Annotated in this window: 103 protein-coding genes (2 of these 103 cut by a window edge); 97 read left to right on the top strand and 6 right to left on the bottom strand. The window is 36.5% G+C overall.

Annotation, left to right across the window (positions count from 1 at the left end; translation table 11 throughout):
* The 6 genes from rlmN to MUA87_RS08045 form a co-directional block, all read left to right on the top strand.
* Positions 1 to 1,037, top strand: partial view of a dual-specificity RNA methyltransferase RlmN gene (gene rlmN / locus MUA87_RS08070; RefSeq protein ID WP_023015729.1) — the 3' portion only. It extends 58 nt beyond the left edge of the window; the window shows 1,037 of its 1,095 coding nt (coding positions 59–1,095); its start codon lies off the left edge, out of view; its stop codon occupies positions 1,035 to 1,037.
* A 6-nt stretch (positions 1,038 to 1,043) separates the two neighbouring features.
* Positions 1,044 to 1,787, top strand: a complete 744-nt coding sequence (locus MUA87_RS08065) for a Stp1/IreP family PP2C-type Ser/Thr phosphatase (RefSeq protein ID WP_002480653.1) — start codon at positions 1,044 to 1,046, stop codon at positions 1,785 to 1,787.
* On the top strand, positions 1,787 to 3,781 hold the full coding sequence (gene pknB, locus MUA87_RS08060; RefSeq protein ID WP_031262705.1) for a Stk1 family PASTA domain-containing Ser/Thr kinase: 1,995 nt from the start codon (positions 1,787 to 1,789) through the stop codon (positions 3,779 to 3,781). Before MUA87_RS08065 ends, pknB begins: the two co-directional genes overlap by 1 nt.
* A 134-nt stretch (positions 3,782 to 3,915) precedes the next feature.
* On the top strand, positions 3,916 to 4,791 hold the full coding sequence (gene rsgA / locus MUA87_RS08055; RefSeq protein WP_002480655.1) for a ribosome small subunit-dependent GTPase A: 876 nt from the start codon (positions 3,916 to 3,918) through the stop codon (positions 4,789 to 4,791).
* The gene (rpe, locus tag MUA87_RS08050) at positions 4,791 to 5,453 is read left to right on the top strand and encodes a ribulose-phosphate 3-epimerase (RefSeq protein WP_023015725.1); all 663 of its coding nucleotides are present in this window, start codon (positions 4,791 to 4,793) and stop codon (positions 5,451 to 5,453) included. Before rsgA ends, rpe begins: the two co-directional genes overlap by 1 nt.
* A 14-nt stretch (positions 5,454 to 5,467) precedes the next feature.
* Positions 5,468 to 6,118, top strand: coding sequence for a thiamine diphosphokinase (locus MUA87_RS08045; protein ID WP_262550471.1), 651 nt, complete (start codon positions 5,468 to 5,470; stop codon positions 6,116 to 6,118).
* Between the two features lie 197 nt (positions 6,119 to 6,315).
* On the opposite strand, the gene rpmB is transcribed toward MUA87_RS08045, so the two are convergent.
* Entirely contained in the window at positions 6,316 to 6,504 is a 189-nt protein-coding gene (rpmB, locus tag MUA87_RS08040; RefSeq protein ID WP_000517908.1) for a 50S ribosomal protein L28, read from the bottom strand.
* Between the two features lie 347 nt (positions 6,505 to 6,851).
* On the opposite strand from rpmB, the gene MUA87_RS08035 reads away from it, so the two are divergent.
* The 20 genes from MUA87_RS08035 (at position 6,852) to MUA87_RS07940 (ending at position 26,617) form a co-directional block, all read left to right on the top strand.
* Entirely contained in the window at positions 6,852 to 7,226 is a 375-nt protein-coding gene (locus tag MUA87_RS08035; protein WP_002480658.1) for an Asp23/Gls24 family envelope stress response protein, read from the top strand.
* 12 nt (positions 7,227 to 7,238) lie between these two features.
* Positions 7,239 to 8,885, top strand: coding sequence for a fatty acid kinase catalytic subunit FakA (gene fakA, locus MUA87_RS08030; RefSeq protein WP_037556357.1), 1,647 nt, complete (start codon positions 7,239 to 7,241; stop codon positions 8,883 to 8,885).
* Between the two features lie 239 nt (positions 8,886 to 9,124).
* Complete coding sequence (gene sdaAB, locus MUA87_RS08025; RefSeq protein WP_060803492.1) at positions 9,125 to 9,787, top strand: L-serine ammonia-lyase, iron-sulfur-dependent subunit beta; 663 nt, start codon at positions 9,125 to 9,127, stop codon at positions 9,785 to 9,787.
* Positions 9,788 to 9,806: 19 nt separating this feature from the next.
* Positions 9,807 to 10,676, top strand: coding sequence for an L-serine ammonia-lyase, iron-sulfur-dependent, subunit alpha (sdaAA, locus tag MUA87_RS08020; RefSeq protein ID WP_023015721.1), 870 nt, complete (start codon positions 9,807 to 9,809; stop codon positions 10,674 to 10,676).
* A 1-nt stretch (position 10,677) separates the two neighbouring features.
* Positions 10,678 to 12,732: an ATP-dependent DNA helicase RecG gene (recG, locus tag MUA87_RS08015; protein ID WP_119563975.1), complete on the top strand. Its 2,055-nt coding sequence runs from the start codon at positions 10,678 to 10,680 to the stop codon at positions 12,730 to 12,732.
* A 177-nt stretch (positions 12,733 to 12,909) separates the two neighbouring features.
* Entirely contained in the window at positions 12,910 to 13,467 is a 558-nt protein-coding gene (gene fapR, locus MUA87_RS08010; protein ID WP_002480663.1) for a transcription factor FapR, read from the top strand.
* Positions 13,468 to 13,474: 7 nt separating this feature from the next.
* Positions 13,475 to 14,461, top strand: coding sequence for a phosphate acyltransferase PlsX (gene plsX, locus MUA87_RS08005; RefSeq protein WP_060803494.1), 987 nt, complete (start codon positions 13,475 to 13,477; stop codon positions 14,459 to 14,461).
* Entirely contained in the window at positions 14,454 to 15,380 is a 927-nt protein-coding gene (gene fabD, locus MUA87_RS08000) for an ACP S-malonyltransferase (RefSeq protein WP_002480665.1), read from the top strand. Before plsX ends, fabD begins: the two co-directional genes overlap by 8 nt.
* Complete coding sequence (gene fabG, locus MUA87_RS07995; protein WP_262550467.1) at positions 15,373 to 16,110, top strand: 3-oxoacyl-[acyl-carrier-protein] reductase; 738 nt, start codon at positions 15,373 to 15,375, stop codon at positions 16,108 to 16,110. The genes fabD and fabG overlap by 8 nt, the downstream gene beginning before the upstream one ends.
* Positions 16,111 to 16,234: 124 nt before the next feature.
* Entirely contained in the window at positions 16,235 to 16,468 is a 234-nt protein-coding gene (locus tag MUA87_RS07990; protein ID WP_002480667.1) for an acyl carrier protein, read from the top strand.
* A 159-nt stretch (positions 16,469 to 16,627) separates the two neighbouring features.
* On the top strand, positions 16,628 to 17,335 hold the full coding sequence (gene rnc / locus MUA87_RS07985) for a ribonuclease III (RefSeq protein WP_394356893.1): 708 nt from the start codon (positions 16,628 to 16,630) through the stop codon (positions 17,333 to 17,335).
* Between the two features lie 40 nt (positions 17,336 to 17,375).
* Positions 17,376 to 20,945, top strand: coding sequence for a chromosome segregation protein SMC (smc, locus tag MUA87_RS07980; protein ID WP_262550464.1), 3,570 nt, complete (start codon positions 17,376 to 17,378; stop codon positions 20,943 to 20,945).
* Positions 20,942 to 22,177 (top strand): signal recognition particle-docking protein FtsY, encoded by a 1,236-nt coding sequence (gene ftsY / locus MUA87_RS07975; protein ID WP_262550462.1) that lies wholly within the window; start codon positions 20,942 to 20,944, stop codon positions 22,175 to 22,177. Before smc ends, ftsY begins: the two co-directional genes overlap by 4 nt.
* The gene (locus MUA87_RS07970; protein ID WP_002480671.1) at positions 22,164 to 22,496 is read left to right on the top strand and encodes a putative DNA-binding protein; all 333 of its coding nucleotides are present in this window, start codon (positions 22,164 to 22,166) and stop codon (positions 22,494 to 22,496) included. The genes ftsY and MUA87_RS07970 overlap by 14 nt, the downstream gene beginning before the upstream one ends.
* Before the next feature lie 13 nt (positions 22,497 to 22,509).
* Complete coding sequence (ffh, locus tag MUA87_RS07965; RefSeq protein WP_002480672.1) at positions 22,510 to 23,877, top strand: signal recognition particle protein; 1,368 nt, start codon at positions 22,510 to 22,512, stop codon at positions 23,875 to 23,877.
* 161 nt (positions 23,878 to 24,038) lie between these two features.
* The gene (gene rpsP / locus MUA87_RS07960; RefSeq protein WP_002480673.1) at positions 24,039 to 24,317 is read left to right on the top strand and encodes a 30S ribosomal protein S16; all 279 of its coding nucleotides are present in this window, start codon (positions 24,039 to 24,041) and stop codon (positions 24,315 to 24,317) included.
* Positions 24,318 to 24,429: 112 nt separating this feature from the next.
* Positions 24,430 to 24,933: a ribosome maturation factor RimM gene (rimM, locus tag MUA87_RS07955; protein ID WP_262550460.1), complete on the top strand. Its 504-nt coding sequence runs from the start codon at positions 24,430 to 24,432 to the stop codon at positions 24,931 to 24,933.
* Entirely contained in the window at positions 24,930 to 25,667 is a 738-nt protein-coding gene (trmD, locus tag MUA87_RS07950; RefSeq protein ID WP_002480675.1) for a tRNA (guanosine(37)-N1)-methyltransferase TrmD, read from the top strand. Before rimM ends, trmD begins: the two co-directional genes overlap by 4 nt.
* 105 nt (positions 25,668 to 25,772) lie before the next feature.
* Positions 25,773 to 26,123, top strand: a complete 351-nt coding sequence (rplS, locus tag MUA87_RS07945) for a 50S ribosomal protein L19 (RefSeq protein WP_002480676.1) — start codon at positions 25,773 to 25,775, stop codon at positions 26,121 to 26,123.
* 179 nt (positions 26,124 to 26,302) lie between these two features.
* A complete protein-coding gene (locus MUA87_RS07940) occupies positions 26,303 to 26,617 on the top strand; it encodes a YxeA family protein (RefSeq protein WP_023015714.1) in 315 nt (104 codons plus the stop codon).
* A gap of 56 nt (positions 26,618 to 26,673) precedes the next feature.
* Here the strand turns inward: MUA87_RS07940 and MUA87_RS07935 are convergent, their stop codons facing one another.
* The gene (locus MUA87_RS07935) at positions 26,674 to 28,305 is read right to left on the bottom strand and encodes a hypothetical protein (RefSeq protein WP_262550457.1); all 1,632 of its coding nucleotides are present in this window, start codon (positions 28,303 to 28,305) and stop codon (positions 26,674 to 26,676) included.
* A gap of 190 nt (positions 28,306 to 28,495) precedes the next feature.
* Positions 28,496 to 31,108, bottom strand: coding sequence for a YfhO family protein (locus MUA87_RS07930; protein ID WP_262550455.1), 2,613 nt, complete (start codon positions 31,106 to 31,108; stop codon positions 28,496 to 28,498).
* A gap of 238 nt (positions 31,109 to 31,346) precedes the next feature.
* Between MUA87_RS07930 and MUA87_RS07925 the strand changes: the two genes are divergently transcribed.
* The 52 genes from MUA87_RS07925 to rny all read left to right on the top strand — a co-directional run bounded on the left by MUA87_RS07925 (position 31,347) and on the right by rny (position 91,486).
* Complete coding sequence (locus MUA87_RS07925; protein WP_002480680.1) at positions 31,347 to 32,201, top strand: ABC transporter substrate-binding protein; 855 nt, start codon at positions 31,347 to 31,349, stop codon at positions 32,199 to 32,201.
* A 133-nt stretch (positions 32,202 to 32,334) separates the two neighbouring features.
* Positions 32,335 to 32,823, top strand: coding sequence for a GyrI-like domain-containing protein (locus tag MUA87_RS07920; RefSeq protein ID WP_262550454.1), 489 nt, complete (start codon positions 32,335 to 32,337; stop codon positions 32,821 to 32,823).
* A gap of 144 nt (positions 32,824 to 32,967) precedes the next feature.
* The gene (ylqF, locus tag MUA87_RS07915) at positions 32,968 to 33,837 is read left to right on the top strand and encodes a ribosome biogenesis GTPase YlqF (RefSeq protein ID WP_023015701.1); all 870 of its coding nucleotides are present in this window, start codon (positions 32,968 to 32,970) and stop codon (positions 33,835 to 33,837) included.
* The gene (locus MUA87_RS07910; protein WP_156666891.1) at positions 33,837 to 34,613 is read left to right on the top strand and encodes a ribonuclease HII; all 777 of its coding nucleotides are present in this window, start codon (positions 33,837 to 33,839) and stop codon (positions 34,611 to 34,613) included. Before ylqF ends, MUA87_RS07910 begins: the two co-directional genes overlap by 1 nt.
* 222 nt (positions 34,614 to 34,835) lie before the next feature.
* A complete protein-coding gene (gene sucC / locus MUA87_RS07905; protein WP_002480685.1) occupies positions 34,836 to 36,002 on the top strand; it encodes an ADP-forming succinate--CoA ligase subunit beta in 1,167 nt (388 codons plus the stop codon).
* A 20-nt stretch (positions 36,003 to 36,022) separates the two neighbouring features.
* Positions 36,023 to 36,937, top strand: a complete 915-nt coding sequence (sucD, locus tag MUA87_RS07900; RefSeq protein ID WP_023015699.1) for a succinate--CoA ligase subunit alpha — start codon at positions 36,023 to 36,025, stop codon at positions 36,935 to 36,937.
* 220 nt (positions 36,938 to 37,157) lie between these two features.
* Positions 37,158 to 38,048, top strand: coding sequence for a DNA-processing protein DprA (gene dprA, locus MUA87_RS07895; protein WP_156666892.1), 891 nt, complete (start codon positions 37,158 to 37,160; stop codon positions 38,046 to 38,048).
* A gap of 142 nt (positions 38,049 to 38,190) precedes the next feature.
* Positions 38,191 to 40,257 carry a type I DNA topoisomerase gene (gene topA, locus MUA87_RS07890; RefSeq protein ID WP_023015697.1) on the top strand — a complete coding sequence of 689 codons (2,067 nt, stop codon included), beginning with the start codon at positions 38,191 to 38,193 and terminating at the stop codon, positions 40,255 to 40,257.
* An 83-nt stretch (positions 40,258 to 40,340) separates the two neighbouring features.
* Positions 40,341 to 41,648 (top strand): FADH(2)-oxidizing methylenetetrahydrofolate--tRNA-(uracil(54)-C(5))-methyltransferase TrmFO, encoded by a 1,308-nt coding sequence (gene trmFO, locus MUA87_RS07885; protein ID WP_002480689.1) that lies wholly within the window; start codon positions 40,341 to 40,343, stop codon positions 41,646 to 41,648.
* A gap of 121 nt (positions 41,649 to 41,769) precedes the next feature.
* Entirely contained in the window at positions 41,770 to 42,660 is an 891-nt protein-coding gene (gene xerC, locus MUA87_RS07880; protein ID WP_002480690.1) for a tyrosine recombinase XerC, read from the top strand.
* Between the two features lie 2 nt (positions 42,661 to 42,662).
* Positions 42,663 to 43,202, top strand: coding sequence for an ATP-dependent protease subunit HslV (gene hslV / locus MUA87_RS07875; protein WP_023015696.1), 540 nt, complete (start codon positions 42,663 to 42,665; stop codon positions 43,200 to 43,202).
* Positions 43,203 to 43,280: 78 nt separating this feature from the next.
* The gene (gene hslU / locus MUA87_RS07870) at positions 43,281 to 44,687 is read left to right on the top strand and encodes an ATP-dependent protease ATPase subunit HslU (protein ID WP_156666893.1); all 1,407 of its coding nucleotides are present in this window, start codon (positions 43,281 to 43,283) and stop codon (positions 44,685 to 44,687) included.
* A 33-nt stretch (positions 44,688 to 44,720) separates the two neighbouring features.
* On the top strand, positions 44,721 to 45,494 hold the full coding sequence (codY, locus tag MUA87_RS07865; RefSeq protein ID WP_002480693.1) for a GTP-sensing pleiotropic transcriptional regulator CodY: 774 nt from the start codon (positions 44,721 to 44,723) through the stop codon (positions 45,492 to 45,494).
* Positions 45,495 to 45,680: 186 nt separating this feature from the next.
* The gene (gene rpsB, locus MUA87_RS07860; RefSeq protein WP_002480694.1) at positions 45,681 to 46,463 is read left to right on the top strand and encodes a 30S ribosomal protein S2; all 783 of its coding nucleotides are present in this window, start codon (positions 45,681 to 45,683) and stop codon (positions 46,461 to 46,463) included.
* Between the two features lie 237 nt (positions 46,464 to 46,700).
* A complete protein-coding gene (gene tsf, locus MUA87_RS07855) occupies positions 46,701 to 47,582 on the top strand; it encodes a translation elongation factor Ts (protein ID WP_002480695.1) in 882 nt (293 codons plus the stop codon).
* 138 nt (positions 47,583 to 47,720) lie between these two features.
* A complete protein-coding gene (gene pyrH, locus MUA87_RS07850) occupies positions 47,721 to 48,443 on the top strand; it encodes a UMP kinase (RefSeq protein WP_002480696.1) in 723 nt (240 codons plus the stop codon).
* A 26-nt stretch (positions 48,444 to 48,469) separates the two neighbouring features.
* Complete coding sequence (gene frr, locus MUA87_RS07845; protein ID WP_023015695.1) at positions 48,470 to 49,024, top strand: ribosome recycling factor; 555 nt, start codon at positions 48,470 to 48,472, stop codon at positions 49,022 to 49,024.
* Between the two features lie 185 nt (positions 49,025 to 49,209).
* Complete coding sequence (locus MUA87_RS07840) at positions 49,210 to 49,977, top strand: undecaprenyl pyrophosphate synthase (RefSeq protein ID WP_002480698.1); 768 nt, start codon at positions 49,210 to 49,212, stop codon at positions 49,975 to 49,977.
* Positions 49,978 to 49,996: 19 nt separating this feature from the next.
* Complete coding sequence (locus MUA87_RS07835; RefSeq protein ID WP_002480699.1) at positions 49,997 to 50,779, top strand: phosphatidate cytidylyltransferase; 783 nt, start codon at positions 49,997 to 49,999, stop codon at positions 50,777 to 50,779.
* A gap of 201 nt (positions 50,780 to 50,980) precedes the next feature.
* Positions 50,981 to 52,264: an RIP metalloprotease RseP gene (gene rseP / locus MUA87_RS07830; RefSeq protein ID WP_262550450.1), complete on the top strand. Its 1,284-nt coding sequence runs from the start codon at positions 50,981 to 50,983 to the stop codon at positions 52,262 to 52,264.
* Between the two features lie 21 nt (positions 52,265 to 52,285).
* Positions 52,286 to 53,986, top strand: a complete 1,701-nt coding sequence (locus MUA87_RS07825; RefSeq protein WP_002480701.1) for a proline--tRNA ligase — start codon at positions 52,286 to 52,288, stop codon at positions 53,984 to 53,986.
* A gap of 264 nt (positions 53,987 to 54,250) precedes the next feature.
* Positions 54,251 to 58,558 carry a PolC-type DNA polymerase III gene (locus tag MUA87_RS07820; RefSeq protein ID WP_105978763.1) on the top strand — a complete coding sequence of 1,436 codons (4,308 nt, stop codon included), beginning with the start codon at positions 54,251 to 54,253 and terminating at the stop codon, positions 58,556 to 58,558.
* A gap of 137 nt (positions 58,559 to 58,695) precedes the next feature.
* On the top strand, positions 58,696 to 59,163 hold the full coding sequence (gene rimP, locus MUA87_RS07815; RefSeq protein WP_002480703.1) for a ribosome maturation factor RimP: 468 nt from the start codon (positions 58,696 to 58,698) through the stop codon (positions 59,161 to 59,163).
* Between the two features lie 21 nt (positions 59,164 to 59,184).
* Entirely contained in the window at positions 59,185 to 60,438 is a 1,254-nt protein-coding gene (gene nusA, locus MUA87_RS07810) for a transcription termination factor NusA (RefSeq protein ID WP_262550448.1), read from the top strand.
* An 18-nt stretch (positions 60,439 to 60,456) separates the two neighbouring features.
* Positions 60,457 to 60,741: an RNase P modulator RnpM gene (rnpM, locus tag MUA87_RS07805; RefSeq protein WP_057509824.1), complete on the top strand. Its 285-nt coding sequence runs from the start codon at positions 60,457 to 60,459 to the stop codon at positions 60,739 to 60,741.
* On the top strand, positions 60,738 to 61,043 hold the full coding sequence (locus tag MUA87_RS07800) for a YlxQ family RNA-binding protein (RefSeq protein WP_023015690.1): 306 nt from the start codon (positions 60,738 to 60,740) through the stop codon (positions 61,041 to 61,043). Before rnpM ends, MUA87_RS07800 begins: the two co-directional genes overlap by 4 nt.
* A gap of 16 nt (positions 61,044 to 61,059) precedes the next feature.
* Positions 61,060 to 63,195 (top strand): translation initiation factor IF-2, encoded by a 2,136-nt coding sequence (gene infB / locus MUA87_RS07795; RefSeq protein ID WP_023015689.1) that lies wholly within the window; start codon positions 61,060 to 61,062, stop codon positions 63,193 to 63,195.
* Positions 63,196 to 63,290: 95 nt separating this feature from the next.
* Positions 63,291 to 63,674 (top strand): VOC family protein, encoded by a 384-nt coding sequence (locus MUA87_RS07790; protein ID WP_002480708.1) that lies wholly within the window; start codon positions 63,291 to 63,293, stop codon positions 63,672 to 63,674.
* Between the two features lie 271 nt (positions 63,675 to 63,945).
* Complete coding sequence (locus MUA87_RS07785; RefSeq protein ID WP_070864198.1) at positions 63,946 to 64,695, top strand: glycerophosphodiester phosphodiesterase family protein; 750 nt, start codon at positions 63,946 to 63,948, stop codon at positions 64,693 to 64,695.
* 29 nt (positions 64,696 to 64,724) lie between these two features.
* The gene (locus MUA87_RS07780; protein ID WP_105966895.1) at positions 64,725 to 66,011 is read left to right on the top strand and encodes an MFS transporter; all 1,287 of its coding nucleotides are present in this window, start codon (positions 64,725 to 64,727) and stop codon (positions 66,009 to 66,011) included.
* Positions 66,012 to 66,386: 375 nt separating this feature from the next.
* Positions 66,387 to 66,734, top strand: a complete 348-nt coding sequence (gene rbfA, locus MUA87_RS07775; RefSeq protein ID WP_002480711.1) for a 30S ribosome-binding factor RbfA — start codon at positions 66,387 to 66,389, stop codon at positions 66,732 to 66,734.
* 132 nt (positions 66,735 to 66,866) lie between these two features.
* Entirely contained in the window at positions 66,867 to 68,066 is a 1,200-nt protein-coding gene (locus MUA87_RS07770; protein ID WP_023015685.1) for a glycerate kinase family protein, read from the top strand.
* 2 nt (positions 68,067 to 68,068) lie between these two features.
* The gene (locus MUA87_RS07765) at positions 68,069 to 69,442 is read left to right on the top strand and encodes an SLC13 family permease (RefSeq protein WP_262550445.1); all 1,374 of its coding nucleotides are present in this window, start codon (positions 68,069 to 68,071) and stop codon (positions 69,440 to 69,442) included.
* 13 nt (positions 69,443 to 69,455) lie between these two features.
* Positions 69,456 to 70,133: a response regulator transcription factor gene (locus MUA87_RS07760; protein WP_107587148.1), complete on the top strand. Its 678-nt coding sequence runs from the start codon at positions 69,456 to 69,458 to the stop codon at positions 70,131 to 70,133.
* 2 nt (positions 70,134 to 70,135) lie between these two features.
* Positions 70,136 to 71,512, top strand: coding sequence for a sensor histidine kinase (locus MUA87_RS07755; protein WP_023015683.1), 1,377 nt, complete (start codon positions 70,136 to 70,138; stop codon positions 71,510 to 71,512).
* Positions 71,490 to 72,059, top strand: coding sequence for a PepSY domain-containing protein (locus tag MUA87_RS07750; RefSeq protein ID WP_002480716.1), 570 nt, complete (start codon positions 71,490 to 71,492; stop codon positions 72,057 to 72,059). The genes MUA87_RS07755 and MUA87_RS07750 overlap by 23 nt, the downstream gene beginning before the upstream one ends.
* A 118-nt stretch (positions 72,060 to 72,177) precedes the next feature.
* Complete coding sequence (gene truB, locus MUA87_RS07745) at positions 72,178 to 73,092, top strand: tRNA pseudouridine(55) synthase TruB (RefSeq protein ID WP_182683063.1); 915 nt, start codon at positions 72,178 to 72,180, stop codon at positions 73,090 to 73,092.
* 14 nt (positions 73,093 to 73,106) lie between these two features.
* Complete coding sequence (locus MUA87_RS07740; RefSeq protein ID WP_002480718.1) at positions 73,107 to 74,081, top strand: bifunctional riboflavin kinase/FAD synthetase; 975 nt, start codon at positions 73,107 to 73,109, stop codon at positions 74,079 to 74,081.
* 124 nt (positions 74,082 to 74,205) lie between these two features.
* Positions 74,206 to 74,475, top strand: a complete 270-nt coding sequence (gene rpsO, locus MUA87_RS07735; RefSeq protein ID WP_002480719.1) for a 30S ribosomal protein S15 — start codon at positions 74,206 to 74,208, stop codon at positions 74,473 to 74,475.
* 164 nt (positions 74,476 to 74,639) lie between these two features.
* Complete coding sequence (gene pnp, locus MUA87_RS07730; RefSeq protein WP_262550440.1) at positions 74,640 to 76,745, top strand: polyribonucleotide nucleotidyltransferase; 2,106 nt, start codon at positions 74,640 to 74,642, stop codon at positions 76,743 to 76,745.
* Between the two features lie 189 nt (positions 76,746 to 76,934).
* A complete protein-coding gene (gene rnjB, locus MUA87_RS07725; RefSeq protein ID WP_002480721.1) occupies positions 76,935 to 78,608 on the top strand; it encodes a ribonuclease J2 in 1,674 nt (557 codons plus the stop codon).
* A 232-nt stretch (positions 78,609 to 78,840) separates the two neighbouring features.
* Positions 78,841 to 81,213: an FtsK/SpoIIIE family DNA translocase gene (locus tag MUA87_RS07720; RefSeq protein ID WP_262550438.1), complete on the top strand. Its 2,373-nt coding sequence runs from the start codon at positions 78,841 to 78,843 to the stop codon at positions 81,211 to 81,213.
* 2 nt (positions 81,214 to 81,215) lie between these two features.
* Positions 81,216 to 81,938 carry a GntR family transcriptional regulator gene (locus MUA87_RS07715; RefSeq protein ID WP_002480723.1) on the top strand — a complete coding sequence of 241 codons (723 nt, stop codon included), beginning with the start codon at positions 81,216 to 81,218 and terminating at the stop codon, positions 81,936 to 81,938.
* Between the two features lie 58 nt (positions 81,939 to 81,996).
* Entirely contained in the window at positions 81,997 to 83,223 is a 1,227-nt protein-coding gene (gene yfmF, locus MUA87_RS07710; RefSeq protein WP_262551398.1) for an EF-P 5-aminopentanol modification-associated protein YfmF, read from the top strand.
* On the top strand, positions 83,224 to 84,510 hold the full coding sequence (yfmH, locus tag MUA87_RS07705; RefSeq protein ID WP_262550436.1) for an EF-P 5-aminopentanol modification-associated protein YfmH: 1,287 nt from the start codon (positions 83,224 to 83,226) through the stop codon (positions 84,508 to 84,510).
* Positions 84,511 to 85,215, top strand: coding sequence for an elongation factor P 5-aminopentanone reductase (ymfI, locus tag MUA87_RS07700; protein ID WP_023015676.1), 705 nt, complete (start codon positions 84,511 to 84,513; stop codon positions 85,213 to 85,215).
* Between the two features lie 132 nt (positions 85,216 to 85,347).
* Complete coding sequence (locus tag MUA87_RS07695; RefSeq protein WP_023015675.1) at positions 85,348 to 86,187, top strand: DUF3388 domain-containing protein; 840 nt, start codon at positions 85,348 to 85,350, stop codon at positions 86,185 to 86,187.
* Between the two features lie 21 nt (positions 86,188 to 86,208).
* Complete coding sequence (locus MUA87_RS07690; RefSeq protein ID WP_002480728.1) at positions 86,209 to 86,607, top strand: helix-turn-helix domain-containing protein; 399 nt, start codon at positions 86,209 to 86,211, stop codon at positions 86,605 to 86,607.
* Between the two features lie 25 nt (positions 86,608 to 86,632).
* Entirely contained in the window at positions 86,633 to 87,214 is a 582-nt protein-coding gene (gene pgsA, locus MUA87_RS07685) for a CDP-diacylglycerol--glycerol-3-phosphate 3-phosphatidyltransferase (RefSeq protein ID WP_002480729.1), read from the top strand.
* A 134-nt stretch (positions 87,215 to 87,348) separates the two neighbouring features.
* Positions 87,349 to 88,494 (top strand): CinA family nicotinamide mononucleotide deamidase-related protein, encoded by a 1,146-nt coding sequence (locus MUA87_RS07680; protein WP_262550433.1) that lies wholly within the window; start codon positions 87,349 to 87,351, stop codon positions 88,492 to 88,494.
* A gap of 168 nt (positions 88,495 to 88,662) precedes the next feature.
* Complete coding sequence (gene recA / locus MUA87_RS07675; RefSeq protein WP_002480731.1) at positions 88,663 to 89,727, top strand: recombinase RecA; 1,065 nt, start codon at positions 88,663 to 88,665, stop codon at positions 89,725 to 89,727.
* 199 nt (positions 89,728 to 89,926) lie between these two features.
* Positions 89,927 to 91,486, top strand: coding sequence for a ribonuclease Y (gene rny, locus MUA87_RS07670; RefSeq protein WP_002480732.1), 1,560 nt, complete (start codon positions 89,927 to 89,929; stop codon positions 91,484 to 91,486).
* 120 nt (positions 91,487 to 91,606) lie between these two features.
* Here rny and MUA87_RS07665 read toward each other — a convergent pair whose 3' ends face one another.
* Positions 91,607 to 92,602 carry a YeiH family protein gene (locus MUA87_RS07665; RefSeq protein WP_262550432.1) on the bottom strand — a complete coding sequence of 332 codons (996 nt, stop codon included), beginning with the start codon at positions 92,600 to 92,602 and terminating at the stop codon, positions 91,607 to 91,609.
* Positions 92,603 to 92,724: 122 nt separating this feature from the next.
* Between MUA87_RS07665 and MUA87_RS07660 the strand changes: the two genes are divergently transcribed.
* Complete coding sequence (locus tag MUA87_RS07660; protein ID WP_262550430.1) at positions 92,725 to 93,555, top strand: LysR family transcriptional regulator; 831 nt, start codon at positions 92,725 to 92,727, stop codon at positions 93,553 to 93,555.
* A 104-nt stretch (positions 93,556 to 93,659) separates the two neighbouring features.
* Here the strand turns inward: MUA87_RS07660 and MUA87_RS07655 are convergent, their stop codons facing one another.
* Positions 93,660 to 93,878: a hypothetical protein gene (locus MUA87_RS07655; protein ID WP_002480735.1), complete on the bottom strand. Its 219-nt coding sequence runs from the start codon at positions 93,876 to 93,878 to the stop codon at positions 93,660 to 93,662.
* A 270-nt stretch (positions 93,879 to 94,148) separates the two neighbouring features.
* Between MUA87_RS07655 and MUA87_RS07650 the strand changes: the two genes are divergently transcribed.
* The 13 genes from MUA87_RS07650 to thiW all read left to right on the top strand — a co-directional run bounded on the left by MUA87_RS07650 (position 94,149) and on the right by thiW (position 107,157).
* Positions 94,149 to 94,946 carry a TIGR00282 family metallophosphoesterase gene (locus MUA87_RS07650; RefSeq protein WP_023015669.1) on the top strand — a complete coding sequence of 266 codons (798 nt, stop codon included), beginning with the start codon at positions 94,149 to 94,151 and terminating at the stop codon, positions 94,944 to 94,946.
* A gap of 114 nt (positions 94,947 to 95,060) precedes the next feature.
* Positions 95,061 to 96,836: a 2-oxoacid:acceptor oxidoreductase subunit alpha gene (locus MUA87_RS07645; protein ID WP_262550428.1), complete on the top strand. Its 1,776-nt coding sequence runs from the start codon at positions 95,061 to 95,063 to the stop codon at positions 96,834 to 96,836.
* On the top strand, positions 96,823 to 97,689 hold the full coding sequence (locus MUA87_RS07640) for a 2-oxoacid:ferredoxin oxidoreductase subunit beta (RefSeq protein WP_002480738.1): 867 nt from the start codon (positions 96,823 to 96,825) through the stop codon (positions 97,687 to 97,689). Before MUA87_RS07645 ends, MUA87_RS07640 begins: the two co-directional genes overlap by 14 nt.
* 205 nt (positions 97,690 to 97,894) lie before the next feature.
* The gene (locus MUA87_RS07635; RefSeq protein WP_002480739.1) at positions 97,895 to 98,413 is read left to right on the top strand and encodes a type II toxin-antitoxin system YoeB family toxin; all 519 of its coding nucleotides are present in this window, start codon (positions 97,895 to 97,897) and stop codon (positions 98,411 to 98,413) included.
* Between the two features lie 88 nt (positions 98,414 to 98,501).
* Positions 98,502 to 98,792: a thiamine-binding protein gene (locus MUA87_RS07630; RefSeq protein ID WP_002480740.1), complete on the top strand. Its 291-nt coding sequence runs from the start codon at positions 98,502 to 98,504 to the stop codon at positions 98,790 to 98,792.
* A gap of 171 nt (positions 98,793 to 98,963) precedes the next feature.
* On the top strand, positions 98,964 to 100,685 hold the full coding sequence (gene opp4A / locus MUA87_RS07625; RefSeq protein WP_262550426.1) for an oligopeptide ABC transporter substrate-binding protein: 1,722 nt from the start codon (positions 98,964 to 98,966) through the stop codon (positions 100,683 to 100,685).
* Between the two features lie 64 nt (positions 100,686 to 100,749).
* On the top strand, positions 100,750 to 101,730 hold the full coding sequence (locus MUA87_RS07620) for an ABC transporter ATP-binding protein (protein WP_082709446.1): 981 nt from the start codon (positions 100,750 to 100,752) through the stop codon (positions 101,728 to 101,730).
* A 12-nt stretch (positions 101,731 to 101,742) separates the two neighbouring features.
* On the top strand, positions 101,743 to 102,729 hold the full coding sequence (locus MUA87_RS07615; RefSeq protein WP_023015664.1) for an ABC transporter ATP-binding protein: 987 nt from the start codon (positions 101,743 to 101,745) through the stop codon (positions 102,727 to 102,729).
* Complete coding sequence (gene opp4B, locus MUA87_RS07610; RefSeq protein WP_262550424.1) at positions 102,726 to 103,694, top strand: oligopeptide ABC transporter permease; 969 nt, start codon at positions 102,726 to 102,728, stop codon at positions 103,692 to 103,694. Before MUA87_RS07615 ends, opp4B begins: the two co-directional genes overlap by 4 nt.
* 12 nt (positions 103,695 to 103,706) lie before the next feature.
* Positions 103,707 to 104,606: an oligopeptide ABC transporter permease gene (gene opp4C / locus MUA87_RS07605; RefSeq protein WP_262550422.1), complete on the top strand. Its 900-nt coding sequence runs from the start codon at positions 103,707 to 103,709 to the stop codon at positions 104,604 to 104,606.
* Between the two features lie 122 nt (positions 104,607 to 104,728).
* The gene (gene miaB, locus MUA87_RS07600) at positions 104,729 to 106,270 is read left to right on the top strand and encodes a tRNA (N6-isopentenyl adenosine(37)-C2)-methylthiotransferase MiaB (protein WP_262550421.1); all 1,542 of its coding nucleotides are present in this window, start codon (positions 104,729 to 104,731) and stop codon (positions 106,268 to 106,270) included.
* Positions 106,270 to 106,626, top strand: coding sequence for a YlbF/YmcA family competence regulator (locus MUA87_RS07595; protein ID WP_002480747.1), 357 nt, complete (start codon positions 106,270 to 106,272; stop codon positions 106,624 to 106,626). Before miaB ends, MUA87_RS07595 begins: the two co-directional genes overlap by 1 nt.
* Positions 106,627 to 106,659: 33 nt before the next feature.
* Positions 106,660 to 107,157, top strand: a complete 498-nt coding sequence (gene thiW, locus MUA87_RS07590) for an energy coupling factor transporter S component ThiW (RefSeq protein ID WP_002480748.1) — start codon at positions 106,660 to 106,662, stop codon at positions 107,155 to 107,157.
* A 155-nt stretch (positions 107,158 to 107,312) separates the two neighbouring features.
* On the opposite strand, the gene MUA87_RS07585 is transcribed toward thiW, so the two are convergent.
* Complete coding sequence (locus MUA87_RS07585) at positions 107,313 to 108,260, bottom strand: glycerophosphodiester phosphodiesterase (protein WP_262550419.1); 948 nt, start codon at positions 108,258 to 108,260, stop codon at positions 107,313 to 107,315.
* 276 nt (positions 108,261 to 108,536) lie between these two features.
* Here MUA87_RS07585 and mutS point away from each other — a divergent pair, with 276 nt between their 5' ends.
* From mutS to glpK, 5 genes are all read left to right on the top strand, one after another.
* On the top strand, positions 108,537 to 111,140 hold the full coding sequence (mutS, locus tag MUA87_RS07580; protein ID WP_262550418.1) for a DNA mismatch repair protein MutS: 2,604 nt from the start codon (positions 108,537 to 108,539) through the stop codon (positions 111,138 to 111,140).
* 12 nt (positions 111,141 to 111,152) lie between these two features.
* Entirely contained in the window at positions 111,153 to 113,102 is a 1,950-nt protein-coding gene (gene mutL, locus MUA87_RS07575; RefSeq protein WP_262550416.1) for a DNA mismatch repair endonuclease MutL, read from the top strand.
* Between the two features lie 13 nt (positions 113,103 to 113,115).
* A complete protein-coding gene (locus MUA87_RS07570) occupies positions 113,116 to 113,649 on the top strand; it encodes a glycerol-3-phosphate responsive antiterminator (protein WP_002480752.1) in 534 nt (177 codons plus the stop codon).
* A gap of 165 nt (positions 113,650 to 113,814) precedes the next feature.
* A complete protein-coding gene (locus MUA87_RS07565; protein ID WP_002480753.1) occupies positions 113,815 to 114,630 on the top strand; it encodes an MIP/aquaporin family protein in 816 nt (271 codons plus the stop codon).
* A gap of 86 nt (positions 114,631 to 114,716) precedes the next feature.
* Positions 114,717 to 115,343, top strand: partial view of a glycerol kinase GlpK gene (gene glpK, locus MUA87_RS07560; RefSeq protein WP_105978070.1) — the 5' end (the start) only. It continues 873 nt past the right edge of the window; 627 of the gene's 1,500 nt are visible here — the first part of the coding sequence; it begins with the start codon at positions 114,717 to 114,719; its stop codon lies off the right edge, out of view.

Here is a 115,343-nt window from a genome sequence, read left to right as displayed (position 1 = left end):
CAATTTATTCACTACGCTATGAAGAGATGCAAGCGTGGTTAGTCGAACATGGCCAACAGAAATTCAGAGCAAGACAAATCTTTGAATGGCTCTACGAGAAACGTGTCGATACAATCGACGAAATGACAAACTTATCTAAAGACTTGCGCGCATTATTAAAAGACAACTTTACAATCACGACTTTAGAAACTGCCGTTAAACAAGAAAGTCGTGATGGGACAATCAAGTTCTTATTTGAATTACAAGACGGTTATACAATTGAAACTGTGTTGATGCGCCATGAATATGGTAATTCTGTCTGTGTAACAACACAAGTAGGTTGCCGTATCGGATGTACATTCTGTGCGTCTACACTCGGTGGATTGAAACGTAACCTAGAAGCAGGAGAAATCGTAGCCCAAGTGCTTACTGTTCAAAAAGCCTTAGATGCGACAGATGAGCGTGTCTCTTCAATCGTAATTATGGGTATTGGTGAACCATTTGAGAACTATGATGAAATGATGGACTTCTTAAAAATTGTAAACCACGACAATGGTTTAAATATTGGAGCGCGTCATATCACGGTTTCAACATCAGGCATTATCCCTAAAATTTATGATTTCGCAGATGAAGAAATCCAAATCAATTTTGCGGTCAGCTTACATGCGGCGAACGATGAAATTCGTTCTAAATTAATGCCGATCAACCGTGCATATTCAATTGATAAATTAATGGAAGCTATTCAGTACTATCAAGAAAAAACGAATCGTCGTATTACGTTTGAGTATGGTTTATTCGGCGGTGTAAACGATCAGCTTACACATGCGAGAGAACTGGCACATTTAATTCAAGGCTTGAACTGTCATGTCAACTTGATTCCAGTGAACCATGTACCTGAAAGAAATTACGTGAAGACATCTAAAGAAGATATCTTTAAGTTTGAAAAAGAACTCAAACGTTTAGGTATTAATGCGACAATCAGACGTAACCAAGGCTCAGATATCGATGCCGCATGCGGACAATTAAGAGCGAAGGAACGTCAAGTAGAAACGAGGTAGGAACCTATGTTAAATGCACAATTTTTTACAGACACAGGACACCATAGGGAAAAGAACGAAGATGCTGGCGGCATCTTCTACAACATGACTGATCAACAGCTGTTGGTTTTATGCGACGGCATGGGCGGACATAAAGCAGGCGAAGTTGCGAGTCAATTCGTAGTCAACCGCTTCCAAGAACTCTTCGAACAAGAAAACCTTGTCGAAGAATCTCAAGCGGAAGAATGGCTGCGCAGCACCCTGCAGCTCATTAACCGAGAGCTCTATAACTACGCCGCAGCTAACGAAGATTTCAGAGGCATGGGCACTACAGCAGTTGTCGCCCTGATTTATGATAAGCGCGTCATCATCGCCAACATCGGCGACTCTCGTGCCTATCTCATCAACAGCCGTGAAATCGAACAAATCACAAGCGACCATTCCTTTGTCAATCATCTCGTGATGACAGGACAAATTACCGAAGAAGAAGCCTTTACGCATCCACAACGTAATATCATTACCAAAGTGATGGGTACAGATAAATTCGTAGTCGCAGATATCTATGTGAAACGTTTGAACTTCAATGATTACTTATTATTAAATTCAGACGGCTTAACAGACTTTGTCCGTCCGCATTTAATTCAAGAACAATTGAATCAAGACTTACCGCTAGAAACACAAGGCCAAGCCTTATTAGATTTAGCACAAGCCTATGATTCAACCGATAACGTCAGCTTCGTATTGGCAGAAATAGAAGGTGACCGCGTATGATGATTGGTTCAACTATCAGCGAACGATATAAAATCATAGAATTCTTAGGTGGAGGCGGCATGAGTAATGTCTACCTCGCTGAAGATTTGATCTTAGAAACTAAAGTTGCGGTCAAAATGATTCATATTGCGCCACATGAAAAAGAAGACATGGTGAGACGATTTGAACGTGAAGTGCATAATACATCTCGTCTCTCTCATGATAATGTTGTCAGTGTCAAAGATGTCGGAGAAGACCACGAATATTTCTACTTAGTCATGGAATATATCGAAGGTCCGACACTCTCCGAATATATAAAAACACATGGTCCTTTAAGTATTGAAACAGCGGTTAACTTCGCACAACAAATACTTGAAGGCATTCAACATGCACATGAAATGGGTATCGTACATAGAGACATTAAACCTCAAAATATTTTAGTAGACCGACATAAGACATTAAAAATCTTAGACTTCGGTATTGCTAAAGCGTTAAGTGAAACAGCCATGACCCAAACCAGCCATGTGCTCGGTACTGTGCAATATCTTTCACCTGAACAAGCGAAAGGTGAAGCAACAGACAAACGTACGGATATTTATTCAATCGGGATTGTCTTATATGAAATGTTAGTCGGTGAACCGCCATTCACTGGAGAAACAGCTGTCAGTATCGCCATCAAACATATTCAAGACCAAATGCCGAATCCAACAGATATCCGTTCTAATATCCCGCAAGCACTCAGCAACGTGATTTTAAAAGCGACTGAAAAAGATAGAGACAAACGCTATCAAGATATTGAAAGTATGCAACGTGATTTAAGCAGTGCGTTAGAAAAATGTCGTGAAGATGAAACACCTTATGTTTCAGATGAAGCAGATACTAAAACCATCGCGATTGATAAAGCAGCAATCGCAAAAGAAACTAAAGATAATGAACCGATTCATCAAACAATGGAAATTCCAATTGTGAATCAACAACGTTTCCAAAGTACAGAAGGACCTGTTTACGAAGTACCTAAAAAACGTCGGTCTAAAAAGAAAAAGTTCTTCTTTGCGTTAATTTTCGCGTTATTGTTAATCAGTCTTATCAGCTTTATTGCGTACGGCTTATTAGGAAATAAATATATCGAAACTCCAGACTTGCGCGGTAAAACAGAAGCACAAGCTGAACAGATTTTAAAAGAACATCATATTAAAGTAGGCAAAACAAAACGGGCTTATAGTGATAAGTATCAAGAAAATCAAATTATCACAACAGATCCTGCACCAGGTGAGCGTGTAGAAGAACATGGCACCGTAAATATCGTGTTATCTAAAGGTCCGCAAAAAGCACAAATGCCTAACTTATACGGTACAAGTAAAACGGAAGCATTGAAGCTATTAGATGAACTTGGTTTCAAACATATCTCAGTAGAACAAGCATACTCTAAGACTAAATTAGAACGTGGTTTGATTGAAAACCAAAATATAGCGGCTGATACCGAAGTACCGATTAATGATACACATATCGTACTGACTGAATCTTTAGGTGTGAAACAAGTGTATGTCAAAGATTATACAGGTGAAAGCTATGATAAAGCAGAAAAAGAACTGCAAGATAAAGGCTTGAAACCAGTGAAAGAAAAAGAAGTACACAGTGATAAAGTCGAAAAAGGCAAGATTATTTCGCAATCACCTAAGAGTAAATCTATTGATGAGGATTCTACAGTAACGTTTGTCGTATCATTAGGAAAAGATGATGGTAAAGATGAAGATAAAGCTGACGACAATCCATCAGTCAAAGATGTGACACAAACGGTTCAAGTGCCATATTCTGGTGAAGATAAAGAACGTCAGAAAGTAGAAGTCTTTGTCAGAGATAAAGACCATGACGGTTCTTCAGCAGTTCAAACGTTTCATATCAACAGCAACCGTTCGATTTCAATTCCATTAAAAATTGAAAAAGGCAAAACTGCCGGTTATACGGTACGTGTAGACGATAAAATTGTCGCAGATAAAGACGTCGCATATGACTAAAACATTTCAAAATCCTATCTCATTCATTCAGTTGAATTGAGATGGGATTTTCTTTGTTTCAATCCGTTCGTTTATTAAGGGAACGTTTGGTATAATGTATTAGAGAAAATGAACGAAATAAGAGAGGTGTCTCGGTGAGAACAGGACGTATAATCAAGTCGATCAGCGGTGTGTATCGTGTGGACTCAGATGGTGAGCTTTTTGATACAAAACCGCGCGGCCTATTCCGAAAGAAGAAATTTTCTCCGATTGTCGGAGATATTGTAGATTTTGAAATTGAAAATGTGACAGAAGGCTATATTCATCATGTACATGAACGTCAAAATGAATTGAAAAGACCGCCTGTCAGTAATATTGACCATTTAATTATTGTGATGAGTGCAGTCGAACCTAATTTTTCAACACAATTAGTCGATCGCTTTTTAGTCATTGCGCATTCCTATGAATTGAGACCACGTATTGTGGTAACGAAAAAAGATATGGCATCAGAGACTCAAATCGCACAGATAGAAAAAGATTTAGCTGTATATCAAGCAATCGGCTATCAAACGCAATTTGTCGGAAAAGATGACGATGTCGAAGCGATTTTCGATGCGTGGGGCGATGGTTTAGCAGTATTGAGCGGTCAATCTGGTGTAGGTAAATCGACTTTATTAAATGCCTATCGTCCTGATTTACAATTAGAAACAAATCAAATCTCAAAATCATTAAATCGAGGTAAACATACAACTCGTCATGTGGAGTTGTTTGAACGTAAGCGTGGCTTTGTGGCAGACACGCCTGGATTTAGTGCACTTGATTTTGATCATATTCAAAAAGATGAAGTAAAAGATTATTTTTTAGAGATTCAAGAATACGGACAAGACTGCAAGTTCAGAAATTGTAATCATATGAAAGAACCGAAATGTAATGTGAAAGCGCAAGTAGAAGCTGGCAATATTGCGGAATTCCGTTATGCGCATTATGTACAATTATTTGAAGAGATTGCAGCACGAAAGGAAAGATATTAATGGTTAAAGTATTTCCATCCCTTTTATCAGCGGACTTTTTAAACTTACAACAGGAATTGAAAGACCTAGAAGCAGCAGGTGTAGACGGTGTACATTTTGATGTGATGGATGGCCAATTTGTGCCGAATATTTCAATTGGTCTTCCTATTTTAGAAGCAGTAAATGCGGGTACTGATTTACCGATTGATGTGCATTTGATGATTGAAAACCCAGAAGCATATATCGCAGAATTCGCTTCTAAAGGTGCAGATATGATTTCAGTTCATTTCGAAGCAACACCGCACATTCATCGTGCCATTCAACTGATTCATACACATGGTGCTAAAGCAGGTGTCGTGATTAATCCAGGTACTTCTGTTGCCGCAATTGAACCAATTTTACATGATGTAGACTATGTATTGATTATGACAGTGAATCCAGGCTTTGGCGGCCAAGCGTTTATCTCAAACAGTGTAGAGAAAGTGGCTGCGTTACAAGCATTTAAAGAGAAATTTAATTTAGACTTCGATATTGAAGTGGATGGCGGTATTAACGCGATTACTGGTAAGAAATGTGTAGAAGCAGGTGCGACAATGCTTGTGACAGGTTCTTATTTCTTTAAACAAGCGAGTTATCAATCTGTTGTAGAAGCATTGAAATCAACAGCACAACCATCAGAATAAGGCAGGGTGACGCTATGAAAATTAATCTATTATGCGGCGATCGTCATTTGCCGAAACATTTATTAGAAGATAAATCTGAAGAAGAGTGGGGCGGTATTGATCGCGGTGCTTTAATTTTAATAGAACATGAAATTGAACCGATCTTTTCATTGGGTGATTTTGATTCAGTGACGGACGAGGAACGTACTGAATTAAAAACGAAGCTAGATATTAACCCAGTTAAAGCAGAAAAAGCGGATACTGATTTAGGGTTAGGTGTCAAAGAAGCAGTGGAATGCGGTTTTGACGAAATTGATATTTATGGTGCGACAGGCGGCAGACTGGATCATTTCTTAGGTGCCGTACAACTGCTGCAAGTGCCTGAATATGTAGAAGCGGGTATTGTGATTCGCATTATTGATACGAATAATGAAATTTCATATTTAGAAAAAGGCGAATATCATATGACGTATGATAAGCATATGCCTTATGTATCGTTTGTGCCGCAAAGATCTAATACAGTGATTTCACTGACAGGCTTTAAATATCCGCTTCAAAACCAAACACTCCACCAAGGCTCAACCTTAACCATTTCAAACGAAATTGCAGCTTACCGAGGCACAATCGAGGTAGAATCTGGCGGTATCCTAGCCATCAGAAGCAGAGATGCACAACATTCATTATAAAATGAGCTGAATACAAATAAACACGCAACCTTCTTTATGACAACACATCAATAAAAAAACAGCGGATGATGCATAAGCAAACCATCATCCGCTGTTTTTCGTACAATATATCATTAAAAAGACTAAATCGCTGTTTTAAGACAAGAAAAAAACGACCCGCCACATACGAGTCGTTTTTGTCATGTGCTTAATATTTATTAAACTCTAGTTACTTTACCAGATTTTAAAGCACGTGCAGAAACCCAAACTTTTTTAGGTTTTCCGTCTACTAGGATTCTAACTTTTTGAAGGTTAGCATTCCATCTACGTTTAGTAGAGTTTAAAGCGTGTGAACGACGATTACCAGTCGAAGCTTTACGACCTGTTACGAAACATTGTTTACCCATGAAAGTACCTCCTTTAATAAATATAAACACACTGACTTATGATATACTTTCCTAATTTAGCATATATTTTTCAGATTGGCAACCAAAAATTATAGCTTTCAAGAATATTTTAAGTTATTCTAAACAAGGAACAAAATTGTGTTATAATTTGTAAATGTCTATGTATGCGTTTTTATTAAAAAGCGGCGACGTGGACTTATAACCACGCAATGATTTTATAAGGATGAGCCAAGAGTAAAATCCGGCATTTAAAAGGCGAAATTGTGTTATTCATTATATAATAGTATGTAATGAATCCAAAACATAAATCATAACTGATTAGACCTATATTTAAGGAGGAACTCATAATGACATTAGAAATTACCAATGAATACGGCAATATCGACGTTTCCAACGACGTGATCGCTTCAGTAGTAGGTGGTAAAGCCGTAGAATGTTATGGTATTGTCGGAATGGCATCCAAACAACAAGTCAGAGACGGCATTGCGGAAATTTTAGGTCATGAAAATTATGCACGCGGAATTGTGGTGCGTTCAAATGACAAAGCAATTGACGTTGATATGTATATTATAGTAAGTTATGGCATTAAGATTTCTGAAGTAGCGAATAATGTACAATCTACTGTTAAATATACTTTGGAAAAAACTTTAAATTTGAAAGTCAATTCAATCAACATTTATGTACAGGGTGTACGTATGAATAATTATGGCAAGAAACATTAGGAGGAAGACATGATGATCAGCAAAATAGATGGTAAATTATTTGCCGACATGGTGATCCAAGGGGCACAAAATTTATCAAATAATGCAGAGCTAGTCAATGCATTAAATGTTTATCCAGTGCCAGATGGCGACACAGGGACGAACATGAATCTTACGATGACTTCTGGGAGAGAAGAAGTCGAACAAAATGCTTCACATCACATCGGAGCCTTAGGAAAGACATTTTCTAAAGGCTTATTAATGGGTGCCCGCGGGAACTCAGGCGTGATTCTATCACAAATTTTCAGAGGCTTCTGTCAGAATATGGAAGACTTAGAAACACTAGATGCGAAAGCCTTCGCAGAAAGCTTTGAAGCGGGTATTGAAACAGCTTATAAAGCAGTGATGAAACCGGTAGAAGGGACAATTTTAACGGTTGCGAAAGAAGCGGCTAAAGCAGGTGTTGAGAAAGCACAATCGACTGAAGACTGTGTAGAAGTCTTAGAAGCGATTATCGCATATGGTCAAGTTGCCTTAGAAAACACACCGAACCAATTACCAGTACTTAAAGAAGTCGGCGTAGTCGACAGTGGCGGTAAAGGTTTAATGTGTGTTTATGAAGGTTTCTTAATTGCGATGAAAGGTGAAAAAGTCGAAGCGACAAAACCAAAACTAGATACTGAAACATTTGTGAATGACGAACATGATTTCCATGGTGTCATTAATACAGAAGATATCGTCTATGGTTACTGTACGGAAATGATGGTACGTTTTGACAAACATAAACGTCCATTCAATGAGCAGCAATTCCGTGAAGACATGTCTAAATTCGGAGATTCTTTACTTGTCATCAATGATGATGAAATCGTGAAAGTGCATGTGCACTCTGAACATCCAGGTGAAGTCTTCAACTATGGCCAAGAGTATGGTGAATTGATTAAAGTCAAAGCTGAAAATATGCGTGAACAACACCGCAATGTGGTCAATAAAGAAAAACAAAAATCTAACGATGAAACACCACAAGTAGAAACTGCGATTATTGCGATTTCTATGGGTAATGGTATTTCAGATATCTTTAAATCAATGGGTGCAACGTCTATTATTAATGGCGGTCAAACAATGAACCCATCAACAGAAGACATCGTTAAAGTGATTGAACAATCTGGTGCGAAAAAAGCTATTATCTTGCCGAATAACAAAAACATTCAAATGGCGAGTGATCAAGCAGCTGAGATTGTTGAAGCTGAAACAGTAGTTATTCCGACGAAATCTATTCCACAAGGGATTGCGGCGATGTTCCAATATTTACCAGATGCGTCATTAGAAGATAATCAATCAAATATGACACAAGCATTAGAAGATGTGACTTCTGGTTCTATTACGAACGCTGTACGTAATACTACAATTGATGGTGTAGAAATCAAAGAAGGCGAATTTATGGGCCTTAAAGAAGGTAAAATTGTTTCAAGTCAGAAAACACAATTAGAAGCAGCGAAAGCATTGTTAGCTGATATGATGGATGATGAAACTGAAATTGTTACAGTAATTACAGGTGAAGATGCTGATGCAGAAACAACTGAAGCATTAACAGAATGGTTAGAAGAAACTTATCCTGATGCAGAAGTCGATGAACAAGTCGGCGATCAACCGATTTATCCATATTTATTCTCTGTAGAATAACGTTGAAAATCATATAAAGTAATGTATATAAAAAAATTCACTTAGACTAAAGCGGTCTAAGTGGATTTTTCTGTGTGTAAGCATAAATATAGAAAACTTATAGTTTGTACATGACAAAAACGATGAAATACAAAAGTTTTGTAAGATTAGTGTAAAAATAAGTGCTTATTTACGAGAATAATTGTTATAATATTTAAAATAGTTGCAATAATCAAAAATTAATGCGAGGGGGAATTAACATGAAATTTAAAAGCGTCTTTGAAATTATCGGACCGACGATGGTCGGACCTTCATCGTCTCATACTGCAGGGGCAGTTAGAATCGGAATGGTTGCACGTGAATTATTCGGGGATTTGCCAGACCGTGTCGATATTTATTTATATGGTTCGTTTATGGAAACCTATCAAGGTCATGGGACAGATGTTGCATTAGTTGGAGGCTTGCTTGGTTATGATACAGACGATGACCGTATCAAGACCAGTTTACAGACGGCAGAAGAATTAGGAATGACTGTTAACTTTATTTCTATGCATGAAGATAAACCGCATCCGAATACGACGGTATTAAGTATGTCGAAAGGTGATCAAACGTTATCTGTTGAGGGTGTTTCTATCGGTGGAGGCAAAATTGAAATTGTCGCTATTAATGGTTTCCCAATCAGTATCTCAGGTAACTATCCAACATTATTAGTCTTTCATCGAGATACCTTCGGAACTATCGGACGAGTCACGAATATTTTAGGAGAAGCCAGTATTAATGTCGGTTCTATGCAAGTTGCGCGTAAAGAAAAAGGAGATTCTGCATTGATGACTTGTGAATTAGATGAAAGACCGGATGAAGCTATCTTAGATCAAATTAGAATGGTTAATGATGTTACAGCGGTATCCTTAATGGAAGATTAGAAAGAGAGGGGGATATAAGATGTTTCAAACAGTAGAAGAATTAGTAAAGAGATGTGAAACTGAAGACAAAGCGATTCATGAAATTATGTTAGAGCAAGAAATGGACGTGACGGGTGCGACAGCTGAGGAAGTATATGCGGGGATGTCGCATCATTTTAAAACGATGGAAAATGCCTTAGAAGAAGGCTTAAACGGGGTGACTTCTACAACGGGTTTAACGGGTGGCGATGCAGTACTGATTAAAAGATATTTAGAAAGCGGACAAGCTTTATCGGGTCCGGTTTTATTAGATGCGGTGAGTAAAGCAGTGGCAACTAATGAAGTGAACGCGGCAATGGGGAAAATTTGTGCGACACCGACTGCGGGTTCTGCAGGGGTTGTGCCGGGTGTATTATTTGCGATTAAGCATCGTTTTAATCCTACGCAACGTGATATGTTGAACTTCTTGTTGACAGCAGGTGCATTCGGCTTTGTGGTTGCGAATAACGCATCCATTTCTGGTGCATCAGGCGGCTGTCAGGCAGAAGTCGGTTCTGCCGCTGCGATGGCTGCAGCCGCAACGGTTGAAATGGCTGGTGGTACGCCGCAGCAATCAGCTGAAGCTTTTGCAATTTGTATGAAGAATATGCTAGGTTTAGTATGTGACCCGGTAGCGGGATTAGTTGAAGTGCCTTGCGTAAAGAGAAATGCGGCAGGTGCTTCGAATGCGCTTGTGTCAGCGGATATGGCACTTGCGGGCGTGACGTCGCGTATTCCGACAGATGAAGTGATAGAAGCAATGTATCGTATCGGGCAGACGATGCCTTCTGCACTGCGTGAAACAGGACGTGGCGGCCTCGCTGGAACACCAACCGGCCAACGCTTAAAACAACAAATATTTGGTGATTAACATGTCTAAAGTAAACCTCATTGATCAGCCGTATACGTTAGACCAAATCAAAGGTTTAGGTCCAAAACGTATAGCGGTGTTAAATGAATTAAATATTTATAACGTAGAAGATTTAGTGCTTTATTTACCTGTACGCTATGAAGATAATAGTGTGGTAGATTTAAACCAAGCAGAAGATCAATCAACTGTGACAGTGGTCGGCGAAGTTTACACAACGCCCACTGTCGCTTTTTTTGGCAGAAACCGTTCTAAAGTTACTGTCCATTTAATGGTCAACAATATTGCGGTAAAAGCTGTGTTTTTTAACCAACCGTATTTAAAAAAGAAAATCAACTTGCATGACCATGTGACAATTAAAGGTAAATGGAATCGTGCGAAACAAGAAATCAATGGCATGCGTCTCTTTACGACGAATCAGCCAGAACAAACACAAGACGGCGAACAATTAGAACCCGTCTATCGTATTAAAGAAGGCATTAAACAAAAGACGCTTCGAGATATCATTCGTAAAGTGTTAGATGATATTGAAATCAACGAATGGCTATCTGAAGATTTACGTCAAAAATATAAACTAGAATCGTTAGCGTCAACGATTAGAACGTTGCATTACGCAGATAATAAAACAGCGTTATTAAAAGCGCGCAGAACATACGCTTTTACTGAGTTGTTCTTATTTGAATTGCGAATGCAGTGGTTGAATCGTTTAGAAAAATCGAGTGATGAAGCGATTGAAATTGATTATGATTTAGCACAAGTCAAAGATTTTATTGACAGTTTACCGTTTGAATTAACGGACGCGCAAAAAACTGCAGTGAATGAAATTTTCAGAGATTTGAAAGCACCGCTTCGCATGCACCGCCTCCTTCAAGGTGACGTAGGTTCTGGTAAAACAGTCGTAGCCGCTTTATGTATGTATGCCTTAAAGACAGCAGGTTATCAATCTGCCTTAATGGTACCGACTGAAATCTTAGCGGAACAACATGCGGAAAGTTTAACGGAGCTATTTGGCGACCGCATGAATGTTGCGTTACTGACAGGTTCAGTTAAAGGTAAGAAGCGAAAACTCTTACTAGAGCAACTTGAAAACGGCACAATTGATTGTCTAATCGGTACACATGCCTTGATTCAAGATGATGTCTCTTTCCAAAATGTAGGACTAGTGATTACCGATGAACAACATCGCTTTGGTGTTAACCAACGCCAAGCATTACGTGAAAAGGGAGCCATGACGAATGTGCTCTTTATGACTGCGACACCGATTCCAAGAACATTAGCCATTTCTGTTTTCGGTGAAATGGATGTGTCATCGATTAAACAATTGCCTAAAGGTCGTAAACCAATTAAAACGATGTGGGCAAAACATGAAGCCTATGAATCGGTCCTAAACCAAATGACAGCAGAATTAAATAAAGGCAGACAAGCTTATGTGATCAGTCCGCTAATTGAGAGTTCGGAACACTTAGAAGATGTACAAAACGTCGTAGAGTTATATGAATCACTCGAACAACATTATGGTGTCGGTCGCGTCGGCTTACTCCATGGTAAAATGCCTGCAGATGAAAAAGATGATGTAATGCAGCGCTTTAACCAACATGACATTGATATTTTAGTTTCAACTACAGTGGTTGAAGTGGGTGTAAACGTACCGAATGCGACATTTATGATTATTTATGATGCTGATCGTTTCGGTTTATCTACACTCCATCAGTTAAGAGGTCGTGTCGGTCGTAGCGACCATCAAAGTTATTGTGTGCTGATTGCCTCTCCTAAAACAGAAACAGGGATTGAGCGTATGACTATTATGACGCAAACGACAGATGGATTTGAACTGAGTGAGCGTGACTTAGAAATGCGTGGACCTGGTGATTTCTTCGGGGTAAAACAAAGTGGTCTGCCTGATTTCTTAGTCGCAAACATAGTCGAAGATTATCGTATGTTAGAAGTCGCAAGAGATGAAGCGGCAGAACTTATTCAATCAGGTGTCTTCTTTACAGACCAATACGCGATTTTGCGCAACTTTGTAGAACAAAACCTCTTGCATACAAGTTTTGATTAAAAATGAACGCTTTAAATAAAGACAAATCCTTTTGATTTAACAATACATGACACAACAGACTAATTTCGATACACTATACTTAATTAGGCTGTTGTGTTTTTTGTTGAGCAAATTTAAGAGAAAATGATATGATATGTAGGTAGTCTTAAGACTTGGTACTAATTAGGGGGTAAAGCGATGAAGTTGAAGAAACAAGAACGACGTGAAGCTATCAAACAACGACTGCAGGAAAACCCCTTTATGACTGATAATGAACTCAGTGATTTATTTTCTGTCAGTATCCAAACCATCAGATTAGATAGAACGTTTTTGAAGATTCCAGAATTACGTAAACGTATTAAAACCGTTGCTGAGCATAACTATAAGCATATTCGTGCAATAGAAGGAAATGAGATTATCGGAGATTTAATCCGGGTAGAACCAGATGTGACTGCAGAATCTTTAATTTATATTACGGAAGATTCAGTCTTTACACGTAATGACATTGCACGTGGACATATTCTTTTTGCGCAAGCGAATTCATTATGCGTTGCTTTAATCCAAAAGAGTATGGTGCTGACAAGAGAAAGCCAAGTGACGTTTTTAAAACAAGTGAAACTGCATGATACAGTCCATGCCTTTGCGCAAGTGGTTGATTTCGGTTCGAAATATATTACTGTTGCGGTTTCTTCTTATGTGAAAGATAAATGTGTTTTTAAAGGTACATTTAAAATGTATTATTATAACGAGGAGTGATCACGAAATGGTGACATTAGCCATTGATATGATGGGCGGAGATGACGCACCGGGTATCGTGTTAGAAGCGGTAGAGCAAGCGTTGAATGACTTCCCAGATTTACATATAATTTTATTCGGAGATGAAGCACAGTGCACACTGAAACATGACCGTTTGGATTTCCGTCATACGACTGAAGAAATCGAAATGGAAGATGAGCCGGTTCGTGCCATAAAACGTAAGAAAGACAGTTCAATGGTCAGAGCTGCACAAGCAGTTAAAGATGGTGAAGCTTCTGGTTGTGTCTCAGCTGGTAATACCGGTGCTTTGATGTCAGCAGGTTTATTTATTGTCGGCCGTATTAAAGGTGTCGCACGTCCAGCATTAGTTGTAACTTTACCGACAGTTTCAGGTAAAGGTTTTGTGTTCTTAGATGTCGGTGCGAATGCGGATGCGAAACCGGAACATTTATTACAGTATGCGCAACTCGGCAATATTTACGCTGAGAAAATCCGTGGTATCGGCGCACCGAAAGTCGCATTATTAAACATCGGAACTGAAGCGAAAAAAGGTAACAGTCTAACGAAAGCGACGTATGATTTAATGAAAGCTGATCCATCATTCTATTTCTCAGGAAATGTTGAAGCGAAAACTTTAATGGAAGATGCGGCTGATGTCGTGGTCACTGATGGCTTTACAGGCAATATGGTCTTAAAGAATTTAGAAGGCACTGCGAAATCAATCGGTAAAATGTTAAAGTCTACATTAATGGCAAGCTTTAAAAATAAATTAGCTGCCTTAGTCTTGAAGAAAGACTTAAGCAACATGAGTAAAAAAATGGATTACGCTGAATATGGCGGTTCTGTACTACTTGGTTTAGATGGTATTGTGGTTAAAGCACATGGCAGTTCTAATGCGAGGGCTTTTTATTCTGCGATTCGCCAAGCGAAAATCGCAGGAGAACAACATATTGTTGAAGTAATGAAAGAGACGGTAGGTGAACAAAATGGGTAAAACAGCAATTATTTTTCCAGGACAAGGTGCACAAAAAGTAGGTATGGCGCAAGATTTGTATCAACAAGATACAAAAGCTACTGAAATTTTAGATGCTGCACAAGATGCGGCAGGCTTTGATTTATTAGAAACTATGTTTACAGATGAAGAAGGTAAACTAGGCGAAACTGAAAACACACAACCGGCATTGTTAACACATAGTATTGCGTTATTAAACGCATTAGGTGATGTTGATGCGGACTATACAATGGGACACAGCTTGGGTGAGTATTCAAGTTTAGTCGCAGCAAAAGTCTTAGCATTCGAAGATGCGGTTAAAATCGTCCGTAAAAGAGGCGAATTGATGGCACAAGCTTTCCCAAGCGGTGTCGGCAGCATGGCAGCGGTACTTGGTTTAGATTATGATGATGTCGCAAAAATCTGTGAAGATTTATCAGAAGAAGGTTCTATTATTGAACCGGCGAACATCAACTCACCAGGTCAAGTTGTAGTTTCAGGCCATAAAACAGCGATTGATCGTATTGTAAAAGAAGGTAAAAGCTTAGGTGCGAAACGTGTCTTACCATTAAAAGTGTCAGGACCTTTCCACTCATCTATGATGCAAGTCATTGAAAAAGACTTCGAAGATTACATCAATCAATTCGAATGGCACGATGCTGAAATTCCGGTTGTTCAAAACTATCATGCGCAAGCTGAAACTGACGCAGAAGTGATTAAACAAAACATGGTCAAACAATTGTATTCACCAGTTCAATTCATTCAATCAACAGAGTATTTAATTGAACAAGGTGTCGATCACTTTATTGAAATCGGACCAGGCAAAGTTTTATCGGGCTTAATCAAGAAAATCAACAGAGACGTTAAATTAACTTCGATTCAAACACTCGAAGATGTTAAAGGATGGAATGAACATGAGTAAAAGTGCATTAGTAACAGGAGCTTCAAGAGGTATTGGGCGCAGTATTGCGTTACAGCTAGCTGAAGAAGGTTATAATGTCGCAGTCAACTATGCGGGCAATAAAGACAAAGCAGAAGCAGTTGTCGAAGAAATCAAGGATAAAGGCGTCGAAGCCTTTGCGATTCAAGCAAATGTTGCAAATCCTGATGAAGTTAAAGACATGATTCAAGAAGTCGTAAAACAATTCGGTTCTTTAGACGTATTAGTCAACAACGCAGGTATTACACGTGATAACTTATTAATGCGTATGAAAGAACAAGAATGGGATGACGTGATCAACACAAACTTAAAAGGTGTGTTCAACTGTATTCAAAAAGCAACACGTCAAATGATGAAACAAAGAAGCGGTGCAATCATCAACTTATCTAGTGTGGTGGGCGCAGTCGGCAACCCTGGTCAAGCAAACTACGTTGCGACTAAAGCAGGGGTTATCGGTTTAACAAAAACTGCAGCACGTGAACTTGCGTCACGTAACATTACAGTTAACGCAGTAGCACCAGGCTTTATCGTTTCTGATATGACAGATGCGTTGAATGACGATCTTAAAGATCAAATGAAATCACAAATTCCATTAGGCCGTTTCGGCGAAGATACAGACATTGCGAACACAGTAGCTTTCTTAGCTTCTGACAAAGCAAAATACATTACTGGCCAAACTATCCATGTTAATGGCGGTATGTTTATGGAATAATAACCATTAATTCACGAGAAGTAGTGGGATTACACTATTTTGTGGGGTAATCCTACTTGTATTCTTGATGATAAAATGGGAAAATAATAGAGTCGTATAGGCTTTTTAAAGGAGGTGAATCGACGTGGAAAACTTCGATAAAGTTAAAGATATCATCGTTGACCGTTTAGGTGTAGATGCTGACAAAGTAACTGAAGATGCATCTTTCAAAGATGATTTAGGCGCTGACTCACTTGATATCGCAGAATTAGTTATGGAATTAGAAGACGAGTTCGGTACTGAAATTCCAGATGAAGAAGCTGAAAAAATCAATACAGTTGGTGACGCAGTAAACTTCATCAACAACCTTGAAAAATAATAACAATATTATCTGAGTCGTCTTAATCAGCGACTCAGATTTTTCTTTTGTTTTGCATTAAATTCACGTAAAATGAGACACATAAGCGCATACAGCGCGATGTTGTATTCTGTAAAATTAAAAGGAGGTCATCTTTTGACCAAGCATAAGAAAGACGCTATGCTGCAGGCTTTTAATAAAAAGTTTGCACAAAAAATGGAGATGTTACATCTCACGTATGACCATTTACCTCTTTATCAACAAGCATTTTCACATTCTAGTTTTATCAACGATTTTAATATGGACCGACTTGCGCATAATGAGCGCTTAGAGTTCTTAGGAGATGCGGTATTAGAATTGACGGTTTCACGGTATTTATATGACAAATATCCAGGATTGCCTGAAGGGAATCTGACAAAAATGCGCGCGACCATCGTTTGTGAACCCTCACTTGTAATATTTGCGAATAAAATCAAATTAAATGAATTAATCCTACTTGGCAAAGGCGAAGAAAAAACTGGTGGACGCACACGTCCGTCGCTCGTATCAGATGCCTTTGAAGCTTTTGTAGGCGCTTTATACTTAGATCAAGGATTAGATGTGGTATGGCAATTTGCGCAAGAAGTTATCTTCCCATACGTTGAAGATGATGCGCTAATGGGTGTCATTGACTTTAAAACACAATTCCAAGAATATATTCATCGCTTGAATAAAGGCAGTGTCACATATCGTTTAATTCATGAAGAAGGTCCAGCACATCACCGTCTCTTTACCTCAGAAGTGTTATTAGAAGGTGAAGCGGTGGCAGAAGGCCAAGGCAGAACGAAGAAAGAATCAGAACAAAAAGCCGCAGAGAAGGCTTATAAAGTGATGAATCAGAAACAATGAACAAGCTGTGTCAAACAGTGATAGGGAGATCGAGTGAAGTATGGTTTATTTAAAATCAATCAATGCAGTCGGATTCAAATCGTTTGCGCAGCAAACTGAAGTCCACTTTGACCAAGGTGTGACCGCAATTGTAGGTCCGAACGGCAGCGGTAAAAGTAACGTAACAGATGCCATCAAATGGGTCTTAGGTGAACAGTCTGCGAAATCTTTACGCGGTTCGAAAATGGAAGATATTATCTTTTCCGGCGCAGAACATCGCAAAGCACAAAACTATGCGGAAGTTCGATTAAAATTAGATAATCATGCACATCAATTAAACGTTGAAGAAGACGAAATCATCGTTACACGCAGGCTGTACCGCAGCGGCGAGAGTGCGTATTATTTAAATAACGAACGTGCCCGTTTAAGAGATATCACAGATCTCTTTTTAGATTCAGGACTAGGTAAAGAAGCATTCAGTATTATCTCACAGGGCCGTGTAGATGAAATCTTGAATGCGAAACCCGCTGACAGACGTCAAATTATTGAAGAATCTGCAGGTGTATTAAAGTATAAAAAGCGTAAAGCAGCATCTGTTCAAAAGTTAGATCAAACAGAAGAAAACTTAAATCGTGTTGAAGATATTTTGTATGATTTAGAAGGTCGTGTAGAACCTTTAAGAGAAGAAGCAGCGATTGCGAAAGAGTATCAACATTTATCTAAAGAAATGAAGAAAAGCGATGTATTGGTGACGGTTCATGATATTAATGAGTATAACGAAGCTATCAGTAAAGCAGATGAACGCTTAAATATCTTAAAGAGCCAACAAGCGCAAAAAGAAGCAGATCAAAATCGTTATTCTCGTACGCTAGCGAATTATAAAGCGGAATTAAATCAACAAAACGATGAAATTGAACGCTTGAATTATCAGTTAGTCCAAGCAACAGAAGCAGCAGAAAAATTATCAGGTCAGCTGAATGTATTAGAAGAACGTAAGCGTAACCAATCACAAACAAATGCGCGTTATGAAGAAGAACAAGAAGCATTGAAAGCACAACATGCGCAACTGATTGAAGATCAACAACAAGCTAAAGCAGATAAACAAACGCTGACTGAAAAACAACAAAGTTTAGCTGCAGAAGTGAAAAAGCTTGAAGACCAATTATATGTATCAGATGCAGATCATGAAGAGCAACTTGAAGAGATTAAAAATAGTTATTATGATTTAATGTCTGAACAATCAGAGGTTAATAACGATATTCGCTTCCTCCAACGCACTATTGAAGAAAACGAAGCCAAACAAAATCGTTTAGATAGTCGTTTATTAGATGCGTTCAACCAATTAAAATCAATTCAGTCTGAAATTAATCAAATCACAGCACAACAAAAAGAAAAACAACAACAATTAGCTTCCTTAGAGCAACAACAAAAAGACAATGAAGCACAACTGACTGAAACGAAAAATAAACAAAACGAATACGAAGAAAAGTTATACCAAGCGTATCGTTATACAGATAAATTGAAAGCTAAAATAGAAAGTTTAACCAGTCGTGAAGAAGACTATACGTATTTCTTCAATGGTGTAAAACATGTCTTGAAAGCGAAAAACAATCCATTGAACGGTATCCATGGAGCAGTAGCAGAAGTGATAGATGTACCCTCAGAATTAACTACAGCTATTGAAACAGCATTAGGTGCTTCTATGCAGTATATCATTGTAGATACTGAAAAAGATGGACGCCAAGCGATCGCTTATTTAAAACAAAATCGTTTAGGCAGAGCAACATTCCTACCGTTAAATGTTATTCAACCAAGACGTTTACAAACAGATATTATGAACACTGCCCAACAAGCAACAGGTTTTGTCGGGGTGGCTGCGGATTTAATCGGTGTAGATAACACCTATAGTGCGATTATTTATAATTTGATCGGCAATACCATTATTGTCGATGATTTAAAACACGCAAATGAATTAGCACAAGCGATTCGTTATCGTACACGTATTGTGACACTAGAAGGCGATATCGTGAATCCAGGCGGCTCTATGACTGGTGGCGGTCAACGTCAGACGAAAAGCATTTTAGCACAACGTGATGAATTGACGCAGTTGCGTGAACAGTTGAAACAATTTGAACAGCAGACAACTCAATTTGAAAAAGAAGTTCAAGCAGTCAAAGATGAAGCGAATCAATTGAGTGAAACATATTTAAAAATCAGTCAACAATATAACGAAGCTAAACAAGCGGTGCATAATATCGAACTAGAATTAGACCGTTTGAAGAAAAGTGAAGCACATATTAAGAGTGAACATGAAGAGTTTGAATTTGAGAAAAATGATGGCTATCAAAGTGAAAAGAGCCGTGAAACTTTAGAAGCGAAACAACAACAAAAAGAACAACTCGCGAAAAAGTTAGCTGATTTAGAACAACAAATTGAAAGTTTGACGCAATTATCTAAAGAAGGTAAAGAAAGTACTGCACAATTACAGCAACAATTGCATCAAAAACAATCAGATTTAGCTGTGTTGAAAGAACGTAGTAAAACACAACGTCAACAACTTGAACGTATTGATAATCAAATCAAACAAAATCAACTTCAACAAGAAAAATTAGCGGAAGATATTGAGCTGTTTAATTCTGATGAAGTGACAGGACAAAAAGCCTTTGAAACGATTCAAAAAGATATTGAAATCAAACAACAAGAAAAAGCAGATTTAAATGAACGCTTAGACGTATTAAAAGGTAAACGTCAAGAAACGAACGCTTCGATAGAAGAATTTGATGACAAACTTCAAGAAACACATCGCGATATCCTATCAATTGAAAACAGCTATCAAGATATCAAAGCAGAGCAATCCAAATTGGATGTGTTGATTTCACATAGTATGGATCACTTAAATGATGATTATCATTTAACGTTTGAAGCGGCAAAAGACCTCTATGAACAAGATGAACCGATTGACGCTTTAAGACAGAAAGTGAAATTGACTAAAATGTCGATTGAAGAATTAGGTCCAGTTAACCTTAATGCGATTGAACAGTTTGAAGAAGTGTATGAACGCTTTACTTTCTTAGATGAACAACGTACTGATTTAAGAGAAGCGAAAGCGACATTAGAACAAATCATTCGTGAAATGGACCAAGCGGTAATGGATCGATTCAAAACAACATTCCATGCGGTTCAAGGACATTTCTCAGAAGTGTTTAAATCATTATTCGGCGGCGGTCAAGCTGAATTGAAATTAACAGATGATGACTATTTAACTGCAGGTGTTGAAATTATCGTACAACCACCAGGTAAGAAGCTGCAGCATTTGTCATTACTTAGTGGTGGAGAGCGTGCATTAAGTGCAATTGCTTTATTATTTGCGTTATTGAAAGTACGCTCAGCACCATTTGTTATACTAGATGAAGTAGAAGCAGCTTTAGATGAGGCGAATGTAATTCGTTATGCGAATTACTTAAGACAATTATCTGAGAAGACACAGTTTATTGTGATTACACACCGTAAAGGAACAATGGAAGCGGCCGATAGACTATATGGTATTACGATGCAAGAATCCGGTGTATCTAAACTGGTAAGTGTGAATTTAAATACGATAGATGAAGTGTTGAAGGAGGAAGAAAAATGAGCTTTTTTAAACGACTAAAAGATAAGTTTGCGGGCAAACCAATGGAAGAAGAAAAAGAGCTTCAAGACTTGGACCAAACGGAATCGTCAGAAGAAGACAAGAAACCAGCTGAAAAAGAAGAAAAATCAACGTTACCTGAAGCAAAACCTAAAGAAGAACCGAAAGATGATTTCGATTTTAATGACGGTTTAATTTCTATTGAAGAATTTGAAGAAATTGAATCTCAAAAATTAGGTGCGAAATTCAGACAAGGTTTAGAGAAATCACGTGAAAACTTCCAAGAGCAATTAAATAACTTGATTGCACGTTATCGTACTGTGGATGAAGATTTCTTCGAAGCCTTAGAAGAAATGTTGATTACTGCTGACGTAGGTTTCAATACAGTGATGGAATTAGTTGATGAACTTCGTACAGAAGCACAACGACGTAACATTAAAGAAACAGAAGACTTAAAAGAAGTTATCGTTGAAAAAATTGTAGAAATTTATCAACAAGAAGACGATAATTCTGAAGTAATGAACTTAGAAGATGGCCGTTTGAATGTCATCTTAATGGTCGGTGTCAATGGTGTAGGTAAAACGACTACTATCGGTAAATTGGCACACCGTTATAAAGCAGAAGGCAAGAAAGTGATGCTTGCGGCAGGTGATACATTCAGAGCCGGTGCAATCAACCAATTAAAAGTATGGGGCGAACGTGTCGGTGTAGATGTTATTAGTCAAAGCGAAGGTTCAGACCCAGCAGCTGTGATGTATGATGCGATTAATGCGGCCAAACACCAAGGTGTCGATATTTTAATCTGTGACACTGCAGGACGTTTACAAAACAAAGCGAACTTGATGAATGAGTTAGAAAAAATGAAACGTGTCATCGGACGTGCGGTTCCAGATGCGCCACATGAAGTATTGCTTTGCCTTGATGCCACAACTGGACAAAACGCATTATCACAAGCACGTAACTTCAAAGATGTAACGAATGTCACAGGTATTGTATTAACAAAACTTGACGGTACTGCTAAAGGTGGTATTGTATTAGCCATCCGTAATGAACTGCATATTCCGGTTAAATATGTCGGTTTAGGTGAGCAATTAGATGACTTACAACCATTCGATCCTGAAAGTTACGTTTACGGCTTATTTGCGGACATGATTGAACAAACAGTTGAAGAACATCAAGAAGAAGCAGCAGAAACAACAGAAAACGACGGTGACACACCTGATGAGCAAAAATGATTTAGTTAAAACATTGCGTATGAATTACTTGTTTGATTTTTATCAATCTTTATTGACGAAAAAACAACGTAATTATTTGGAATTATTTTATCTTGAAGATTACTCTTTGAGCGAAATCGCAGATACTTTTGATGTGAGTCGCCAAGCAGTATATGATAACATAAGAAGAACTGGTGATTTAGTAGAAGATTATGAAGCGAAATTAGCGCTTTATTCAAAATTTGAACAACGTCGTGAAATTTATACTCAAATGAAAGCATCTATTGAAGATCCGGATGCCTTGAAACAATATATTGAGAAACTAGAAGAATTAGAATAAGGAGGTCACTTGGATGGCATTTGAAGGATTATCCGATCGTTTACAAGCGACCATGCAGAAGATCCGAGGAAAAGGGAAAGTGACTGAAGCGGATATTAAAGCAATGATGCGTGAAGTGCGTCTTGCATTGCTTGAAGCCGATGTTAACTTCAAAGTGGTAAAATCATTTATCAAAACTGTCTCTGAACGTGCTTTAGGTTCAGATGTCATGCAATCTTTAACACCTGGCCAACAGGTTATCAAAATCGTTAAAGATGAATTAACACAATTAATGGGCGGCGAAAATGCGACGGTTAATATGGCAAATAAACCGCCGACAGTTGTGATGATGGTTGGTCTGCAAGGTGCAGGTAAAACGACAACTGCAGGTAAATTAGCATTATTAATGCGTAAAAAATACAATAAGAAACCATTGTTGGTTGCAGCCGATATCTATCGTCCAGCAGCGATTGACCAACTTCAAACAGTCGGTAAACAATTAGACATTCCAGTCTATAGTGAAGGCGACCAAGTCCAGCCGCAACAAATCGTTGACAATGCATTGAAACATGCTAAAGAAGAACATTTAGACTTTGTGATTATCGATACAGCAGGTCGTCTGCATATTGATGAAAAACTGATGAACGAATTAGCTGAAGTCAAAGAATTGTCTAAACCAAATGAAATTATGTTGGTTGTAGATGCGATGACTGGTCAAGATGCAGTCAACGTTGCGCAATCATTTGATGATCAATTAGGTGTAACAGGTGTTACTTTAACAAAACTTGATGGTGACACTCGAGGCGGTGCAGCTTTATCTATCCGTTCTGTTACGCAAAAACCGATTAAATTTATTGGTGTCAGTGAGAAACTTGACGGTTTAGAATTGTTCCACCCAGAACGTATGGCGTCACGTATCTTAGGTATGGGTGATGTGTTAAGTTTAATCGAGAAAGCTCAACAAGATGTAGATGAATCTAAAGCAAAAGATTTAGAGAAGAAAATGCGTACTGCTTCATTTACATTAGATGATTTCTTAGAACAATTAGACCAAGTTAAAAATCTTGGACCATTAGATGAAATCATGAAAATGATTCCAGGTATGGGCAAAATGAAAGGTATGGATAAGTTGAATATGAGCGATAAACAAATCGATCATATCAAAGCAATTATCCAATCTATGACTTTAGCTGAACGTGAAAGACCAGAAATCTTAAACGTATCTCGTAAGAAACGTATCGCAAAAGGCTCAGGTCGTTCACTTCAAGAAGTTAACCGTTTGATGAAACAATTCAATGACATGAAGAAAATGATGAAACAATTTACTGGCGGAGGCAAAGGTAAAAAAGGCAAACGCAGTCAAATTGAAAATATGATGAAAGGCATGAACTTGCCGTTCTAATCGAAAAAGGTGTTGTGAGCAGCGACTTACAACACCTTTTACTGTGTATTAGAGATAAAAAATAAAATTGGTAAAGAGAAACCTCTTTACAAACTTTCTGATACCTGTTATTATTATTTCTTGTAGAAAAGAAAACAAAGACTCAAAGGAGAGAATTATACATGGCAGTTAAAATTCGTTTAACACGTTTAGGCTCAAAAAGAAATCCATTCTACCGTATCGTAGCAGCAGATGCTCGTGCGCCACGTGATGGTCGTATCATCGAACAAATCGGAACTTATGATCCGGTTACTAAAGATGCGTCACAAACAGTTAAAATCGACGAAGAGTTAGCACTTAAATGGTTAGCTAACGGTGCGAAACCAACTGATACAGTTCACAATATCTTATCTAAAGAAGGTATTTTGAAAAAATTCGACGACCAACGTCAATCTAAGTAATTTAAGCTATAAGTTGCTTTAATCTCATAACCCTGAGACAATACACTTGTCTTAGGGTTATTGTTAAGTATTGGAGCTTTTTTCACGAGACCAAATATTGGAGGCAATGTGCATGAAAGTAGAAGTCGGTAAAATTGTAAATACACATGGGATAAAAGGTGAAGTACGTGTGAAATCTAACTCAGATTTTACAGACACACGTTTTCAACCTGGTGAAGTTTTGACATTGAATCACAAAGGCGAAGAAATTGCGTTAACAGTTGCTTCTTATCGTATGCACAAAGGGTTCCATATGTTGACATTTGAAGGTGTCAACAACATTAATGATGTGGAGCACTTTAAAGGTGATATTCTGACACAAGAGCGTGATCATGAAGCAATTGAACTTGATGAACATGAGTTTTACTATTCCGACATTATCGGCTGCACAGTTTTTGATGGTGAAACACCGATTGGTCGTGTGAAAGAAATTTTTGAAACAGGTGCCAATGATGTATGGGTCGTTCAAGGTGATAAAGAGTACTTGATTCCCTATATCGCAGATGTTGTCCAAGAAGTAGATGTCTCTGGGCGCCGTATTCAAATTACGCCATTGGAAGGAATGTTCGACGAGTGAAAATTGATTATTTAACGCTGTTTCCAGAAATGTTTGATGGCGTATTAAATCATTCTATTTTAAAGCGTGCACAAGAGAAAGAGATTCTAACAGTGAACACCGTCAATTTCAGAGATTATGCGGTTAATAAACATAATCAAGTTGATGATTATCCATTCGGCGGCGGTCAAGGTATGGTATTGAAACCAGAACCTGTCTTTAATGCGATGAAAGACCTTGAGACGACAGAAAATACACGTGTGATATTAATGTGCCCACAAGGCAAACCCTTCTCACAAGCAGTGGCAGAAGAATTGAGCCAAGCAGAACACTTAGTGTTTATTTGTGGTCATTATGAAGGCTATGATGAACGTATCAGAGAACATTTAGTGACTGATGAAATCTCAATTGGAGATTATGTATTAACAGGTGGAGAATTGCCTGCGATGAGCATGACAGATGCGATTGTACGCTTGATTCCAGGTGTACTCGGCAATCAACAGTCACATCAAGATGACTCATTCTCTGATGGTTTATTAGAGTTTCCGCAATACACACGTCCAAGAGAATTTGAAGGTATGAAAGTACCAGACGTCTTATTATCAGGTAATCACGCAAACATTGATGCATGGCGACATGAACAAAAATTAATTAGAACATTTGTCAAAAGACCCGATTTACTAACAAAGTATCCATTAACATCAGAAGATGAAAAAATACTTGAAAACTACAAAAACCAATTGAAAACCAAATAGCAGTGTGCTAATATTATTTAAGTGTGCTAAGCACGAAAAATCACTATGATCCGCTGCTATTTTGTTGTCGAGGCAAGAACATAGTTTGAAGGAGAGAATAATAAAATGAGTAATCACAAATTAATCGAAGCAGTTACTAAATCACAATTACGCACAGACTTACCAAACTTCCGTGCCGGTGACACTGTACGTGTACACGTACGTATCGTCGAAGGTACTCGTGAACGTATCCAAGTCTTCGAAGGTGTCGTAATCAAACGTCGCGGTGGCGGAGTTTCAGAAACTTTCACAGTTCGTAAAATTTCATCTGGTGTAGGTGTGGAACGTACATTCCCATTACACACACCAAAAATTGAAAAAATCGAAGTAACTCGTCGCGGTAAAGTTAGACGTGCTAAACTTTACTACTTACGTAACTTACGTGGTAAAGCTGCTAGAATTAAAGAAATTCGCTAATTTTAGACAGATAGACATACGAGTAGACAAGACTGTTCCTAATCATGGAACAGTCTTTTTTTATGTAAATTGTCGTATGAAAATTCTGAAAAAATAGGTATAATGAAAGCATTCTATAAAATGAAGTCTTTATTTTTACTAGTACAACAAGAAAATCATCATAGAAGGAGTAGAAGTAAATGAAAAAGAAGGTTTTAGTAACGATTGCGATATTGTTATTCTTTGCGGTTGTCGCATTCAGTATTGTCAGGAATGAATTCACAGATCGTGTCAATCCGTTTCTAACTACAGAAAAATCATATGCGAAGGTTGAAAAAGGTACACAATACTATGAAAATGTTCAAGCTTACTCAAAAGATGGAGAACGTGTGCCTTATAAGCTGACATTCAATGGTTTTGATCCTCAAAAAGAGAATGTTGTGATTATCCATAAAGGCAAGTATGTGAAAGAAATCCATTATCTAGATACATTGCCTAAAGATGTAAAAGAATAAGAACGATAAAAGAATCGCCATTTTAATAGAGAAGGCGATTCTTTTATTTATATAGTTTAGATAGAATTGTCACTATTCCAATCATCTGCACTTGGCTTTTGATGTGTGTGATATTGATGAATGATTTCATTGTATTCTCGTTGGTTATGTCCTCTGTATGCCCATAGTCTCACTTTAGAATAAACAATTTTGACATGTTTTAAAACATGTTTCGTTTTTACATTGTTATACAATCCTTGTGCTTTCCACATTTGTACAGCATCCTTCAAGTCATCTTCTTTTGGCACCATTTTGATATTAGGAAGAATGACATCTTCGAAAATAGCGATTTCAACCATATATATAGGAATATCAAAGGATTCTCCTTGAAGGTTGATACTACTTCTTAGAAATAGCAGACTGTCTTCGAAATTCTTATTTTCTATCCAGTCCTCTGAAGTAGCGGCTTTAAACAATGTCATAAGTGTTGAAGGTAAATAATAAGGGACAGTTTCATATAATGCATTTAGGGTTTGGTAAGCTTCTTTTAACGTCGTATGTGTAAGATAATTATCGCTGATAGCAACCATGTGACTTTTATAATCTGTGCTTATCTTATCTTTTATAGATGCGCTGGTTTCATGTGCTTCAAAGTATGAATTATAAAGTTTGACCACAATTTTAATAGGGATAAAACCGTATAAGTTTACAAGTGCTTCAAAGAATTTGATTTTAGTTTCAGTGTTCAAATCAGTAAGAATATTTGCCTGGATTTTATTATGCATCAAAGCTGGTAGAACCTTTTTGGCTTCCCCGACTGATAATCGATTATGGCACAAATCTTTTAATAACGCTTGTTGAAGGTCTTCATCTAAGGCTTGATCTGTAAAATCTTCAATCGACTGTTTAAGTATTTCTTCAGGCTGCAGACCACGTAAACTAAAATAACACTTTAAATGTTCAAATAAGTCACAAGGTAAATAAATCATACTGAGTTCAATGTCGCTAAACAAAATAAAGACCGCAATATTTTCACCAGGGAGTTCTGCACCTACAAAACTGTTTCTATCCTCATAAACCATATACGCAAAAAGTATACGTAAGGGTGGCACGATTTGAATTAGTTTTTCAAATAAGCCATAATCTCTTATCACTTTTTTGGTGATTAAGGTACACTTTTCAGAATCAGTCAGTTTATCATAATTTTTAATATTAGCCATCACACATATAAAGTCTAAATTTTTTGTGTTATAACGTTCAGCTAAACATGTTTCAAAATCCATGGTTTCATATAATCTACGCTTTTCTTCTATTGAAGCTAAAGTTTCGATTTTTGTATGAACCCAATCTTCAAGCAAAGGTAAGGAGGAATATTTTTCATTTAAACAATAGTGGTTATAATCATTTAAAAATTCAGGTGAGAGGTAGTAGCGGTCTTTAGCAATAGGGATGACATAGTGTGTCACTTTCAAATGAGTGAGTTGATAATAATCTTTTCTAGAAAGTGTGATTATCGTAAGTGTGGATTTTAAAACAGACTCAAGTAATGCTTTTTCAGAAGCATTTAGAAGATGATCAAAATGATTCATTAATGTCTGATAGGAAATAGAGTTACTTTGAAGTGCTTTAGTAGAAAGTGACGTGTTAAATTTTGGAAGTATGTGACTCAGATATTCGTGATTGGTGCTTTGATAGTTACGTTCTTTCATGTTGTGTAATCAAACCTTTCTAGGCGAATGTTAATGGAGTAGAGATATAAAAATAGTATAAGTAAGAAGATAATAGGCTGTATATGCATAATCACAGACAGTAAAAAAAGCGTAAGTCATTGGTAAAAATAGTGTTGGGGATTAAAAAACAGTGCGTATCCAAAATATAGAAGGATACACACTGTTTGTTTTATTGTTTCGTTTTGTTTCGTCTGAGTAAATAACGGCACCAGACCACGCTCAAAACTAAACCGATTCCTGTAATGACGATTAATGGTTTTAATAATGGCGGTTCATATTTTAAATAAATATCTGTTTGACCTTTCTTAGTTGGAATTACTGTCATAATGCCATTACCTTGTTTAACTTCATGCTTCTTACCATCGATTAACGCATACATTCCATTTCTATAGGCAGCAGGTAAGACAATATAACCATGTGCTGATTTTGGTTTTTGAATGTGTAAGTTACGGTTATTCTTAGTAACTTTGACAGGCGTTAAAGTATCTTTAGTACGATTTAAAGTACTGTAATCTTCTCCATAAATACCTTTAAGCTTTAGACGATATTTACCTTTTGGTAGTTGTAACTTCAGTTCTGATGAAGCTTTAATACGCATAGTCACAGGGCTGACAAATCGTCGGTATTTGTAGTCTAAGCGATTACGTTTTTGTTTATATTCATTGATTTTTACGTAGTGTTCTGAAGCTGGTGCGATACGTTCAACATCCATTTCTACATACATATCTTGATACTTATTCGCAACAGATTCAGGCAGCTGCATAGTTAAACCACCATTGTTTTTTTGAACTTGAATATGTTTTTGATCTATTTGTTTTGCATCGCGTAATGTTGTCTTTGCTTTTGGTAGTAAGTTAGGGTTCGTTTTGAATGTTGAATTACCTTTTTTATCATCCCAAACAACGCCTTCTAACATGGCTTGTTCACGATCTAGCGGTGATTTTAATTGGTCCATATTAAATGTTTTATTGGTAATATGTGCACTTGGATAATCAATTTGATTTTTTGAATGAACAAAGATTCTATCATCATGTTTGATTTTATCTTTTAGTTCGAAACCGTATGGTATGTTTTTATCTGATTCCATTTTGAAGCGGTCTGTGACATCCCATAAAGCCATTAAGTTAGCTCGGTTATTAAATAAACGATAAGTACTGTTTTTATCAATCGGCATATTAATCTGCATCACATTATCATAATAATTAAGAATTTCACCATCAAAGATGCTTGAATAAAGCGAGATGCCGTTGTAGTTGTAAATGAATGGTGAGTTTAAACCATAAACACTCATATAATCAATACGCATTAAATCATCTTGATTTTCTTTTTGAATGGCTTTGATTTTTTTATTTAGCGGGTGACTGAAGTAATCATAATTTGTGACTTGTTTTACTTTTGCTTCATACTCAGACAAAATATTTTCTTTATATTCTTTTAACTGCCAGAATTGTTGGACTAAAATCAATGCGATTAACATAAGCTTCATCCAATGCTTCATCTGACCTTTATAGATAATTAATATCAATGCCAATACTGTGATGATGACAGCTGTGCTGATCCACCAATGCCATTCGCCTTCAGCATAACGTGATGAAATGATTAAGACTAAAACGGCTGGAATTGTTGCGGCAATTAAAGAAATGATAGACATTTCCGCTAAATATTGAATCATCAAAGCAACCAATATTGCGGCACTCATTGCCAGCATATAGACCCATCTGCGTTGCGGGATAGAAAAGCCGTTAAAGAAACTATCAAATGGGTTGGTAAATGAACCTAATAAGAAAATCCATGTCATAATCGCAAATAAACGATAGAAATAATGTTTGTATAGTTTAAATTGCAGTAGGGCAATCAAAACTAAAATCGACAATAAAATATGAAAACCTGATATAAATGTTTGTTTATCTGTGTTCAATAAATCTACAAAGAATGGATACTCTAATAATGGATTTTGTTTACGATCATTATGCAAGAATGAGCTGACACCTGTGTAAAATCCAAAACTAGCGACCATTAAACTTAATAGTATAGTTACCACTGTAATATAAATCTTCTGTATGCGGTTTAAGATATCCTCTTTATAAACTGCGACAGTTCTATAAATTAAATAAGCACCGATAATAATAGCTTCATAGTAACTGAAATAAAAGTTCGACATCAGCGTTAAGCCTAAACCGATAATCAATAAAGCGGCTTTACGTTCTCTAAATAACTTTTCTACACCTAATATTGTCAACGGTAAGTAAATCAATACATCACCATAAAATGACCAAGTGAAGTTGAAATACATCATGACATTAGAAGCGGTGTATAAAATTGTAGCGATCAGTGCGGTATAACGTTTTAATTTAAAATAGCGCATCATATAGTAAGCAGCAATAAATGTCAAAATAGCTTTGACAATCGCAAAGAATAATTGGTTTCCTGGCCAAAATTCAATACTGCTTGGATTCATATGTAAGAGATGTTCGCCTAACCACACAAATAAAAAGTTTAAGTAGGTAAGTGGAGAGGTTGAATAATAATAAGCTAAATCTGCGATATAATCTCCGCCTAAACCGAAAGAAATATCGTAGAAACTTGAAAAGTGTGTGACGTGTTCATATAAGTATTTTTGAAATGGCATCATTTGTCTGAAACCATCGCCTGCACCACTGAATACAATTTGATGTTTCGTATAAGCGCGGATTGCAGGATAGAAAATAATCAGCATCATTAATGTGCCGATACCAGCAATTTTTAAAAAACGCACTAGGTTATGTTTTAGGGTGAATTTCATTTTTTGTCTCTCCTGAAATTAAAATGCATATGTAGAATTAGGTAATATACTACATATACCCTTTTTAATTTTAGCAGTAACGCGATTATAAAGGGAAATAAATCAACTAATATTAAAATTTTGTAAAGTATCATATTAACTTAATATGAATAATGTCTAACATATAGGGAATATAACTACCGGTAACAATTATATGGGAGTACTATCAATAACAAATCAATTTGGAGGTCTTAATCATATGGTTGAAGTAAGAAATGAATCAGGCATCACTCAAGTTGCGGAGAATGTGGACAGAGTTGCCGCATTAGAATTTTCATTCGTAGATGATTTATTAGCTTTAGATATTAAACCAGCTGCGATTGCTGATGATGGGAATAAAGAGAATTTATTTGAAGCAGTCAGAACACAGATTGGTGAATATGTTTCTTTAGGAGATAGAAACAATCCTGATTTAGATGCTTTAAGAGAAGCGGAACCACAATTAATTATTGCTGACGGTGAACGTCATCACAAAATCTATAGAGATTTAGAAAAAATTGCACCGACAATTTTACTTGAAAGCTTTGATGGCGATTATAAACAAAACTTAGAGTCATTCGAGTTAATCGGTAAAGCTGTATCAAAAGAACAAAAAGCGAAAACACGTGTCGCTGTGCATGAACAAAAGATCAAACAAATCGAAGAGGGTATTACGTTAGATAAAAGTTTAGGCACATTGGCTGCAGTAGTGACAGATAATCATATTGTAGGGCATGATGCGAACAGTTATGTTGGTCAATTCTTAAAACGTCTTGGCTTCAAAATGGCAATCACTCAAGCGGACTCAAAAACGTATCCAGAATATAAAGATGGACCATATCTAAAATTAACGGATGAACAATTAAAAACATTAAATCCAGAACGTTTAATTTTAATGGTTGATGATGAAAATGCAGATGCATTAGAAGAATTACGTCAATCAGAAGTTTATAATTCAATCAATGCGAAGAAAAACGGACGTATTCATTTCGTAAACCGTGAATTATGGGCAAAATCACGTGGTTTAGTAGCGTCTGAACACATTGCAGAAGACTTAGCGAAATTCGAAGAATAAGTCTAAGTGAGATTAATACAAGTACCGAAAACATCTACCTTTTTCGGTACTTGTATTTTTTTATGCCATATTATAGAGAATATAGGGTATTAAACACTAATCAAGTTTAATTGAAATGACGGGAGTGGCGTATATGGAATACGAAGTAAAGCATTTAAATGAATTAAAGGTTATTGGTTATTTGAGTAAATATGCGACGATGCAAGACGCGCAACAAAATTTACCGAAAGCATGGCAAAAGTTTCGTGAATCAGGTGAAGAACAAACTTTATCTGAATTAAGCAACCACCAATTAGAAGGATACTTAGGAGTGATTGTACCTAAAGAAGCAGGGATGAATTACTTAATTGCAGTAACTTCTGATAATCAATTTGGATCAGGCTTGCATCCTTATGCTCTACCTCAAGGCGATTATATGGTAGTAAATGCTAAAGGACCTGTACCAGAATCAATCCAGCAAGTATGTCAAAAAGTGTTTAACCCTGAGTTCTTAGCAAGCGAAGGTTATCACATGGCTGAAGGACCAGCTTTTGAATTCTATCCACATGGAGATGTGACTTCATCAGATTATGAAGCACAAGTGTATGTGCCGGTGGTAAAGAAAGAAGAATTAAACAACTAATATAAATTTAATTATTGATGTAAGAAACTCAAGCACTTAATCAGTTGTTTGGGTTTCTTTTTTCATTTTTTCAAGACTTCCAAAATATAGTATAATAGAGAGAATGTAAAATAGAGTAAAGCGATGAATGAAAGGTGATGAAACATGGTTATTCAATGGTATCCAGGGCATATGGCGAAAGCTAAACGTGAAGTGTCCGAACAGTTAAAGAAAGTGGATGTGGTCTTTGAATTAGTAGACGCACGTATTCCTTACAGTTCAAGAAACCCGATGATTGATGAAGTGATTCAAAATAAACCACGTGTGGTTATTTTAAATAAAAAAGATATGGCGAATTTAAATGAAACAGCCAAATGGGAAGACTATTTCAGAAGTAAAGGTTATTTCCCAGTATCAGTAGATGCGAAGCATGGTAAAGGCTTGAAATCAGTAGAACAAGCGGCTGTACAAGCGACAAAAGAAAAGTTCGAACGTGATAAAGCGAAAGGGTTAAAACCACGTGCAATCCGTGCCATGATTGTAGGTATTCCAAATGTAGGGAAATCTACGTTAATTAATAAACTTGCAAATAAAGCTATTGCGAAAACAGGTAATACACCAGGTGTAACGAAACAACAACAATGGATTAAAGTAGGTAAATCACTGCAATTATTAGATACACCAGGGATTTTATGGCCGAAGTTCGAAGATCAAATAGTTGGTAAGAAATTAAGTTTAACAGGTGCGATTAAAGACAGTATCGTACACTTAGATGACGTAGCCATTTTTGGTTTAGAGTTCTATAAAGCACACGCGCTTGAAGCATTACAAAAACATTATAATGTTGATTTAGATGCAGAAGCTGAAAATATTGAATGGTTTGATGCGATTGGACGTCGACGTGGTCTATTACAACGCGGCAATGAAGTGGATTATGAATCAGTCATTGAATTAATTATTAATGATATTAGAAATGCGAAACTTGGTACACAAAGTTTTGATATTTATAAAGAGATGGCAGATGAAATTAAATAATGGGACAGTCAATCAAAGCAATTAAAGAAGCGTTAAAAGATGTAAAAACTTTAGCTGAACTGGAAACACTTGAATGGCATCAAGATGAAAGAAAAGGTGTACAGCAAGCTTTATTAAGTCGTAAAAGACAATTAGAAAAGGAAGCGGCACTTGTTGAGCAGTACCAAGAGATGATGTTATATGAAAATGATATTTTAGCGCATGACAATAAGGCGATTATTTGCGGTATAGATGAAGTCGGCAGAGGACCTTTAGCTGGTCCAGTAGTCGCATGTGCTGTGGTATTAAATGAAGGGCATGCATATTATGGCTTAAATGATTCAAAGAAAGTTTCGGCTGCTAAACGTGCACAGTTGAAATCTGCGCTAGAAGCAGAAGCGACATATGCTTACGGAATTGCGACTCCAGAAGAAATCGATGATTTAAATATTTATCAAGCAACGCAAGTGGCGATGATACGTGCGATTGAAGCTTTATCTATCAAACCGACGCATTTATTGATTGATGCGATGGAATTACCGTTAGATATTGAACAAACTTCTATCATTAAAGGTGACGCAAAAAGTGTGTCCATAGCAGCAGCCAGTATCATGGCAAAAGAATACCGTGATGCTTATATGCGTGAACTCGCAAAACAGTATCCGGGATATGATTTTGAACATAATGTCGGTTATGGCACAAAAGCACATTTAGCAGGAATTGATAAATTAGGTGTGATTCCAGAACATCGTAAATCATTTGAACCGATTAAATCTCTTACAACAAAATTGTTTTAAAAATAAGGTTGGTGCAAATTGTAATATTTGTTTCCAACCTTGTGTAATATTCAGATTAATTTGAAAAAAGCTAGAATAGTTGCAATATCACACTTCGCGAGGATTCGAGATAAAGTCTAAAAGTTAACAAAATTGACAAAAATAGCCGCTTTCAGTTTACAATAGCGCTTACATTTTCTATAATTAACAGTGTACTTAACCTAAGAAACAGGAGGATGGAGAATGAATATCCACGAGTATCAAGGAAAACAAATCTTTCGTTCAATGGGCGTTCCAGTTCCAGAAGGACGTGTAGCATTCACTGCTGAAGAAGCAGTAGACAAAGCTAAAGAATTAGACACTGATGTTTATGTTGTAAAAGCACAAATCCACGCTGGGGGTAGAGGTAAAGCTGGCGGTGTTAAAATCGCTAAGTCATTATCTGAAGTGGAAGCTTACGCTAATGAATTATTAGGTAAAACACTTGTAACTCACCAAACAGGTCCACAAGGTAAAGAAGTTAAACGTTTATACATTGAAGAGGGCTGCGATATTCAAAAAGAATATTATGTCGGATTCGTTATCGACCGTGCAACAGATCGTGTAACGTTAATGGCATCTGAAGAAGGCGGTACTGAAATTGAAGAAGTAGCGGCTAAAACGCCAGAAAAAATCTTCAAAGAAACAATCGATCCTGTTGTTGGTTTAGCACCATACCAAGCACGTCGTATTGCATTCAACATTAATATTCCAAAAGAATCAATCAATAAAGCGGCTAAATTCTTAATCGCTTTATACAATGTATTTATCGAAAAAGATGCATCAATCGTTGAAATCAACCCATTAGTTACAACTGGTGACGGTGATGTTTTAGCGTTAGATGCGAAAATCAACTTTGACGATAACGCATTATTCAGACACAAAGACATTTTAGAATTACGTGATTTAGAAGAAGAAGATCCAAAAGAAATCGAAGCTTCTAAATATGATTTATCATACATCGCTTTAGATGGCGACATCGGCTGCATGGTTAACGGTGCAGGTTTAGCGATGGCTACAATGGATACAATCAATCATTTTGGCGGAAATCCGGCTAACTTCTTAGACGTAGGCGGCGGCGCTACGAAAGAAAAAGTTACTGAAGCATTCAAAATCATCTTAGGTGATGATCATGTTAAAGGTATCTTTGTTAATATCTTCGGCGGAATCATGCGTTGTGATGTTATCGCAGAAGGTATCGTAGCAGCAGTTAAAGAAGTCGACTTAACATTACCTTTAGTAGTTCGTCTTGAAGGTACAAATGTTGAAATCGGTAAACAAATCTTAAAAGATTCAGGTTTAGCAATTGAGCCAGCAGCAACTATGGCTGAAGGCGCTCAAAAAATTGTCAAACTTGTCAAAGAAGTCTAAGGAAAGGATGAGACACTAAGATGAGCGTATATGTAGATAAGAACACAAAAGTAATTGTACAAGGTATCACTGGGTCTACAGCCCTTTTCCATACGAAACAAATGCTTGAATATGGTACTCAAATCGTTGCTGGGGTAACTCCTGGTAAAGGTGGTCAAGTTGTTGAAGGTGTACCAGTATTCAACACTGTAGAAGAAGCGAAAAAAGAAACAGGTGCAAACGTATCAGTTATTTACGTACCAGCACCATTCGCAGCTGACGCAATTTTAGAATGTGCTGACGCTGAATTAGATTTAGCAATCTGTATTACAGAACACATTCCTGTATTAGATATGGTTAAAGTTAAACGTTATTTAGAAGATAAACACACTCGTTTAATCGGACCAAACTGCCCAGGTGTTATTTCACCAGATGATTGTAAAATCGGAATTATGCCTGGCTACATCCACAAAAAAGGCCACGTAGGTGTTGTATCTCGTTCAGGTACATTAACTTACGAAGCAGTGCATCAATTAACTGAAGAAGGCATTGGCCAAACTACAGCAGTAGGTATCGGTGGCGACCCAGTCAACGGTACAAACTTTATCGATGTATTAGATGCATTCAATAAAGACGAAGACACTAAAGCTGTCGTAATGATCGGTGAAATCGGCGGTACTGCTGAGGAAGAAGCGGCTGAATGGATTAGTAAAAATATGACAAAACCAGTTGTAGGATTCATTGGTGGTCAAACAGCACCTCCAGGAAAACGTATGGGTCACGCTGGTGCGATTATTTCTGGCGGTAAAGGTACTGCTAAAGAAAAAATCAAAACATTGAATGACAATGGTGTTAAAACGGCAGATACACCTTCTGAAATTGGTTCAACATTAATTGAAGCAGCTAAAGAAGCAGGTATCTATGAAGAGTTATTAACAGTTAAAAAAGACGCGTAATTCACTGCGTTTTATAAATCAGGCATGGATTTGTACTTAGGTACAAGTCTGTGCCTTTTTTCATGTTAAAGTTGAGTATTCACATAGTCATTGAAACATAACTTGATTTTTCATATATAATAGTAGAAACTCTGAATAAGCTTTTGTATAGAAAAGTATTGTTTCCATTATATAAAAGGTCGTATAATAACGAAAAAACCACAAGAAAGCAGGTAAACGATTGAACCTCAAAGAATTAGATTTAGAACTCCTCAGATTACGCTACGCAGGTTACTCCACAAAGCAAATATACGCACTTTTAATCAGGTATCCAGACTATTTTGGACTAAATTTACCAGAAAGAATGACAAAACTTCGACAATTTTCACAAAATACTGCCTCTAAAACTATGCTTCTGCATTATCAAACATATTGTCAGATAGAGCCTAATGATATTTATCAATCTTTGGTCTCTCGAAACATCTACTTAATTTCCATTTTTCATCCTGATTATCCTCACTTACTTAAACACATTTATGCACCTCCATTATTATTATTTTGTAAAGGCAATAGAACTTGCTTAAAAGCACCTCACTATTTAAGTGTCGTCGGTTCTAGAGAAGCGACAAAGTATACACAAAATGCATTAGAATACCTCTTTAAGAATGAAGCATTACATGAGCTCGTTATCGTTTCAGGTTTAGCTAAAGGCGGAGATGCATTTGCACATGAAGCGGCTTTACACTATAATATGGCAACGATTGGCGTTTTAGCATTTGGTCATTATCATCATTATCCTAAAGAAACGCGTGCATTACGAAAACGAATAGAACAAACAGGTTTAACCCTCTCAGAATATATCCCCACAGATAGACCTGCCAGATATAAATTTCCGGAGCGTAATCGTATCATTAGCGGTTTATCGCAAGGCGTACTGATTACTGAGTCTAGAGAAAGAAGCGGCGCACAAATCACAGTAGATTTAGCTTTAGAACAAGACAGAAATGTTTATGTGTTGCCAGGCAGCTTATTTCAAAAATTGACCATAGGAAATTTAAAACGCGCACAAGAAGGCGCGAAAATCGTTTTGAGTGCGCAAGATATTATGGAAGATTATGAAACATTAAATTGATTGAAAAAATGAAATAAAGACTTAAATGAAATGATGTCTGTTCATTTTCAGGTGAATTAAAATATTGACAAATGTAAAATAAACCGTTTATCATTTATCTTTGTAACAAGGAACATTTTATTGAAGCAGAGGGGGATCTACTTTGGCAGATAATTTAGTCATAGTTGAGTCGCCTGCAAAAGCTAAAACAATTGAAAAATATTTAGGGAAACGATATAAAGTTATCGCTTCAATGGGGCATGTCAGAGATTTGCCAAGAAGCCAAATGGGCGTTGATGTTGAAGATGATTTTGAACCCAAATATATTACGATTCGTGGTAAGGGACCAGTCGTTCAAGAGTTGAAGAGACATGCTAAAAAAGCAAAGAAAATCTTCCTAGCAAGTGACCCGGACCGTGAAGGTGAAGCAATTGCATGGCACTTAGCAAACATTTTGAAATTAGATGAACATGCGAAAAACCGAGTAGTATTTAACGAAATTACAAAAGATGCAGTTAAAGAAAGTTTTAAAACGCCGAGAAGTATTGAAATTAATTTAGTGGATGCACAACAAGCACGTCGTATTGTAGACAGATTAGTAGGTTATAACATTTCTCCGGTATTATGGAAAAAAGTTAAAAAAGGACTTTCAGCAGGACGTGTTCAATCTGTCGCATTACGTTTAGTCATTGATCGTGAAAATGAAATCCGTAACTTCAAACCAGAAGAATACTGGAAAATAGAAGGGAAATTCCGTTATAAAAAATCTACATTTACAGCGAAATTCCTTCATTATAAAAACAAACCGTATAAACTACAAAAAAATGAAGACGTTAAATTCATTACAGACCAATTAAATGGTAATGAGTTTGAAGTGACTAAAGTCACACGTAAAGAGAAGAAACGTAATCCAGCAAATCCATTTACAACGTCTACTTTACAACAAGAAGCTTCAAGAAAATTAGGCTTCAAAACAAGAAAGACTATGATGGTTGCACAACAACTTTATGAAGGTATTGACCTTAAACGTCAAGGTACAGTTGGTTTGATTACGTATATGCGTACTGACTCTACACGTATTTCTGCAGATGCGAAAGCAGAAACAAAAGATTTTATCACTGAAAAGTACGGTAAAGAATATGTATCTCATCGTAAACAAACAGGTAAGCAAGGGGATCAAGATGCACACGAAGCTATTCGTCCTACAAAGACTCTGCGTACACCTGACGAAATGAAATCATTCTTAACAAAAGACCAACACCGTTTATATAAATTGATTTGGGAACGTTTTGTCGCAAGTCAAATGGCACCTGCTGTAATTGACACAGTTGCGATGGATGTTGAACAAGGTGATATTAAGTTCCGTGCGAATGGTCAAGCTATCAAATTCAAAGGATTCATGACATTATACGTTGAATCTAAAGATGAAGAAGAAGAACAAAACAAACGCTTGCCGATTATTGATGAAGGTGAAACTGTAATCGCAACAGATATCGAACCTTCTCAACACTTCACACAACCACCTCCAAGATATACAGAGGCGCGTTTAGTTAAAACGTTAGAAGAATTGAAAATCGGTAGACCATCTACGTATGCGCCGACAATTGATACGATTCAAAAACGTAATTATGTGAAGTTAGAAAGTAAACGTTTCGTACCTACTGAATTAGGTGAAATTGTTTATGAGCAAGTCAAAGAATACTTCCCAGAAATCATCGATGTTGAATTTACAGTAAACATGGAAACATTGCTGGATAAAATCGCTGAAGGCGATGAAAACTGGCGTAATGTTGTCGGCAACTTCTACAATGGCTTCAAAGACGATGTAGAACGTGCTGAAAAAGAAATGGAAAAAATTGAAATCAAAGATGAGCCTGCTGGTGAAGATTGTGAAAAATGCGGTTCGCCAATGGTGATTAAAATGGGGCGTTACGGCAAGTTTATGGCTTGTTCAAACTTCCCAGATTGCAGAAACACGAAAGCCATCGTTAAAGAAATCGGCGTGAAATGTCCGAAATGTAAAGATGGCGAAGTGGTAGAACGTAAATCGAAGAAAGGCAGAATCTTCTACGGCTGTTCAAACTATCCAGAATGTGACTTTATCTCATGGGATAAACCAGTCGGCAGAGATTGTCCGAAATGTGATCATCATTTAGTTGTTCGTAAAAAAGGACGTTCTAGTCAAGTCGTATGTTCGAACTGTGATTATAAAGAAGAAGTACAAAAGTAAAGTAAGAGCTGAGAGGTTGGACACAAAAAGCACAACGCTGCTTGCGTCTCGCCTCTTTTCATCTGAATGAGGAGGATTTATTTATGACAGAGACAGTTAACGTGGTCGGTGCAGGTTTAGCTGGTTCAGAAGCTGCATACCAGCTTGCGCAACGAGGTATCAAAGTTAATTTGATTGAAATGCGTCCAGTAAAACAAACACCAGCCCACCATACAGATAAATTCGCGGAATTAGTTTGTTCGAACTCATTACGCGGCAACTCACTGACAAATGCGGTAGGTGTGTTAAAAGAAGAAATGCGTCGCTTAGATTCATTGATTATTAGAGCGGCTGATAATGCACGTGTGCCAGCTGGCGGTGCGTTAGCAGTAGATAGACATGACTTTGCGGGTTATATTACTGATACTTTGAAATCACATCCGAATATTACAGTTATCAATGAAGAAATTGAGAAAATCCCTGAAGGTTATACAATTATTGCGACAGGTCCATTAACGACAGAAGGGCTTGCGAAAGAAATTGTGGACATTACAGGTGAAGATCAACTTTACTTCTATGATGCGGCAGCACCGATTATCGAAAAAGATACGATTGATATGGATAAAGTCTACCTGAAGTCACGTTATGATAAAGGTGAAGCGGCTTACTTAAACTGCCCGATGACAGAAGAAGAGTTCGACCGTTTTTATGATGCGGTGTTGGAAGCGGAAGTTGCGCCGGTAAATGAATTTGAAAAAGAAAAATATTTCGAAGGCTGTATGCCATTTGAAGTAATGGCTGAGCGCGGACGTAAAACATTACTATTTGGGCCAATGAAACCTGTAGGATTAGAAGACCCTAAAACAGGTAAGCGTCCATTTGCGGTGGTTCAATTACGTCAAGATGACGCAGCAGGCACACTTTATAATATTGTCGGATTCCAGACACATTTAAAATGGGGTGCACAAAAAGAAGTTATCCGTTTAATCCCTGGTTTGGAAAATGTTGATATTGTACGTTATGGCGTTATGCACCGTAATACATTTATCAACTCACCGGATGTCTTAAGTGAAACATATCAACTTAAAGGACATGATCAAGTTTACTTTGCAGGTCAAATGACTGGTGTAGAAGGTTATGTGGAAAGTGCTGCCAGCGGTTTAGTGGCTGGTATCAATGTGGCGCATAAACTACAAGGCAAAGCAGAAGTGATTTTCCCGCGTGAAACAATGATCGGCAGTATGGCATATTATATTTCACATGCGAAGAACAATAAGAACTTCCAACCGATGAATGCAAACTTCGGTTTAGTGCCGTCACTTGAGAAAAGAATTAAAGATAAAAAAGAACGTTATGAGCAACAAGCGAACCGTGCTTTAACGTACTTAGAAAACTTTAAGCAAACATTGTGATAAATTATGAATATTTTGATAAAATAGATTTGTGTTTAGAAAACGTTTGCGGTTTCGAGACTTAAATCACTGCAGCTCCCTCTGTCTATATGCTACAATGCAAATGATGGAGGGGTTTTTATTGAATAAAATCCAAGATTCTTTTTTATACATGTTAAAGGTAGAACGCTTTTTTTCTAAACATACTTTGAAATCATATCACGACGATTTGATGCAGTTTAATTCTTTTTTAGAACAGGAGCATTTACAATTAAAATCTTTTGAATATAAGGATGCAAGAAATTATTTATCTTATTTATATTCAAAAGGCTTGAAAAGAACAACAGTTTCTCGTAAAATTTCAACGTTACGGTCTTTTTATGAATACTGGATGACGCAAGATGACACAGTAGTAAATCCTTTTGTTCAACTTGTGCATCCAAAGAAAGAGCAATATTTGCCTCATTTTTTCTATGAAGAAGAAATGAGTGCGTTATTTGAAACAGTTGAAGAAGATGAACATAAAGGCATGCGTGATCGTGTCATTTTAGAATTATTATATGGTACGGGCATTCGTGTTTCAGAATTAGTGAACATTAAGTTAGAGGATTTAGATTTAAATTCACCAGGTGTGAAAGTGCTTGGGAAAGGTAATAAAGAACGCTTTATTCCTTTTGGAAATATGTGCAGAGAGAGTATTGAACGTTATCTTTCAGAATTTCCTCCGCTCAAAAAAGCGTCTCATGATTATTTGCTTGTAAATATGAATGGGCGACCGATTACTGAACGGGGCGTTCGTTATGTGTTGAATGATATTGTGAAACGCACATCGGGCGTGACGGATATTCACCCGCATAAATTGAGACATACTTTTGCGACACATATGTTGAATGAAGGTGCGGATTTAAGAACAGTGCAATCTTTGCTTGGTCATGTCAATCTTTCAACGACAGGGCGATATACGCATGTTTCCAACCAACAATTGCGCAAAGTCTATTTAAATGCACATCCTCGAGCTAAAAAGGAGAAATAGGAATGAATAATTCAATTCATGCGACAACAATCTTTGCGGTCAGACAAAATGGTCATGCTGCAATGGCAGGCGACGGTCAAGTGACATTAGGACAACAAGTCATCATGAAACAAACAGCAAGAAAAGTTCGTAGACTGTATGATGGCAAAGTCTTAGCTGGCTTCGCTGGTAGTGTGGCAGATGCCTTTACACTTTTCGAAAAATTCGAAACTAAGTTGCAAGAATTCAGCGGTAATTTAGAACGTGCTGCAGTTGAACTTGCACAAGAGTGGAGAGGCGATAAACAGCTGAGACAACTTGAAGCAATGCTGATTGTGATGGACAAAAACGCAATATTAGTCGTCAGCGGTACAGGTGAAGTAATCGCACCTGATGATGATTTAATTGCGATTGGTTCAGGCGGCAATTATGCTTTAAGTGCTGGACGTGCTTTAAAACGTCATACAGACATGTCAGCAAAAGATATGGCTTATGCAAGTTTGAAAGTCGCTTCAGAAATTTGTGTTTTCACAAATGACAACATTATTGTCGAAGAATTATAAGTACAACGAAAATTAAGACAACATTATTTTTCCAAAACATTGGAAGAGGTAAATTATATATTGGAGGTTGATCAACGAATGGATGCTAGCGCAATCAAACTTACCCCAAGAGACATTGTATCGCGTTTGAATGAATACATTGTCGGTCAAGATGACGCTAAGAAGAAAGTAGCCATTGCTTTGAGAAACAGATATCGCCGAAGTCAGTTGGACGAAGAATTAAAACAAGAAATCGTTCCGAAAAACATTTTGATGATTGGTCCAACTGGTGTGGGTAAAACTGAAATCGCAAGAAGAATGGCCAAAATCGTCGGCGCACCATTTATTAAAGTTGAAGCAACTAAGTTCACAGAGGTAGGCTATGTTGGACGTGATGTTGAAAGCATGGTACGTGACTTGGTTGATGTTGCTGTCAGACTTGTTAAAGAAGCTAGAAAAGAACAAGTTAAAGACGAAGCGATTAAAAAAGCGAATGAAAAATTGGTTAAATTGCTCGTACCGAGTATGAAGAAAAAAGCGAACCAAAATGCAGGTAATCCTTTTGAATCATTATTCGGCGGAATGATGCCGAACTTTGGCAACCAAGATGAGGAAGATGAAGAACCGCCAACAGAAGACGTTAAAACAAAACGTTCTGAAATTCGCCGTCAATTATTAAATGGTGAATTAGAAGAAGAAAAAGTTCGTATCAAAGTTGAACAAGACCCAGGTGCAATGGGAATGTTAGGTACAAACCAAAACCAACAAGTTCAAGACATGATGAATCAATTGATGCCTAAGAAAAAAGTGGAGCGTGAAGTTCCAGTGAAAACTGCACGTAAAATTCTAGCTGATGATTATGCAGATGAATTAATCGATCATGAAACAGCAAACCAAGAAGCGCTAGAATTAGCAGAACAAATGGGCATTATCTTTATCGATGAAATTGATAAAGTAGCCAGCAATAATCATGCAGGCGGCCAAGACGTATCAAGACAAGGTGTACAACGTGACATCTTACCGATTGTCGAAGGCAGTGTCGTTCAAACGAAATATGGTAGTGTCAACACTGAACACATGCTCTTTATCGGAGCAGGTGCTTTCCATGTGTCAAAACCAAGTGATTTGATTCCTGAATTACAAGGACGTTTCCCAATTCGTGTTGAACTTGAAAGTTTATCAGTTGAAGATTTCGTGAATATTCTTAAAGAACCAAAACTTTCACTGATTAAACAATACGAAGCATTATTACAAACAGAAGAAGTAACGGTTAACTTCACAGACGAAGCGATTACGCGCTTAGCTGAAATTGCTTTCCAAGTTAACCAAGACACTGATAATATCGGTGCACGTCGACTTCATACGATTTTAGAAAAAATGCTGGAGGATCTTTCATACGAAGCACCTGGAATGCCGAATGCGGTGGTAGAGATAACAGCACAATATGTTGACGATAAATTGAAATCTATTTCTACAAACAAAGATTTAAGTGCATTTATCTTATAAACTTATAATTACAAATACAAAAGGAGAAGAAAAATGAGTTTACTTTCAAAAACAAGAGAATTGAATACACTGTTGCAAAAACATAAAGGAATTGCTGTAGATTTTAAAGACGTAGCGCGTAAAATTAGTGAGGTAACTGTAACTAATGTATTTATCGTTTCACGCAGAGGTAAAATCTTAGGAGCAAGCTTAAATGAATTGTTGAAAAACAGTCGAATCAATCAAATGTTGGAAGACCGCCATATTCCAAGTGAATATACTGAAAAATTAATGGACGTTAAACAAACAGAATCAAACATTGATATCGATGATGATTTATCTGTATTCCCTCCAGAAAACAGAGATGCGTTCATTGATAGTAAAACAACAATCTTCCCAGTATTAGGTGGTGGAGAACGTTTAGGTACTTTAGTACTTGGCCGTGTATCTGATGAGTTTAATGAAAACGACTTAGTACTAGGTGAATATGCAGCAACAGTATTAGGTATGGAAATCTTACGTGAAAAACACAGTGAAGTAGAACAAGAAGCACGTGATAAAGCAGCAATCAACATGGCGATCAATTCTTTATCATACTCAGAAAGAGAAGCAATCGAGCATATCTTTGAAGAATTAGGCGGTAAAGAAGGATTATTAATCGCATCTAAAGTTGCTGACCGTGTCGGCATCACGCGTTCAGTTATCGTAAATGCATTACGTAAACTTGAAAGTGCTGGTGTTATCGAGTCACGTTCACTTGGTATGAAAGGTACTTTCATCAAAGTTAAAAAAGAACAATTCTTAGACGAATTAGAAAAAACAAAATAAGACGATAGAACGCTGACAACTTAAATTTTAAATATTGCTTTATTGACGGCAGTATGTTATATTTAATGACGGCTATAAAGCCGATAACACACATAAAGAGCTGAAATGTAATTGGTGCGATGTTATTGCGTCGTTATTACATGAGCTATTTATGGAGGAAAATAACCAAATTGGAGGATTTTAATCATGGCAGTAATTTCAATGAAACAATTGCTAGAAGCAGGTGTTCACTTCGGTCACCAAACACGCCGTTGGAACCCAAAAATGAAAAAATACATTTTCACTGAAAGAAATGGTATCTATATCATCGACTTACAAAAAACAGTGAAAAAAGTTGACGAAGCTTACAACTTCCTTAAACAAGTATCAGAAGATGGCGGTAAAGTCTTATTCGTAGGTACTAAAAAACAAGCTCAAGAATCAATCAAAAATGAAGCTGAGCGCGCTGGTCAATTCTACGTTAACCAAAGATGGTTAGGCGGAATCTTGACTAACTACAAAACAATCTCTAAACGAGTAAAACGTATTTCTGAAATTGAAAAAATGGAAGAAGACGGCTTATTCGAAGTATTACCTAAAAAAGAAGTAGTTGAAATCAAAAAAGAATACGACCGTTTAATCAAATTCTTAGGTGGTATTCGTGATATGAAATCAATGCCTCAAGCATTATTCGTAGTTGACCCTCGTAAAGAGCGCAACGCGATTGCTGAAGCACGTAAATTACACATCCCAATCGTAGGTATCGTTGATACTAACTGCGATCCAGATGAAATTGATTACGTAATTCCAGCAAACGATGATGCTATCCGTGCCGTTAAATTATTAACAGGCAAAATGGCTGATGCGATCTTAGAAGGACAACAAGGTGTTTCTAATGAAGAAGTAGCTGCTGAGCAAAACATCGACTTAAAAGAAGAAGATAAAGGCGAAGCAAAAGAAACTGAAGAAACTTCTGTTGAATCAAACTAAGAATAATTCAAAATGGGTGATAAGATATTGAGGCTTATCACCTTTTTTTAAAAATAATATGAATAAAAAGTAAAGCTTTTATTGAGTATGCGATGCATACTTGATAAGCGTATAAAAAATAAAGAATAATCAGAGTTTACGCGTTTAACGCGAGACAAATAGAGTTATAATTAGAGAGAGAACTGATATACTATATTTGACTGATTATATTATGTTATATAAATGGAGGAAAATTGAATGGCACAAATTACAGCTAAATTAGTTAAAGAATTGCGCGAAAGAACTGGCGCAGGTATGATGGATTGTAAAAAAGCATTAGTAGAAACTGATGGCGATATCGAAAAAGCAATCGACTACCTACGTGAAAAAGGTATTGCGAAAGCTGCTAAAAAAGCAGATCGTATTGCTGCTGAAGGTATGACTTATGTTGGAGTTAACGGTAACGATGCTGTAATCGTTGAAATCAACTCTGAAACTGACTTCGTAGCACGTAACGAAGGCTTCCAAGAGCTAGTTAAAGAAATCGCTAACCAAATTCTTGAAACTAAACCAGAATCAGTTGACGCATTGTTAGAAACTAAATTATCAACAGGTGACACTGTTAGCGAACGTATCAACAAAGCAATCTCAACAATCGGTGAAAAATTAAGCTTACGTCGTTTCGCAGTTAGAACTAAAGGCGACAACGATGCATTCGGTGCATACGAACATATGGGCGGCCGTATCAGTGTATTAACAGTAGTTGAAGGTACAACTGACGAAGAAGCTGCTAAAGATGTTGCAATGCATATTGCTGCTATCAATCCTAAATATGTTTCTTCTGACCAAGTAAGCCAAGAAGAACTTGCACACGAAAAAGAAGTATTAAAACAACAAGCATTAAATGAAGGTAAACCAGAAAAAATCGTTGAAAAAATGGTTGAAGGCCGTTTACGCAAATATTTACAAGAAATTTGCGCAGTTGACCAAGACTTCGTTAAAAACCCTGATGTTACTGTTGAAGAATTCCTTAAATCAAAAGGCGGTAAATTAACTGACTTTGTACGCTATGAAGTAGGCGAAGGATTAGAAAAACGTGACGAAAACTTTGCTGACGAAGTTAAAGGACAAATGAAATAATAATCTATTAAAATGTTGAACAAGAAAGAAGACACCCTTGTATATCTATATAAATGCACACATTTGTATCGGACGTACCTCAATGTGTCTTCTTTACTTGTATCACATACATATTTTTACTATAGAGAGGATAAGAAAATGGCTGAAACTTCTAAATACAATCGCGTTGTCTTGAAATTGAGCGGAGAAGCACTTGCAGGAGAAAAAGGATTCGGAATTAATCCAATCATCATTAAAAGTGTTGCAAAACAAATTGCAGAAGTCGTAGAATTGGACTGTGAAATCGCAGTTATCGTTGGAGGCGGCAACATCTGGAGAGGTAAAACTGGCAGTGATTTAGGTATGGATCGCGGGACAGCTGACTACATGGGTATGTTAGCAACAGTTATGAATGCATTAGCACTCCAAGACAGTTTAGAACAACTTGACTGTGATACACGTGTTTTAACATCAATCGAAATGAAACAGGTCGCTGAACCTTATATTAGACGTCGTGCAATCAGACACCTAGAGAAAAAACGTGTTGTAATTTTTGCTGCGGGTATTGGCAACCCTTACTTCTCAACAGATACAACAGCTGCATTACGCGCAGCTGAAGTAGAAGCTGATGTAATTTTAATGGGTAAAAATAATGTTGACGGTGTTTACTCAGCTGATCCAAAAGTTGATAAAGACGCAGTTAAATATGAGCATTTGACATACATTCAAATGTTACAAGAGGGTCTTCAAGTCATGGACTCAACTGCCGCTTCATTCTGTATGGACAACAACATTCCGTTGAATGTGTTCTCTATTTCAGAAGAGGGTAATATTAAGCGTGCGGTATTAGGCGAAGAAATCGGAACAACTATAACTAAATAATTTTATAAATTTGAGGTGTAAGAAAGATGAGTGACATTTTAAGCGAAACGAAATCAAGAATGAAAAAATCTATCGAGAGTTTATCACGCGAATTTGCGACAGTTAACGCAGGTCGTGCAAACTCTAACTTATTAGCTAGTGTAAATGTTGATTACTATGGTGCACCAACACCTGTACAACAATTAGCAAGCATCAACGTACCTGAACCACGTTTATTAGTAGTATCACCTTATGACAAATCATCAATCTCTGAAATTGAGCGTGCAATCAACGCAGCAAACTTAGGTGTTAACCCTACAAGTGATGGTGAAGTGATTCGTATTACAGTACCTGCTTTAACTGAAGAACGTCGTAAAGAATTAGTAAAAGACGTTAAGAAAATGGCTGAAAATGCGAAAGTATCTGTACGTAATATTCGTCGTGACAGCAATGATGAATTGAAAAAAGACGAAAAAAATGGGGATATCTCAGAAGATGAATTACGTTCAGCAACAGAACAAGTTCAAAAAATCACTGATGATTCTATTAAAGAAATTGAAAAAGTATTAGATGAAAAAGAAAAAGACATTATGGCTGTCTAATCATCTAAACAGATTTAAGCAAGACAGTGTTTAAATCACTTATTAAAACTGTACCAACTCAGACTTTGGTACAGTTTTTTAATTGTTCTATTCATTGCGTTTAACGAGTGTGATAAAATGATAGATAATTGCATGAATAATCTATTATAATGTAACAGAGATAGATTGAGCTCGGAGGATAGACCATGTTTAAAAAGCTAAGAAATAAGAATCGTTCTGAAACTGAAACGAACCATTCAGAATTAGATTTACATAACATACCCGAACATATAGCGATTATCATGGATGGTAATGGCCGTTGGGCGAAGAAACGTAAAATGCCAAGAATCAAAGGGCATTATGAGGGAATGCAAACCATTAAGAAAATCACAAGAGCAGCAAATGATATTGGTGTAAAGTATTTAACGCTCTACGCCTTTTCAACTGAAAATTGGTCCCGTCCTGAACAAGAGGTAAATTATATTATGAATTTACCAGTGAATTTCCTTAAGACTTTTTTACCTGAATTAATTGAAAAAGATGTCAAAGTTGAAACTATCGGATTTACAGATGATCTGCCGGCATCAACGTTAAAAGCAATTAATCACGCGAAAGAAAAGACAGCACATAATCAAGGACTTAAATTGATTTTTGCGATTAATTACGGTGGAAGAGCAGAAATCGTAGACAGTGTTCGTCGAATGTTTGATGATATGCAGAAACAAGGATATAATAGCGAGGATATCACTGAAAGTATGATGAATCAGTATTTAATGACAAGTCAGTATCCTGATCCTGAATTATTGATTCGCACATCTGGGGAACAACGTATCAGCAATTTCTTAATATGGCAGATTTCATATAGTGAATTTATATTTGACCAGAAATTGTGGCCTGATTTTGATGAACAAGAATTGTATGATTGTATTAAGATATATCAAAAAAGACAACGTCGCTTCGGCGGGCTATTATAATTTAAGGTAGGAATTTAATATGAGAGTAAGAACGGTCACGGCTATTATTGCCTTAATCATCTTTTTACCGATATTAATTATCGGTGGTCAAGTACTGATGTACTTTTCATTTTTACTAGCGTTTATCGCTTTAAAAGAATTACTAAATATGAATAAAATCCGTTTTATTTCTATACCAGGGATTATCAGTGCACTTGGGCTCGTCATTATTATGTTGCCGCAAGATTTAGGTTCATTAGTCCCTGCTATACAGTTGAAGGGACTTGTAATCATGAGTTTCGTGGTACTAAGTTATACGGTTATGTCTAAAAACCGCTTCAGCTTCATCGACGCAGCCTTCTGCTTAATGTCTGTTGCATATGTCGGCATCGGCTTCATGTACTTATATGAAACACGTGAAGCAGGTCTTGCCTTCATTTTATATGCTTTCTTAGTCGTATGGACAACAGATACAGGAGCTTACTTATTTGGACGCAGTATCGGTAAACATAAATTATGGCCGGTTATCAGTCCGAATAAAACGATTGAAGGTTTTATCGGCGGCGTGCTATGCAGCTTGTTGGTACCGATCATTATGCAGATGTTTATTGAATTCCCAGTCAACATTTTCGTTATGATGGTTGTAACGGTTGTATTAAGTATGTTCGGACAACTTGGCGACTTAGTTGAATCAGGATTCAAACGTCACTTTGGTGTGAAAGACTCAGGTAAAATATTACCAGGACATGGTGGTATTCTCGATCGCTTCGACAGCTTTATGTTCGTATTACCGCTATTAAATATTTTACTTTTACAAAACTAAAAATGTGAGGCATGCGGTTATGCAAACAAAGAAACAGCGTTTGCTTAAGGCATGCCTCATTTTTGTAACATCGTATATTTGTTGTATGTTCGCATGATTTTCATTAAAATGATTTTATAAAATGTTACCGTCACATGTATCTTGTTTAAGCAAGTTTTACATATTTGATGGACCAATTAATTAAATAGGAGTGGCCCAATTTTGCTAATAACTATACTATCTTTTATTATCGTATTCGGCGTATTAGTCTTCGTGCATGAGTTCGGTCACATGTTCTTCGCGAAGCGTGCAGGGATTATGTGTCCTGAATTTGCGATAGGCATGGGACCGAAAATATTCAGTTTCAGAAAGAATGAAACGTTATATACTATCCGTTTATTACCCGTCGGCGGTTATGTCCGTATGGCAGGGGACGGTTTAGAAGAGCTGCCTGTAGAACCAGGTATGTCAGTTAAGATTAAATTAAATGATCAAGATGAAATTACGCATATCTTGTTAGATGATCAACATAAATTCCAACAAGCAGAAGTCATTGAAGTGAAGAAAATTGACTTCAAAGATGAAATGTATTTAGAAGGTATTACATCTTATGATGACGAACGCCATCGTTTTTATATTGCGAAAGAAGCATATTTTGTAGAAAATGGTTCGTTAATCCAAATTGCACCGCGTAATCGTCAATTGGTACACAAAACACCATGGCAAAAATTCTTAACATTGTTTGCGGGACCATTATTCAACTTCTTGCTTGCGATTGTGATTTTTCTCGGATTAGCGTATTACCAAGGCACACCGAATAATGTGGTGAAACAAGTCGCGGATAATACACCAGCACAAGAAATCGGTTTGAAGCCTGGTGATAAAATTGAACAAATCGGTGATAAAAAAATTGAGAACTTTAAAGATATCACAAAAGCTTTAGAAGATAATAAAGGTCAAAAAGTTTCAATTCAATATGAGCGTGACGGTCACCAAAAATCAGCTGAATTCAAACCTAAAAAAGTCGTTGAGAAGTTAACCAAACTGACATCTCAAACACGCTATATCTTAGGTTTCCAACCTGATAAAGACCATAGCTCTCTGATTGCGCCGCTTACAACAGGTGTAGAGCAATTCTTCAAAGCAGGAACGATTATTTTCACAGCAATTGTGTCTATGATAGGGAGTATCTTTACAGGTGGATTTTCATTCGACATGTTGAATGGACCTGTCGGTATTTACCATAATGTTGATACTGTGGTGAAAACTGGTATCATTAACTTGATAGCATGGACAGCTATGTTAAGTGTGAACTTAGGTTTAATGAACCTATTACCAATTCCAGCATTAGACGGCGGAAGAATTCTGTTCGTTATTTATGAAGCGATTTTCAGAAAGCCCGTCAACAAAAAAGCGGAAGCCTACATTATTGGTGCAGGTGCTATATTTGTAGTAATTATTATGATATTAGTGACATGGAATGACATACAACGTTATTTCTTATAGGAAATGGAGGAGCTCAGTTTTATGAGACAGTCAAAAGTATTTATACCAACGTTAAGAGAGGTGCCAGCGGAAGCTGAAGCCTTAAGTCATCGATTACTGTTAAAAGCAGGATTGATTAAACAAAGTACAAGTGGAATTTATAGTTATTTACCGCTTGCGACACGTGTATTAAATAATATTACATCAATTATCAGAGAAGAAATGGAGAAAATTGATGCGGTAGAAATCTTAATGCCGGCATTACAGCCTTCAGAATTATGGGAAGAGTCAGGACGTTGGGAAGCTTATGGCAGTGAATTAATGCGTCTGACTGATCGTAATGGTCGTCAATTCGCGTTAGGACCAACACATGAAGAAGTCGTCACATCATTAGTACGTGATGAATTGAAATCTTATAAGCAATTACCTTTAACACTATTCCAAATTCAATCTAAATTCAGAGATGAAAAGCGTCCACGTTTCGGTTTATTACGCGGTCGTGAATTCATTATGAAAGATGCGTATTCATTCCATGCGGATGAAGCGTCATTAGATGAGACATACAATGATATGTATGATGCATATGGCCGTATCTTTAAGCGTGCGGGTATTAACGCACGTCCAGTTGTCGCAGATTCAGGCGCAATCGGCGGCAGCCATACTCATGAATTTATGGCGTTAAGTGAAATCGGTGAAGATACAATTGTTTACAGTGAAAACAGCGACTATGCAGCTAATATTGAAAAAGCAGAAGTTGTGTATGAGCCAAAAGCACACGATGAAGCTTTACTGGAATTAGAAAAAGTTGAAACACCAAATGCGCATACAGCACAAGAAGTGGCAGATTTCTTAAATCGCCCACTAGATCAAATTACGAAATCAATGGTATTCAAAGTGGATGGCGAATTTGTGATTGTCTTAGTGCGTGGCCATCATGAAGTGAATGACGTAAAATTAAAAGCTTACTTCGGTACAGACAATATTGAACTTGCGAGCCAGGATGAAATTATCAACTTAGTGGGTGCAAACCCAGGTTCAATCGGACCTATTCAAGAAAAAGGCATCAAAGTATATGCGGATAATTTCGTACAAGAAATTCCTAATATTGTCGTTGGTGCAAATGAAGATGGTTACCATTATGTGAATGCGAATCCAGAACGTGACTTTAACGTAGAAGCGTTCGGAGACTTCCGCTTCATCTTAGAAGGTGAACCGCTCAGCGATGGTTCAGGCGAAGCTAAATTCGCTGAAGGTATCGAAGTTGGACAAGTCTTCAAACTCGGCACAAAATACTCTGAATCTATGAATGCGACATTCTTAGATAACCAAGGTAAAGCACAACCATTAATCATGGGTTGCTATGGTATCGGGGTTTCAAGAACATTAAGTGCGATTGTAGAACAAAACAATGATGACAATGGTATTATCTGGCCTAAATCAGTGACACCATTTGAAGTACACTTAATTACGATTAATCCTAAGAAAGATGATCAAAGAGAACTTGGTGATGAGTTATACCAAGCACTTCAAGCGTCATTTGAAGTCTTATACGATGATCGTAAAGAACGTGCAGGTGTTAAATTCAACGATGCTGACTTAATCGGTTTACCAGTACGTGTTGTAGTTGGTAAACGTGCGGCAGAAGGTATTGTTGAAGTAAAACGTCGTGACAATGGAGAAAGCGAAGAAGTTGCGGCAGCAGATTTAGTGAATTACGTGAAAGATTTATACGAACAGATTTAATTTTATAAATCAACAAGCCGAAGTGCTCTGACTGCACTTCGGCTTTTTACATAGCGAAAAATTCAGTTTGCTCATTTTAAGTATTACTGGAAATTTGGTATAATATTTTAGAACTTCAGAACAGAGATGAAAATCAACCGCGTTGTCAAACGTGGTTCCATTTTTTCTATACTCAAAAGGGCATGCACCTTTTTAAATAAATTAAAATTCTCCCTAACCGTATGAACGATGTAATTAATGACTAAGGTGGTAATGGTCTTGGCAATGACAAATCAAGAAAAATTTAAAGTGTTAGCTGATCAGATTAAAATTGCGAATCAGCTCGAACCAGATATTATAGAAAACAGTGAATTAAACCGCATTGATGTCTCTCAAAAAGAGCGGACATGGTTATTTCAAATTACACTGCCTCGCTTTTTAACTTATGAAGACTACATGTTATTTACCCACGCTTTGATTGAAGAATTTAAAGAGATTGCGACTGTAGATTGGCATTTTGTTGTTCAAGATACAAGAAACCAAGATGAGTTTGCGATGAAATACTTCAACCATTGTATTGAACAGACGAGATTGTCACCCAAAGTAAAAGGACAATTAAGACAAAAACGTCTGATTACTTCAGGTAATGTCTTAAAAGTGATGGTTTCAAATGATATTGAACGTGATTATTTCCATAAAGCGTGTAACGGCAGCTTAGTCAAAGCATACCAACAATGCGGCTTTGACGTGAATAAGATTGTCTTTGAAACAGACACGTCTGAACATGATAATGATTTAGCTTCATTAGAAGCACATATTCAAGAAGAAGATCAACAAAGCGCAAGAGAAGCAACTGAAAAATTAGAACGTATGAAAGCAGAAAAAGCTAAGCAACAAGATAATAACGAAAGTGCTGTTGATAAATGTCAAATCGGTAAACCAATCCAAGTGGATAACGTCAGACCGATTGAATCTATTATTGAAGAAGAATTCAAAGTGGCGATTGAAGGCGTTATCTTTGATATGAATATCAAAGAACTAAAAAGTGGTCGTCACATCGTAGAATTAAAAGTAACAGATTACACAGACTCACTCGTACTAAAAATGTTTACACGTAAAAACAAAGACGATTTAGAACATTTCAAAGCGCTAAGTGTCGGTAAATGGGTACGTGCGCAAGGCCGTATTGAAGAAGATACTTTCGTACGTGATTTAGTCATGATGATGTCTGATATTGAAGAAATTAAGAAAACACCAAAACTTGATAAAGCAGAAGATAAGCGTGTGGAATTACATCTGCATACAGCGATGAGTCAAATGGACGGTATTAATCAAATCGGTGATTATGTGGCACAAGCTGCGAAATGGGGACATCCTGCCATCGCAGTAACGGACCATAATGTCGTTCAAGCTTATCCAGATGCGTTCAGTGCTGCTGAAAAGCATGGCATTAAAATGATTTACGGTATGGAAGGTATGCTAGTAGACGATGGTGTACCGATTGCTTACAATCCGACTGACCGTAATCTTAAAGACGCGACTTATGTGGTATTTGACGTTGAGACGACTGGTTTATCAAACCAATACGACAAAATTATCGAGTTAGCCGCTGTAAAAGTCCATGATGGTGAAATCATTGATAAGTTCGAACGTTTCAGTAATCCGCATGAGCGTTTATCTGAAACTATCAAGAATTTGACGCACATCTCAGATGAAATGTTAGTTGATGCTCCTGAAATTGATGATGTATTAACAGAATTCAAAGAATGGGTCGGAGATGCGATTTTCGTTGCCCATAACGCATCCTTCGATATGGGCTTCATTGATACTGGCTATGAACGTGCAGGTTTAGGCCATTATACAAATGGTGTTATCGATACTTTAGAATTATCACGTACGATAAATACAGAATTTGGTAAACATGGTTTGAACTTCTTAGCCAAAAAATATGGTGTTGAACTGACACAACATCACCGTGCCATCTATGATACAGAAGCTACGGCTTATATTTTTATTAAAATGTTGAAACAAGTGGATGAACTCGGTGTTAAAAATCATCAAGATATCAACCAATCACTATCAAACGAAGATGCTTATAAACGTGCACGTCCAAGTCATGTGACGATTTTAGTTCAAAACCAAACAGGTTTAAAAAACTTATTCAAGATTGTCAGTGAATCCTTAGTGACGTATTACTATCGTACACCGAGAATTCCACGTTCATTATTAGATGAGTACCGTGAAGGTTTATTAATCGGTTCAGCATGTGATGAAGGTGAAGTCTTTACTGCGGTAATGCAGAAAGACCAATCACAAGTTGAACATATTGCGAAATATTATGACTATATAGAAGTACAACCGCCTGCGTTATACCAAGATTTAATCGATCGTGAATTGATTCGTGATAATGAAACTATGATTGAGATTTATCAGCGTTTGCTTGAAGCGGGTAAAGCAGTCAATGTGCCAGTGGTTGCGACAGGTAATGTGCATTACTTAAATGAACATGATGCAATTGCACGTAAAATCTTAATCGCGTCTCAACCAGGTAACCCATTAAATCGTTCTACGTTACCTGAAGCACATTTCAGAACGACAGATGAAATGTTAGATGCATTCCATTTCTTAGGTGAAGAGAAAGCGAAAGAAATTGTCGTTGATAATACACAAGCTCTAGCTGATCGTATTGAACGTGTTGTACCGATTAAAGACAAATTGTATACACCTAATATGGATGGTGCGAATGAAGAAATTCGTGAAATGAGTTATGCGAATGCGCGTAAATTATATGGTGATGATTTACCGCAAATTGTTATTGATCGTCTTGAAAAAGAATTAGAAAGTATTATTGGTAATGGATTCGCTGTTATCTACTTGATTTCGCAACGTTTGGTTAAGAAATCACTCAACGATGGTTACTTAGTAGGTTCACGTGGTTCTGTCGGCTCAAGCTTCGTTGCGACAATGACTGAAATTACCGAAGTGAATCCATTGCCGCCGCACTACATTTGTCCAAAATGTAAGAAGAGCGAGTTCTTTAATGACGGTTCCGTCGGTTCTGGTTTCGACTTGCCAGATAAGACATGTGAATGTGGTGCTGAAATGATTAAAGAAGGCCAAGATATTCCTTTCGAAACATTCTTAGGCTTCAAAGGTGACAAAGTACCAGATATTGACTTGAACTTCAGTGGTGAGTATCAACCTGAAGCACATAACTACACGAAAGTCTTATTCGGTGAAGATAAAGTATTCCGTGCCGGAACTATCGGTACAGTCGCAGAGAAAACTGCATTCGGTTATGTCAAAGGTTATTTAAATGACCAAGGTATTCATAAACGTGGTGCTGAAATTGACCGTTTAGTTAAAGGTTGTACTGGTGTTAAACGTACAACAGGTCAACACCCTGGTGGTATCATTGTAGTACCTGATGATATGGATATTTATGACTTTACTCCGATTCAATATCCAGCGGATGACCAATCATCAGCTTGGATGACAACGCACTTCGACTTCCACTCCATTCATGATAACGTCTTGAAACTAGATATTCTTGGGCACGATGATCCGACGATGATTCGTATGCTTCAAGATTTATCAGGCATTGATCCGAAAACAGTGCCGGTCGATGACAAAGAAACAATGCGTATTTTCAGTACACCAGAATCCTTAGGTGTTACAGAAGAAGACATTTTATGTAAGACAGGGACGTTCGGTGTACCAGAATTCGGTACAGCGTTCGTTCGTCAAATGTTAGAAGATACGAAACCGACAACATTCTCTGAACTCGTTCAGATTTCTGGATTATCCCATGGTACAGACGTATGGTTAGGCAATGCCCAAGAATTAGTACGTTCAGGTACATGTGATCTATCTGGAGTTATCGGTTGTCGTGACGATATCATGGTGTATTTAATGTATGCCGGATTAGAACCATCATTAGCCTTCAAAATTATGGAGGCAGTACGTAAAGGTAAAGGCCTGCAAGAAGAATGGGAAGAAATCATGAAAGAGAATAATGTACCGGATTGGTATTTAGACTCATGTAAGAAAATCAAGTACATGTTCCCGAAAGCCCATGCGGCAGCTTACGTATTAATGGCGGTACGTATCGCTTACTTCAAAGTGCATTATCCGTTATATTATTATGCGTCTTACTTTACTGTTCGTGCATCAGACTTTGACTTATTAACCATGATCAAAGATAAAGAAGGTATCAAAGCGGCAGTGAAAGATATGTATTCTAAATACATGGAACTTGGCAAGAAAGAAAAAGACGTTTTAACTGTGCTTGAAATCATGAACGAAATGGCGCATCGCGGTTTCCGTATGCAGCCGATCAGTTTAGAAAAGAGTCAGGCATTTGAATTTATTATTGAAGGCGATACATTGATTCCACCGTTTATTGCGGTGCCAGGTCTAGGTGAAAACGTAGCGAAACGTATTGTTGAAGCGCGTAATGAAGGACCGTTCTTATCTAAAGAAGACTTGAATAAGAAAGCGGGTCTTTCTCAAAAAGTCATTGAGTATTTAGATGATTTAGGTTCATTACCTGGTTTACCTGATAAAGCACAATTATCAATTTTTGATATGTAATGCTTAAAAAGTGTCAACTGTGCTACAATTGGCATTTAAAGATGTACTGTGTTATAATCATAGTGCGTAAAAAATGAACTTTAGTCACGAAGAGTGGGGTTTACCCGCTCTTTTCTATTTGTATAAAGGAGGTCAGCATGAGTAAAATTACTGAACAAATCGAAACAATTATTCAACCGGTTTTAGATGAATTGAATTTTGAACTCGTGGATATTGAATTCACAAAAGAAGGTAGAGACCGCTATCTTAGAATCTCTATTGATAAAGAGGGCGGCGTTGATTTAAATGATTGCACATTAGCATCAGAAAAAATCAGCGCAGCAATGGATGAAGCAGATCCGATTGAACAAATGTATTACCTAGACGTTGCGTCACCAGGTGCTGAGCGTCCTATCAAAGACGATAAGGCGTTTCGTAATGCAGTCAATCAACCTGTATTTGTCACTCTTTATGCGCCGGTTGAAGGTGCTAAAGAATGGTTAGGTGTCTTGCAGTCAGTAGATGACGAGTCAGTTGTGATCGAAGTGCAAGTCAAATCAAAGAAAAAGCAAGTTGAAATCCCAAGAAATAAAATTGCTAAAGCACGTCATGCAGTTTTGATTTAACGTGAGTAGGAGGATTTAACCGTGTCAAATGAATTAATATTAGCAGTAGAATATTTGGAAAAAGAAAAGAAAATTCCTAGAGAAGTACTAATCGATGCGATTGAAGCAGCATTGATTACTGCTTATAAAAAGAACTATGAATCTTCACGTAATGCACGTGTGGAATTGAATATGGACGAAGGTACGTTCAAAGTTATCGCACGTAAAGAAGTCGTAGAAGAAGTATTTGATGACCGCGATGAAGTGGACATCAGTACAGCGTTGGTGAAAAACCCAGCATATGAAATCGGTGATATCTACGAAGAAGATGTTACACCGAAAGACTTCGGCCGTGTGGGTGCACAAGCAGCAAAACAAGCTGTGATGCAACGTTTACGCGATGCTGAAAGAGAAATTCTTTATGATGAATTTATCGATAAAGAAGAAGATATCATGACTGGTATCATCGACAGAGTCGATTACAGATATGTGTATGTTAACTTAGGACGCACTGAAGCGGTATTATCTGAAGCTGAAAGAAGTCCAAATGAAAGTTACATTCCAAATGAACGTATCAAAGTATACGTTAATAAAGTAGAACAAACGACAAAAGGTCCTCAAATCTATGTATCACGTAGTCATCCTGGCTTATTGAAACGTTTGTTTGAAGAAGAAGTACCTGAAATTTATGATGGTACTGTTGTGATTAAATCAGTTGCACGTGAAGCGGGCGATCGTTCAAAAATCAGTGTCTACTCTGAAAATGATGATATTGATGCTGTCGGCGCATGTGTAGGTGCAAAAGGTGTCCGTGTTGAAGCGATTGTTGAAGAGCTTGGCGGAGAAAAAATTGATATCGTACAATGGAATGAAAATCCTAAAGTCTTTGTGAAAAACGCATTAAGCCCTTCACAAGTTTTAGAAGTAATTGTAGACGAAGACAATCAATCTACAACAGTAGTTGTTCCTGATTATCAATTATCACTAGCTATCGGTAAACGTGGTCAAAACGCACGTTTAGCAGCGAAATTGACAGGTTGGAAAATCGATATTAAATCTGAAACAGATGCACGTGAAGCAGGTATCTACCCAGTGCCAAAACAAGACGAAGTTGAAGAAACACCAATCGAAGAAGATCTTTCTGAAGATGTGGTAGTGGCACAAGTAGAAGAAGTACCTGAAGTTGAGGAAGTTGAAGATGTTGAAGCAGAAGAAGCGGAAGACATTGAAGCAGCTGAGTCAGAAGAAGATGAAGCTTCAGAAGAAACAGAAGCTAAAAAAGACGTAGAAGAATAATTTGGAGTGAATGCCTTTATGAAGAAAAAGAAGATTCCAATGAGAAAGTGTATACTTTCAAATGAAATGCGTCCCAAAAACGATATGATTCGTGTGGTTATAAACAAAGAAGGTGAAATTTCTGCAGATGCGACAGGTAAGAAACCTGGACGTGGTGCGTACGTTTCTAAAGATGTAGCACTTGTAGAAAAAGCACAGCAAAAAGGCATTTTAGAGAAGTTCTTTAATGCTGATGCTGAAACTTTAGAGCCTGTCTATAAAGAAATCATACGTCTCATTTACAGAGAAGAGATTCCAAAATGAATAAGAGCAACATCTTGAATTTTTTAGGATTGGCAATGCGGGCTGGCAAGGTTAAAAGTGGTGAGTCAGTTATTCTGACAGAAATCAAAAAACGAAAAACATCGTTAGTGATTCTGTCTGAGGATGCGTCATCGAGGACAACCAAAGAAATCAGTCAAAAATGTGAGAGTTATCACGTTCCGTTGCGTATATTCGGTACAAGAGAAGAGTTAGGCCAAGCACTTGGCAAATCTTCTCGCGTGAATATAGCTATAATGGATAACGGTTTTGCCAAAAAGCTATTATCAATGATAGATGAATAACGTAAGGAGTGATTATATGAGTAAAAAGAGAATTTACGAGTATGCAAAAGATTTAAAATTAAAAAGTAAAGATGTTATTGATGAATTGAAGAAGATGAATGTTGAGGTGTCTAACCACATGCAAGCGTTAGAACCGAATGAAATCAAAGAGTTGGATAAAAAATTCAAACCAAATTCATCTAAAGATAAGCAAAACGATAAAGCTGCTCAAAATAATCACAAAAAACATCAAAACAATAATAAAGATAAAAATAATAATAACAACAATAATAGCGGTAATGCTAAAAAGAATAATAAAAAAGGCAACAAGAACCACAACAAAAATAATAATAAAAACAACAACAAACATAAGAAAAACAATAATCAAAAACCAGCACCAGAACAACCGAAAAAAGAAATGCCAGAAAAAATTACTTATTTAGAAGGTATTACGGTTGGCGAATTAGCTGACAAAATGAATATTGAGTCATCAAGTATTGTTAAGAAATTATTCTTACTTGGTATTATGGCAAACATTAACCAATCATTAGACGATGAAACAATTGAGTTAATCGCTGATGATTATGGTGTAGAAGTAGAAAAAGAAGTAGTCATTGACGAAGAAGACTTAGATATCTACTTCGATGATGAAGAAGAAGATCCGGATGCAATTGAGCGTCCAGCAGTTGTAACAATCATGGGACACGTTGACCATGGTAAAACAACGCTACTTGACTCAATCAGAAATACACATGTGACACAAGGTGAAGCGGGCGGTATCACACAACATATCGGTGCTTACCAAATCACAAATGACGGCAAAAAAATCACTTTCTTAGATACACCTGGACACGCAGCCTTCACTACTATGCGTGCACGTGGTGCGCAAGTCACTGATATCACAATCTTAGTGGTTGCAGCAGACGATGGTGTTATGCCTCAAACAATTGAAGCGATTAACCATGCAAAAGAAGCAGATGTGCCGATTATCGTAGCGGTAAACAAAATTGATAAACCAACAGCAAACCCTGATCGTGTTATGCAGGAATTAACTGAACATGGTTTATTCCCTGAAGACTGGGGCGGTGACACAATCTTCGTACCACTTTCAGCATTAAGCGGTGACGGTATTGAAGACCTATTAGAAATGATCGTCCTAGTATCAGAAGTACAAGAGTTAAAAGCGAACCCAGACAAACGTGCTGTCGGTACAGTTATTGAAGCTGAATTAGACAAATCACGTGGTCCTGCGGCATCATTATTAGTTCAAAATGGTACGTTGCATGTGGGAGATGCTATTGTAGTAGGTAATACGTTCGGTCGTATCCGTGCAATGGTGAATGATTTAGGTCAACGTATCAAATCAGCTGGTCCATCAACACCGGTTGAAATTACGGGTATTAATGATGTACCACAAGCCGGTGACCGCTTCGTTGTCTTCTCTGACGAAAAACAAGCACGTAGAATCGGTGAAGCACGTCATGAAGAAAGCATCTTACAACAACGTCAAGAAAGCAAAAACGTTTCATTAGACAACTTGTTCGAACAAATGAAACAAGGTGAAATGAAAGACCTTAACGTAATCATCAAAGGTGACGTACAAGGTTCAGTAGAAGCATTAGCAGCTTCACTTATGAAAATTGATGTTGAAGGTGTTAACGTTCGTATCATCCATACAGCAGTGGGTGCAATCAACGAATCTGACGTTACACTTGCGAATGCTTCAAACGGTATCATCATCGGCTTCAACGTACGTCCTGACTCTGGTGCGAAACGTGCAGCTGAACAAGAAAATGTAGACTTACGTTTACACCGTGTTATCTACGACGTAATCGAAGAAATTGAATCAGCGATGAAAGGTATGCTTGACCCTGAATACGAAGAAAAAGTTATCGGACAAGCTGAAGTTCGTCAAACATTCAAAGTTTCTAAAGTCGGTACAATCGCAGGATGTTATGTAACTGAAGGTAAAATCACACGTAACGCAGGAGTACGCGTCATCCGTGACGGTATTGTCATCTTCGAAGGTAAACTTGATACGTTAAAACGTTTCAAAGACGATGCGAAAGAAGTGGCAAAAGGTTACGAGTGTGGTATTACAATTGAAAAATACAACGACTTAAAAGTTGACGATATTATCGAAGCATACGAAATGGTTGAAATCCAACGTTAAACTTGATAATTTAGATAAAAGCACTTCCTTAGGCGGGAGTGCTTTTTCGTATGATTAAGGGAATACTATCATAAATATAATTGGGAGGTGTATGTATGATGGTTAACAATATTTGGTTTAATCTTGCGAGTCAGGACTTAGACAAAAGCAAGAAGTTTTATCAAAATATCGGCTTTGAGATTATGGAACGTCCGGAACAAGAGGGCAAGATGTTCGGTATCAAAGCAAAAAAAGGCTCTCCGATAATGATTGTAGCCATGAAATACTTTGAATCATATATTCATCGCGTACCTTATGGTAATGATGCGTTGATTTCACTTTCGGTTGATACAAAAGAAGAAGCACATCAACTTAAAGAAGATGTACAGAGTTTCGGAGGTAAAATTATCGATCAACCTAAAGAACGTGATGGTTTTTATGGCTTCACATTTGAAGATATTGATGGGCATTTCTTCAACATTCTAGTTTTTGATGAATAAAAATCATAAAACATATTAAATATCCAATCTGATGATAGTCTCAGCACTGTATTCAGATTGGATTTTTTTATTTTAAAACAGATTTACCTCTATAAGAACTGGGTTTGTAAATGTATTGTAAAGTTTCAATAAAAACCATAAAACTTATTGAAATAGGCTTTGCATAGGCATATGATTAAATTGAAATTATACATAACTTTTAACAAGTTGTGAGAAGTTGAATTTAATATCACTACAGCAATCTATTTTATAATCTAGAAGGTGAACAGCTATGAAAACAATCTTTGGACACAGGGGTGTACCAAGTGTCGCACCAGAGAACACGTTAGCATCTTATCATGCCGCAGCAGAAATTCCTGAACTGCAATGGATTGAAGTCGATGTCGGAATTACTGCAGATGAACAATTAATAATGATTCATGATGATTATTTAGATCGTACAACTTCAATGACAGGAGAAATCAGTGAAACCTTATTTAAAGATATCCAACAAGCGAGTGCAGGTTATTGGTTCCATCCAAAATTCAAAGAAGAAAAAGTTCTAACTTTCGATGAATTTATTGATTTTGTGAATGCCTCTCAACTAAATGTCAATATTGAACTAAAAGGTATTACAGGTAATCATGGACCAAAATTAGCTAAATCATTAATTAAACAGTTAGTTGAAGCAATGCCGAAATTTAGTCCTGAAGTAGAAATATTATTTTCTAGTTTTAATATTCCATTGCTTAAAGCAGTTCAAGAAGCACTTCCTCAATATCCTAGAGCGGTACTTTATGAAATGTGTGCATTTTATGAAGATTGGCGTACAGTTTTAGATTTTTGTGATACACATATTTTGCATTTGGAAGATATTGATTTGACTGAAGCGTTAGTCAGACGTATCAAAGATGATGGTTATATTTTAAATGTATATACCGTGAATGATGTAGATAGAGTGAACCAACTCTTTAACTTTGGTGTGGATGGTGTGTTTACAGACTATCCACAAAATTTAGTACATTTGCAAGAATCACTTTGACATAGGCCGCAACTAGGAGGAAAAACAACATGAATTGGCTGATGCAAAAACTAGGATTGAAAAATGCGAGACAACTGGCAGGATACCTCTCTGTTGTCACTGCAGGACAAATTATTTATTCAGGATTCGAAGCTTTTAAAGGTACGTTTTATCACCAACTCTTACAAGTACTACATGTTAATAATGCGGAACTTGGTGTGATTTTTAGTTTAATCGGGTTATCGATGTTCTTCTATATTCCAGGTGGATGGATCAATAATAGATTCTCGATTCGTTCTTTACTCATCACGGGGATGTCAATTCGTTTTATCACGATGTGTATCGTGATTTTCTTGAATCCAAGCTTTACGATATTAAAAGTGATCGCAGTCATTTGGGGGTTAGTTGAAGCGTTCTTCTGGCCTGCAGTATTGAATGGGGTAGTTTTCTTCACTGATCGTGAACATAGAGGTTTAGGGTTTGGATTATTAGAATCCATTCGCCGTGCACAAGAAATGTTGATGAACTTATTACTTGTGGCCATTATGGCTGCGGTGAGTGGCGTCGTCGTATTAAAAGGCGGTATGTTAGCCTATAACTTATTACTAATCCCGATGATTATTTTAATATGGAAATTTGTACCGAAAAATGGGATTGCGGCTGATGAATCGCATAATCAAGAAACAGGTTATAAATCTGCGAAAGCTTTAAAAGGGTTAGTGTATGTGTTAACACAACCAAAAGTGTGGTTAGCTGCGATTACCGCAATGTCAGTATATTGGGGCTATATTATTTTAATTTACACTGTACCTTACTTACAAAGTGTTTATCATTTAACAACAGCACAAACTGCATTTTTCGGTGTAATCAATACAGCGTTGATGGGGGTTATCGCTGGTGTTATTGCGGGAATGATTTCGGACTTTGTCTTTAAATCTTCAGCGAAAATGATTGGTGTAGCATTACTCGCATCAACAGTTATTTTAATCATTATTGTATACTTTAAAATCGGAACACAGTTAAGTATTGTCTTATTAGTAATCTTGTCATTAACGACATTCTTATCAAAAAGTGTATTGCTTGCGCCAATTTCAGAATTGAAATTACCTGAAGATTTTTCAGGGTCTGCGATGAGTGTCGGTTCGTTTTTAGCGTATGCGCCAGTCTTTTGGGTGTATCAATTAAATGGTAATTTACTGGATGCCTTTAAAGGACATGAAGCTGTTGCCTATCAAATGATTTTTAAAATTGGTATTGTGGTCGCATTATGTGGTGCAGTTTCAGCATTAGTATTAACGTATTTGATGAAACGTTCACGACAACGAGAAGTTCAATAATGAAATGAAATTTAAAAATGAAACGACTAAAAATAACATGATAGTGATTGAATTGTTTTTAGTATGAATAAGAAATTTTAACCCAAGTACTTTAAACGCTTGATACAGCTATAAAGTGCTTGGTTCTATTTTTGAAGGAGACTATTATTTTTAAAAAAGTATGTGTTCATTTCTGAAATGTAAAGATTGTTTTGAAATGATATCTTATACGTTTACGCAAAATTAATATGCTTAACTGTTTCTTAACATGTTGCGCGTGTCATATTGATTAATTGCTCAATATAAAGGGAAAAGTTTTGTAAAAGGGACGATTATAGTTTATAATCTTGGATTGAACTCAATCGTTCATTGTTGAAATAAAGAGGTGAAACACACATGAGTAAAATGAGAGCAGAACGCGTTGGTGAACAATTGAAACAAGAGTTGATGGATATTATCAACAATAAAGTTAAAGACCCGAGAATCGGATTTTTAACTATCACTGACGTACAAGTGACAAACGATTTATCTCAAGCTAAAGTCTACTTAACAGTATTAGGTAAAGAAAAAGAAGTAGACGATACGTTTAAAGCGTTAGAAAAAGCGCGAGGCTTTATTAAAGCGGAATTAGGTTCAAGACTTCGTCTAAGAACAATTCCAGAATTATATTTCGAATATGATCACTCAATCGAGTACGGTAATAAAATCGAAAGAATGATTCAAGATCTTCATAAAAATGACTAATTAAATGAAGTTATGGGCAGCTATGCAAGTGCATAGCTGTTTTTTTAATTGAATTCTAATAATTCTCTAATTCTTTACAAACTTAACCTCCTTAACATAGGCGATAAGGATTTTTACTAGGAGGTTATAACAATGAAAATTGCAGTGATACCCTCAGGCTTTAAAGAAAGCTTGAGTTCAGCAGAAGTCGGTACAGCAATTCAAAAAGGTCTGCATGAAGCAGATGAAAGTTTAAATATTCAAGTGATTCCCATGGTGGATGGAGGCGAAGGATTTGCGCAAACTATCACGCAAATTAAAAATGGTCAGCTTTATCATTTAAATGCAGAAGATCCATTAGGACAAAAACGCAAAACATTTTATGGTATGTTTTATGAAAACAAACAAAAAGTTGCGGTAATTGAGATGGCCGCAATTGCGGGTCTAAGACATGTGCCTAGCAACCAGAGAAATCCGCTTCACACTTCTACATACGGTGTAGGTGAAGCAATTATCCACGCATTAGATCATGGCGCTGAACGTATCTTAATCGGCTGTGGTGATTCGGGAACATCTGATGGCGGTGTCGGCATGGCACAAGCAATCGGTGCACGTTTCAAAGATTATAAAGGTAAAACAATATTTATCCATGGCGGAGGTGAAATTGACCGTATTCATGATATGGATTTATCTCATATTGATCCGCGTGTATTAAATACACCTATAGATGTAGCAGTGAATTGGTCGAATATTTTATGTGGACCAAAAGGTGTCGCAAAAGTATTCGGTCCACAAAAAGGTGCAAGTCCAAAAGAAGTCGAACATTTATCGGACAACCTTGATCATTTGGCACGTTTAATAAAACGTTCAACAGGTGAGTCAGTTGCTTATCAACAAGGTTCTGGCGCATCTGGTGGATTAGGTGCAGGGTTAATCGCTTTTGCGAACGCTACATTGCATCCACGTTTTGAATTAATTCAACAGTACTTGCATATTGAACCTGTTATTGCACAAGCTGATTTAGTCATCACAGCAGAAGGGTGTTTAGATTTCCAAACGCCAAACGGAAAAATTCCTGCTGAAGTAGCGAGAATCGCTCAACAATATGATACACCTGTGATTGCATTAGCAGGCACAATCGGTCAAGATGCGGAATTTAATTATCAAAGTGGTATTAATGCCTTTCACAGCATTATTAAACAGCCTTCAAGTTTAGATGATTCTATTGAGTATGCATCAAAATGGCTAAAGGAATGTGCACGAAATATATATCACTCAATTCAAATCGGTATGAAGATGAATCAAACAAAGTCACAAACACACACAACTAAACAAAGACATTTTGTGCTTTAAAGATGAGTTATTCTAAATTAATCGCAGTCATTCTTTATCTTATTTTCACGCTATGGCTGTTTTTAGAAACAAATTTGTCCTATTTAGGACAATTGAGTGTGGCTTTGTTTGTGTTATCTTTAGGACTATTTATTTTTAGTAAAATGCCAGCAGGGTTATCTGCGATGTTGGTTGTATGTTTAGGTATTTTACTCGGTATGCCGCAAGATATTTTGTATCAATCATTAGAAGAACATGTGATTTGGTTAATGATTGGCGCATTTATTATTGGTGGCGTAGTGGAAACCAGTGGGTTATTAGATCGTTTGATTCGCTGGATTGAAGCGAAGTGTACGTCTGGGAAACGTATGAATATCTTTGTCTTTATCTTAGTACAAATTTTATCTTTAATTATTCCATCTACTTCAGGTCGTGCAGCAGCACTTCTACCTGTATATCAAGCATTTGGCAATCGTTTTAATTCGAATCGTCAGTATTTAGGCATATTGATGCCAGTGTTAATTTTGATGGGAACAAACTTATCTTTAATCGGTGCAGGCAGTCATATTATTGGGATTGGACTGCTTGAAAATCAAACAGATGGTTCTATTTCTTATCTTCAATTCTTACTATGGGGCTTTCCATTTGGGATAATTATTGCAATAATAAGCTTATTTATGATAAAAAAGTTTTATATGAAGCCTGTTGAAAAGATTTCAACAGAAAATATAATACAATATGAAAAACAACCATTGACTAAAAAAGAGAAAAAAGCAGCAGTCCTCATTAATTTGACAGTGATACTTTGGATTACTGAACCACTGCATGGCTTCGATATTGCCTTTGTGACAATTTTAATGAGCTTGATTATGATTATGCCTAAAGTTGATTTGATCGGATGGCGTGAAGCATTTAACAGAGTGTCATGGAGCTTAATTTTCTTTGTAGCGGGTGCGACTGCACTTGGCAATCTATTGGTGAAATATAAAGTGCTCGATGTCATTCAACATCAATTATATCAAGTGATGCATCATGTCAAACTGGTAAATGAATTTGTGCCGTTAGTGATTATTGTAGTATTAACTGTGACTTCACACTTGTATATTACAAGTCATACAACACGTGCAGTCGTCTTTATTCCATTACTGATTGTTTTTGGTAAAATGTTTGGTTTAAACCTGACAGCAGTTGTATTTATTGCGCTGATCGGTACGAACTACTGCTTAACTTTTCCAGTCAGTTCTAAAGCCTTGTTATTGTTTTATGAGAATAAAGAAAGACCATTTACAATTAAACAGCTCATGTATTTAAGTTTAGGTATCATGCCAGTATATATGCTTACCATGATTGTGATGTATTATGTTTATTGGCAATATGTTGGGCTTGCATTGAAATAGGAGTGAATAGAAAGTGGAAACTATCTTAATTGTGGAAGATGACGAGAAAATAGCACGCGTCATTGAACTAGAATTGGATTATGCAGGCTATGATGTCTGTATTGCGCATTCTGGTAAAGCAGCATTACAACTTTATCAAGAACGTCAGATTGATTTGATTTTACTTGATGTGATGATACCAGATTTAAATGGATTAGAAGTGCTCAGACGTATTCGAAATGATGATGACTATATTAAAATTATTATGTTAACTGCACGTGATGAAGTCATGGATAAAGTCAGCGGTTTAGATTCTGGTGCGAATGATTATATGACTAAGCCATTTGAAATTGAAGAATTATTAGCACGGATTCGTGTACATTTAAAACAGCAGCAATTAAATCAAAAAGAAGCTGTTGAAGTTTTAACACATGATCACATCGAATTGAATCCACAATCTAGAGAAGTTTTTGTCGATGGCAGTCTAGTCGAACTCACACAAAAAGAGTACGATTTGTTGTACTACTTTATGACTAACCAAAATATTGCTTTAGATCGTGCGCAGATCATTGAGTATGTCTGGGGTTATGATTTCGTAGGTGATACGAATGTTGTAGATGTTTATGTCAGATACTTAAGAAAGAAATTAGATACGGCTGATACTTCAATTATATCAAGTGTCAGAGGTATCGGTTATATGATGAGAGCTTAGTTATGAAACTAGGAACACAACTTCAAATTTATATCACTTTGATGATTGCGATTGTTGTCATTATTACTAATTTGACGATCTATTTTATTTATCGTACCACTTCGTTAAATGCGGAAACCGCACAATTAGAAGATAAAGCAATCAGCACGATGGAAGAATTACGAAAGGCCAAAGAAAATCATAACGACAAAGAAAAAGTATTGCAAAGTTTGATTTTAACTGATGGTTATATTGCGATTGTAGGTAAAGATGATGATAGTAAATTTCAAGTCACATCTAATCCAAAATATAAAGATTTAAGTGAACCGTATAAAAATAAACAATATAAAAAGGCGATTTATAAAAAAGGGCATCATTTTGTCTTAGTCAGTATTCCACTCGTTTGGAAAGATGGTGAAGTCAGTAATTTACAAATTTTTGAGAATATCGATTTCAAATATAGTAAATACGATATTTTAAAAGTGGTATTAACACTTTCTACATTGTTTATTTTGTTGATTGTCTTTTTATTAAATCGATTACTGACTCAAATTATTTTACAACCGATAAATCAATTGATTGAGAAAATGAAAAAGACGATTGAAACGAATCATTATGTCATTATGGATATTAATCAAAAGGATACTAAAGAGTTGCAAGCATTAACCCAGACATATAATGATATGATGGAAAATTTAAAGGAACATGATGAAAAGCAGCAAGCATTTATATCCAATGCTTCTCATGAATTGAAAACACCGATTACAGTGATTAATTCATATAGTCAGATGTTAAAGCGGTTTGGAAAAACTAGAGAAGATATTTTAAATGAAAGTATAGATGCGATTAGCGATGAAGCACAACGACTGAAATATTTAACAGAGCAAATGTTGGATTTAGCTAAAGTAGAGCGCAGTAATCAACAGGCCGAACGGCAATCTGTTGATTTAAATGAAATATTAGAGCATAAGGCTTCACGTTTCGCACATGCATATGATAGAGATATTGTATTTCACTGTGATAATACTGCACGTGCATTTGTGAATGAAGATCAGTTCAAACAGTTGATGACAATTTTTTTAGATAATGCGATTAAGTACAGTCAAGATGATGTGATGATACATGCGACAGAACATCCAACGCACATAAACGTGAATATTTCAGATCGTGGCATTGGTATTCCACCAGAAGATTTAGAACAGATCTTCAATAAATTTTATCGTGTGGACAAAGCAAGAGCAAGACAATCTGGGGGTTCTGGTTTAGGACTCTATATCGCGTTTGAATTAGCCAAACGTAATGACATAGAAATTCAAGTACAAAGTGTGCTTGATGTTGGCACAACGTTTATTTTGATTATAGAAAAGGTGACTTCAAATGGTGCTCAAAAAGATGATTAAAATACTGTTGATAGTCATTATTTGTATATTGATAGTGATATTATGTGCAGTGATTTATTTCAAGTCCACGCAACACGACTACACCCAACAAGAAGTTAAACAACTAGTAGATGATCGTTATGACGGCAAAATTCAATCTATTTCTTTGAACAAAGCTAAAACAACTTATAAGGTAAAATTGTTAGATGAAGGGTTAAAGTATGATTTAGAAGTGGATAAAAAAGACGGCGCAATTAAAAATGTCCATACAGTAAAAGTCAAACAACCGACTAAGTCAAAATCACAGCAAGAAAAAGCAACTAAGAAGAAAGAGACACCTTATATTTCAGAAGAAACAGCAAAAGCAGTCGCACAACATCAAGTGCCAGGTCAATTTGTTTATATTGATTTAGAAAAAGAGCACAATCCACCTTTTTATACGGTTCAACAAATCGTAGACGATGATGAAGGCGCAGTAATTAAAGTGAATGCCCTCAATAAAAAAGTACTGTCTGTGTCATGGTTCGAAATTAAAGATGATGACGACGATGATGATTTTGATGATTAAAAATATAAGCAGCTGTTGAAGTGTTATATGCGTTCAACAGTTGCTTATTTTCTTTGCCTATATTTCATTTTGAATTTATTGTAAAATAGTAGAGGTATGACAGAGAGAAGAGGTGTAGTTGATGGAGGGTATTTTACCTGTATTTAAAGAACGTGGTTTAACAAGCCATGATGTTGTATTTAAATTGCGTAAAATTTTACATACTAAAAAAGTAGGCCATACAGGCACATTAGATCCAGAAGTAAATGGCGTTTTACCGATTTGTGTCGGTGGTGCCACTAAAGTCAGTGACTATATCATGGAAATGGGTAAAGCATATCAAGCAACGGTTACGGTCGGTGTGAGTACAACTACTGAAGACCAAACTGGAGAGGTGCTAGAAACGAAAGTAGTCAGTAAAGATTTAACAGCTGATAAAATTGATGAAGCGATTTTATCATTTGTAGGTGAAATTGAACAAATTCCGCCGATGTATTCTTCTGTTAAAGTGAATGGACGTAAGCTATATGAGTACGCACGTAATAATGAAACAGTTGAACGCCCTAAACGAAAAGTGCGTATTTATGAAATTGAACGTAATTCTGAGATTCGGTATAAAGATGACACATGTTCATTTGATATATTTATACGTTGTGGGAAAGGGACATATATCAGAACGTTAGCAACTGATATCGGCAGAACATTAGGTTTTCCGGCACATATGTCTCAATTAACACGTGTAGAAAGCGGCGGTTTTTCTATCGATGAAAGTTTAACTTTGGATCAAATTGATGAATTATATAAGCAAGAAGCATTACAGGAAAAGCTATTTCCGATAGAATATGGTTTGAAAGGGTTGCCTCATATTCAAATTGACGACCCGAACATCAAAAAACGTATTTTAAATGGACAGAAATTTTATAAAAATGAATTTTCTGAAGCGATTGATGAAGTAACAGTGATGGAAGATAAAGAAACAGAAAAAGCCTTAGCACTTTATATTCCGCACGCTGAGAAACCGAATGAAATCAAACCTAAAAAGGTATTTAACTAAAGGAGCATCGCAAAATGAAAGTAATTGAAGTTACACATCCAATTCAACCTGAGCAATATATACAAGAAGACGTTGCGATGGCATTGGGATTTTTTGATGGCTTGCATAAAGGACATGCGCAAGTCTTTCATACTTTAAATGAGATTGCGAAAAAACGTAATTTAAAAAAAGCGATTATGACGTTTGATCCCCATCCATCGGTTGTATTGAATCCTAAACAAAAAAGAACGGATTATTTAACGCCGTTAAGTGATAAAATTGAAATTTTAGAATCATATAACATCGATTATGTTATTATTGTGAATTTCACATCTAAATTTGCGGATGTTTCGATTGATGAGTTTGTGAACGAATATTTAATCGCAAACCATGTGAAAGAAGTCGTTGCAGGCTTTGATTTTACATTCGGCAAACACGGTAAAGGCAATATGTCTGTACTCCAAGAATTAAAAACACACTTTAATACAACGATTGTGAGCAAACAAGAAATGTTCTCAGAGAAAATATCAACAACTGAAATTAGAAAAGCATTAAAAGAAGGCGACTTGCAGAAAGCAAATGATGAACTAGGCTATCGTTACCGCATCAAAGGAACAGTAGTCCAAGGTGAAAAACGTGGCAGAACAATCGGGTTCCCAACAGCAAATATTGAACCGAGCGACGATTATGTATTACCTAAAAAAGGTGTGTACGCAGTCAGCTTAGCTATCGGTACAGAACAACGTATTTATAGAGGTGTATGTAATGTGGGTGTGAAACCGACATTCCATGATCCTAAGAAATCACATGTCGTGATTGAAGTGAATATCTTTGATTTTGAAGAAGATATTTATGGTGAACGTGTGATTGTCTTTTGGCACCACTATTTAAGACCGGAAATCAAGTTTGATGGTATTGATCCGCTTGTAGAACAAATGAATAAAGATAAAGAACAAGCGAAATATTTATTATCGGTTGATTTCGGTGATGAAGTATCTTATAATATTTAGGTCGGAATGATTACACATGTGGTAATCAAAACAAGATTAAAAACAGTCCTCACTCTTGGCAGGTCGATACTCCGACGCCTGACTCAGACTGGGGAGACTAAATTATTAAAGGAGGAAATTGACAATGGCAATTTCACAAGAACGTAAAGACGAATTAATCAAACAATACCGTGTACACGAAACAGACACAGGTTCACCAGAAGTACAAATCGCAGTATTAACTGCAGAAATCAATGCTTTAAACGAACACTTACGTACACACAAAAAAGACCACCATTCACGTCGTGGTTTATTAAAAATGGTAGGTCGTCGTAGACATTTATTAAACTACTTACGTAAAAAAGATATTCAACGTTACCGTGAATTAATCAAATCATTAGGTATCCGTCGTTAATCTTTTCTTAAGTAAAACGCTGATACCAGTTAGAGGAAAGGACCATCGTTGGTTGCTTTCCTTTTTTTATAGCTTAGATACGAATGTGCGTATAAAAATAATCATGTAAATGATATGATAGAATTATTAATGTAAAAGAGGTAGTAAGAGAAAGGAGATTCCTAATGTCTCAAGACAAGAAAGTGTTTAAGACCGAATGGGCAAACCGTCCGTTAACAATTGAAACTGGGCAGATGGCAAAACAAGCAAACGGTGCGGTACTCGTACGTTATGGGGATACAGTTGTATTATCTACTGCGACAGCATCAAAAGAACCGCGTGATGGAGATTTCTTCCCATTAACAGTTAACTATGAAGAAAAAATGTATGCAGCAGGTAAAATTCCTGGGGGCTTTAAAAAACGTGAAGGTCGTCCGGCTGACGAAGCAACTTTAACTGCGCGTTTAATCGATAGACCAATCCGTCCATTATTCCCTAAAGGTTACCGCCATGATGTTCAAATCATGAATATCGTGTTAAGTGCTGATCCGGATTGTTCACCAGAAATGGCAGCAATGATCGGTTCATCAATGGCATTAAGTGTATCAGATATCCCATTCCAAGGTCCGATTGCAGGGGTAAATGTCGGTTATGTTGATGGTCAATATGTGATCAACCCGACTGTAGAACAAAAAGAACAATCTCGTTTAGATTTAGAAGTTGCAGGCCATAAAGACGCAGTCAACATGGTTGAAGCAGGCGCAAGCGAGATTACTGAAAAAGAAATGCTAGATGCAATTTTCTTCGGTCATGAAGAAATCAAGCGTTTAGTAGCGTTCCAAGAGGAAATTATTGATTATCTTAAACCTGAGAAATCAGAATTTATTCCAGTTGAACGTGATGCAGAAGTCGAAGAAAAAGTAACTGCATTAACACAAGAAAAAGGTTTGAAGGAAGCTATTCAAACCTTTGATAAAAAAGAACGCGAAGAAAATATCGACGCAGTTCGTGACGAAATTATTGAGATTTTCGAGGATGAAGAAAATCCGGAAAACGAAGCGTTACTTGCTGAAGTAAATGCAATCTTAAATGATTTAGTAAAAGAAGAAGTCCGTCGTCAAATCGCGGATGAAAAAGTACGACCAGATGGACGTAAACCAGATGAAATTCGTCCATTAGAATCTGAAGTAGGTCTATTACCGCGTGCACATGGTTCAGGTTTATTCACTCGTGGTCAAACACAAGCGTTATCTGTATTGACATTAGGCGCATTAAGCGAATATCAATTAATTGACGGTTTAGGACCTGAAGTTGAAAAACGCTTTATGCATCACTATAACTTCCCGAACTTCTCAGTAGGTGAAACAGGTCCAGTTCGTGCACCAGGTCGTCGTGAAATCGGACACGGTGCATTAGGCGAACGTGCTTTGAAATATATCATTCCTGACACACAAGATTTCCCATATACAGTACGTATTGTCAGCGAAGTGCTTGAATCAAACGGTTCATCATCACAAGCATCTATTTGCGGTTCTACACTTGCTTTAATGGATGCAGGTGTACCAATCAAAGCACCAGTTGCTGGTATTGCGATGGGTCTTGTAACACGCGATGATAACTATACAATTCTTACAGATATTCAAGGTATGGAAGATGCTTTAGGCGACATGGACTTCAAAGTTGCCGGTACTAAAGATGGTATCACAGCAATCCAAATGGATATCAAAATCGATGGTTTAACTAGAGAAATCATTGAAGAAGCTTTAGAACAAGCACGTGTCGGCCGTTTAACAATTCTAGAACACATGCTTCAAACAATCGATCAACCAAGACCAGAACTAAGTGCGTATGCACCTAAAGTTGAAACAATGACAATCAAACCAGACAAAATCAGAGATGTTATTGGACCTGGCGGTAAGAAAATCAATGAAATCATTGATGAAACAGGTGTTAAACTGGATATCGAACAAGATGGTACTATCTTTATCGGTGCAGTAGATCAAGCGATGATCAATCGTGCGCGTGAAATTATTGAAGAAATTACACGTGAAGCAGAAGTGGGTCAAACATATAATGCGAAAGTTAAACGTATTGAAAAATACGGTGCGTTCGTAGAATTATTCCCAGGCACTGATGCGTTATTACACATCTCACAAATTGCGAATGAGCGTATCAATAAAGTTGAAGATGTATTGAAACTTGGCGACTCAATTGAAGTTAAAGTAACTGAAATTGACAGTAAAGGACGTGTGAATGCATCTCACCGTGTATTATTAAATAAAGAAAACTAATAGAATATGAGATTGAATAAGAAGAATGCTTGTACAACTTGATGTTGCTTCACAAGCATTCTTTTATACATATGTACGGTTTAACATCGTGCTGGCCTATGGATTCATTAGTGTACATTAAAAAGATTTTAACTTATAATATAGAGTGAATACTTATATGGTCGGGGATTATAAATAGGAGGAGAAAAATTGAATTTAGTAAAGAAAAAGAATAATGATATTCGCATCATCCCGCTTGGCGGCGTGGGTGAAATTGCGAAGAATATGTATATCGTTGAAGTTGACGATGAAATGTTTATGTTGGATGCAGGTCTAATGTTCCCAGAAGACGAAATGCTGGGTGTCGACATTGTAATTCCTGATATTCAATATGTCATTGAAAATAAAGATAAATTAAAAGGTATATTCTTATCGCATGGACATGAGCATGCGATTGGTGCAGTCAGCTATGTTTTAGAAAAAGTTGACGCACCAGTATATGGTTCTAAATTGACATTAGCACTTGTTAAAGAATATATGAAAGAACGTAAAATTGATAAGAAAGTCAGATATTATACAGTCAACAATGAATCTGTAATGCGCTTTAAAAATGTCAATGTATCATTCTTTAATACATCACATAGTATTCCAGATAGTTTAGGTGTAACGATTCATACGTCATATGGTGCAATTGTATATACTGGTGAATTTAAATTTGACCAAAGTTTACAAGGCAACTATGCGCCAGATCTTAAGAAAATGACTGAAATCGGAGACGAAGGTGTCTTTGCGTTAATCAGTGATTCGACTGAAGCGGAGAAACCAGGTTACAACACACCTGAAAATGTGATTGAATCTCATATGTTAGATGCATTTACAAAAGTGAATGGCAGATTGATTGTGTCTTGTTATGCATCAAACTTTATCAGAATTCAACAAGTGTTAAATATAGCTTGCAAATTGAATCGTAAAGTATCATTCTTAGGACGTTCACTAGAAACATCATTCAATATTGCACGTAAAATGGGATACTTTGATATTCCAAAAGACTTATTAATTCCAATTAATGAAGTTAAAAATTATCCGAAAAATGAAGTGGTAATTATTGCGACAGGTATGCAAGGAGAACCTGTAGAAGCATTGAACCAAATGGCGCGTCAAAAGCATAAAATTATGAATATCGAAAAAGGAGATTCAGTCTTCTTAGCCATGACAGCGTCAGCTAACATGGAAGTAATTATCGGTGACACGTTAAATGAATTAGCACGTGCCGGAGCAGATATCATCCCAAATAATAAGAAAATCCACGCATCAAGTCATGGTTGCATGGAAGAACTCAAAATGATGATTAACATCATGAAGCCAGAATACTTTATCCCTGTCCAAGGCGAGTTCAAAATGCAGATTGCCCATGCAAAATTAGCGGCTGAAGCAGGTGTAGCACCTGAAAAGATTTTCTTAGCTGAAAAAGGCGATGTCTTAAACTTCGATGGCGAAGATATGATTTTAAATGAAAAAGTAGAATCAGGTAACGTACTGATTGATGGTATCGGTGTCGGTGACGTCGGTAATATCGTTTTACGTGACCGCCATTTATTAGCAGAAGATGGTATTTTCATTGCGGTTGTGACTTTAGATCCGAAAAACCGACAAATTGCGGCAGGACCTGAAATTCAATCACGTGGTTTCGTGTATGTCAGAGAAAGTGAAGAATTGTTGAAAGAAGCGGAAGAAAAAGTACGCGAGATTGTGGAACAAGGTCTTCAAGAACGTCGTATTGAATGGTCTGAAATCAAGCAAAATATGCGTGATAAAATCAGCAAGTTGTTGTTTGAAAACACAAAACGTCGTCCAATGATTATCCCAATTATTTCTGAAGTTTAATTAAAAGTATGCAAGATTAACATACAAGAATGCTATGGTGTGCAAACATGCGTACCATAGCATTTCATCGTATAGCTCATATTTTAATCATGTGTAACTATGTGGTCTATACGTTAAATGTTAAAATAGAAGGATAGTAAGTTTAGCATGTGTGCGTATAGGCACCTTAGTTTGTCTGTACGCATAATACATATTCACTAAGACATATTTTATGGAAAAGAAGGTGTATGTTTTGGCACAAAGAAAGAAAAGAACAACAAATACGAAACGTAAAACGACAGCAAGAAGAAAAACCACAAAGAAAAAACAAAATGAAGCACCGTTACGCTATATTGCTGCGATTATTACGGTAGTGCTTGTTGTTCTAGGTGCCTTCCAATTAGGAATAATCGGAAGAGTAATTGATACCCTTTTCAATTACTTGTTTGGCTATAGTAGATACTTAACCTACATTCTCGTTATATTAGCATCAGGCTTTTTAGCTTATAACGGCAAGTTGCCGAAAACTAGAAGATTAACAGGTTCAATTGTGTTACAAGTTGCGTTATTATTTGCGACACAGTTGTATTTAGTCTTTACGAAAGGTGCTGCGGGCGACCGTGAACCTGTTATTTCTTATGTGTATCGTCAATATGATAAAACCCATTTTCCGAATTTCGGCGGCGGGGTGCTTGGTTATTATTTAGTTCATTTCTCTATACCGCTTGTATCTATTGTCGGCGTTGTCATCTTAACAATATTACTTTTTATTTCTAGTTTTATTTTATTATCTAAACAACGTCATCGTGATGTGGCTAAAATTTTCTTAGAGAAATTAAAATCAGGCAGTGAAAAAGCAGCAGTACATAGAAAAGAACGTAAAGCACGTCAAGCTGAGCGTGCAGAAGAAAAACAACGCCGTAAAGAAGAAAAAGCAGCAGAGCGTGCACAACAAGAAGAAGTGAAGGATGTCAGCGACTTTACAGAAGTTCCCATGTCAGAACCAGAGAAGCAAGAAGCTGCGATTCCGATTTTCGGTGATGATCAAAAAGAAGAGACACCAAAACCAGCAGAACCTAAACCTCAAGCAGAACCTGCACCTAAAAGAAAACGTGAAAAACGTCAGTTGGTAGAACAAACACAAACAAATGAATCAACAGAATCATCTGAAGATATGGGCAGTATTTCTGAAGCGGGTGAAGTTGAAAATTCAGACTATCAATTACCGCCACTTTCAATTTTGAATGAACCAGTGAAACAAAAAACAACTTCACGTGCTGAAGTTCAAAAGAAAGGGCGCTTACTTGAAAATACATTGAAGAACTTTAATGTTAATGCGAAAGTAACCCAAATCAAAATCGGTCCGGCAGTGACTCAATATGAAGTACAACCAGCACAAGGGGTTAAAGTCAGCAAAATCGTCAACTTGCATAATGATATTGCGTTAGCTTTGGCTGCCAAAGATGTGCGTATTGAAGCGCCGATTCCTGGTCGTTCAGCTGTAGGTATCGAAGTACCGAATGATAAAATCGCATTAGTCTCTTTAAAAGAAGTCTTAGATGAAAAATTCCCTTCTAAGAATAAATTAGAGGTAGGTTTGGGTAGAGATATATCAGGCGAACCTATCAGCGTAGAATTAAATAAAATGCCGCACTTGCTTGTGGCAGGTTCTACCGGAAGCGGTAAATCTGTATGTATCAATGGTATCATTACGAGTATTTTACTGAATGCGAAACCACATGAAGTAAAACTCATGCTAATTGACCCAAAAATGGTAGAATTGAATGTATATAACGGTATTCCGCATTTATTAATTCCAGTGGTCACAAATCCTCATAAAGCATCGCAAGCGTTAGAGAAAATTGTGGCGGAAATGGAACGTCGTTATGATTTATTCCAACATACGGGTACTAGAAATATTGAAAGCTATAATGACTATATGAAGCGTCAAAATGAGGAATTAGATGAAAAACAATCTCTATTACCTTATATTGTCGTAATTGTAGATGAATTAGCTGACTTGATGATGGTTGCAGGTAAAGATGTTGAGAATGCGATTCAACGTATTACACAAATGGCTCGTGCTGCAGGCATTCACTTAATTATTGCGACACAACGTCCATCTGTGGATGTTATTACGGGATTAATCAAGAACAATATTCCATCACGTATTGCCTTTGCGGTCAGCTCTCAAACAGACTCTCGTACGATTATCGACCGAGGCGGAGCTGAGAAGCTATTAGGTAAAGGGGATATGTTGTACTTTGGTAATGGCGGTTCTATTCAAACGCGTATCCAAGGTGCATTCTTAAGTGATCAAGAAGTTCAAAATGTAGTGAATTTTGTAATTGATCAACAAAAAGCGAATTATGTTAAAGAAATGGAACCTGGTACAACACCAGAGGGCGGAGAAAAGAAAAGTGAAGATCCGCTATATGATGAAGCTTATCAATTTATTGTCGAACAGCAAAAAGCGAGTACATCCCTTTTACAACGTCAATTCAGAATCGGTTACAACCGTGCATCACGTTTAATGGATGATTTAGAAAACAACCAAGTGATTGGACCACAACGAGGCAGTAAACCACGACAAGTATTAGTGGATTTAGATAATGGTGAGGTGTAATGATGACAAATACGAATTCGATATACAGAATTAAAGAATGGATATTAAATGAAATTGAAGAAGGTAACTTGCAACCGGGTGATCCGGTTCCAAGTACTTTATCAATCGCAAGAGAAGTTAACGCAAAAACTGATGATGTATATGATGCAGTGGATGAACTTATTACGGAACAAGTTTTAACACAAAACTTTGAAGCAACAGCGAGTGTTAAAACTTCTCAACCTTTCTTCTATCCACTTGATAAGTTGTTAAGCATCAGCAAAATGATTGAAAATGAAGGTTATAAAGCGGGCACTATTTTTATGAATTTAGATCAACAACCAGCAACAATGTATGATCGTAAAGCGCTGGATTTAAAAGAAGGCGAATTTGTCACGTTGATTGAAAGAATCAGAACCGCTGATGGTAGTCCTGTTGTTTATTGTTTAGATAAAGTGGCAACAAGTTACCTGACTTGTGCTGCATTTCAAGCGCATGATGAATCCATTTTAACTGCAATCAAAGCTTTTGCTGATATCAGTATCGCATATTCAGAAACAGAGATTGAATCGGTCAGCTATGAACCTAAAGTATCAGAAGCTTTAGAGTCAGCACCAAATGAAGCATTGATGCTATTAAGACAAATCCATTATGACCATCAAAACAGACCGATTCTTTACTCTTATAATTACTTCAAGAGTGAAGTAGTCAAATTTAAAACAATACGTAAAATTGAAGAAAATTAAGAAAGGGTGTGACAGTGTGAGTCAACAACACAATCATACAGAGCCGCGCATTAAGGTGATGCCGACGGATAAATTTAAAACAACAATTATCACATTCAAATTTATGGCACCGCTGGATGAAGAAACGATGACTGCGCGTGCCTTGTTAAGTAAATTACTTGTCAGAGCCACAAAAGAATGGCCGACAGATAAAGCGTTTAACAGAAAACTTTCAGAGTTATATGGGGCTTATGTCAATAGTTTCGTGACAAAGTTCAAGGATAAACATGTCATCACAATTACATTAGAAATTGTGAACGAACGTTACTTAAAACATAAAGACCCCTTGTTTGATGAAGGTTTAGCATTACTTCAACAAATTCTTTATCATCCATTAGTTGAAAACGAACGTTTCAATGAAACATTTGTGACACAAGAAAAGACATTATTGAAAAAGAAACTAGAAGCAATCAATGATAATAAAGCACAACTAGCTTTCTTAAAATTAATGAAAAACATGTTTGGCGATCAACCATATAGTTATCTAGCATCAGGTTTAATCGAACATATACCTCAAATCACACCAGAATTGTTATATCATACATACCAATCCATGTTAGAGAACGATGATTGTGCTGTTTATGTCGTAGGTAATGTCGATTCAGAAGAAGTCACAAACAAAATCAAACAACTGTTTGATATTAAACCACTTCAACAAGTGTCTTCAGTCATTCAAGCACAACGTTCTAAAGATGAACTGCCGCAAACTATTGTAGAATATGACGAAATTGACCAAGCGAAGTTGAACATCGGTTATCGCTTCAACACATATTATGGACAACCAGATTACTATACCTTTGTGGTCTTCAACACAATGTTCGGTGGTGATCCATCATCTGTCTTGTTCAATGAAGTGCGTGAAAAACAAAGTTTAGCATATTCTGTACATTCACAAATTGATGGTAAGAATGGCTACATGTTTGTGTTAAGTGGTGTTTCTGCTGAAAAATATGAAGTTGCGAAAGATACGATTTTAGCGGAATTTGAAAAATTCCAACGTGGTGAATTCAGTGAAGAGAAATTAGAACTTGCGAAGAAAATTTTAATTTCACAACGTAACGAATCACAAGACCGTCCGAAAAGTATGGTAGAAATTGCACATAATCAAATCTTATTACCGAAAGATTTAACAAATGGTAATTATGGACAAAAAATTCACGATGTGACGAAAGAAGATGTTATTCGTCTCACACAAAGTGCCATCCTAGATACGATTTATGTGTTGACGAAGGAGGACGAAGCATAAATGAAAAAACGTTATTATGAGTTAATCGATGAAACAGTATATGAAGCGCAAATGGATAATGGCTTAAAAGTTTTTATCATTCCAAAGCCAGGGTTCCAAAAAACATTTGTTACATATACGACACAGTTCGGTTCATTAGACAGCAAATTTAAACCTTTAGGCAGTGATGAATTTGTGACAGTACCGGATGGTGTTGCGCATTTCTTAGAACATAAATTATTTGAAAAAGAAGAAGGCGACTTATTTACTGACTTTGCGGAAGATAACGCACAAGTCAATGCCTTTACAAGTTTCGATCGTACAAGTTATTTATTCAGCGCAACCTCAAATGTAGAGTCGAACATTTTACGTTTGATGAACATGGTAGAGACGCCTTATTTCACTGAAGCAACAGTTGAAAAAGAAAAAGGGATTATTGCTGAAGAAATAAAAATGTATCAAGAACAACCAGGTTATAAGCTAATGTTCAATACATTACGTGCAATGTATAAACAACACCCTGTTAAAGTAGATATTGCTGGCAGTGTTGAAAGTATTTATGAAATTACAAAAGATGATTTATATCTTTGCTACGAAACATTCTATCATCCATCTAATATGGTGATGTTTGTTGTAGGTAATGTCGATCCTGAACGTATTCATGATTTAGTTCGTGATCATGAAGCAAAACGAGAATTGACAGCACAGCCTGAAATTGTACGCGATAGCTTAGAAGAGCCTGAAGCAGTTCAACAAACCAAAGTGGTTGAGGAAATGAATATTCAAATTCCAAGATTGATGCTTGGCTTTAAAAACGTACCGCAACAAGCATCAAAAGAAGTCTTTATGAAACGTGATATTGAAATGACATTCTTCTTCGAAATGGTATTAGGTGAAGAAACAGACTTCTATCAAAACTTATTAAATGAAGGCTTAATTGATGATACATTTGGTTATCAATTTGTGTTAGAACCTTCTTACAGCTTCTCTTTAATTACAAGTTCAACACCAGACCCAGATAAGTTGAAGTCGTTATTGTTGGATGAGTTGAAAGCTAAGGTCGGCAATTTAGAAGATGAAGAAGCCTTTGAATTATTGAAGAAACAATTTATTGGAGAGTTTATTTCAAGTTTGAACTCACCAGAATATATTGCGAATCAATATACAAAACTTTATTTCGAAGGTGTCAGCTTATTCAATGTGTTGGACATTGTAGATAGTATCACGTTAGAGAGTATTAATGAAGCGGCAGAGAAAAGTTTAAACTTTGATCAAATTGCTGACAGCAGACTGGAGATTAAGAAGTAAATGAAAGCATTAGTCATTGGAGGTTCTGGCTCTATTGGTTCCGCTATTGTAGAACAATTATTGTCAGATGGTTATGAGGTCATTGTTCATTATAATCAATCGTCACCAGATCAGCTAAAAGCTAAATATGAGAGTCAGAATGTATCGTTTGTACAAGCGGATTTGACGCAAGATATAAACATGGAATCTGTATTTTCATTTATTCATAATTTGGATGTTTTAGTTTATGCAGCTGGTCGCAGTTTATATGGCATGTTTCAAGATATGACAGCAACAGACATTGATGCATGTTATCAGTTGAATGTTAAAAACATGATGCTTATTACACGTTTCTTTTTAGAACAATTAAGAGCAAGTGCTCATGGTCGCATTTTAATTATCTCTTCAATATGGGGAGAAACAGGTGCGAGCATGGAAACTGTTTATTCTGCGATGAAAGCGGCACAAATCGGCTTTGTGAAAGCTTTAAGCCAAGAACTTGCGATGACAAATATTACAGTCAATGCTGTGACACCTGGCATGGTCAGTGGTAATATGGCAGATGAGTTTGAACCTTCTGAATTAGCAGCTATTATTGATGAACTGCCACAACAACGTATGGTTACACCAGATGAAGTTGCGTACACATGTGCTTATCTTTATGATAAACGTGCACAAAGTGTCACAGGTACAATACAGAAAGTCAATGGCGGTTGGTATATTTAAACATGAATTCCATATTCATATACTTAGAGATAATGTATAATGTAGATATCTTTCAATTCTATTGAAAATGAGTATGTATCAATTCATTCTGATGAATTCTATATGTTGTTGAACTAAGGGGCGTGTTAAAACATGATAGCACCAGAAAGAAAAATTGAATGGTATTTAGAATATGAAATTACCTTTAACCGAGCTGGACTTTTAGGAGATGTCGCAAGTCTATTAGGGATGATGGGGATCAGTATTGTGACAATTAATGGCGTCGATCAAAATCGTCGAGGTCTATTAATTCGTGCAGACAGTTTAGACAAAATGCGACGCTTTGAAGATATTGTAAGTCAAATTGATGAAATTTCGATTACTAAAATGCGTAAACCGCAATTACGTGATCGTTTAGCAGTCAGACATGGCCGCTATATCAAACAAGATGCAGATGATAAGAAAACGTTCAGATTCGAACGTGAGGATTTAGGTCTGCTGGTAGACTTTTTAGCAGAAATCTTTAAAGAAGAAGGCCATAAACTAATCGGTATTCGTGGCATGCCACGTGTCGGTAAAACAGAATCAATTGTAGCAGGCAGTGTCTGTGCGCATAAGCGTTGGCTGTTTATCAGTTCTACATTGATTAAACAAACCATACGTAATTCTCTATTAAAAGGAGAATACGGACCAGAACATGTTTATATTATCGATGGGGCAGTGACTGCCAGAGAAAATGATCCTAAGCATCGTCAATTAGTCGATGAAGTGATGGCTTTACCAGCAATCAAAGTGGTAGAACATCCGGATTTATTTGTAGATTCTTGTGATTATCAGTTAGAAGACTTTGATTATATTATTGAGTTGAGAGAAACTGAAGATCAAGAAATCAAATATGAACATATGAAACAACAAACAGTTAAAAGTAAGAATAACTTAGATTTCGGTAATTCCTTTGATGACTTTGGCGGAGGATTCGGATTTTTTGAATAATGTTTCAAGGAGTGTCAAAACATGAGCAATACAATTGGACAGACATTAAAAGGGAAAAGAGAACGCTTAGGCATGACGTTAAATGAATTAGAGTCAAAGACTAAAGTGAAAAGAGAAACTTTGACTCTTATCGAAGCGAATGATTTTAATGCGCTTTCTAATCCGAATTATGCGGAAGGTATTATTGAGAAATATGCCAAAGCAGTGAATACAGATGCTTCTATCCTGATTGCTCATCATCAAGAGGAGCTGCCGAATTCTGCAGATAGCCACTATGATGAAACTATTGAACAATTCAGTGGTTCAAATCCGCCAGATTATAAAACACAAAGTAAAGATTCTAAGCAACTGGTTGTTTGGCTCAGTATTTTTATTGTGGTAACTTTGGTCTTATGGGTGGCAGCAGTATTCTTATTATAAAATAGCAAGAAAAGAGGAAATGTTTATGAATCTACCCAATCAGATAACCATCTTCAGGGTAATTTTAATACCGGTATTTATTCTTTTTGCGTTAGTCGACTTCGGCTTTGGCAATATGACATTTATCGGAAGTCATTCGATTCGTATTGAGTTCTTTATCAGCGGTTTGATTTTTATCATCGCTTCACTCAGTGACTTTGCGGATGGCTACTTAGCACGTAAATGGAATTTAGTGACAAACATGGGGAAATTCTTAGACCCGCTAGCAGATAAATTGTTAGTTGCGAGTGCTTTAATCGTTTTAGTTCAACTTGATTTAACGAATTCAGTTGTAGCGATTATTATCATTGCACGTGAATTTGCGGTAACAGGCTTACGCTTACTTCAAATTGAACAAGGCTTTGTCAGCGCTGCAGGTCAATTAGGTAAAATTAAAACAGCAGTTACAATGGTTGCATTAGTTTGGATTTTACTTGGTGAACCACTTGTCGTATGGATTGGTTTCCCAATCGGACAAGTATTGTTATACATCGGTGTATTCTTTACGGTTCTTTCAGGTATTGAATATTTCTACAAAGGTAGAGATGTATTTAAAAAACAATCATAATCTATATCATCTTAAGGGTGGCATATACATAGCGGTGAACTGAATGCATATGAGTTCACAAATCACTATGTTTATGCCACTCTTATATTTGTATGGTATGAATTAAGATTCTCAAAGGTAATGGAGGAAATTTTATGAAAATTTCTATTGTAGCAGTAGGATCAGAACTCCTATTAGGACAAATACTCAATACTAACGCGAAGTTCCTTTCTCAATTATTTAACGGTGTTGGCTTAAATGTCGTGGAACAAGCGGTAATTGGAGATAATGAAGCTAGATTAGAACGCTTATTGCGTCAATCTCTAGAAGTTAACGATACGATCGTAATGACAGGCGGACTTGGTCCGACAAAAGATGATTTAACGAAACATACAGTAGCAAAAGTCTTAGGGCGTGAACTGGTTACAGATGAAACAGCATTAGAATATATTGAAAGCTACTTTAAAGAACAAAAACAAGAAATGAGCGAAAATAATAAACAACAAGCATTAGTGATTGAAGGGTCAACGGTTCTGCCAAATAGAGTAGGTATGGCACCTGGCATGTTAGTAGAACAAGATGGTAAACGTATTGCGTTAATGCCTGGACCACCAAAAGAAATGAATCCGATGGCAGAAGAAGAATTACTTCCATTATTAATGCAAGAAAACGGTACAATCTTTTCTGAACAATTGAAGTTTGCGGGTATCGGAGAATCACGTGTTGAAACAGAGTTGTTAGATTTAATCGACAATCAATCTAATCCAACAATTGCTCCTTTAGCTGGTTCTCATGAAGTTAAAATTCGTGTTACAGCAAGTGGACCAGATGAAGATACATGTAAGTCTTTAATCAAACCAATTAGAACAGAAATCCTTAATCGTATTGGAGATTATTATTTTGGTTCTGATGAAACAACAATCGAACAAGCAACACTTGAAAAAGTACCGGGTACTTTTGCGATTTATGATGGTGTTACATCAGGAGAAGTTTACTCTAAACTTAAAGAAGATGATAAACTTGATAAGTTAAGAGGTATGTTGGTTGATGATGTTATCTTTGTAGAACAAGACTTAGATATTAAAACACGATTAAAATCAGGTGCAGAACAAGTACGTAAACTTTATCAAACTGATATCGGTGTAGCCTTATTGCATGAAGAGGATGAAGTGTATTTAGGTGTACGCACAGAAGATGACTTCAAAATAGAAGCGTTTACTATGACGCAAAAAAGGAATTTAATTAAACATAGAACGCCAAACTATGTCTATATCCGTTTGATAAATATGTTTTCTAAGTAAGAAATAGACAAAAAATTACGTTTATAAGTACTAGTGTTCGGTTGGTTATCACTTAAAACAAGAAATAACCGAACAAATATTCGTTTATTTCTTGTAATTTAGGATAGAAACCTGTATAGTATGAATTAAGATAAATTTGAGAAGATATCTCGAATAGGAGGCCAGACATTGAATAATGAACGTCAAAAAGCGCTAGATACTGTAATTAAGAATATGGAGAAATCGTTTGGTAAGGGTGCGGTTATGAAGTTAGGCGATAACAAAGCGCGCCGAGTTTCAAGTGTATCAAGCGGTTCTGTTACATTAGATAATGCCTTAGGAGTAGGCGGATACCCTAAAGGAAGAATTGTAGAAATTTACGGACCAGAAAGTTCTGGTAAAACAACAGTTGCATTGCATGCGATTGCTGAAGTACAAAAACAAGGCGGCATTGCAGCATTTATTGATGCTGAGCACGCGTTAGATCCTGTATATGCAGAAGCATTAGGTGTAGATATCAATAACTTATACCTTTCACAACCTGACCATGGGGAACAAGGTTTAGAAATTGCAGAAGCATTTGTGCGTAGTGGTGCAGTAGACATTATTGTTGTCGACTCAGTTGCAGCATTAACACCTAAAGCTGAAATTGAAGGTGAAATGGGAGATACACACGTTGGTTTACAAGCTCGTTTAATGTCACAAGCTTTACGTAAACTTTCAGGTGCTATTTCTAAATCAAACTGTACAGCGATTTTCATCAACCAAATCCGTGAAAAAGTCGGCGTAATGTTCGGTAACCCTGAAACAACGCCAGGTGGACGTGCATTGAAGTTCTACAGCTCAGTACGTTTAGAAGTACGTCGTGCAGAACAATTAAAACAAGGCCAAGAAATTGTAGGTAACCGTACTAAAATTAAAGTAGTTAAAAACAAAGTTGCGCCACCATTCAGAGTAGCAGAAGTTGATATTATGTACGGACAAGGTATTTCTAAAGAAGGCGAATTAATCGACTTAGGTGTTGAACATGATATCGTTGATAAATCAGGTGCTTGGTATTCTTACAACGGCGACCGTATGGGTCAAGGTAAAGAAAACGTTAAGAATTACTTGAAAGAACATCCTGATGTTAAAGCAGACATCGATCAAAAATTACGTCAAAAACTTGGTATTTTTGATGGAGATGTTGAAGAGAAAGAAGAAAAAGAAGCAGAAAAAAATAGTGAAAATGCATCTTTATTTGAAGAAGAATAGTATCTATTTTATAAACCTGGAAATAGCTTCCAGGTTTTTCTTTTTGCGGTGTAATTATGAAGGTTATGTAAACTATTAACCTTGACACTTCTCATGTTAAAAAAGTACAATTGGTATGTATGATTCTTATATAACTTCATATAATCATATTGAAATTGATATACAAATAAACAAAATCCTAGAAAAAGGAGGTGTTTGTGTGAATTTATTAACCCTCCTACTCATTTTGCTGGGTTGTATTCTAGGAGTTGTTGTAGGGTATATAGTTGCCCAAAAAGTTTTGCACGATAAACAAGTGCAAGCAAAACAAACTGCAGATGATATTATCAATCAGGCGAACAAAGAAGCAGAGAATCTCAAGAAAGAGAGATTACTTGAGGCGAAAGAAGAAAATCAACGTTTAAAAGAACAAACAGAAAATGAACTTCGAGAAATACGTGGAAATCTTCAAAAACAAGAGACCCGCCTTCTTCAAAAAGAAGATAACTTAGAGCGTAAGTCTGATCTATTAGACAAAAAAGATGAGATTTTAGAGCAAAAAGAATCGAAAATTGAAGAAAAACAACAACAAGTAGATGCAAAAGAGAGTAGTGTTCAATCCATAATAATGAAGCACGAACAAGAATTAGAACGCATCTCCGGTCTCACACGTGATGAAGCTATCAAAGAACAGTTTCAACGTGTTGAAGAAGAACTGTCACAAGATATTGCAGTACTTGTTAAAGAAAAGGAAAATGAAGCGAAAGAAAAAGTTGATAAAACCGCAAAAGAACTGTTGGCAACAACGGTTCAACGCTTAGCTGCTGAACATACTTCAGAGTCAACAGTATCGGTAGTCAACTTACCGAATGATGAAATGAAAGGTCGTATTATTGGCCGTGAAGGTCGAAACATTCGTACTTTAGAAACATTGACGGGTATCGATTTAATTATAGATGATACACCAGAAGCGGTTATATTATCAGGCTTCGATCCTATTCGACGAGAAATTGCACGCACAGCTTTAGTCAACCTTGTTTCAGACGGTCGGATTCATCCGGGTCGTATCGAAGACATGGTAGAAAAAGCACGTAAAGAAGTAGATGATATTATCCGAGATGCTGGTGAACAAGCTACATTTGAAATTAACGTTCATAACATGCATCCAGACCTAGTTAAAATACTCGGTCGACTTAAATTCAGAACAAGTTATGGCCAAAATGTCTTAAAACACTCAATCGAAGTTGCGCATTTATCAGGAATGCTTGCAGCTGAACTTGGTGAAGACGTGACATTGGCAAAACGTGCTGGTTTGTTACATGACGTTGGTAAAGCGATTGATCATGAAGTAGAAGGCAGCCATGTCGAAATTGGTGTAGAACTTGCGAAGAAATATCATGAAAACGAAACAGTTATTAATGCGATTCATTCCCACCACGGGGATGTTGAACCAACATCTATTATCTCTATCCTAGTTGCTGCAGCAGACGCTTTATCAGCAGCGCGTCCAGGTGCTCGTAAAGAGACACTTGAAAATTATATCCGCAGATTGGAACGCTTAGAAGCACTATCTGAAGGTTATGAAGGCGTAGAAAAAGCATTTGCGATTCAAGCAGGTCGTGAAATCCGTGTGATTGTATCACCAGATGACATCGATGACTTGAAAGCACATCGCCTAGCAAGAGATATTAAAAAACAAATAGAAGATGAACTACAGTATCCAGGACATATCAAAGTGACAGTTGTTCGTGAGACGAGAGCAATTGAATATGCAAAATAATTTTTGAAACCAACAGAACCTTGGGCTAGAGATAGCTCAAGGTTCTTTTATATACAAATAAACTATCCCTTCAGCTTTTGAATGAGCTCAAGGGATAGTTTCATTTAATTCATATTAAATTTATATATGCAGCATACTTAGAGTCGCAAAAGTTAATGCGGATAATATAATAGATGCGATTACAATTGCTATTAATGTTTTGCCGGCACGATCTTTAATATCTTTTAAGGCAACATTCAAGCCTAATCCAACCATTGCCATTATGATGAGTAATGTTGCTAAGAAATTTAATACTGCCATTAAAGGTTCTGGCAATGGTAAATACGTATTAATCAATGCAGCAATAATAAAACCAAATAAGAAATATGGAATTTCTATTTTAGCTTTTTGTGCACTATGTTGTGATTTGTATTTCATGATTGCGAGTAAAATCAAACTGACTGGAATCAATAGAAATACACGTCCGAGTTTTGCGAGTAGTCCGATTTTAAGTGAAGCTTCTCCCGCAAATCCAGCAGCTAATACGACATGCGCAATTTCATGTAAACTACTGCCTGACCATGCACCGTATAATTGTGGCGCAATATTAAAGATAGAAGTAATTACAGTGTAGGCCAATGAAAAGAGTGTTCCGATTAATGCGATAATGCCCACACTTAATGCTGTGTCTTTCTCTTTCGCTTTTAGAATTGAAGAAGTTGCGGCAATAGCAGCTGCACCGCAAATTCCTGTTCCGATTCCTAATAGAAGACCGATATCACGATCACCTTTAAGCCATTTGTTTAATAAGAAAATAAAACCGATACTAAAAATAACTACACCGATATCCACGAGTAATAATGTACGTCCTTGTGTAATGATTTCGTTAATATTTAATTTAAGACCATACAAGACAATCGCAAATTTCAAAAGCTTTTTCGCTGAAAATTCAATGCCAGGTCTAAGTGTTTCCGGATATCCTTTAATATGTCGATAAACAATCGCAAATAAGATCGCAATAGTCAATGCACCTACATTTGCGAGAATCGGCAACTTCGCTAACAACATACTGATGAGTGCGATAACCAGAGTAAAGAGTATCCCTAGTATGAAAGGTTTTTGTCTAAATGTTGTCATAGTCATGCCTCCTTAAAATTAAGGTTATCATTGGCTGACTATAACGTTAAATAAATATTTGGTATAGCGCTCATAACAAATTTGTTATAATAGTGAAAAGTCAAAGAGTCGGAGGACGTACAATGGATTCTTTTAAAGTATTAATTGAAGTCGTAAAAACGAGAAGCTACACGAAAGCAGCACAAAACTTATATACCTCGCAACCTTCAATCAGCCGAGATATTAAACGCTTAGAAAGTGACTATGACGTGAAGGTATTTGAATTTAAACATTCGAACATGCGACTCACAACTGATGGTGAAACTTTATTTCGATATGCGATACAAAAACAGCGACTTGAAGATCGTTTGAGAAAAGATTTAAAACAAGCACCTCATACAATTTCAGGAGAACTAACCATTGGCAGCAGTTACACTTACGGAGAATATCGATTGTCTGAACATCTCGCAGACTTGGCTCTAAAATATCCTAAATTACACATTCATGCGAGATTAGATAACTCAGAACATATTATTGAACATCTTAAACATAATAGTATCGATGTAGGTATTGTAGAAAAAGAAATTCAAGACAATGCGTTAAATAAAATTAAAATTGAACATGATGAGTTAGTTTTAATTCGTAGAAAAGGGCAAGTGTTTGAACAAGCTTCAACGTTTTATATTAGAGAAAGAGGCTCAGGTACGCGTGCATACCAAGAGAAGGGAATTGAGAAACTAGGCTTAGATGATATCTTTTTAGTTGAAATGAATAATACCACACTGATTAAAAATATGGTGCGCAGTGGTATGGGAATATCTATTGTTTCCTCTTCAGCACTGACTCCTTATGATCATCAATATTTAAGCGTAGTACCTGTAGATATACAACGTGATTTTTATTTGTTTACACATAAGAATAAATACATTGATGATAATCTAAGCTTATTGATAGAACATTTGAAGAAACAATAAAAAGTTGAACATAAAAAAGAAGTTAAGCATATTTTGCTTAACTTCACGTGTTTCATGTGTCAGTGTATATCACTGCATTGCTTTTATTTTTATAATCGTTGTCTTTATTTAGATAAAAGTAAATCTGTTTGTTTTACTTCTTTAAGTACTTCGCATGTATCTAAAGCGTTTGAAGATAATTGTGCGTATCTTTCAGCTAAACGATAAGCATTAACATAAAGTTCTAAAGCTTCTTTTGCGATATCTTCAGCATCCTCACTTTTTGACGGATTTGATTGAAGTACTAGTTCTGCGAACTTTTCGGGATCAATATTAATTGACATTGAATAACGACATCTCCTATAAATTTGATAGACAAATCATAACATACAAACACACCCTGAAAAAGTAAAACTTCTAGTCGAAAATTGACAGATTTTTTACAAATACAACAATGTGATGTATGAATGACTTAATTACTTTTACCCGCTCTACATAAAATTAAAGATGAAGTTATTAAAACTTAAAAGAATCTTTGATTTCAGAACGCGATTGATACTTTTCAATTGATGCTTTTTCCATTAAACTAACTAATATGAGAGGATGAAGGAACGTTGAGAATATTATTTATCGGCGATATCGTAGGTAAGGTAGGACGTCAGGCAATCACGACGTATCTTCCTAAATTGAAACAACATTACCGTCCGACTGCGACAATTGTGAACGCTGAAAATGCGGCACACGGCAAAGGACTGACTGAAAAAATTTATAAACAATTATTACGTGAAGGCGTAGACTTTATGACGATGGGCAATCATACGTATGGTCAGCGTCAGATTTATGAGTTTATTGATGATGCGAAACGTATGGTCAGACCTGCGAACTTCCCTGATGAAGCACCAGGTGTCGGCATGCGTTATATGCAAATTAATGACACAAAACTTGCTGTTATCAATTTGCAAGGACGCGCTTTTATGCAAGATATTGATGATCCATTTAAAAAAGCAGATGCTTTGATAAAAGAAGCACAAAAAGAAACGCCTTATATTTTTGTAGATTTTCATGCGGAAACAACATCAGAGAAAAATGCGATGGGATGGTATTTAGATGGCCGCGCAAGTGCTGTAGTTGGAACGCATACACATATTCAAACTTCAGATAACCGTATTTTACCTCAAGGTACAGGTTACATTACAGATGTCGGTATGACTGGCTTCTATGATGGTATTTTAGGTATTAATCGTGATGAAGTCATTTACCGTTTTATCTCAAGTTTACCGCAACGTCATGTTGTACCTGACGAGGGAAGAGAAGTTTTATCTGGTGTAGTTATTGATTTAGATAAAAATGGTAAAACCAAAAAGATTGAACGGATTTTAATTAACGAAGATAACCCATTCGAAATGGTCTGATAGGGTATCGTCCGTTAGTATGAATTTCACTTAAAACCACTGTTATCATAGTAATACAGTGGTTTATTTTGTTATGATGATAGATGAATTATATTACAGGAGGCAAAGCTAGGTATGAAATCACAAGTATCTTGGAAAGTAGGCGGACAACAAGGTGAAGGAATTGAATCGACTGGAGAAATCTTTGCCACAGCAATGAACCGTGAAGGGTATTATCTCTACGGATACAGACATTTCTCAAGCCGTATTAAAGGCGGACATACCAATAATAAAATCAGGGTATCAACAACACCTGTACATGCGATCAGCGATGATTTAGATATTCTAATCGCATTTGATCAAGAAACGATTGAATTAAACCATCATGAAATGCGTGATGACAGCGTAATTATTGTAGATGCAAAAGCAAAACCGTCTTGTCCTGAAAATTGTAAAGCCCAACTGATCGTACTGCCTTTTACAGATATCGCAAAAGAGTTAGGTACGAAATTAATGAAAAACATGGTCGCAATTGGTGCAACATGTGCCATTATGGATTTAGATATCAAATCTTTCGAATCTTTAATTGCGAATACATTCGGTAAAAAAGGCGAAAATATTGTAGACATGAACGTTCAAGCGTTGCATGCAGGCTATGAAGCTATGAAAGAAGAAATGACAGACTTAAAAGGTGACTACCACCTTGAAGCAAGCCAGTCTGAGCCGCATTTATATATGATTGGTAACGATGCGATTGGTTTAGGTGCGATTTCAGCGGGTTCTAAATTTATGGCTGCTTATCCGATTACACCAGCATCAGAAATCATGGAATATATGATTGAAAACTTACCAAAAGTAAATGGTGCAGTTATCCAAACTGAGGATGAAATTGCGGCTGCGACAATGGCTATCGGTGCAAACTATGCAGGTGTCCGTGCATTTACAGCATCAGCAGGACCTGGCTTGTCGTTAATGATGGAATCTATCGGGTTATCAGGTATGACTGAAACACCGTTAGTGATTGTGAATACACAACGTGGCGGTCCATCAACAGGCTTACCGACAAAAGAAGAACAATCTGACTTAATGCAGATGATTTATGGTACGCATGGCGATATTCCTAAAATTGTCGTAGCACCGACAGATGCTGAAGATTCGTTCTATTTAACAGTTGAAGCTTTCAACTTAGCTGAAGAATACCAATGCCCAGTCATTATCTTAAGTGATTTACAATTAGCATTAGGTAAACAAACTGTTGAACAATTAGATTTCAGTCGTGTAGAAATTAAACGTGGCGAGTTGCTGCAAAGTGATATTGAAAGAGATGAAGATGATAAATCTTACTTCAAACGTTATGCATTAACAGCAAGCGGTGTATCACCACGACCAATTCCAGGTGTTAAAGGCGGTATTCATCATGTGACAGGTGTAGAACACAGTCCAGAAGGTAAACCTAGCGAGTCTGCACAAAACCGTCAAGAACAAATGGACAAACGTATGCGTAAAACAGAAAAGTTATTAATCAATGAACCTGTGATTGATGATCAACCGTATGATGAAGCGGATATCTTATATATTGGTTTCATTTCAACAAAAGGTGCAATTCAAGAAGGTAAAGCACGTCTTGAAGATGAAGGTATTAAAGTCAATCATTTACAAATTAAACAATTGCATCCGTTCCCTACACAAATTGTGCAAGAAGCGGTAGATAAAGCGAAAAAAGTAGTTGTTGTTGAGCATAACTATCAAGGACAACTTGCGAATATATTAAAAATGAATGTGAACGTCCATCAAAAATTAATCAATCAAACGAAGTATGATGGTACACCATTCTTACCACATGAAATTGAAGAAAAAGGTTTAGAAATTGCCAAAGAAACTGAAGGAGTGGTTACAGGTGGCAACATTTAAAGATTTTAGAAATAACGTTAAGCCTAACTGGTGTCCAGGTTGCGGTGACTTCTCAGTCCAAGCAGCGATTCAAAAAGCAGCTGCAAATGTAGGCTTAGAACCAGAAGAAGTAGCATTAATTACAGGTATCGGTTGTTCAGGTCGTTTATCAGGCTATGTTAACTCATATGGTATGCACGCGATTCACGGTCGTGCTTTACCGATTGCGCAAGGTGTTAAAATGGCCAATAAAGATTTAACAGTGATTTGTTCAGGCGGTGACGGAGATGGTTATGCGATTGGTATGGGTCATACCATTCATGCATTACGTCGTAACATGAACATTACGTACATCGTTATGGATAACCAAATTTATGGTTTAACTAAAGGACAAACATCACCATCATCAGCACCTGGCTTTGTGACAAAAACTACACCAAAAGGCAACATTGAACAAAACGTCGCACCGTTAGAATTAGCATTATCATCAGGTGCAACATTTGTAGGACAAGGTTTCTCAAGTGACATCAAAGGATTGACTGCTTTAATTGAAGAAGCAATCAACCATGATGGTTTCTCATTTGTGAACGTTTTCTCACCATGTGTGACTTATAATAAAGTAAATACGTATGATTGGTTTAAAGAAAATCTTGTATCTGTTGATGAATTAGAAGATTATGATCCATCAGATAAAGGTAAAGCAACACAAGCAGTTATCAATCATGAATCATTGCTGACAGGTATTGTATATCAAGATAAAGAAACACCTTCTTATGAATCACAATTAGAAGTGATGAGCGGAGAAGCTTTAGCTAAACAAGATATCAACATTGACCAATCACAATTTGATGAACTAACAAAACAATTTATTTAAAATACAAAATAGCCTTCATATTCTTCAAATAACGGGTATAAGTTATTGTAAGGGTATGAAGGCTTATTTATGATTCTGAAAATATATTTATATGATTATTTTGTATATCCATTAAATTGAGATTGACTAAAGTTTAAAATAAAAGTTTGGCATACCGCTTAATCAGGGTAATGTTTAAATAAGTCGCATTTAAGAGGTGTACAAAATGAAGAAAGAGATAAACGGAAATGAAACTCCTATGACACAAGAGCACTTATTAAATAAAATTGCACATAATTACTTAGAAGGACAGCAAGTAGATCCTTCAAATGAACATATAATTGAAAATGAAACACCACAAGGGTATGATGCACGCATTTATTTATTAAAAAACGAAGCCAATCGAAAACATTTAGCACACTGTATTAGAGATTATATCAATGGACATCTCGTAAAAGTGTTAGTAGACGATCATTTATTAATCGATTTTACGGAAACAGCAAATAATGATCATACCCATTTCAAAAGTTTAAATGGAGAATTAATCAAACATTTTAATCGAGCAATCAGACAAATTAAAGGTGAAATTCCTTTTGATGAAGATAATCATCCTGTGCCTCTATATGTTAGACGAATCAGTGAAGGTGGTTTTAAAGTTTTGAAACTTGATGAAATCCACCGCCTAGTCTATAAAGAAATTGATCATCGCCTCATTATTATCAGCTGTTATTACCACACTGTATGATTTCCATAAAACTAAGATAGAATATTCGATAGAAAATATAAATTTTGATACAGTAAAGTTAATGAAATAGTGAAAAGAGGTTTGAAAGATGCAAGATACATTGATGAGTATTCAAGTATTACCTAAAACCCCCAATGGTGAAGACGTTATTCCATATGTTGATGAAGCGATTTCTATTATTGAACAATCTGGATTAAAATTTAGAGTATCGCCATTAGAAACAACCGTTCAAGGCACAATGAGCGAGTGTTTGATTTTAATTCAAAATATTAATGACAGAATGGTCGAACTAGAAGTACCAAGTGTCATCAGTCAAGTGAAGTTCTATTATGTACCGACTGGTATTACAATGGAAGATTTGACCGCAAAATATGATTAATAAATATTATTTGCTAAAGCATTCCTAATTACAGGAGTGCTTTTTTGTTTTATCAAACAACCTAATTATAAAAATAATAAAAAATAGAAGCGTCATTGACACAATAGTCTGAATATTAATATAATAATTTCATATAAGCGGCATAGAGATAACAGCAAGAGGAGGAATTATATGAAGAAACGATGGTTTAAGTTAGCGATAGTTTTACTATCACTGTTATTAGTACTATCAGCATGCGGCAGCAAAAAGTCGGATTCTGATAATACTAAGGGTTCAAGCAGTACGGGCAAGAGTGACAAAAAAGGCGGTACATTAAATATTGGTACAGGTGCACCACCAGAAGGTAACTTCTCTGGTATTTATGCAGCATCAGTCACTGATTCAGGTGTTATCGGATTATTCAGTGATGGATTATTCAAAATGGATGATCATTTACAATTAGAACCAAACTTAGTGTCATGGAAAGAAATCGAACCTGCTAAGAAATATAAATTCACATTGAAAAAAGGTGTGAAATGGCAAGATGGTAATCCATTAACAATCAATGACTGGATTTTCACATTAGAAACATTAGCAAATCCTGACTACGATGGTCCACGTTATGACAACGTAGATTGTATCGAAGGGGCACAAGCGAAAAAAGAAGGTCAAGCGGATACAATTTCAGGTATCAAAAAAATTGATGACTACAATGTAGAAATCACATTCAAAGAGAAAAAAGTTAATAACTTATTGAAAATTTATGCTGGCGATTTATTGAGTGAAAAAATCTTTAAAGATATTCCAGTTAAAGATATGGCGAAATCAGACGCTGTTCGTAAACACCCAATCGGTTATGGACCATTCAAAGTTAAAAAAATCGTAGATGGCGAATCAGTACAATTTGAGAAAAACAAAGATTACTGGAAAGGTGAACCAAAACTAGACAAAATCAACTATAAAGTTGTAGACCAAAATGCGATGGTTAAAGCTCTTCAAAACGGCGACATCGACATGGTAGGTCAAGGTACACCACCAATGGCGAAACAAGTCAAAGACTCTAAAGCAGACAACATTAAAATATTAACAGCACCATCAACACAATACCAAATTATCGGATTTGTATTAAACAAATATGATAAAAAAGCAATGAAAGTCGGAGAACCACTTCCTAAATACCAAGATGTACGTTTAAGAAAAGCAATGGATTATGCGATCAATAAAGATGAATGGATTAAAGCATTCATGTATGGTTACGCTAAACCAACGAACTCATTAATTCCAACAAGTCACTGGGTATCTCAAGGTAATAAAGGCTTAGAAGACTATAGCTACAATGTTAAAAAAGCGAAAAAATTATTAGATGAAGCAGGATATAAAGATAGAGACGGCGATGGTTTCAGAGAAGACCCTAAAGGTAAAAAATTCGAAATCAGCTTGAAACACTATGCAGGTACAAACCCAACATTTGAACCAAGAACTGCAGCACTTAAAGGTTATTGGGAAAAAGTTGGTTTGAAAACTAAAGTCAGCATGGTTGAATTCAGTAAATATAATGCAGATTTAGAAAAATCAGACGGTAGCGTTGAAGTTTATTTCAGAGGATGGCAACAAGGGGCTGACCCAGATCCATCAGGTTTATATAAATCAAATGCATTATGGAATGAATCACGTTACAACAACCCAGAATCAGATAAATTATTAGCAGAAGCTACTGATTTTGATGTTGTAGGAAACGACAAAGAAAAACGTAAAGATATCTACTTGAAATGGCAAAAACTTTGGAATAAAGATGTTCCAGTTATCCCTCTTGTAGAACTTGAAGATATTACTTTAGTTAGCAATAAAGTTAAAAACTTTGAAGTTTCATTCAAAGGTTCTAACCCTGCAAATGAATGGACTGTAGAAAAATAATTTTGCATGAAAAGCCTCGATTATTTTCGAGGCTTTTTCTAAGCAAAAAAAGGGAGTGTTGAAATTGACATCGAGGAATATTTTAGAAATAACACAATTAAAAACCAGCTTTTACATAAAGAAAGAATGGCATTCTGCAGTTAATGATATTAATTTGTCAGTTGAAGAAGGGGAGATTCTTGGGATCGTAGGTGAATCAGGATCAGGTAAATCTGTATTAAGTTTATCTGTGATGCAGTTATTACCAGAAAAAATTGCCAAGATTGAAGAAGGAGAAATCGTCTTTAAAGGTAAGCGTGTCGACAACATCAGTGAGAATGACTATAACCAACTAAGAGGTAAAGAACTCTCAATGATTTTCCAAGAACCGATGACAGCTTTAAATCCAGTATTTACAATTGGTAATCAGCTTACTGAAAAAATCATGCTGCATTTGAAATTGAATAAATCAGAAGCGAGAGCCAAAGCGATTGATTTGCTGAACCAAGTAGGTATTCCGCGTGCCGCAGAAGTCATTGATAACTATCCGCATCAATTATCAGGGGGGATGAGACAGCGTGTCATGATCGCATTAGCTATTTCTTGTAGTCCTGATTTGTTAATCGCTGATGAGCCTACCACTGCCTTAGACGTTACAGTACAAGCCCAAATTTTAGAGTTGTTACGTAAAATCAGAAAAGAAACGAATATGTCTATCATCTTCATTTCGCATGACTTAGCTGTTATCTCAGAACTCTGTGACCGCGTTGCCGTAATGTATGCTGGTAATATTATTGAAACTGGCACGACTAATGAAATTTTCAAATCTCCGAAACATCCTTATACACAAGCTTTAATCAGATCGATACCTAAATTAGACAGTGATGTTGAAAAATTAGAAGTCATTGAAGGTAGTGTCCCTTCACTTGTAAATATGCCGAAAGTAGGATGTAAATTCGCAAATAGATGTCCGCATGTTATGGATATCTGTAAAACTGAAAACGTCGCTTTAAAATCGATTGACGCAAAACATAAAGTCGCTTGTCATTTATATGACGAGCAATAATGGAGGAACGATATGGATAAAAAGACAATCTTAGAAGTAAACAATCTTAAGCAATATTATCCAATTAAAGGTGGATTTTTTCGTAGAACAATCGGTCAAGTTAAAGCAGTAGACGGTATCAGTTTTAAAATTAATGAAGGAGAAACAATGGGGCTTGTTGGTGAATCAGGCTGTGGTAAATCGTCAGCAGGACGCAGCATTTTAAGATTACAGACACCGACAGATGGTACTGTTTTATTCGATGGCGAGGATATCACAAAGATTCAAGGTAGAAAGTTGAGAGAAGCGAGACAAGGTTTTCAAATGGTTTTTCAAGATCCTTATGCATCATTAAACCCGCTTCAAATGGTCGGCGATATCGTCGCTGAACCGATTAAAAACTATCATAAAATATCTAAAGAAGAACTCGAAAAAGAAGTCAAAGCACTGCTTGTCAAAGTAGGACTAAACACAGAAGATTATTATAAATATGCGCATGAATTTTCAGGGGGGCAAAGACAAAGGGTCGGTATTGCACGTGCACTCGCTTTAAAACCAAAACTTATCATTTTAGATGAACCTGTCAGTGCGTTAGATGTTTCTGTACAATCTCAAGTTTTGAACTTATTAGATGATTTGCAAGAAGAGTTTAATCTCAGCTATTTATTCATCGCCCATGACTTAAGTGTCGTAAAGCATGTGAGTGATTACATTGGAGTTATGTATCTCGGACACATTGTAGAACAAGGTCCGTCAGATGAAATTTATAACAATCCTAAACATCCGTACACACAAGCTTTGATTTCAGCTATTCCTGAAATTGATCCAGAAAAAAGAAAAGAACGTATTTTATTAACAGGTGATTTACCTTCTCCTGCCAATCCACCGACAGGGTGCCCATTCCATACCCGTTGTCCGATTGCTCAAGAAGCGTGTAAAACAACTAAGCCAAAGTATAAAGAAGTCAGTCAAAATCATTTCGCAGCATGCTTATTGATTGAGGAAGAGGTGGAAAAATGATTCAGTTAATTGTTCGTCGTTTATTATTGATGATTCCGTTATTATTCTTAATTTCAATCGTTATCTTCGGTATTGCGAAAATGCAGCCGGGTGATGCTTTTACAGGATCTGTAACGTCAACTGATAGTTCAGCATCTAAATATATTGAACAGCAAAGAAAAAAATTAGGCTATGACCAGCCGATTCATGTGCAATATATGAAATGGGCTGAAAAAATCGCTCAAGGTGATTTAGGTGAATCTGTACGATTCAAACGTCCAGTTTTAGATTTAATTAAAGAAAGAATGCCAAACACAATTACACTAGGTACATTAAGTTTGATATTTACTTATATTTTAGCGTTTCCGCTTGGTATTATTTCAGGACGGAAACCGTACTCATCTTTAGATTATTCTATACAAATCGCGAACTATTTCTTACTCGCGTTACCATCATTTGTAGCGGGTGTGTTCGCAATTTATTTATTTGCTTTCCAATTAAACTGGTTCCCATTCCAAGGCTCAGTGACGATTGGTTTGGAAGAAGGTACATTCCCGTACTATATGAGTAAAATTTATCATGCCTTATTGCCTGCATTGATTCTAGGTATTATGTCGACAGCAGGTTACGTACAATTCTTAAGAAATGATATTATCGAAAATTCACGTAAAGACTATGTCAGAACAGCACGTTCAAATGGTATTTCAGAAAACAAAATTTACAACAAACATATTTTAAGAAACTCAGTCATTCCGATTGTGACATTCTTCGGTGGAGATGTGTTATCTATCTTCGGTGGGGCTGTTATTACTGAAACGATTTTCTCTTATCCTGGTATCGGTAAATTATTAATTGAAGCAATCAGTGGTAAAGACTATCCATTAATGATGGCATTACTTTTATTCTTTGCATTTTTAGGACTATTAGCGAACTTAATATCCGATATCACATACAGTATTGTAGACCCTAGAATTAAGAGCAACTAAGGAGGAGAAAACATGTCTAAAAAATCAAAAACGAAACATGAAAGTTATTCACCGCTGAAAACAGCCATGATTCACTTCACACATAATAAATTAGCAATGACAGCGCTGATTACATTAATTGCGATATTTGTGATTTCAATGTTATCTCCACTGCTTGCGCCGTACGATCCAAACTTACAAAATTTGGTTTATATTAAGGGGGATATGTCACCAGAACACTGGTTAGGCACAGATGCCGGTGGACGTGATATTTTAAGTCGTCTGCTTTATTCTGGTCGTGTCTCTATGGTCTTTGGGATTGTGACAACTGCCGGAATTTTAATCATCGGTTTGATTGTCGGAATGATTTCAGGTTACTATGGCGGCAAAGTAGATACCATTTTTATGCGTTTTACTGAGTTTGTTATGTTGTTCCCATTCATTCCATTCGCAATCGTATTAAATGCGACATTCAGTGACAAAATCAAAAATCCATATGGCTCAGCATTTATTTTAGCTGCCGTAATCATTACTTTATCATGGGTTGGGATTGCCAGATTAACTCGTGGTAAAGTCATGCAGGAAAAAGAAAATGAATATTTCTTAGCGGCTGTTTCAATTGGAACACCTGTTTATAAAATTATGTTAAAACACTTACTTCCAAATATTTTAAGTGTCATCATTGTACAAGCAACATTATTATTTGCGGTACAAATCGTGGCAGAAGCTGGTTTAAGTTTCCTTGGTTTCGGTATTGCGAAAACAACACCGACATGGGGGAATATGTTATCGGATGCGCAAGAAGCGGATGTATTAAGCAGTAAACCATGGATTTGGATGCCACCAGCGATGATTATTACGATTACAATTTTATGTATCAACTTCGTGGGTGAAGGATTAAAAGATGCTTTGAACCCTAAATCTAAACACTAATCAAAGAGTCGGTCACATTGACCGGCTTTTTCTTATGAGAACAAGAATCATTTTGCACTTTTATGATAAACCATATATAATGTAATAATGATAAATCGGGGATATAGAAAGGATTTTGCGAAGTGAATGAAGAACAAAGAAAAGCAGGTTCTTTAGACGTCATTGCTCAACGAAATAAAAAAGAAAAAGATTATAGTCAGTACTTCGAAACAGTGTATCAACCTCCTAGTTTAAAAGAAGCCAAAAAACGCGGTAAAGAAGAAGTAAAATATAATCGTGATTTCCAAATAGATGAAAAGTTTAAAGATATGGGTAAAGGCCGTACGTTCTTTATTAAAACATACGGTTGTCAAATGAACGCACATGACACAGAAGTAATGGCAGGTATTTTTGAGGCACTTGGTTATACGCTAGCAGACGACATGTTGAAAGCGGATGTTATTTTACTGAATACTTGTGCAATCCGTGAGAATGCGGAGAATAAAGTGTTCAGTGAAATCGGTAATTTAAAACATTTAAAACGTGATCGTCCAGATTGCTTAATCGGCGTTTGCGGTTGTATGTCACAAGAAGAATCAGTTGTAAATAAAATCTTAAAATCATTCCAAAATGTGGACATGATTTTCGGTACGCATAATATTCATAAGTTGCCTGAAATTTTAGAAGAAGCTTATTTATCTAAAGCAATGGTCATTGATGTATGGTCAAAAGAAGGCGATGTTATTGAAAACTTGCCTAAAGTACGTGATGATTATTTCAAAGCTTGGGTCAATATTATGTACGGTTGTGATAAGTTCTGTACATATTGTATTGTTCCGTTTACACGCGGTAAAGAACGTAGCCGTAGACCAGAAGACATTATTGAAGAAGTCCGTGATTTAGCACGTCAAGGTTATAAAGAGATTACATTATTAGGACAAAATGTTAACTCATATGGTAAGGACTTACAAGATATTGAATATGGTTTAGGCGATTTATTTGAAGATATCGCTAAAATTGATATCCCACGTGTTCGCTTCACAACAAGTCATCCATGGGACTTCACAGACCACATGATTGAAGTTATTGCCAAAGGCGGCAATATTGTTCCACATATTCATTTACCGGTACAATCTGGTAATGATGCCGTACTTAAAATTATGGGACGCAAATATACACGTGAAAGTTATTTAGATTTAGTAAATCGTATCAAAGCAGCAATTCCAGATGTTGCGTTAACAACAGATATCATTGTCGGTTATCCAAATGAAACTGAAGAACAATTTGAAGAGACTTTATCACTATATGATGAAGTTGAATTCGAACATGCGTATACGTACCTTTATTCACAACGTGATGGTACACCAGCAGCACGTATGAAAGATAACGTGGCAACTGAAGTGAAGAAAGAACGTTTACAACGATTGAATAAAAAAGTCGGTTATTATTCAGAACGTGCCTTAAAAGCATACGAAGGTGAAGTGGTCACTGTATTATGTGAAGGCAGCAGTAAAAAAGATGAAAATGTTTTAGCAGGTTATACTGAGAAAAACAAACTTGTCAATTTCAGAGGACCTAACGAAGCAATTGGTCAATTAGTAAAAGTGAAAATTGATGAAGCTAAACAATATTCTTTAAACGGTACATTCTTAAATATTGTGGAAGCTGAAGCGGTTGAAGCATAATGTACGATAAAGCAGAGATTATCGCTAAGGCACAAGCACTCAGTGATCAAATAAAAGCTTTAGAAACCGTTAAAGAATATCAAAAAGTTGAACAACAAATACATCGTAATCATCATATCGATGCGTGGATGGCTGATTTGAAACAACGACAAAAGCAATCAGTCAATTTGCAGAACTATGGCAAAATGGAAGCTTTCAAGCGTAGTGAAGCAGAGATTGCGGAGATTCAACAAAAAATCAATGCGTTGCCGATTGTGACAGAGTTTCGTGATGCCCAAGCAGATGCGAATGATTTATTGCAGATGATGATTAATACGATGGCTGATCAGTTAAATGCAGCGCACCACAAGCAGTAACTTTAAATTATAAGTGAAAGGGCGTTTTTTATTGTGAATGTAAGAAAGCTTACACTGACTTCAATGTTTATCGCCATTAATGTGGTTTTAAGCAGTTTGATTGTTATCCCTATTGGACCGATTAAAGCAGCACCGATTCAGCATATGATTAATGTGCTATGTGCTGTATTTGTAGGACCGTGGTTTGGATTGGCACAAGCCTTTCTATCTTCTGTAATTAGAATGATGTTCGGCACAGGATCAGCTTTTGCGTTTCCTGGCAGTATGATTGGTGTATTGTTGGCAAGTGCACTTTACCGCTACCGTAAACATTTATTTATGGCAGCTATCGGTGAAGTCATCGGTACAGGATTAATCGGAAGTTTTATGTGTATTCCATTAGCATTCGTACTCGGTTTACAACATTTTGCGATTAAACCTTTAATGGCAGCCTTTATAACTTCAAGTGCTGTCGGTGCTTTCATCAGCTATGTTGTATTAATGATATTATTTAAAAAAGGCAAACTCTCTCGTTGGTTGCCTAAAGATTAATAAATAAGACCCCATTCGTTTCTTAAATGAAGTGAATGGGGTCATTGTTATATCTTCTGGTTTTTATAACTAAATATTGTTTTAGTTATAGAATGAAAATACTAGTAAGCTGTTAGAAGCTCATACATGAAATAACTATATGTGGTCAATTAGTACTATTTTTGATCACGTAACTGGATATACTGATCAATATAGTTTGAAAATGCACCATCTACACCTGCATTCAGCAATGCTTGCATCTCTGGTTGTGTATTTACTGTATATGGATGAACAAGTAAGTCGTGACGATGTGCTTTGTCGACATTTTGTGGTGTCGCATCATGATACTCAGGGCCGACACCTTGTGCATAAGATGAAATAAAGTCTAGTTGTTGATCAGTATAAGCGGATAATTGACCAACATCTGTTAGTTGAATAAGCGGAATATGGCTATTTAAGCGTTGCATCTTCAGTAAACTTTCTTGTGAGAAGCTTTGAATCACAACTTGTCCGATTTTTAGTTTTGCAGGAGTTAATAAGCCATGTTGATTCAGTGTTTGAAGTAATTTTTCTTCCATACCTGGATACACATCTGGTGACTTTGTCTCGATATAATAATTAGTATCTTGACCATAACGATTTAAAATCTCGTCAAGCGTCGGAATTTTTGCGCCTTCATATTCAGGTTTCGCATATTGTGGATTTTCAACGTTAAACCAAGTACCGACATCCATTTGTTTCAGTTGTTCTGTCGTATAATTTTTGACGGGACCTTGGAATTTTCCACCAGTTGTACGATCTACCGTTTCATCATGCATCGCGATAAGATTGCCGTCTTTGGTCATCTGTAAATCTAATTCGATGTAGTCTGCGTTAAGTTCATGTTTCGCTTTGTCATATGCGAAGAAAGTATGTTCAGGTGCATAACCACTCGCGCCACGATGTGCGATTGAAACATTTTGATTTAAGATGTTATGCGGATGATTCGACATGTTTTTTGTAGACTGATTATGCGCATTTGAAGCTGGACCGATAGTGTCAGTGTTCGCATAAGAAGCTTGGGAAGTTGCGAGAAGTGCAGTAGAAATCATGAGAGTAGAAAAAATAGTTGATTTAATTTTCATATGTATTCATGTTCCTTTGTTTAAGATATTTTCATGATAGCTTAAGATTTAAGGAGAATTGCACATATTTACTATAAGTTTATAAAAGTTAACTATGGTTTTATGATTTATTATTGTTTTTAAAATTAGATTAAAATTACAGTGTAAAGACGATACTCGTTTGTGAGAACATAATTTGTTAAAATAGATGAGTTAAGACAAGTGAAAAGAATATGAATTTCCTATACAATCACTTATAATGATTAAACCTAAAATTAGAAGGAATGATTGAAAATCATGACAAATGTAACGCCGATGATGCAGCAATATTTAAAAATTAAATCACAATATCAAGACTGCTTACTGTTTTTCAGACTAGGCGATTTTTATGAAATGTTTTATGAAGATGCTAAAGTCGCATCGAAAGTGTTAGAAATCACGTTGACGAAGCGTGATGCGAAAAAAGAAAATCCGATACCCATGTGCGGGGTGCCGTATCATTCAGCAGAAAGCTATATCGAAACTTTAATTGATAACGGCTATAAAGTGGCTATTTGTGAACAAATGGAAGATCCGAAGGTCACAAAAGGCATGGTACGCCGTGAAGTCATCCGCGTCGTTACACCTGGTACGATTATGAACCAGGGCGGTGTTGATGAGAAACAAAACAACTATATTTTAAGCTTCGTCAGAGAAAATGGTAACATTGCGTTAAGTTATTGCGATGTTTCTACGGGTGAATTAAAAGTGACACACTTTAAAGATGAAAGTATGTTGCTGAATGAAATCACAACGATTAATCCAAATGAAATTGTGACAGCAGAAACAGTAGAAGAAAACTTAAAACAACAAATGTCGCTTGCGACTGAAACGTTGACTGTTGTAGATGATATCACGAATCAAGACTATCCAGTGAATCAAGTAGAAGATGACTTGATGCATCGTGCTGTACAAGTCTTATTAGATTACATTCATCACACACAAAAACGAAACTTAGATCATATTGAAGATGTCAAAGTGTACGAAGCAGTAGACTTTATGAAAATGGATTATTATGCGAAACGTAATTTAGAGTTAACAGAAAGTATCCGTTTGAAGTCTAAAAAAGGTACTTTATTATGGTTGATGGATGAAACGAAAACTCCGATGGGAGCACGTCGTTTAAAACAATGGATAGATCGTCCATTAATTTATAAACAGGCTATTAATGAACGTTTAGATGCAGTGTCTCAATTGATAGACCGCTTCATCGAACGTGATACACTCCGTAATTACTTAAACCAAGTCTATGATATTGAACGCCTTGTAGGACGTGTCAGTTATGGTAACGTCAATGCACGTGATTTAATCCAATTGAAGCACTCAATATCTGAAATTCCGAATATCAAAGCTTTACTTGATGAATTTGACCAACAGCTGCCAGAACAATTCAGACAGCTAGAACCTTTAGATGATTTACTCGATTTATTAGAACAAAGTATCGTGGAAGAACCTCCGATTTCTGTAAAAGATGGTGGTTTATTTAAACAAGGCTTCAATGAACAGCTTGATGAATATTTAGAAGCGTCAATTAATGGGAAACAATGGCTTGCGCAACTTCAAGCAAAAGAACGAGAACGTACTGGCATCCGCTCATTAAAAATCAGCTTCAACAAAGTATTCGGTTACTTTATCGAAATTACGCGTGCGAATCTAAAAGACTTTGAACCTGCTGATTATGGCTATACACGTAAACAAACTTTATCGAATGCGGAACGTTTTATTACTGACGAATTAAAAGAAAAAGAAGATTTGATTTTAGGCGCAGAAGATAAAGCGGTTGAATTAGAGTACCAGTTATTTGTGAAATTGAGAGAAGCGGTTAAAACTTATACTGAACGTCTTCAAAAACAAGCGAAATTAATTTCAGAAATTGACTGTCTTCAAAGTTTTGCGGAAATTGCGCAAAAATATAATTACGTTAGACCTGAGTTCAGTGAAGATAAAACATTGAACTTAATTGATTCACGCCATCCAGTGGTAGAACGTGTGATGGATTATAATGATTATGTACCTAATGATTGTTACTTAGATGATGAACAATTTATTTACTTAATTACTGGACCGAATATGTCAGGTAAATCAACATACATGCGTCAAATTGCGATTATCAGTATTATGGCGCAAATGGGGGCATATGTTCCATGTGGTGAAGCGGTCTTACCGATTTTTGACCAAATCTTTACGCGTATCGGTGCAGCGGATGATTTAGTTTCAGGTAAAAGTACGTTCATGGTAGAAATGTTAGAAGCACAAAAAGCCTTAACTTATGCCACTGAAGACAGCTTGATTATCTTCGATGAAATCGGTCGAGGTACTTCTACATTTGATGGTTTAGCATTAGCTCAAGCCATGATTGAATATGTAGCACAAACGTCTCATGCGAAGACTTTATTCTCTACTCATTACCACGAGCTGACAACATTAGATCAATCGTTACCATGTCTTAAAAATGTACATGTCGCAGCAAATGAATATCAAGGCGAATTGATTTTCCTGCATAAAGTCAAAGAGGGTGCAGTAGATGACAGTTATGGTATTCAAGTTGCGAAATTAGCAGACTTACCTGATGAAGTGATTGACCGTGCACAAGTGATTTTAGATGCCTTTGAAGCAAAAGATAAACCACAGCCGCATATTCCGACGAATGAAACATCAGAAATGCAGGTGGCTGAAAGCACAGAAGAAACAAAACAGTCTAAAGGAAATGAAGCAGAGTTCTTCCAAGGTACCTTTGACTTATTTGATAGTGCGCCGAAAGAAAGTGCGATAGAAGCGGAATTGAAACAACTTAATATTTCTAATATGACACCGCTTGAAGCATTGATTAAATTAAACGAATTACAAAATCAATTAAAATAGAGGTGACGAATCATGGGCAAAATTAAAGAATTACAAACTTCACTCGCTAATAAAATTGCGGCGGGTGAGGTCGTAGAACGTCCTGGATCAGTCGTCAAAGAATTACTCGAAAATGCCCTTGATGCACAAGCAAGTGAAATTAATATAGAAGTTAAACAGTCTGGCATTGAATCTATTCGTGTTGTAGATAATGGAACAGGTATAGAGGAAGATGACTTGAAGTTAGTCTTTCATCGTCATGCGACGAGTAAGTTAAGTGAAGATAACGACTTATTCCATATAAGAACATTAGGCTTTCGTGGTGAAGCCTTGGCCAGTATTTCTTCTGTAGCAAAAGTGACATTAAAAACATGTACAGACGGACAAAATGGTCATGAAATTTATGCAGAAGATGGTGCAATTTTAAACCAAAAGCCGGCGAAAGCGAAACAAGGGACAGATATTTTAGTAGAATCCTTGTTTTATAATACGCCAGCACGTTTGAAATATGTGAAGAGCTTGTATACAGAATTAGGCAAGATTACAGATATCGTCAACCGTATGGCCATGAGTCATCCAGATGTGCGTTTCACTTTAGTTTCAGATGGCAAAGTGCTGATTAAAACAAATGGTTCTGGGCGTACGAATGAAGTGATGGCAGAAATATACGGTATGAAAGTGGCTAAAGATTTAGTACATATTACAGGTGATACGAGTGATTACCACCTAGAAGGTTATGTCGCTAAACCAGAACATTCACGTAGTAACCGTCACTATATTTCTATTTTTATCAATGGACGTTATATTAAGAATTTCATTTTAAATAAAGCCATTTTAGAAGGATATCATACGTTGCTGACAATCGGCCGTTATCCTATTTGTTATATCAATATTGAAATGGATCCAATTTTAGTAGACGTCAATGTGCATCCTACAAAATTAGAAGTCAGACTTTCTAAAGAAGAACAATTATATGATTTAATTGTAGAAAAAATTAGAGATGCGTTTAAAGATAAAATCTTAATTCCACATAATGATGAAAATAAATTGTATAAAAAGAACAAAGTGTTGGAATCATTTGAACAACAGAAATTAGATTTTGAAAAAAGAAACCAGCAACAATCTACTCAAACTTCGAATGATTTGCCTACTACTGAATCAGAGCCAGAAATTTCCAATGAACAGGTCTCTGAAAAGAATACATCAGCTTCAGATTATCAAGCGTATCAAGAGATGCAAAAAGCAATGTTGTCTGATTTAGAAGAAAAAGATAATCAATCTGATAATGACGATGTATTATTAAATGAAAATGAAGCTACAACACATACACCAGAAGAAGCAGCGTATGATGCGCAACCAACGCCAGATGTTCGTGAAACACAAAATGCGCAACCTAAACATCGTGTGCCATATATGGAAGTAGTTGGCCAAGTTCACGGAACATATATTATTGCGCAAAATGAGACTGGCATGTTTATGATTGACCAGCATGCAGCACAAGAACGCATTAAATATGAGTATTTCCGTGAGAAAATTGGAGAAGTAACGAATGAAGTTCAGAATTTATTAATACCGTTAACGTTCCATTTTTCAAAAGATGAACAAATGATTATTGATGAGTTCAAGGATGAATTAGATAAAGTAGGGGTACATTTAGAACCGTTCGGTGCGCATGACTATATCGTGAATAGTTATCCTGTCTGGTTCCCTAAAGCAGAGGCAGAAGAGATTATTCAAGATATGGTAGAGTATGTGCTAGAACATAAAAAAGTAGAGATTAAGAAGATTAGAGAAGAAGCGGCCATCATGATGAGCTGTAAAAAATCTATTAAAGCCAATCATTATTTACGAAATCATGAAATGGCGGACTTAATTGATCAGTTGAGAGAAATGGAAGATCCATTTACTTGTCCGCATGGTCGTCCGATTATCATCAGTTTTTCAAATTATGAAATGGAGCGTTTATTCAAACGTATCCAGTAAAGGAGATATGAGCTTGAAACCACACATTTTACCTGCAATCCGTGAAATGCGCGATTTAGAAAAATTGGTGAAAACGGATTATCCTACTTGCGTGTTATTAGATGCGCATATTGGTCATTTACAAAGTATTACTGATTTATTGAAACAACATAGCATGGAAATGTATATTCATGTGGATTTAACAAGGGGTATTGCGCACGATGAGTTCGGTTGTGAATATTTGATTCAAAAATTCAAGCCGAAAGGCATTGTGTCGACGAAACCTAAAGTGATTAAAAAAGCAAAGACATTAAAAGTAACGACAATTTTACGTGTCTTTATTATTGATAGTCATGCGCTTAAACGAAGTATTGCTTTAATCCAACAAGTAAAGCCAGATTTTGTGGAAGTATTACCTGGAGTTGCAAGCAAGGTAATACAGAAAATCTATGATGAAACAAAGACACCTGTGATTGCTGGTGGGCTGATTGATTTAGAAGAAGAAGTACAAGAAGCCGTAACAAGTGGTGCGGAATATGTTACAACGAGCAATAAAACATTATGGTAAATTTTTGGAACGTAATTTTGTGAAATTGTGAATAATTATTGACAACGCTTTCATAAAAAGATATTCTGTTAATAAGTTAATATAAATATTGATAGAGATAGGAGACTTCTACATTGTATTCAATTATGTAGGAGTCTTTTTGTCTTTTTTAAGGAGTGAATTAAGATGAGTCCATATTTTGCGGAATTTCTAGGGACAGCCATTCTGATTTTATTTGGGGGCGGCGTGGTTGCCAATTTGAACTTAGCAAAATCAAAAGGTTTAGGCAGTGATTGGATTAATATTTCGCTTGGTTGGGGGCTTGCGGTAACACTAGGTGTTTATGCAGTCGGAACTTTTTCAGGTGCACATTTAAATCCAGCTGTGACAGTTGCTTTTGCGATGGATGGCGGTATTGAATGGTACAAAGTGCCAGGTTATATCATCTGTCAAATGCTCGGCGGTATTGTCGGAGGCTTTTTAGTTTGGTTAATGTATTTACCGCACTGGAAAGTGACTGAAGATCAAGGTGCAAAATTAGCAGTGTTTTGTACAGCACCAGGTATCAAAAATTACTATGCCAACTTTTTCAGTGAAATTATCGGTACAGCAGCATTAACATTAGGCTTATTATTTATTGGTATTAATAAGTTCACTGAAGGCTTAAATCCGATTATTGTCGGTGGTTTGATTGTGGCAATTGGTTTAAGTTTAGGTGGCCCGACAGGTTATGCGATTAATCCAGCGCGTGATTTAGGTCCGCGTATTGCGCACGCATTATTACCGATTGCAGGTAAAGGTAATTCAAATTGGTCTTATGCGATTGTGCCTGTGCTAGGTCCAATTGCAGGCGGTATGTTAGGTGCTTGTATTTACCGCGCAGCTTATAAAGAAACATTTGATGCATTATCTGTTGTGGCGATTTTATTAACTGCAGCAACTTTAATTTTAGGTGTTGTGTTAAATAAAATCGATAAGAAAGACATTGGTACGATTTACTAATCAAAGTGTTTGCAGGCTTAGATAATTCGGGGGAACAGTTAAAACATTAATAACATGTTAAAATCAGGGTTAAGGAGTGGCTTACTATGGAAAGATATATTATGTCAATAGACCAAGGTACTACAAGTACACGTGCAATATTATTCAATAAAGAAGGAGAAATTGTCTCAACAGCACAACGTGAATTCACACAACATTTCCCACATTTAGGTTGGGTTGAACATGATGCGAATGAAATTTGGACATCCGTGTTGTCTGTCATTGCGACAGTGTTGAATGACGATAATATTTATCCGCATCAAATCAGCGGTATCGGTATTACAAACCAAAGGGAAACAACTATCATTTGGGATAAACATACTGGTCGTCCGATTTATAATGCGATTGTGTGGCAATCTCGTCAAACACAAGATATTGTACAATCATTACGTGATCAAGGTTATGAAGATACCTTCCGCGAGAAAACAGGTTTAGTTCTTGATCCATATTTCTCTGGTACTAAAATCAAATGGATTTTAGACAATGTAGAAGGCGCAAGAGAAAAAGCTGAAAACGGTGATTTATTATTCGGTACAGTAGATTCATGGATTGTCTGGAAATTATCAGGGGGCGCTGCGCATGTGACGGATTATACGAATGCCAGCCGTACATTAATTTACAATATCCATGACTTAAAATGGGATGATGAATTATTAGAAATTCTAGACATTCCA

This window comes from Staphylococcus simulans (genome assembly GCF_025561465.1).
Classification (GTDB): domain Bacteria; phylum Bacillota; class Bacilli; order Staphylococcales; family Staphylococcaceae; genus Staphylococcus; species Staphylococcus simulans.
The sequence above is the reverse complement of the archived record's forward strand: the minus strand, read 5'-3'. Positions and strand labels throughout refer to the sequence as shown.

Coding starts and splice junctions, on each gene's coding strand:
- MUA87_RS08065 (WP_002480653.1), top strand. CDS start 1,044: ATGTTAAATGCACAATTTTTTACAGACACAGGACACCATAGGGAAAAG.
- pknB (WP_031262705.1), top strand. CDS start 1,787: ATGATTGGTTCAACTATCAGCGAACGATATAAAATCATAGAATTCTTA.
- rpe (WP_023015725.1), top strand. CDS start 4,791: ATGGTTAAAGTATTTCCATCCCTTTTATCAGCGGACTTTTTAAACTTA.
- MUA87_RS08045 (WP_262550471.1), top strand. CDS start 5,468: ATGAAAATTAATCTATTATGCGGCGATCGTCATTTGCCGAAACATTTA.
- rpmB (WP_000517908.1), bottom strand. CDS start 6,504: ATGGGTAAACAATGTTTCGTAACAGGTCGTAAAGCTTCGACTGGTAAT.
- MUA87_RS08035 (WP_002480658.1), top strand. CDS start 6,852: ATGACATTAGAAATTACCAATGAATACGGCAATATCGACGTTTCCAAC.
- fakA (WP_037556357.1), top strand. CDS start 7,239: ATGATCAGCAAAATAGATGGTAAATTATTTGCCGACATGGTGATCCAA.
- sdaAB (WP_060803492.1), top strand. CDS start 9,125: ATGAAATTTAAAAGCGTCTTTGAAATTATCGGACCGACGATGGTCGGA.
- sdaAA (WP_023015721.1), top strand. CDS start 9,807: ATGTTTCAAACAGTAGAAGAATTAGTAAAGAGATGTGAAACTGAAGAC.
- recG (WP_119563975.1), top strand. CDS start 10,678: ATGTCTAAAGTAAACCTCATTGATCAGCCGTATACGTTAGACCAAATC.
- fapR (WP_002480663.1), top strand. CDS start 12,910: ATGAAGTTGAAGAAACAAGAACGACGTGAAGCTATCAAACAACGACTG.
- plsX (WP_060803494.1), top strand. CDS start 13,475: ATGGTGACATTAGCCATTGATATGATGGGCGGAGATGACGCACCGGGT.
- fabD (WP_002480665.1), top strand. CDS start 14,454: ATGGGTAAAACAGCAATTATTTTTCCAGGACAAGGTGCACAAAAAGTA.
- fabG (WP_262550467.1), top strand. CDS start 15,373: ATGAGTAAAAGTGCATTAGTAACAGGAGCTTCAAGAGGTATTGGGCGC.
- rnc (WP_394356893.1), top strand. CDS start 16,628: ATGCTGCAGGCTTTTAATAAAAAGTTTGCACAAAAAATGGAGATGTTA.
- smc (WP_262550464.1), top strand. CDS start 17,376: ATGGTTTATTTAAAATCAATCAATGCAGTCGGATTCAAATCGTTTGCG.
- ftsY (WP_262550462.1), top strand. CDS start 20,942: ATGAGCTTTTTTAAACGACTAAAAGATAAGTTTGCGGGCAAACCAATG.
- MUA87_RS07970 (WP_002480671.1), top strand. CDS start 22,164: ATGAGCAAAAATGATTTAGTTAAAACATTGCGTATGAATTACTTGTTT.
- ffh (WP_002480672.1), top strand. CDS start 22,510: ATGGCATTTGAAGGATTATCCGATCGTTTACAAGCGACCATGCAGAAG.
- rpsP (WP_002480673.1), top strand. CDS start 24,039: ATGGCAGTTAAAATTCGTTTAACACGTTTAGGCTCAAAAAGAAATCCA.
- rimM (WP_262550460.1), top strand. CDS start 24,430: ATGAAAGTAGAAGTCGGTAAAATTGTAAATACACATGGGATAAAAGGT.
- rplS (WP_002480676.1), top strand. CDS start 25,773: ATGAGTAATCACAAATTAATCGAAGCAGTTACTAAATCACAATTACGC.
- MUA87_RS07940 (WP_023015714.1), top strand. CDS start 26,303: ATGAAAAAGAAGGTTTTAGTAACGATTGCGATATTGTTATTCTTTGCG.
- MUA87_RS07935 (WP_262550457.1), bottom strand. CDS start 28,305: ATGAAAGAACGTAACTATCAAAGCACCAATCACGAATATCTGAGTCAC.
- MUA87_RS07930 (WP_262550455.1), bottom strand. CDS start 31,108: ATGAAATTCACCCTAAAACATAACCTAGTGCGTTTTTTAAAAATTGCT.
- MUA87_RS07925 (WP_002480680.1), top strand. CDS start 31,347: ATGGTTGAAGTAAGAAATGAATCAGGCATCACTCAAGTTGCGGAGAAT.
- MUA87_RS07920 (WP_262550454.1), top strand. CDS start 32,335: ATGGAATACGAAGTAAAGCATTTAAATGAATTAAAGGTTATTGGTTAT.
- ylqF (WP_023015701.1), top strand. CDS start 32,968: ATGGTTATTCAATGGTATCCAGGGCATATGGCGAAAGCTAAACGTGAA.
- MUA87_RS07910 (WP_156666891.1), top strand. CDS start 33,837: ATGGGACAGTCAATCAAAGCAATTAAAGAAGCGTTAAAAGATGTAAAA.
- sucC (WP_002480685.1), top strand. CDS start 34,836: ATGAATATCCACGAGTATCAAGGAAAACAAATCTTTCGTTCAATGGGC.
- sucD (WP_023015699.1), top strand. CDS start 36,023: ATGAGCGTATATGTAGATAAGAACACAAAAGTAATTGTACAAGGTATC.
- trmFO (WP_002480689.1), top strand. CDS start 40,341: ATGACAGAGACAGTTAACGTGGTCGGTGCAGGTTTAGCTGGTTCAGAA.
- hslV (WP_023015696.1), top strand. CDS start 42,663: ATGAATAATTCAATTCATGCGACAACAATCTTTGCGGTCAGACAAAAT.
- hslU (WP_156666893.1), top strand. CDS start 43,281: ATGGATGCTAGCGCAATCAAACTTACCCCAAGAGACATTGTATCGCGT.
- codY (WP_002480693.1), top strand. CDS start 44,721: ATGAGTTTACTTTCAAAAACAAGAGAATTGAATACACTGTTGCAAAAA.
- rpsB (WP_002480694.1), top strand. CDS start 45,681: ATGGCAGTAATTTCAATGAAACAATTGCTAGAAGCAGGTGTTCACTTC.
- tsf (WP_002480695.1), top strand. CDS start 46,701: ATGGCACAAATTACAGCTAAATTAGTTAAAGAATTGCGCGAAAGAACT.
- pyrH (WP_002480696.1), top strand. CDS start 47,721: ATGGCTGAAACTTCTAAATACAATCGCGTTGTCTTGAAATTGAGCGGA.
- frr (WP_023015695.1), top strand. CDS start 48,470: ATGAGTGACATTTTAAGCGAAACGAAATCAAGAATGAAAAAATCTATC.
- MUA87_RS07840 (WP_002480698.1), top strand. CDS start 49,210: ATGTTTAAAAAGCTAAGAAATAAGAATCGTTCTGAAACTGAAACGAAC.
- MUA87_RS07835 (WP_002480699.1), top strand. CDS start 49,997: ATGAGAGTAAGAACGGTCACGGCTATTATTGCCTTAATCATCTTTTTA.
- MUA87_RS07825 (WP_002480701.1), top strand. CDS start 52,286: ATGAGACAGTCAAAAGTATTTATACCAACGTTAAGAGAGGTGCCAGCG.
- MUA87_RS07820 (WP_105978763.1), top strand. CDS start 54,251: ATGACAAATCAAGAAAAATTTAAAGTGTTAGCTGATCAGATTAAAATT.
- rimP (WP_002480703.1), top strand. CDS start 58,696: ATGAGTAAAATTACTGAACAAATCGAAACAATTATTCAACCGGTTTTA.
- rnpM (WP_057509824.1), top strand. CDS start 60,457: ATGAAGAAAAAGAAGATTCCAATGAGAAAGTGTATACTTTCAAATGAA.
- MUA87_RS07800 (WP_023015690.1), top strand. CDS start 60,738: ATGAATAAGAGCAACATCTTGAATTTTTTAGGATTGGCAATGCGGGCT.
- infB (WP_023015689.1), top strand. CDS start 61,060: ATGAGTAAAAAGAGAATTTACGAGTATGCAAAAGATTTAAAATTAAAA.
- MUA87_RS07790 (WP_002480708.1), top strand. CDS start 63,291: ATGATGGTTAACAATATTTGGTTTAATCTTGCGAGTCAGGACTTAGAC.
- MUA87_RS07785 (WP_070864198.1), top strand. CDS start 63,946: ATGAAAACAATCTTTGGACACAGGGGTGTACCAAGTGTCGCACCAGAG.
- MUA87_RS07780 (WP_105966895.1), top strand. CDS start 64,725: ATGAATTGGCTGATGCAAAAACTAGGATTGAAAAATGCGAGACAACTG.
- rbfA (WP_002480711.1), top strand. CDS start 66,387: ATGAGTAAAATGAGAGCAGAACGCGTTGGTGAACAATTGAAACAAGAG.
- MUA87_RS07770 (WP_023015685.1), top strand. CDS start 66,867: ATGAAAATTGCAGTGATACCCTCAGGCTTTAAAGAAAGCTTGAGTTCA.
- MUA87_RS07765 (WP_262550445.1), top strand. CDS start 68,069: ATGAGTTATTCTAAATTAATCGCAGTCATTCTTTATCTTATTTTCACG.
- MUA87_RS07755 (WP_023015683.1), top strand. CDS start 70,136: ATGAAACTAGGAACACAACTTCAAATTTATATCACTTTGATGATTGCG.
- MUA87_RS07750 (WP_002480716.1), top strand. CDS start 71,490: ATGGTGCTCAAAAAGATGATTAAAATACTGTTGATAGTCATTATTTGT.
- MUA87_RS07740 (WP_002480718.1), top strand. CDS start 73,107: ATGAAAGTAATTGAAGTTACACATCCAATTCAACCTGAGCAATATATA.
- rpsO (WP_002480719.1), top strand. CDS start 74,206: ATGGCAATTTCACAAGAACGTAAAGACGAATTAATCAAACAATACCGT.
- pnp (WP_262550440.1), top strand. CDS start 74,640: ATGTCTCAAGACAAGAAAGTGTTTAAGACCGAATGGGCAAACCGTCCG.
- MUA87_RS07715 (WP_002480723.1), top strand. CDS start 81,216: ATGACAAATACGAATTCGATATACAGAATTAAAGAATGGATATTAAAT.
- yfmF (WP_262551398.1), top strand. CDS start 81,997: ATGCCGACGGATAAATTTAAAACAACAATTATCACATTCAAATTTATG.
- yfmH (WP_262550436.1), top strand. CDS start 83,224: ATGAAAAAACGTTATTATGAGTTAATCGATGAAACAGTATATGAAGCG.
- ymfI (WP_023015676.1), top strand. CDS start 84,511: ATGAAAGCATTAGTCATTGGAGGTTCTGGCTCTATTGGTTCCGCTATT.
- MUA87_RS07695 (WP_023015675.1), top strand. CDS start 85,348: ATGATAGCACCAGAAAGAAAAATTGAATGGTATTTAGAATATGAAATT.
- MUA87_RS07690 (WP_002480728.1), top strand. CDS start 86,209: ATGAGCAATACAATTGGACAGACATTAAAAGGGAAAAGAGAACGCTTA.
- pgsA (WP_002480729.1), top strand. CDS start 86,633: ATGAATCTACCCAATCAGATAACCATCTTCAGGGTAATTTTAATACCG.
- MUA87_RS07680 (WP_262550433.1), top strand. CDS start 87,349: ATGAAAATTTCTATTGTAGCAGTAGGATCAGAACTCCTATTAGGACAA.
- MUA87_RS07665 (WP_262550432.1), bottom strand. CDS start 92,602: ATGACAACATTTAGACAAAAACCTTTCATACTAGGGATACTCTTTACT.
- MUA87_RS07660 (WP_262550430.1), top strand. CDS start 92,725: ATGGATTCTTTTAAAGTATTAATTGAAGTCGTAAAAACGAGAAGCTAC.
- MUA87_RS07655 (WP_002480735.1), bottom strand. CDS start 93,878: ATGTCAATTAATATTGATCCCGAAAAGTTCGCAGAACTAGTACTTCAA.
- MUA87_RS07645 (WP_262550428.1), top strand. CDS start 95,061: ATGAAATCACAAGTATCTTGGAAAGTAGGCGGACAACAAGGTGAAGGA.
- MUA87_RS07635 (WP_002480739.1), top strand. CDS start 97,895: ATGAAGAAAGAGATAAACGGAAATGAAACTCCTATGACACAAGAGCAC.
- MUA87_RS07630 (WP_002480740.1), top strand. CDS start 98,502: ATGCAAGATACATTGATGAGTATTCAAGTATTACCTAAAACCCCCAAT.
- opp4A (WP_262550426.1), top strand. CDS start 98,964: ATGAAGAAACGATGGTTTAAGTTAGCGATAGTTTTACTATCACTGTTA.
- MUA87_RS07615 (WP_023015664.1), top strand. CDS start 101,743: ATGGATAAAAAGACAATCTTAGAAGTAAACAATCTTAAGCAATATTAT.
- opp4B (WP_262550424.1), top strand. CDS start 102,726: ATGATTCAGTTAATTGTTCGTCGTTTATTATTGATGATTCCGTTATTA.
- opp4C (WP_262550422.1), top strand. CDS start 103,707: ATGTCTAAAAAATCAAAAACGAAACATGAAAGTTATTCACCGCTGAAA.
- MUA87_RS07595 (WP_002480747.1), top strand. CDS start 106,270: ATGTACGATAAAGCAGAGATTATCGCTAAGGCACAAGCACTCAGTGAT.
- MUA87_RS07585 (WP_262550419.1), bottom strand. CDS start 108,260: ATGAAAATTAAATCAACTATTTTTTCTACTCTCATGATTTCTACTGCA.
- mutS (WP_262550418.1), top strand. CDS start 108,537: ATGACAAATGTAACGCCGATGATGCAGCAATATTTAAAAATTAAATCA.
- mutL (WP_262550416.1), top strand. CDS start 111,153: ATGGGCAAAATTAAAGAATTACAAACTTCACTCGCTAATAAAATTGCG.
- MUA87_RS07565 (WP_002480753.1), top strand. CDS start 113,815: ATGAGTCCATATTTTGCGGAATTTCTAGGGACAGCCATTCTGATTTTA.